We start from the raw sequence: 113755 nt of genomic DNA on the forward strand, positions 1-113755 counted from the left end.
GCAGGGTCTGCGTCGGATGCTGGTTAGCACCGTCACCGGCGTTCAGCACCGGAATGCCGCCGGAAAACTCGGTCGCCAGACGCGCCGCGCCCTCCTGCGGGTGGCGCATCACAATCGCGTCAACGTAGGTACTGATAACCGAAATGGTATCCGCCAGGGTTTCGCCTTTTTTGCCCAGCGACGTGTTGCTGCTGTCCGAGAAGCCCACCACGCTCGCGCCCAGACGGTGCATGGAGGTTTCGAAGGAGAGGCGGGTGCGGGTCGAGGCTTCGAAGAAGCAGCTCGCAATCACCTTGTGCTTCAACAGCTCCGGTTGCGGATTGGCCTTCAGTTTTGCCGCGGTTTCCAGAACCAGTTCCAGCTCTTCGCGGCTGAGGTCGTTTATGGAAATGATGTGTTTTTGATAAAGCGGATTCATGTTTATCTCCTGACGCCGGGCAAAAAAAAGCCCCTCAAATGAGGGGCTCTGGGAATAGGTTTAGCAACGGGAAGAAAAACGGCAGGCCAGCGTCTGATTTCAGACGCGGTAAGACGTTATGTCGTACACGCTTGACCATGCTTCCTCCCGGCAAACTGTCGGGCATTATACGCAGCTCGCTTTTGGGATCAAGCGATTTAATGCACGCTTTACTCAATGCAAACGGTTCTTTGTGAATATTAATGCGTTCTGAGTAAATAATTAATTTGCTTATGCACCAGCGCGGTGCGCTTCACTACGCGGGGCGCGACCCAGACAATACTGCTCCCGGCCACTACACCTAAAATTTCCGGTAACTGGTGATAATCCAGAATACGCGCCACCGCGCGGCCATATCCGGCGACGGTATGGATAAGGATAAATTCGCTGTTGTGCTCCACGCTCACCACCATTTCAGAGACCGTACGCGCCGCGTCGGGGGCCGGGCGCAGCTGGGGATTCAGCGAATAAATCTTTAGCCCTTTGGCATTGCGAATTTTTATGACACCAAGCAACTTGAGCAGACGTGAAACGGTGGACTGGCTGATGGTCTCAAAACCACGCTCCTGTAAGTCACGGCGGATCTCTTCCTGGGAGAGATAGCTCTTTTCCGCGATCAGACGCTGGCAGACCGTTAGCTGTAGTTGCTCTTTGGGAGAGTACTCTTCGTAATCCATCATAGTTCCCATATCAGTTCCCGAAATAACCGGTGGCACCGCACCGATCCGTAGGCCGGATAAGCGCAGCGCCATCCGGCAAATCACAACAAAGCGCCCAGGCTTAACGCCACCATAATCACCACCGTTAAAATCCCCAGCAGCGGCGCGACCCATTTCAGATAACGCACGTAGGGCACGCGGGCGATAGCCAGCCCGCCCATCACGACGGCAGAGGTGGGAGTGATCAGGTTGACGATGCCGGACGCCGACTGGTAAGCCGTAACCACCAGGTCGCGGTTGACGTTAGCGAAATCGGCAAGGGGCGCCATGATCGGCATCGTCAGAACGGCCAGGCCGGACGAAGAAGGCACAAGAAACGACAGCACCACTTCCAGCCAGTACATCACGTTGATGAACGCCACCGTCGACAATCCGGTGACCATTCCCTCGGCGCTGTGCAAAATGGTGTGGGTAATCATGCCCTTATCCATGATCACTACGATACCGCGCGCGATGCCGATTATCAGCGCGACGCCCAGCAAATCTCGCGCGCCGTTGATAAAGGTTGAGGTCAGCTCCTCTTCGCTCATGCGGGCGATCAGCCCGACGATAATGGCACTGGCGAGGAACACCGCCGAAATCTCCGCCATCCACCAGCCCAGCACCGCCACGCCGTAGATCATCACCGCGAAGGCGAGGGCGAAGATCACCAGGATGAGTTTGCGCACCGGGGTAAATTCCAGCGACTGCTCGCCCTTGTTACCGAGAAAGTGGGCGCGATTTTCTTCCTGCTTATCCGCCACGATCGACAGCGACGGATCCTTGCGCACCTTGCGGGCGTAGCGCATTACCCACGCCACGCAGATGATCCAGCCGATCACCAGCAGCGCGATGCGTAGCATGATGCCGTTGGTGAAGGGGATCCCGGCGGCGTTGGCGGCGATCACCGTGGCGAACGGGTTGATGGTGGATCCGAGCGTGCCGATCCCCGCGCCGAGCAGCACGGTAGAAGCCGCAACCACCGGATCGAACCGCGCTGCCAGCATCACCGGCACCAGTAAGGTATAGAAGGGTAGCGACTCTTCGGCCATGCCGTAAATCGTGCCGCCTGCGGCAAACAGCGCCATCAGGATCGGGATCATCCACTCTTCGCGGCCGCGCAGTCGGGTGGTGACGCGCTCGATCCCGGCGTCTATCGCCCCGGTTTTAGTGACGATCCCGAGGAACCCCCCGATGATCAGAATAAACAGCGCCACGTCGATCGCCCCGGCCTGGCCGGACTCCGGATCGTACAGCCCGGCAATCGGCGCCATCAGCACGGAGACGAGCCCCTGCGGGTGCGCTGCCACGTGCGCGTAAGTGCCAGCAACCGGCACTTCTTTGCCGAGCGCCTCGTTCATCGCCATATGGTACTGCCCGGCCGGAACAATCCACGTCAGCACGGCAACCACGGCAATCAGAAAAAAGAGAATGGTATAAGCGGAGGGAAATTTGAACTTGCCCATGATGTTCTCCTGAACCCGGCGCACCCCGCGGCGCGCCGGGCGGTGATTAGTCGCCGAGTGTCGCCACCATGACCGCTTTAATGGTGTGCATGCGGTTCTCTGCTTCGTCGAAGACGATGGAGTTCGGTGATTCAAAGACCTCTTCCGTCACCTCCAGCCCCTTCAGGCCGTACGCCATCTCGATTTCGCGGCCCACTTTGGTATGTTCGTTGTGGAACGCCGGCAGGCAGTGCATGAACTTGACGTTCGGATTACCGGTGGCCTTCATCACGTCCGCATTAATCTGATACGGCTTCATCAGGCTAACGCGCTCGGCCCACGCCTCCTTCGGCTCGCCCATGGAAACCCACACGTCGGTGTAGAGGAAATCGGTGCCCTGCACGCCTTCTTCCACATCGTCGGTGAGGGTGATGCGCGCGCCGGTCTCTTTGGCGATGGCGCGGCACTGCTCAACCAGCCCGGCCTCCGGCCAGAAGGATTTCGGCGCCACAAGGCGGATATCCATCCCCATTTTGGCCGCGCCGACCATCAGCGAATTACCCATGTTGTTGCGCGCGTCGCCGAGATAAGCAAAGCTCAGCTCCGGCAGGGTTTTGCCCGGAGAGTGCTCCAGCATAGTCATCAGGTCGGCAAGGATTTGCGTGGGGTGGAACTCGTCGGTCAGGCCGTTCCACACCGGCACTCCCGCGTATTCGCCCAGCTCCTCAACGATGGCCTGGCCGTAGCCGCGGTACTCGATGCCGTCATACATGCGGCCCAGCACGCGCGCGGTGTCCTTCATCGACTCTTTGTGGCCAATCTGCGAGCCGCTTGGGCCGAGGTAGGTGACCTGCGCGCCCTGGTCGAACGCGCCCACTTCAAAGGCGCAGCGGGTGCGGGTGGAGGTTTTTTCAAAGATCAGGGCGATGTTTTTCCCGACCAGGGTTTGTTTTTCGCGACCGGCTTTTTTAGCGGCCTTCAGCTCGATGGCGAGGTCGATCAGGTACTGGATCTCCGCCGGGGTGTAGTCCAGCAGTTTCAGGAAGTTGCGGTTTTTCAGGTTGATGGTCATGGGTAAATCCTTTTTAAAATTAATGACTAAGACCTTACCCCTCACCCCAGCCCTCTCCCCAAAGGGGAGAGGGTGTAATCGTCCCCTCTCCCCTTTGGGGAGAGGGTTAGGGTGAGGGGAAATGGGTGCTCAGTTACGAATCAACGTGCCTTTCTCGCCCGCCAGGATCTCCGCGCCGTCGGCCAGCGCGCCGATCCCGGCAATGCCGTTGCAGGCTTCAACAAACTCGCGGCAGGCGGCCACTTTTGGCCCCATCGATCCGGCGTCGAACTGCATGCCTCTGAGCAGTTCCGGCGTGACCTGCGCCAGCGGGCGCTGGGTCGGCTTGCCCCAGTCGAGGTACACCGCGTCGGCATCGGTGAGGATCAGCAGGGCATCGGCCTCGATCTGCCGCGCCAGCAGAGCGGCGGAGAGGTCTTTGTCGATCACCGCCTCAATGCCGCGATAACCGTTGGCGTTTTCCACCACCGGCACGCCGCCGCCGCCGTTGCAGATGACCAGGTGGTCGCGCTGAATAAGCGCCGTAATGGCGTCGCTCTCCACGATGCGCTTCGGCTGCGGAGAGGGCACAACGCGGCGGAAATAGGCCCCGTCGACCTTGAACACCCAGCCTTTTTCCGCGGCCAGCGCTTTCGCCTGGGCTTCGCTGTAGACCGGGCCGATGTACTTGGTCGGGTTGCTGAACGCCGGGTCGGCGGCGTCCACTTCCACCTGCGTGAGCAGGACGCTCACCTCGCGCTGGGGCAGATTGTTTTTCAGCGCCTGCTGGAGCATGTAGCCGATCATTCCCTGGCTTTCTGCACCAAGAACGTCCAGCGGGTAGGGGGTGACTTTGTCGTAGGCGCTGTTTTGCAGTGCCAGCAGCCCGACCTGCGGGCCGTTGCCGTGCACCAGCACCACGCGCCATTGCTCCGTTAAGCCTGCGATGGTGCGGGCGGCCTGCTCGATGTTCTGGCGCTGGATGTCCGCTTCCAGCGGCTCGCCGCGCTTGAGCAGCGCGTTGCCGCCAAGGGCCACAACCAGAGTGGGTTTTCGTTCCATGATGGCTCCTTTAAATTCCGTCGCGTTCCAGTGGGCAGCTCATGCAGCGCGCGCCGCCGCGACCGCGCCCCAGCTCGTCGCCCGGGATCGGCAGCACGGTGATGCCCGCTTTGTCGTACTTCTCGTTGGTCCAGACGTTGCGCTCGTAGCCGATCACCACGCCCGGACTGATGGTCAGGACGTTGTTAGCGTCGTTCCACTGCTCGCGTTCGGCTTCAAAGGCATCGCCGCCGGTGGTGATCAGGCGCACCTGGTTAATGCCGAGGGCTTTCTCGATGGCGTGCAGCAGGTCGGTTTCCTGGGTACGCAGCAGGCCGCCGCGTCCGTCCGGGGTGAGCGTCCAGCACTGGGCGTCCTTGCGCACCACTTCCGGGTAAACGGAGAAGGTGTCCACGTCGATGTGGGTCATCACGGTGTCGAGGTGCATGCAGGAGCGATGTTTCGGCAGCTCAACGGCGATCACGCGCTCGGCCTGACGATGTTTAAACAAGCTGTTGGCGAGGAACTCCACGCCCTGCGGCGTCGTGCGCTCTGACATGCCGATCAATACCGCCCCGCGGCCAATCACTAATACGTCGCCGCCTTCCAGGGTGGCGTGGTCGTAATTAATATTCTCGTCGCCGAAATACTTAATAAACTCGCCATCGGCAAATGCGGGGTGCCAGCGATATATTGCGCGCAGATTATTGGTTTCGCGCTGACGGGCCGGTTTCGCCATCGGATTAATGGACACGCCGTTATAAATCCAGCAGGAGGTATCGCGGGTAAATAAGTGGTTCGGCAGCGGTTTCATAATAAAATCATTCGCCGTGTGGGTATCGACCACCATATTTTTAATAGCCGCCGGAATTTCACCGTAGGTTAATCCGCCGCTTAATCGGCGCGCCAGTTCGCGGTGCGGCATATCCGCCAGCCAGCCGCGGACGTCGCCGGCAAAGGCTGGGCCGAGGCGGTAGTCGGAGATTTGTGTTTCAAGAAGCCAGGCTTTTGCTTCGGCAATATCAAGCGTTTGCGTAAGAAGGTCGGTCAATAGCAGGACTTCCACACCCTGCTCGCGCAGCGTGTTTGCGAAGATATCATGCTCCTCTCCCGCCCGCTCAACCGAGAGCACGTCATCAAATAACAGCTCCTGACAATTCGATGGCGTTAAACGTTTAAGACTTAAATTAGGACGATGCAGCATAACGCTACGCAATTGACCAATTTCAGAACCGACGTAATGCTTTTCCATAATTATTCCTTTAACTGTTTTTCAGAATAAAAAGGGCATGCGCCATGTGATGTGTTTAATTTCATGGCGGCTAAGCTCAATTGATTTCGTGATTCATAGTAGGCGCTTAAATAATGGTTATTGTGACGCTGCTCACGCGAAAACCGATATTGAGCAGTTTATTTTCAATTGCATGATTCGTATCAGATAATGATTAATTTCATATTATTACGGGATGAATAGCTAAGCAGGAACGGGTGGCAATATTTGAGGTTGTTATTGTTTTGTAGAATTACATGCTTTGGAATATTTAGTTATGCTGTTGATTTTAATGAATAAAATTTTGCCTCGAGAATAGCTATGCAATAATGACAGTTAACTATTTTTCACTTAAGAGAAATCGATAAATAATTATGGATTTTTAAAGGAAATAACCGAAGTGATAAAGTGTGATGCAACAACAGGTTTTGTGAGTTACGTTTTAAATTCAGCGAGTTAGATAAGTTGCGTAAAGCTTAGGAAATGAGGTTATGCATAATGACTGCATAAATGCCTTTATGTAATTAACAGTGAATTAACACATTTTCCGATAAACATGCGCTCGCGCAAACCTCGTCCAAAAAGGGCTGGTATGGCAGCCGGGATTCTCGTATAAAAGATAAAAATGAAACGATGTTTTATATTGAGGGTTGAAACATGATTATCGGCAACATCCACCATCTGCAGTCCTGGCTGCCTGACGATCTGCGTCAGGCCATTGAGCACGTCAAGGCCCACGTCACCGACGCGACGCCGACCGGCAAGCACGACATCAGCGGCAACAGCCTGTTTTATCTGGTATCGGAGGACATGACCCAGCCGTTCGCTGAGCGTCGCGCTGAATACCATGCACGCTACCTGGATATTCAGATTGTGCTGAAGGGGCTGGAAGGGATGACCTTCAGCACCCTGCCGCACGGCACGCCGGACACCGACTGGCTGGCGGACAAAGACATCGCGTTCCTGCCGGAAGGCGAGCAGGAGAAAACCGTGGTGCTGAGCGAAGGGGATTTTGTGGTGTTTTACCCGGGCGAAGTGCATAAGCCGCTGTGCGCGGTGGGGGCGCCTGCTAAGGTCAGGAAAGTGGTTGTTAAGATGCTGGTGGAGTAACCCTTACCCCTCACCCTAACCCTCTCCCCAAAGGGGAGAGGGGACTTTACCACCCTCGCCCCTTTGGGGAGAGGGCCGGGGTGAGGGGTTAGCGGACAATATGTGATCCAGCTTAAACTTCCCGCACTCCCTCCTCATCTCCCATTTACCTGTGCTTTTTCTCCGTCATAGTATGATCGTTAAATTAATGAACACTGTTCTATAATGTAGAACAAATGATTCAGCAAGGAGATCACATGCCGCAGTCCGCGTTGTTCACGGGTATCATTCCCCCTGTCTCCACCATCTTTACCGCCGATGCCCAGCTTGATAAGCCGGGCACCGCCGCGCTGATCGACGATCTGATCGCTGCGGGCGTCGACGGCCTGTTCTTCCTGGGCAGCGGCGGCGAGTTCTCCCAGCTCAGCGCCGAAGAGCGTAAAACCATTGCCCGGTTTGCGATCGATCATGTCGATCGTCGTGTGCCGGTCCTGATCGGCACCGGCGGCACCAACGCCCGGGAAACCATTGAGCTGAGCCAGCACGCGCAGCTGGCGGGCGCGGACGGCATCGTGGTGATCAACCCTTACTACTGGAAAGTGTCGGAAGCGAACCTGATCCGCTATTTCGAACAGGTGGCCGACAGCGTCACGCTGCCGGTGATGCTCTATAACTTCCCGGCGCTGACCGGGCAGGATCTGACCCCGGCGCTGGTGAAAACCCTCGCCGACTCGCGCAGTAACATCGTCGGCATCAAAGACACCATCGACTCCGTCGCCCACCTGCGCAGCATGATCCACACCGTTAAAGCGGCCCATCCACACTTCACCGTGCTCTGCGGCTACGACGATCATCTGTTCAATACCCTGCTGCTCGGCGGTGACGGGGCGATCTCGGCCAGCGGTAACTTTGCTCCGCAGGTGTCGGTAAATCTTCTGAAAGCCTGGCGGGATAAAGACGTGGCGAAAGCGGCTGAGTATCATCAGACCCTGCTGCAAATCCCGCAGATGTATCAGCTGGATACGCCGTTTGTGAACGTGATTAAAGAGGCGATCGTGCTCTGCGGTCGTCCAATTTCTACGCACGTCCTGCCACCAGCCTCGCCGCTGGACGAGCCGCGTAAGGCGCAGCTGAAAGCCCTGCTACAACAGCTCAAGCTCTGCTGAGCCGGACGATAACGATGACCATTGAGAAAATTTTCACCCCGCAGGACGACGCGTTTTATGCGGTGATCACCCACGCGGCGGGTCCGCAGGGCGCGCTGCCGCTGACTCCGCAGATGCTGATGGAATCCCCCAGCGGCAACCTGTTCGGCATGACGCAGAACGCCGGGATGGGCTGGGACGCCAACAAGCTGACCGGCAAAGAGGTGCTGATTATCGGTACTCAGGGCGGCATCCGCGCCGGAGACGGACGCCCGGTTGCGCTGGGCTACCACACCGGACACTGGGAAATCGGCATGCAGATGCAGGCGGCGGCGAAGGAGATCACACGCAACGGGGGGATCCCGTTCGCGGCCTTCGTCAGCGATCCGTGTGATGGGCGCTCGCAGGGCACGCACGGCATGTTCGACTCCCTGCCGTATCGTAACGACGCGGCGATCGTGTTTCGTCGTCTTATCCGCTCTCTTCCGACGCGGCGGGCGGTGATCGGCGTGGCAACCTGCGATAAAGGGCTGCCCGCCACCATGATTGCGCTGGCCGCGATGCACGACCTGCCGACCATTCTGGTGCCAGGCGGAGCGACGCTGCCGCCGACCGTGGGGGAAGATGCGGGCAAGGTGCAGACCATCGGCGCGCGCTTCGCCAACCATGAACTCTCCTTGCAGGAGGCCGCCGAGCTGGGCTGTCGCGCCTGCGCGTCGCCGGGCGGCGGGTGTCAGTTCCTCGGCACGGCGGGCACCTCGCAGGTGGTCGCGGAAGCGCTGGGTCTGGCGCTGCCGCACTCCGCGCTGGCGCCGTCCGGACAGGCGGTGTGGCTGGAAATTGCCCGCCAGTCAGCGCGGGCGGTGAGCGAGCTGGATAACCGCGGCATCACCACGCGCGATATCCTCACCGACAAAGCTATCGAAAACGCGATGGTGATCCACGCGGCGTTCGGCGGCTCCACCAATTTACTGCTGCACATTCCGGCCATCGCACACGCGGCGGGCTGCACGATCCCGGACGTTGAACACTGGACGCGCGTCAACCGCAGGGTGCCGCGCCTGGTGAGCGTGCTGCCCAACGGCCCGGACTATCACCCGACCGTGCGTGCCTTCCTCGCGGGTGGCGTGCCGGAAGTCATGCTCCACCTGCGCGATCTCGGCCTGCTGCACCTGGATGCCATGACCGTCACCGGCCAGACGGTGGGCGAGAATCTCGACTGGTGGCAGAGCTCGGAGCGCCGTAAGCGCTTCCGCCAGTGCCTGCGCGAGCAGGACGGCGTGGAGCCGGATGACGTGATCCTGCCGCCGGAAAAAGCAAAAGCGAAAGGGCTGACCTCGACGGTCTGCTTCCCGACGGGCAACATTGCGCCGGAAGGATCGGTAATCAAGGCCACGGCGATCGACCCGTCGGTCGTCGGTGAAGATGGCGTTTACCGCCACACCGGCCGGGTGCGGGTGTTTGTCTCGGAGGCGCAGGCGATCAGGGCCATCAAGCGGGAAGAGATTGAGCAGGGCGATATCATGGTGGTGATCGGCGGTGGACCGTCCGGCACCGGCATGGAGGAGACCTACCAGCTCACCTCCGCGCTGAAGCATATCTCGTGGGGCAAAACGGTGTCGTTAATCACCGATGCGCGCTTCTCGGGCGTGTCGACGGGCGCCTGCTTCGGCCACGTGTCGCCGGAGGCGCTGGCGGGCGGGCCGATAGGCAAGCTGCGCGATAACGACATCATTGAGATAGCGGTGGACCGCCTGACATTAACAGGCAGCGTAAACTTTATCGGTACCGCGGACAACCCGCTGACGCCGGAAGAGGGCGCGCGCGAGCTGGCACGGCGGCAGACGCATCCGGACCTGCACGCTCACGACTTTTTGCCGGACGATACCCGGCTGTGGGCGGCATTACAGTCCGTGAGCGGCGGCACCTGGAAAGGCTGTATTTATGACACCGATAAAATCATTGAGGTAATTAACGCCGGTAAAAAAGCGCTCGGTATTTAATTATTTTGTGAGAGACAATCGTCTGCGGAAAATAGTCCGCGGGCGGTTTTTACGTGTCTGCAATTTATTAATTTAAACAATAAGTTGCGATATATCGTTGACGTCACAAAAGCGAAATAACGTAATTAAGAAATAAGATATGACCATTGCTGGTTAATTGAACAGCTCATTACACTCCATTAACACGATGTTGTAATTCAGCACACTACATAAGGGTGTAATTCTGATGACGCAATTAACCATGAAAGACAAAATTGGCTACGGGCTGGGTGACACCGCCTGCGGCTTCGTCTGGCAGGCCACGATGTTCCTGCTGGCCTATTTCTACACCGACGTCTTCGGCCTCTCCGCGGGCATTATGGGGACGCTGTTTTTAGTCTCCCGCGTGCTCGACGCCGTGACCGACCCGCTGATGGGGCTGCTGGTAGACCGCACCCGCACGCGGCATGGCCAGTTTCGCCCGTTCCTGCTGTGGGGCGCCATCCCGTTCGGCATCGTCTGCATGCTGACCTTCTACACGCCGGACTTCTCCGCGCAGGGCAAAATCATCTACGCCTGCGTGACCTATATTCTGCTGACTCTGGTCTACACCTTCGTTAACGTCCCGTACTGCGCCATGCCGGGCGTCATTACTGCCGACCCGAAAGAGCGTCACGCCCTGCAGTCCTGGCGCTTCTTCCTGGCGGCGGCGGGGTCGCTCGCCATCAGCGGCATCGCGCTGCCGCTGGTCAGCATCATTGGCAAAGGCAACGAGCAGGTGGGTTATTTCGGCGCCATGTGCGTGCTGGGGCTGAGCGGCGTGGTGCTGCTCTACGTCTGCTTCTTTACCACCAAAGAGCGCTACACCTTTGAGGTGCAGCCGGGTTCGTCAGTGGCGAAAGACCTTAAGCTGCTGCTGGGCAACAGCCAGTGGCGCATCATGTGTGCCTTCAAGATGATGGCGACCTGCTCCAACGTGGTGCGCGGCGGGGCGACGCTCTACTTCGTGAAATACGTGATGGATCACCCGGAGATGGCGACCCAGTTTTTACTCTACGGCAGCCTCGCCACCATGTTCGGCTCGCTCTGCTCCTCCCGCCTGCTGGGCCGCTTCGACCGCGTTACCGCCTTCAAGTGGATCATCGTCGCTTACTCGCTGATTAGCCTGCTGATTTTCGTCACCCCGGCGGAGCACATCGCGCTGATTTTTGCCCTCAACATTCTGTTCCTGTTCGTCTTTAACACCACCACGCCGCTGCAGTGGCTGATGGCCTCTGACGTGGTGGATTACGAGGAGAGCCGTAGCGGTCGCCGCCTCGACGGGCTGGTGTTCTCCACCTACCTGTTCAGCCTGAAGATTGGCCTGGCAATTGGCGGGGCGGTGGTGGGCTGGATCCTGGCGTACGTCAACTACTCCGCCAGCAGCAGCGTGCAGCCGGTCGAGGTGCTGACCACCATCAAAATTCTGTTCTGCGTGGTGCCGGTGGTGCTCTACGCGGGCATGTTTATCATGCTGTCGTTCTACAAGCTCACCGACGCCCGCGTGGAGGCCATCAGCCAGCAGCTGATCAAGCACCGCGCGTCGCAGGGCGAGGCCGTTCCCGACGCCGCGACAGCCGCATCCCATTAACCGGAGGCATTATGGAAATCACTAACCCGATCCTGACCGGCTTCAACCCGGACCCGTCCCTGTGCCGTCAGGGCGAGGACTACTACATCGCCACCTCGACCTTCGAGTGGTTCCCGGGCGTGCGCATCTACCACTCCCGCGATCTGAAAAACTGGTCGCTGGTCAGCACCCCGCTGGACCGCGTGTCGATGCTGGACATGAAGGGCAACCCGGACTCCGGCGGCATCTGGGCACCGTGCCTGAGCTACGCCGACGGGAGGTTCTGGCTGCTCTACACCGACGTGAAGATTGTCGACTCGCCGTGGAAAAACGGCCGCAATTTTCTCGTCACCGCGCCGTCCATCGAGGGGCCGTGGAGCGAGCCGATCCCGATGGGCAACGGCGGGTTCGATCCCTCCCTGTTCCACGACGACGATGGCCGCAAATACTACCTCTACCGCCCGTGGGGGCCGCGCCACCACAGCAACCCGCACAACACCATCGTGATGCAGGAGTTTGATTCGCAGACCGGCACGCTTTCGCCGGAGCGCAAAACGCTGTTTACCGGCACGCCGCTCTGCTACACCGAAGGGGCGCATCTTTATCGCCTGGCGGGATGGTACTACCTGATGGTTGCCGAGGGCGGCACCAGCTACGAGCACGCCGTCGTGGTGCTGCGCGCAAAAACCATCGACGGGCCGTACGAGCTGCACCCGGACGTGACGATGATGACCAGCTGGCACCTGCCGGAGAACCCGCTGCAAAAGAGCGGCCACGGCTCGCTGCTGCAAACCCACACCGGGGAGTGGTATATGGCCTACCTCACCAGCCGCCCGCTGCGCCTGCCCGGCGTGCCGCTACTGGCTTCCGGCGGGCGCGGCTACTGCCCGCTGGGGCGCGAGACCGGCATCGCCCGCATTGAATGGCGCGACGGCTGGCCTTACGTAGAAGGCGGCAGGCACGCGCAGCTGACCGTGAAAGGCCCGCAGGTAGCGGAACAGCCTGCATCCGTTCAGTGCAGCTGGCGGGAGGACTTCGACGGCAGCACGCTTGACCCGGAACTGCAGACCCTGCGCATTCCGTTCGACAACACCCTCGGCTCGCTTACCGCCCGCCCGGGCTACTTACGGCTCTACGGCAACGACTCGCTCAACTCGACCTTTACCCAGTCGACCGTGGCGCGCCGCTGGCAGCATTTCACCTTCCGGGCCGAGACGCGGATGCAGTTCTCGCCGGTCCACTTCCAGCAGAGCGCGGGGCTGACCTGCTACTACAACAGCAAAAACTGGAGCTACTGCTTTGTGGACTACGAGGAGGGGCAGGGGAGAACCATCAAGGTGATCCAGCTCGACCACAACGTGCCGTCATGGCCGCTGCACGAGCAGCCGATTCCGGTGCCGGAACAGGCCGAGAGCGTCTGGCTAAGGGTGGACGTGGATAAACTGGTCTACCGCTACAGCTACTCGTTCGACGGCGAGACATGGCATACCGTTCCGGTGACGTATGAGGCGTGGAAGCTGTCGGACGACTACATCGGCGGGCGCGGCTTCTTTACCGGCGCGTTTGTGGGGCTGCACTGCGAGGACATCAGCGGCGACGGCTGTTACGCGGACTTCGACTACTTCACCTACGAGCCGGTATAGCCCAGCGCGCGTGACAGCTCGAGCCCGGCCTGCAGAAGCTCCTCGCGGAAGCGGGCCAGCTCGGCGTCGTCCACGCGGGAGGTGAGCGTCGACAGGCTCAGGGCGGCAATCACGCGGGATTCGTGGTTCCACACCGGCACCGCCACGCAGCGCACGCCCTGCTCGTTCTCTTCGCTGTCCAGGGCGTAGCCCTGCTCGCGGGTCTGCGCCAGAGCGGCCATTAATGCTTCGCGAGAGGCGAGGGTGGAAGGGGTATAGGTGGTGTACTGATAGCCCTCCAGCAGGGCGTTCAGCTCGGCCTCGCCCAGCCAGGCAATCAACACTTTGCCGATGGCGGTGGCGTGAACCGGCAGGCGGCGGCCGATGCGCGAATAGGCTATGGCGGCCAGCTTGCCTTCAATCTTCTCGATATAGACCCCTTCACGACCGTCCAGGATCCCCAGATGGGTGGTCTGCCCGGTCCGCTGGGACAGCTCCGTCAGCCAGCCTTTCGCCTTCTGGCGAATATCGATGGAGCCCACGACGAAATGACCGCGCTCAACCAGCTTCATGCCGAGGCGATATTTGCCGTTCTCCGGGTTCTGATCGATATAGCCGTGAAGCTGGAGGGTTTTCAGCAGCGAGTGGAGGGTACTCTTGCTCAGCCCCATCAGTTTGCTGATGTCGGTGATCTTAAGCTCGGTGGCCTGCTCGTTGAACAGGTCGAGGATCTGCAACGCACGTTCAACAGACTGAATAATCGGCATAATGCTGGTATGTCCACGCTGGAATTAAGGCGAAAACGTACCTTTTTCGGGGTGAAAAATCAATGAAATGGAGCTGGCCTGATCCGCCCGGCGGCGCTACGCTTGCACGGGCCTACGGGTTGTGTAGGCCGGGTAAGCGCAGCGCCACCCGGCTACATTATTGTTAGCGGAGGAATCAATTATTATCCCGTGCAGCGACAGACTGAATTTTCCAGATCCCATCTTCTTTAACCATGCAATCAATAACTGTGTGCTGGGTCTTTTTGCCGAACGTGATATTCACGTTTACACAGACCGGGTCTGAATCATACGAATCAATAGACACATTCTCAGCCCAGTCCTCGCCGATATACTGCGATTTCATAAAAAAATCAGCCTCGTAAAATTCAGCGTCGGCATAACGGGGATCATCTGCATGACGTAATTCTTTCATGGTGTTGGCCGTAACGAACTTATCGATTTCATTTCCCTGTTGGATTGGATAACGATCGTTGTTCACTTGTTTGACGTACCAGCGATTGAATTCAAGGGCGCGCTGCATCGGTATCTGAAAATCTTCGGCCCCCAATGCGGCTGTGCTGAATAACACAAGAAAGATGAGTTTATTCATTTTAATAATGCCTGTATAAGGTTGTTGCTGGCTGGAGTTGGCGATAGGTGGGCCCCGGGTACAGTGTTCTCTGTTTAAAATCTGAATACCAGGTTCCAGCGCCATCGTAAATACAGACATGCCCGTACTGATTCGGGCCGGGCAAGGCATCAATCACCGCAATATCCCCCTCTATGGGTGTGCCATAGACTTTTGTGAACCCTGCTTTTTCAAGAGAACGCCAGAAATCCTTTGCGTTTGCCCCTTCGATTTTAAGCCCTCCGGCTCGAATGGCGGCGGCGATTGCTCGAGCGCAATAGTGTCCAGTATGGGTTAGTGCGTGGCTACGGGCGTATGACAAAGCTTCATGCTTATTCCATGACATGAATAATCCTTATTAACGAAATGCAGTAATAAGGAAATATTACGCCGATAATATACGGTATTTTGTAATTGATAATGACCTGATATTAACCATTATCTACTCAATAAATAATGGTTAATAAAAACATAAATTCTTATTATGGTTAATGTCTAGCTGAGAAAGCGTCAGTAAAATGAATTTTTCTGCCTGACGATAACGCTGTTGTCGTTTTTAGTGTTTTCTCCCTCTCCCTGTAGGAGAGGGACGGGGTGAGGGCATCAGGCCGCATCGTCGCCTGATTCGCCCGGCGGCGCTGCGCTTGCACGGGCCTACGGGCTGGGTGTTCTCCCTCTCCCCGTGGGAGAGGGCCGGGGTGAGGGCACCAGACCGCAGAGGAGTCAATCACTTCCCAAGCGTCGCCACCATCACCGCCTTAATCGTATGCATCCGGTTTTCCGCCTGGTCGAAGACGATACTCGCCGCCGACTCAAACACCTCGTCCGTCACTTCCATCCCGCCGTGCAGGTCGAACTCCTTCGCCATCTGCTTGCCGAGCGTAGTCTGGTCGTCATGGAACGCCGGCAGACAGTGCAGGAACTTCACGTTCGGGTTGCCGGTGAGCGCCATCATCTGCGCGTTCACCTGATACCCGCGCAGCAGCGCTATCCGCTCCGCCCACTTCTCCTTGGCTTCGCCCATCGACACCCAGACGTCGGTATAGATAAAGTCCGCGCCCTTCACGCCCGCCGCCACGTCTTCCGTCAGGGTGATTTTCCCGCCGTGCTTTTCCGCTAGCGCACTGCACTCCGCCACCAGGCTCTCTTCCGGCCAGCAGGCTTTCGGGGCCACCAGGCGTAGATCCAGCCCGGTCAGCGCCGCCGCTTCCAGCATCGAGTTGCCCATGTTGTTGCGCGCGTCGCCCGCGTAGACCAGCGTCATCTCGTTAAACGCCTTGCCCGGCAGGTGCTCCTGCATGGTCAGCAGATCCGCCAGCAGCTGCGTCGGGTGGAACTCGTTGGTCAGCCCGTTCCACACCGGCACGCCCGCGTACTGCGCCAGCGTTTCGACCACTTCCTGGCCGTGGCCGCGATACTGAATGCCATCGTACATCCGCCCGAGCACCCGTGCGGTATCCTTAATTGACTCTTTATGCCCAATCTGGCTGCCGCTCGGCCCTAAATAGGTAACGCGCGCGCCCTGGTCAAATGCGGCAACTTCGAAAGAGCAACGTGTACGGGTTGAGTCTTTTTCGAAGATGAGCGCGATGTTTTTTCCAGTAAGCTTTTGTACTTCCTTGCCATTTTTTTTATCGGCTTTGAGCTGTGCGGCAAGAGTCAGCAGAGAAGTGAACTGTGCAGGGGTAAAGTCGAGCAATTTCAGAAAGTGTTTCTTGTACAGATCAGACATTTTATCCTCGCATGGCGAACGCCACTTATTGAATTAAAATTCACTTTATATGTGTAATTATTCATTTGCAACCCCGTTTCACAAATCTTTCCAACAAAGGTGGAGGCAAACCCGTCCGTGTGTGAAAATAGAAGTATCTGCCGCACTTTAAAGAGGATTGACCCATGGCAAACCCGGAATTACTGGAAGAGCAACGCGAAGAGACGCGTCTGATTATTGAAGAACTGCTGGAAGACGGTAGCGATCCGGACGCGCTGTACACCATCGAACACCATTTCTCTGCGGATGACTTCGAGGCGCTGGAAAAAATGGCCGTGGAAGCCTTCAAGCTGGGTTACGAAGTGACCGAGCCGGAAGAGCTGGAAGTGGAAGAGGGCGACACCGTCATCTGCTGCGATATCCTGAGCGAAGGCGCGCTGAAGGCGGAGCTGATTGACGCGCAGGTAGAACAGCTGATGAACCTGGCCGAGAAGTTTGAAGTGGAATACGACGGCTGGGGAACCTACTTCGAAGATCCGAACGGTGAAGACGGCGAAGAAGGCGACGACGAAGATTACATCGACGAAGACGACGACGGCGTGCGTCACTAAGCGTTTCAGGCGGTGGCACGCGCCACCGCTTTTTCAAGGCAGAACCATGGATTACCCGCAGATACTCGCCCCCGTACTCAACTTCCTCCAGTGCCCGACCCCGCAAGCATGGATTGATAAAGCCCGCGACCCGGCGAACCTGCCGTTGCTGCTCACCGACCACATGGTGTGCGAGCTCAAGGCCGCCCAGACTGCGCTATTACTCGTGCGTAAATACGTCGCCGACGAAAGCGGTGCCGATGCGCTGCTCGACTGGCTCAAGCCCTACGAACAGTTCACCTTCCGCGACGGCCCGGAGCCGGACTTCATCGCCCTGCACAAGCAGATTGGCAAAAGCGTGATGCCCAAAACCGACGACCCGTGGGGACAGGCGCTCATCGACAGCATGGTGCTGCTGATTAAAGAGGAGCTGCACCACTTCTGGCAGGTGCGCGAGGCGATGCTGGCCCGCGACATTCCGTACGTCAAAATCACCGCCAGCCGCTATGCTAAAGGGATGCTGAAGGAAGTGCGTACCCACGAGCCGCTGACGCTGATCGACAAGCTTATCTGCGGCGCCTACATCGAAGCCCGCTCCTGCGAACGCTTCGCCGCGCTGGCCCCGTTCCTCGACGACGACCTGCAGAAGTTCTATCTCTCGCTGCTGCGCTCGGAAGCGCGCCACTATCAGGACTACCTGACGCTGGCCCAGCAGGTGAGCGACGACGATATCTCACCGCGCATAAAGCTTTTTGGCGAAATTGAAGCCACACTTATCTCGACACCGGACCACGAGTTTCGCTTCCACAGCGGCGTGCCGGTGTAAACCGGCATAACTCAAGGATAAGGATGCGAGATGAATAAAACGTGGACCCGTATTGTGATTGTCGTCATTGCGGCTGCTGCCGTGGCGTTCTGGGTGTTTTTCGACAGGCAGCGCGCCCAGGAACGGCAGATGGATAACGCCCTCAACGCGATGCCCGCCTGGCAGGTGATTAAGGAGCAGGAGCCCGCGCTGCATCAGCGCATCCTCGACCAGATGGCCGCCCTGCAAAAAGCGGGCGAGCCGGAGCAGCAGATTATCGACACCATCCAGCCGCAGATCCTGCATCTGCAGATGTCTCGCCTGCAAAACGCCCCGGACGCCAACGTGGTGAACTACATGACCATCAACATGGAGCAGACCGCCGCCATCCAGAAGGTGAGCGACGACGCCTGCTTCCGCTTCCTCTACCCGATGGTGAAGGGCGGCATCAACCCGATGCGCATGCTGGATAAAGACCTGATGGCCCGGCGCATGCAGGCCGACGCCGACATGATGCGCGCGGCCTACGGCAAAAACCGCCACACCGTGACCCCGGCCGAACGCGAGGCGGCAGTCGAAGATGTGCGGCCGATTATGAAGCAACTTGCCGATCAGTACGGTGAGGACATCCAGCTGCTGCAGACGCCGGAGAAGGCGGAGGGCAAAGAGAAGCTCTCCTGCGACATGGTGCAGGAGATGTGGGCCAAGGTGCTGGCGCTGCCGGAGCAGAAGGCGGCGAGGGTGATTCGGCTGGCGGTGTCTGAGCTGGACTGACGGTAGCGCTGGTTTTTTGGACACTTAGCGCGGGTTTAGCGCGTCGTCGCTTGCATGGCGGCGCGCGACAGGTATAATCCACAACGTTTCCGCATCCCCTTCAGTGCCGAAGTGGCGAAATCGGTAGACGCAGTTGATTCAAAATCAACCGTAGAAATACGTGCCGGTTCGAGTCCGGCCTTCGGCACCATCGGAACATCAATAGACGTCAACGGACGTCTTTTTTTTGTGTCTGAAATCCAGTATTTACCCATCATTCCCGCTATATTAACTCTCTCAAGGTCAACCGACTTCAACGTGCATCTACTAACAGATGTTGGTATAGATGATGGTATTTTCGGTTCGATAATGCTTGTACCAACAGGGAAGGGATAAGAATGGCTCTAACAGATATCAAAGTCAGAACAGCCAAGCCAATGGATAAGCAATATAGGCTGACCGATGGCAACGGTATGCATCTTCTCGTCCACCCAAATGGTTCAAGATACTGGCGCCTGCAGTACCGCTTTGGCGGGAAGCAAAAGATGCTGGCTTTAGGCGTTTATCCTGATGTATCTCTTGCAGATGCTAGGGCTCGTCGCGATGAAGCTCGTAAGCTTTTGGCAAACAGCATCGATCCGGGAGATAAAAAGAAAAATGACAAGGTTGAGCTAGAAGAAGCGCGCACTTTTGAACGGCTCGCCGTTGAGTGGCACGTCACAAATAAAAAAGTGGTCGGAAGAACATAGCCGACGAGTGCTGAAAAGCCTGGAAGACAACCTCTTTCCTGCCATTGGCAAACGTAATATTGCCGAACTAAAAACGCGGGACTCGTTAGCCCCTATTAAAGCTGTAGAATTGTCGGGGAGACTAGAAGTGGCTTCCTGGCTACAACAGCGAACTACTGCAATTATGCGTTATGCCGTTCAGAGTGGTTTGCTTGACTAAAATCCCGCGCAGGAGATGGTCGGTGCCGTTGCTTCAAGTAACAGACAACATCGTGCAGCTCTTGAACTGAAACGTATCCCCGAACTTCTTCAACGCATTGATAGCTATACCGGTAGGCCATTGACTCGTCTTGCCGTTGAGCTAATTCTACTTGTCTTTATTCGTACCAGTGAATTGCGTTTTGCCCGTTGGTCAGAGATCGATTTTGAAACATCTATGTGGACGATTCCAGCCGAGCGTGAAGCTATTGAAGGAGTAAAGCACTCGCAGCGTGGCTCAAAAATGCACACGCCCCATTTGGTGCCGCTTTCCCGACAGGCTCTGGCAATTCTCGAGCAGATAAAGACGTTCAATGGTGATCATGAACTGATCTTTATTGGTGATCATAATCCGCGCAAGCCGATGAGTGAAAACACGGTTAACAAGTCATTGCGAGTAATGGGATATGACACTCAGGTTGAAGTGTGCGGGCACGGTTTCAGGGCCATGGCGTGTAGTTCGTTAATTGAATCGGGATTGTGGTCGAGGGATGCAGTGGAACGGCAGATGAGCCATATGGAGCGAAACTCTTTACGAGCGGCTTATATCCAAAAAGCTGAACACCTCGATGAGCGCAGACTGATGCTGCAGTGGTGGGCTAATTTTCTTGATGCATCGTGAAGGCAATTAGTCCGTTTGATTTTGCGAAAATTAATGCTGGAAAAAAGTAAAAATGAGGGCTCTGTAGCGTTGAGTTCATTTGAAACTGCAAGACATCTAGCCGTGAAGATGGATGTCTTGCGTGCCTAGAATTAGATATTCCTCACGAAAAAGTTGCTTTTATGATTTCTTCGCATACTTATACTATGTAATTTTCAAAGCAGATCAATAAAAGCATGTGAGCTCATTTGTATCCAAAGTATCATTCCAACACTCAAACGGACTGAGCCCAGACATTATTGCGTAGTCGGGAAGATCTCTAATTTCGAGAAAAACATCTCCAGCAACCGATACAAATAACTTTAAAGTAGCATTCTAAAATGTCGTTTATCAGCATCCGAAGATTTGAGTATTCGATACTCCATGCCGCTAGCGATGGCAATTTGCTGTGCAAATTCCTTTTTCGCCTGCACAACTGAATTCTCTATCTGGTTGTCAGCCTTTACCTCGACAATTACATACTTCAGACTGCCATCAGACTCTTCGCGCTGGAAGATGAAATCTGGGTAGTAGCTTCGTACCGTATGTGAATCTGGATCTATGTATTGTATGAAGAAGTCCGATTGACCATGGGTCAACATCCCGGTGAAATAGATTTTTTTGACCCGCTGCTCATGTAAGAGATCCCAGAATAACCAGTTTTCAGAACCCGAGTCGAAGCAGTAAGTGTCAAGGTGAAAACTTTTGGTTCGTTCTTCATCTTTGAGTCGGACATCGTCCATACGGACGATCTTATCTTTTGCAGCGGATACCTCGTAGTACCCTTTTTGCGGAATTTTGATCAAGTCGACTTCATGTTCTTCGGTTTGTTCCGACTCATCCAGTTCGTATAACAGATTAAACAAACGCGGGATGATTTCATCATATAGAAGCTCATTGAATTCGTTGGCCATAGCCACCAGCTCGTCGATGCCTTCCTTTGTAGAGTCAAGTATTTCCTCAATATCTAGCGGACTACGGTTTAGGTAACGGGATACCTCCGCCACTAAAGATAATGGTGAAAACACGCGCTTGTTCCGTTTACTGGTCAAATCGAAGGTTTGACTGTATACCACTTGAGCAATATTGGCAGTTGCTAGCCCATCTTGCTGGGTTTCAATAAGACGATATTTTTCTACCAACGGCTTCCACTTTTCACTGTCTTTACGGTTAAGTCCTAACGTCGTCCCAGGAACGATTGTTTTTTCCCTCGTGTGGTAAAGCTTGCGCACCCGTACCAGCTTAATTTTTACCGGCGGCTCAACAACACGAATTTCTACGCGTTCCTTGTCTTTGGCTACCTTCTGAAACTCTTCGGCAGTGATGCGGAAGTTTTGTTGTAGCTCATCGTTCAGAATATCTAGGTTGCCTTCCGATAGAAATACATGACCGGTATGTTGGGCTTGCCCTATGCCACGCAAGCAACGCATCGTAGCTTGAAGTACAAAGACTTTCGACTTTGGTTCACGGAACAACCCCACACCAAATAGAGAACGACAGTTCCACCCCTCACGACCTTTATTTACCAACAAGATGAACTGTTTTTCTGAACCTTCAGTATCTAATTTGTTGAATTCCCGGATATCGTCATTAGTGGTGATCTTCTGATCTCCTACGTTAACCAAGATACGAGACGTAGAGATGCCGCGCTTTTGCAGTGAACGCTCAACTGCAGGCTTCAGTTCACTTAGTAATTCATCGACGGTCGCCGCAAAGAACGCCAGTTTAGGTAGCAACCCTTCGGGGCGCAGATGACCTATCTCATTTATGAATTTACCGATGGCAATATCGACAAACTCGTCGGTACGAGAGTTCGAGTAGCCATGTAAAGTCACTTTTTTAAGGTAACCCTTTTCGATAGCAGCTTTTAATCCATATGCATAGACGACTTCTGGCAAGACCTCACGGCCAATGTACGGTGTACCGGTGTAGTTGTAACACGCTACCACACGGGTACCCGACGCACTGAGACTTGCTGCAAGAATGTCGATAGTGGTGCGCAGGCTAGTATCTGTCTCCTTTGTGCCAATCCCCATATCTTTGGCCAGAGCCTTGCCAAAGGAGTGGTGAGCCTCGTCCACATAGATACCAATCTGTTCCAAACGGCGCAATTTTTCAAAGCGCTGATTAGTAGTCAGATCGCCTTCATCTTCAGGCTGATCAAAGTTGTAAAGATCAGCAGCATCCGCATAAACACCAGAAGAAGTCAGCGTTTCTCCTACAGCACCAAACAATCGGTCTACCGAATTTTTTTCTTTGTGTTTTCGCTTGAGAATTATCTTTTGGGTGTTGGAAACGATTATATTGAAACGAGATCTATCTAGCGTATCCAGTGAAGTGCCCGCTTCTTCAAGATAGTGAAAGCGCAGATGGGTGGTTAGGAAGTTAACGTACTCCGGTGGAACGACACGAGTCAGATCGAAAGACTCAATCTCTTTGAGCGATTGCAGCACCGTCTTGTCCGGTGCAAAAACTAGAGCATTGTGGCAATAACGCTCGTCCCTACCGAATTTGTTACCCAAAAGGAATTCGTAGTAGATACAGGTCGCCATCAGGATAGTTTTACCAGTACCCATTGTCAGCGCGAAGATGTAGTTCGGGTAGGCGCGAGAGTTTTTGCGCATCTTCTCGAACAGTTGTTGATATGAAGCCAGCTCTAACTCATCGGAATCACCAAATGAAAACATTTCCTGCCCAGCAGTGCCTCGGAATGAGCCGAATTTGCGGCCTTCAAATTTGCCCGTCCGCTCAAACCACGCCTTGAAGATTGCTTCAACCTTGGTGTTGCCCAGAAATTCCTTAAGGAAGATATAGGTCTCCAGTGCTTCAAACTGAGGTTGGCGCAAGAAGGCCTTAGGATTTCGCTCAGGATTGTTGAAGTCAAGGAACTTTCGGGTGAGTTCTTTGTAATGAGTACGGATCGCCCCTCGGTTGGCTTGATGAAACTGCCACAGAAAGTGGAAAAAGGCGAAATCCAGAGAGGAACTTCCAGCATTTTTTAAAGATTTTTTAGCCATTAATTAGCTCCCCTTCCCAAGATTCTGATAGAAGATCTGTGATCTTTACGCGAATGGTTCCCGCATCGCTAGGAATCTTGTATGCTCCTTTGACAATCTCGTTCTTACCGGGAATATCCACGACTGCCGGTTGAAGCACTGCGCCGTCGAAGTTCCAGTCGATCAGCACCGACTCAACCAACTCTTTCCAATCCTTAACAGACTCAGTCTGTAGAGAAAGCTTTTGCAGAAGGTTCATTGGGTAGAACTTCTCAATGACCAGCTCTCCGTTCTTGATGAAAACCTTGGCCTGCGAATCGCGCTTGAACTCAAGTTCGGCCTTGTCGCGCAGGATGTCCACTACCTCGACGTCTATCTTGAAGGGTTTGGCGGCTAATTCCAGCTGTGCTGCCATATCCGGCTCGTGCCCCATGCAAATAAGGGTGATCTTTTCGACCGGGCGGTTCGGGGCTTCCTTCTGCTTACGTTCCCAGGCCTTATAGTCGAAGCCAGCAATCAGCTCATTCAAGTCGGCTCGTGTGGCAATACGATTGACCGGCATTATCTTGACCATGCGTCCATCCTTCTCACCGTCGAACACGGCGCTGAATTCGAGTTTCTGTACTTCCAGAGCCTCGATCAATAGTTCCTTGGCCTGAATGGGATTGCGGAAAATGTCATAGTGGTTGACTGTAAATACCTCGAAGCCTGGATACACCTTCGGCACCTTAAAAACATCTGTCCAGCTGCCTGACGCATCCTCATCTTCTTCTTCGATGCTGGCTTGCATGTCATAATCATCACGTAAACCGTTCTTGATAGTCGCCTGATATTTTACATCAGCCATCTCTTCATGGATGCCAAGAAGTCTTTTCGAAGTAGTTTGAACGGACGCCAAGTTGATATCGTTTCCAATATAACGTCTGCCATACTTACTGCTGACAGCCTGCGTTGTCCCGGATCCCATAAAGCAATCGAAAACAATATCACCAGGATTGGAGTAAGCGAGGATTATCCGCTCTAATAGCGTTTCTGGCTTTTGAGTCGGATATCCCACAACCTCTACACGATCAGCGGGTTGAAGCATGGGCAGTCGCCAAACGTCATCAATAGTTTTGTGAGTGGAATTGATATAGACGACATTACCATTCTCATCCTTGGCATTGACTAAGGACTGTGTGGCCTTGTCCCAAACACGCTTAATCTGCTGAACCGGCTTTTCACGCTTTTCGCGAAGCTTATTGAATTGGAATTTACCTGACTTTGAATAGACAATAATCACATCATGATTAGACGCGAAGCGGTTGATGTTTCCTTGCATTTTGTTGTAGTAGTGCCAAACGATTTCATTTTGGAAGGTTCCTACACCAAACACCTCGTCCAGCAATGCGCGCAAGTAGTGCGACTTATGCCAATCACAGTGCAGGCATAAAACACCGTCCTGGCTCAATAGCTCTCGCATTAGGATTACTCGCTCGTAGATGAATTGAAGGTATTCATCATTCGTCCAGACATCCGTGTACTGCTTTTCTTCAAAAGCCGTATATGCAGTCTCCGTGCTCTGCCTGTTCAACTTGATTGTTTTCTTGTATTCGATTTTCGAATCAAACGGTGGATCTATGTAGATCAGGTCGACCTTGCCGCGAAACTCCTTTAGCAGATGACTCATCACCTGCAGGTTGTCGCCCCAGTAAATCTTGTTGCGCCAACCATCCACCTCTTCGCCGTGGACTTCCTTCAACTGCGCCGGATAATACTGGGTCGAAGTGAAAGGGCGCTTGCCGCGCCAGTTCAGCATCGGGTAGCCCTTGATCGGCTCGAATTCATACTTTTCGACGTTAATCGTGTCACCAACAGATGTAGACAGTCGCATGCTTTCCTGTGTGGATTTGCTCATTAGTTATTTTTCCTGAATTTCCAATTCTTTTTGTCGCAGTAAGGTCGTATATCACATTCCAAACAGCGTTTTGCTGGTCGTGCTGTGATTTGGTAATCCTGCCGCTCAATGCGCGCGACAATATCGTCAAAGCGCGCAATAGTCTTGCCTATAGCGTGTTCGTCCTTTGTGAACGATACATAAGGGTTCCCGCCGTCCTCGCCGGTGTAGTACAGGTGCATCCGGCTTACCTTTTGACCGGTGCGTTCTTCCACCAAATGGGCGTATACTTCCAACTGGTGCTGGTACTGACGCAGCCGATCCCGATCTTTTTCCATATCGGGTTTTTTTTCCGATTTGAAGTCAATAATTTCGACTGTGTCATGTTCGCCTCGGATCAGATCGACGCTGCCTTTTAAGATATATTGTTCTTTAACGAGTGAGATCTCTACCTCGGATTCTTTTATACGAGCCCAGTTTCCATTCTCGCGCTCGTAGTACCTCAAAATGTGCTTTTCAACGGCTTTAATTGTTTGAGGTGCCAGGTATTGGCGCTCGCGCTTGGACAAATATTGGTAGTTAATATTCATCCACTCTCTGATTTGATCAGGATGGATGAGGGACTCATCTCCACGAAGAACTGTCTTGTGAATGTCCTCAATAGTTTGATGCACCAAGGTACCGAATAACTGAGCTCCTGCTCGAATAGGATTAAACTCCAGCTCTTTGAAGAACCGGTACTGCTCGGCACAGTTCTCGAACACAGTGATGTGCGAGGTGAATGAATACTCTCGTTTGAGATTGATCTGTTTGACTGCCTCGAAGGTCAGTGCTGAAAAGTCCAGTTCCCGCCAGTTGGGTAGTCCGTAGAATAGACGCTCAAAGTATTTGGATGGCGACTTGCCTCGCCCTTGTTTTTCCTGCGCGGTCAGCACCAGTAGGTTTTGAGCGCGTGAGAAGGCGGTGTAAAATAACCGCCAGAAGTCGAAGTTCTTGATGTGCTCGAGTGGTTCGAAGCGTTCCTTCGATAGGTAGCCGCCGTCCTCAAGCAACACGTCCAAATCGCCGTACTGTTTACGCGGTACAGCGTCAAGTGAACCACACACCACCAGCGGAAACTCTAATCCTTTGGATTGATGGATGGTCAGGAACGAGACACAGCCCTTAGGTGCGTACTCCGCCTCATCCTCGTATTCGCCGATACCACCGTCAACCAAGAAACGCATGAACTGGTTGAATAGATCTCGAAGGTTCTTTTCCAAAAATTCTGGGTTAAGCACGCTGACAAAGTGTAAATGCTCGAACTTTGTTAGTAGTCTGGAGAAAGTTCCAAGGTTACGTGCGGCACGCCCCTTGTCCACACTTTGCACAGCCTCATCGGCGAGGAAGCGCGAGAACAGGGGGAACTGGAGCAGTTCATAGAACAAACCAGAGAAGGAATAGTCAGTGTTCTGAGTTAGCACGGCGTGCCGCTTGGCCAGAGGACGAGCCCAGTCAAGCATTGATTTATGCTCCGGCTTGCGCAGTTCGTCGATGAATGCCTTGAAGCACAGGTGGTCGTAGTAGTCCCAGATGGGAAGACTGATGCCTTCGGCCCACACCCGCACCTTGGGAAACTGCGGGAATAGGAAGATCAGAGCACCGATCATTAGGCGGATCTCCTCGCGCTCAAAAAACATATTCGAGCGGGGCGAGAATACCGGCACTCCTTTTGCTTCAAGGAAACGCGCCAAGGCCACTACCTTCTCATTCTTGACAGAGCGGAACAGGAATGCCACCTGATTCCAGTCCGTAAGCTGACCGGATTTCTTCAATTCATTGAGGAAGGCCAACACCTCTGCGTGCCAGTTGGTAGCGTCTCCCTTATCATCTCTGGCGGCCAACCTCACCGCTGTGGGTTGGTCGGGAAAGTCATCCTCACGCGGGACGATCTTCTTGTCGAAGCGAAACACGCGCGAGCCGTTGTCCCATATCTGCTCCTTCATCCACTCGTTGTAAAAGCGGATAATGTCAGGGTGCGAACGATAGTTGACGGTGAGTTTAACTTGTTTGCATTGACCTTCGTCGAATAGTGCTGGGAATTCCAGAATGTTGCGGATGGTAGCCCCGCGAAAACGGTACAAACCTTGGTCATCGTCGCCCACTACGCACAGATTGCAGTGCTCTTTGGCGAGTAGTAGAAGGATGCGCTCCTGAATGGTATTGGTATCCTGGTACTCGTCCACCATCAGGTGGGTGAGCTTCTCGCGCAGTTCTGACAGCACTGCCGGGTGTTTTTCCAGTAGTTGCAAGGCCTCGTACTGGATGCTTGAGAAGTCCAGCGAGTTGTGCTCGTGAAGTAAATCATGGTACTTGACGAAGCAGGTAGCTAGTGCACGGATTTCTGGCTCGGAGGCCGCCGCCAACGTGGCTAAATCAAGAGCCTCTTCGCTAACTTTGTTGAGCCACTTGAGCAGGTTCTCTGACTGAACCCAACGGCCTGTCTGGTCATTGCCCATGACAAGCTCGGCGTTCGGTAACTCGCGAAAGGCTTTGATGTGCTGATAGAGGAAGTACTGCTGGTCGAACTGGTCGAACAGTGTAAAGCTACGCTTGAGCCGCGTGAACTCGCGGTAATCCTCTAGCAGTCGAAGGCAAATGGAATGGAAAGTACCAAGGTACATCTCGTTCAGGTTGAACTGGATTTTTAGTTCGGCTAACCGGTTGGATATACGAGTAGTGAGTTCGCGTGCGGCTTTGTCTGTGAAGGTGACAACCAGCAACGATTCAGGTGCGACACCCCTGTATGTGATGAGGTAAACGATGCGCTCGACCAGAGTGAAGGTCTTGCCCGACCCAGGGCCTGCAATTATGAGCAATGGGCCATCGGTGGCTAGGATGGCTTCAAGTTGTTGGGGATTGGCCTTGGACTGGAGCGCCATAATGCTAGGCGTCATTCTGCCCCCTTCTCGTCATCCACCACCGCATTGCCGATGTGGCTGGTGATCCATTGATCCAGATTCCCACAACGTTTAATGCGTGGAGTTTTCTGAAAGTGACCGAACAGCTTGCCCGCCTTCGGAGGAGCAGCAACTTCATCAATCGTGAGGATCTCACCTAGCTGGCCGCTCATCGGGTTACCTTTGGGTGTCTGCTATTAAGTTAATCTGATGCTATATCTTGTCACAAGATGGCGTTATTGGACAAATTTGGGCAAACATGGCATTAAGAACTTTATATGAAGTCGCATTCAGGGGGAGTTGTGGCATCGAACTACATTGCAATTTGTGAAGAAAATCGGGAGAGCTACGGCACAAAAGGCGCACAGAAATCCGGGAAACTGGCCGCAGAACTGTACGATGATCGGACGCACTTCATATTTGAATTGTTGCAGAATGCAGAGGATGCCCTTGGTAGGAGGGTTGGCTGGCTGGGAGCACGTAATGTTCAATTTGTCCTAAACCAAACTCAACTGAGGTTCTCGCATTTCGGCAAGCCGTTCGACGAAGCAGACGTTCGAAGCGTCTGCGAAATCGCTGAAAGTACCAAAAATGGATCTTCAATTGGCCGCTTCGGCCTTGGTTTCAAATCCGTTTACACCGTCACAGATTTTCCGGAAATTCACTCTGGCGATGAGGACTTCGCCATTGAAAACTATGTCTTTCCCAAACACTCGGATCGCTTGGCGCGAAAAGTGGACGAAACTCAGATAATTCTCCCACTTAGACCAGAAGACACGAGCATAGCGCAGGATATTACAAGAAGCTTTCGGCAGCTGGGGCCTAGTGCACTTCTATTTCTGCGCAACATAAATGAAATTAACTGGAGTGTCGAGGGTGGCGCGTCTGGATTCTATCAGCGTACCACCTCTGCACCGCTCGGACATAATGTTCAGCACATAACGGTGAGCGGCAATGAGGATGGTCTGCCAGAAGTCGAACAGAACTGGCTAGTTTTCCACCGCGACGTGTTTTCTGCCAAGCAGCGGAAAATAGTACAGGTGGAAATCGCTTTCTTGCTGGTTGCAGACAAGGGGGCTACTAGTCACTGGGCTATACAGCCTCTGGCTAAGTCACCGCTGGTTGTGTTTTTCCCGACAGTGGTTGAGAGTCATCTTGGCTTTCTCGTGCAGGGGCCATATCGCACAACCCCTAGCCGTGACAACATTCCGCTTGGCGAGCCATGGAACCAGCACCTGGTAAAGGAGACATCCTGTCTGTTAGTGGAAGCGATGCGCTGGCTACGCGACAACTCAATGTTGGATGTATCGGCGCTGCGCTGCATGCCGCTTGATCGTGACAAGTTCCCGAAAGATTCGCGGTTCGCGCCCATGTTTGATATCGTTCGGCAAGCATTTGAGGAGCATGAGTTGCTTCCGACATTCGACGGCAGGCATATCGCAGCACATCAGGCCAAGCTGGCGCGCACTCAAGAGTTGCGCCAGTTGTTCAGTCCGGAGCAACTGGCGTTGCTGTGCGGTTCGGAAAACGCTGCTTGGTTATCTGGCGATATCACTCAGGACAAGGCACCTGAAATTCGCCAGTACCTGATGCGCGAGCTCAATATCGACGAGATCACGCCGATAAAGCTGGTGCCGAGCCTTGACAAGTCATTCCTCGAAGTTCAGCCAGAAGACTGGATATTACGGCTTTACGAATTCCTGAGCAGACAGGAAAATGCCCTACGCCGTCACCTCGATACGATTCCACTCATCCGTCTTGACGACGGTACTCACGTAGTCGCTCGCGTGAACGGCAAAGCTCAGGCCTTCCTTCCCAGTGCCATTGCCACCAGCTTCCCTACAATGTGCCGCGCGGTTTGCGCAACAGACGAGGTGCGGCTGTTTCTGAATTCGCTAGGTATCAACGAACCCGAACCAGTGGATGACGTCATTTGGAATATTCTACCGAAGTATCAACAGCAAGAGTTAGTAGATATAGACGACGATACCTATGCGGTTGACATTGAACGCATCTGCAAGGCCTTCAGCACCGACTCAGCAGCACAGAAGGATAAGCTACGATCAGAGCTTCGCACTACCAAGTTTGTGTCGGTGGTCAACACCGGTAATGGCAAATCTTACCGCGCTAAGCCAGGAGAGGTCTACATAGCTACCGACCGTCTGAAACAGCTCTATTCAGGCGTAAACGGCATTTTCATTGTTGATGACAGATACTCTTGCCTTCGTGGCGAAAGCATACGTGATGTGCTGGAATCTTGCGGCGCATTGCGCTACCCGCGTCCAATTGAATCCCCACACGAGTTGACGCAGGATGAGAAATTAGAGTTGCGTAGACAGACAGGCTACGAAACAACGTCGGGAGCTAACGACCATATCACCGATTGGACACTTGAGGGGTTCGACCACCTAGTTGAACTATTATCCAAACTCACAATTGATCAGCGTGTTTATCGTGCACGCCTACTTTGGGAAAGTCTAATTGACCTCGAAGAGCGTCGTGGGCGTGGTGTATTTGACGGCTTATATACTTGGTCACACTACGGCGAGCGCAGAACTCCACCTTTCCCTACAGCCTTCATACGCCGTTTGAATAAAGCTGAGTGGGTACCAGATGCTGATGGTAATCTAGTTCAACCTCACCTTGTGGTGTTCGACTCCCTCGGATGGAAAAACAACCCTTTCCTGTTAACTAAAATCGCTTTCAAGCCGCCAATCTTAGATCAGCTTGCTAGAGAGGCTGGCATCGACCCCGCGATTCTTGACCTGCTGCGAAGAGACCCCACTATCGTTGCTGAATTGGCATCCCGATTGAGCGATAATCCAATCCAAGAGTGCGAGTCACCGATAGTTGAGGTGCTTTTTACTGGTGACGTATACGGCGATGCAATGGATCTATATGGCGATAACATGCCGCATATTCCCCCCGGAACCCCCGACCCAGACAGCTACGACATTGTTAATACTGGTACTGGACGTAGTGGCCGAGGCAGTGCTAGCTCTGGGTCTTCTCACGATGGCGCTCTAGGTTCTGGTGGTGTGTACGGCGGCTCCGGTGGTCATAATAGTTCTGGTTACAAAGGCAGTCAAAAAGGTGGCAGGCAGAGAATGCCCGGTAACGCTGGGGGGCGGCCATTTATTTCCTATGTTGGAACTCATCCCAACGATGACGACCTCGAGCCCGGCAACTTCGATCAGGCAGAACGTATGCAGATTGAGGCATGTGCAATCGACCTCATCATTGGTCTTGAACCAGCACTTCAACGTACGCCAGAAGGTAACCCAGGCTTTGACCTCTTCGAAGTCGATAGCAGCGGTGGGCAGATTCGATGGGTTGAAGTAAAGTCAATGACAGGTAGTCTAGAAGATCACCCTATGGGCCTTTCACATACACAATTTAACTATGCACGCGAGAAGGGGGATGCGTATTGGCTTTATGTAGTCGAGTATACGACCGATCCGACAAAGGCTCGGTTGCTCAAAATCCAGAACCCCGTATCTCGAGCTCGAACTTTTACTTTCGATCATGGTTGGCGCGAGATAGCAAGCATCGAAGTGTTGCATGATTGTTCACCGGATAGGTTTTTTTGACATCTAATTAGTTTTTATCTTGCGTAAAGAAGGAATGGTCCGGATTTGATTTTAAGCAGGCCATTTGGGTGAGTCCCGAAGATAGAATGAAATGAGTCGTTCTAACGTTGTACCATTATCCAGGCAGGAATGAGCTATTTTGAAGAACTCAGAAACATGACAAATGATTATTTGAACGTTTTTTCTTGAGATTTAAGAAGGGTGAAGTCGAACTATGATATGTAATCAAATGTATTACTTCGCGTCTTGATGCGCGGTTAAACAAACTGGGCATGGCTGCCGCTCCATAATGAGAACCATATCTCTTTGATATTGATGGAGTAAATCAGGTTGGATCGAGTATCAGCATTGCAAATGCGATATCTTTATAAGCCGAGCTCCTTGAAGATCGCCTGTGCTAGGTTGGTTTTTTTGGTGAGAACAGGATTGTCTATCATGATAAAATACTGTACAAATAACCATAGGAATAGATGACGTACATTGATAATGTATGGTAAAAAATCATGAAAGAAATTGAGATAAAGAAAATACTTATTGAATCACTCATTACAGATAAAGGAAATATTCTAAGCTCTGAATTTCGTTTCAACTTTGGAACACGAAGAGCAGATGTAATTTGCATGACGAAAGATGAACTTATCGCTTTTGAAATAAAGGGTGCAGGTGATAATACCAGTCGATTGGAAGAACAAATTGATAGTTATAGGAAGTATTTTGATTTGTGTTATATCGTGTGTGAAAAATGTAACTTACAAAATATTAGGAAAAAAATTCCTAATAATATTGGCATTTTGGTTATTAATGACGAAAGTATAATTCAAATTAGAAAAGCAAAGGATATCAAAAAACATGATAAAATTACGCTAGCAAGTACAATTGACATACGTACCTTACGAAAGATGGTATCTAATAAAAAGATAAAGTCAAAACATGAGCTATGTGAGTTATTTTCTGCGCAAAGGAAATTGAAAGAAGTGAGGGAAATCTCAAGAGGTGACTTGTTTATGAGAATAAATAACCCTTACAAGATATTTTTGAGTGAGTTAGGGAGTAAAGTTCATTCAGATGACATTCTCACTTTAACAAGAATGTCATCCTTGGAATTAATCTGATAATCTAAGCCTTGTTCTCGACGACATGTAATAATTCATTCTCACAGCGATCCAAAATGAAGGGCTTATTCCAGATGGTTCTCCTTTAGCAGCCAAATTAATCTCCCTATCGGCCCAAACGCCTAATGGTACGTATCTTTCGTCGGAGATCATTTTTTCAGCACAAAGAACATAGCTTCCAGCATTTCGGCGAAATCGTTTATAAATAAATTGTTTTTCCAGAGAAATATCAATTCGTGGAACAAAGGTTCCGCCTTTAATTTCTACTTGTTGAATGTTTATTGAGCCATAATCACCATATTTTATAGCATGTTCCTCAGAAACGCTCCAATATATTTCCTCTTCAACAATTGTGAATTCCCCTAGGTCATCTTTACCTAAGGAGGCAGGGCTTAAAGGAAAAGAAGTACACACAATAACTATATCTTCAATTTTATCATTGAATTCCTCAAGTTCTGAGCATGCGAAATTAAACCCATCAACAATATTCTCGGTTTCCCCTCTAATGATTTGTTCACCATCTAAAATAACGAAAAGTTTGCACTTCTCTGCAAGGTTACTAATAATTGGATCTATGTATTTTTTATAATCATCAAGATTATATGGCAATCTGACTGCTAAATAATCCTTAATGGCAGACATTTCTTTTACAAAACCAGAGACCTCAGTGAAATCATCTTCATCGTACAAGTGTATCATTGGGATGATATTCATATCGCTGTAAATATTTATAAAGTATTGCCATTCATAGAATGAATTGCTCTCATCGAGTAATTGTTCAAGCTGATAATTAAGGTATTTTTCATTAGAAGTAACATCTAATATGAACGGTCTTGCGCCATGGATTTCTTTCAGAGTCGTCATTTTTCTATGGATATCACCATCCGGAGCAATTTTAGTCCTCCTTGATTTTGTTAATTCATATATTGGTAAAATATGATCAAAATCCTCTTTGTTGAGCTTAGAAACAGCTTTCAGTTCCGCATCCCGAGTTTTAAGTAAAGGGAAATAACAATACTGGTTCATAAATTATGCCCTTCATAACCAAGCTGCTTGGCTCTAATACGAACCGCCATTGTTGAAACTTGGAAATGCTTAGCCAAATCATCCACCTGTTTGGAGGTATTCTCAATGTAATGTATAAAGGCTGTCTTTGGCATAAGTAATTCTGCAGCAAATTTATTAGCTTCATGCTCCATTGGGTTACTTTCTTCATTTCTAAAGAAAGTTGTATCCATGAAGTTTTCTTTTATCAAAGTGTGCTTTATATAATGTCCCAACTCATGTGCGATCGTAAATCGTTGACGATGAGGGTGTTGCAGTGAGTTAATTGTCATCACCCACTTACCGGCTTTGTCTTTTTTCAGACACCCGGATTCCTCACCAGCCATTGGTTCCATTCTCATTACAATACCCAACTTCTGAGTTAATCCACTGACATCTAGAGGTTCAATGGAAATACCATTATTGCTTGCGTAGGATAAAAGCTCATCTGGTGTATTTGCAATGATAGGTTCACCATTAATAACTTTACTATCAATGTTTTTCCTTTTCATAAAAGCCATTTAAATACCCCTAGCGCAGTGTTAAAGATGACCCATCATTTTCTGATGTATCTTGCTGAGAAATAATAGATGCTAAAAGTGAGATATGTCTTTTTATCTCACTATATTCTGTCTCTAACCGGTCAATTTTTTCATTTTTGTTTTTTATATCTTCAATCTCTCCAGTTAGAGCACTTATGAACTCTATTTGTGAAGTTAAATCAAGCTGTAACGCACCGATTTTTTGGGTAACTGTTAGTTCTACTTTACTGTTCGTTATCTCTTTTACTTCACGATCAAAAGATTTACTATCAATGTAGTTTTTAACTTCTAGTATTGCTTCTTCTCTTGCCTTTGCATTTGAGGACTGTTTTATCATAAAGAAAGCAAAACCGCCTAGGATAGCATTCAATGCAATCAGAACAGTAATGATAGTTTGATAAAAGGTTCCCTGAAATGACCATAAATCATCAAGGCTAAGTAATGTTCCATTTGAAACAAGTTCACCAATTTTTTGCAATGTAACGCTGTCCATTTGGGCATGGGGATGTTGCAAAAAATATTCATTCTGAATACCAAGATAAGAGGAAAATCCAGCACTAAGAGATGTTTGGAAAAGCAGTATCCAAATTGCTATTGTTGCCACTGATGAAAATAAAATTGAAAAAAAAGTTACCCAATTACTGTGGTAACAGATTTTCTTGCGGCCAGTTGAGCTATTTTCACTAGGATGTGTATGTGGCACAACATTATGCTCCTGTTTTTTGTGATAAAAATCACAATTTTCATCAATTTTTTATCGTCACCAAAAAAACACTATGCAGACGATGGCTTATGAATATTTTTAACATTTTTCCATAGTAATGGAAATGAAAATCATCAATATATCCTTCACAAACAGTGATTCTCCGCACTTAAAGTGTTATTAGAATTGCAGCGTTATTTCTATCGATGTTGACAGACTGTAAAGCCACTAACTGACTTCGTTGATGCGTCCCGGATGTAGTGTACCGCTTAGTGCCTGCATCTAGGTGTAAGCTGTTGGTGAAATGTCTGTTAATCATTATTTTTTAAGATCTTTTCTTGTCAATCCATTATGCCTGTTGTCGTAATGGTTTTTATGTAGTAAGAACTTAAGCCGCCATCTACTCAGAGCTTTAGTCTCTTAATTTAATGATGCCCGATGTTGACAGTATTCCTTTGGGAAGTGATATTCTAACGCGCTTGGCATGTGGTTTTCATTTTGATGCCTGAACGTTGCTACAAGGTCGACCGTGCGCGCAGCCTTGGTCTACGGACCTCCCTTTTGCAGCAGTCCAACGCGACGTGGCTCGCAGTTTTTTGACCGTTGTCGCAGCCGAACTCGAAGCCCTCCTAACACCAGCGCATATAGCTTTCTACTACCTCGATTTTACCCTTATGCTCACGCTTCAGCCGCTCATATTTATCATGCAGTAACATCAGATTATGTTCGTCCGTAAGCCGCCCGGCCTTTCCGGCGGTAGTCCCTTCCTTTGCGCGACGTTGATTGTGCATGATGCCCTACATACCTTGATATCTTGGGAATTTGAAATTACGGTTTACCGCGATCTGGCCTAAGGCCGAACTCCCTCCCCAACGGTTCATAACATTAGGAAGAACTAACTTCTCCCCCTCGGTTATAAATATTCAAAAGTAAGGGGATTTCAATCTCTTTATAACTTGGGAATGCCATGTTTATCACCATCAAAATGAATAAGTTACTTTCTGAAAATTTCGCGTATATGCCACTCTATGTAATTAGCCTGCGGATAATTTTCTTTCTGTAGTGGGAGGTGAATTTGCGCTCCTGCAAAGTCCCAAAAAAATCTGGATACAACGCTGTTGCCATTTACAGCGGAAGATATTTGAACGCGCATGTTTTCATCCACTCCAAGCGAGCCTTTATCAAATGCTTTATGATGGATTGAGCAGAGAGCTAGGCCATTCGCGATCTCACATGGTCCTCCATGTTGCTTCCACTTAATATGAGCGGCTTCAAGTGCGACAGAGGTATTATCATGTCGCATATTGAAACCGCAAACGGCGCACTGATAGTTATAGGCTCGCAATACCTGCTGTCGAAATAAGGGATCGCGCTGTTTGCGAATTTGCAGGAGATCGAATCCCAACTCGTCGGCGAGTTCTTCCTGGATGCTTTCGGTAAAGTGCGCTTCGAGGATTTGCTGAGCTATAGAGTTAACCAGGTTCTTACTGTTGCTCAAACGAGTGTAATGCTGTTCGTCAAAACCGCCTGCAACATGATGTTCAACCAGCTCTCCTGCATGAGGTTGTTTGCTGGTACCTGATGTGGAACAGCGCTCCGCATTACGTAGTTCCCAAAAGCCATCACCTTGTAAACGCCAGAACGGCATATCAGGACGGTGCTGTGCACGCTGTGGTCCAAAACGTTCCAGCAGGCTGTGCAGCTGATCGCGCACTTCCGTACCGTAATCAAACAATCGCGCATGCCCCTGCTGATAGTTCGCCAGCACGTACAGAAGCAATAAAGGCTTATGCGGCGCACGCTGTTCGCCTTTGCGCCAGATGGTGATGTCGGCAATTGCCTGTTCGAGAGTTTTGCTGGAAGCCATCGCGTTACGGTAGAAGGTAAATAATTGCGATGATGCTCGCAAAACCCAGACCAATCAACCCGCAATCAACAAAACATGACCTTACCGCATCCAACCTTATTTCCTGAATCCCCCTCGCAAATTCCAAATTTCCTTTATACCAAACCGCTGTATTTATATTCAGCCCTGTATAATGAGCACCAGAAATTACGCCGAACGGCAAAGGAAGTATCAAAGAGAATTTAACGAGGAATTCGCGATACGAAGGTGCTGCAACACCCCCATACCGCTAACCACAAACAACTAATCAGGAGTTGAAAATGGCTGTAACGAATTTTAAGCCAGAGTTTACAGTTTGCAAAACAGAATCAGACGCTTTCACCGGCATGATTGAAAACCGCGAGCTGGTACGCAAAAAAAGCGCCCGCCGACTTCACGGCAACCAGCCCAACGCGGCACCCATTCATCCCCGCGCAGAAACGCCGCAAGACTGTGCAGCCTGTTGCGAACTCTATGCGCGCATAGACATGAAATACCTTCTTCTGGGCGGCGACTGGTTAAACCGTGCAGGCTTTATCAACGGTATGCCCGTGAAAATCCGCGCTATGAAAGACTGCATTGTGATTACGCCACAGCATACAAGAGAATTATGGGGATGCCTGGAAGGTATGAGCGTGGTGAATATAAATAAGCAGAAAGTCGCCCAGTGGTTAAAAACGTTTCCTGGGGCGTTGAATGATACGGGAGATATACCTATGGTGAAGCGCGGAAATGGTCTGGCAGAGTAAGAATAATATCTAAAATATCCCTACATTAATCATGTAAAAGGATAAGTTAATACGGGCTTGAATACGCATGCCCGTATTTTTCCTTTTTTAAATTAATTATCTGTCTCCGCTGGTGCACTCAATAAATCGGTTGTAACATTCTCCGCAAAGCGACAGGGAGGATTGCTATGCAGATTTGTAGGATGGATTACAAGGATGTCTCAGTCGATGGAAGAAGGCTGAAACTACACGTTTATGGCGTTGGTACATTTCCCGTTTTTTCAGGGATTGAACCTGTAACCAATATTGCTGAGTGCGCCTTTATCAGGAATGCTGCATTACCAGTGGGTACGTACTGGATCGTTGATGCACCGGAAGGCAGTATTGCTAATCGGGTTGAGCGGTTTGTAAAAGACTTCAAGAACGGGACCGATCATTCTGAATGGTTCGGCTTGTTTAATGCTTCGACCATGGCTGATAACGTATTTGTGAATGGTGTCGACAGAGGATCATTTCGACTTCATCCGTTGAGGCCGAATGGTGAGGGAGAGTCGTGGGGATGCATTACGTTCTATAATATCCCTGATTTTCAACTGGTCAGACAATCTTTGCTTGCACGTAAGAAGATTCGTGTTCCTGGTGGTAAAGGGTTGATGGCATATGGACGTATTGATGTGACAGGAAGGGCTGATTATGCTTCATGCAAAGTTAAAAAATAATATTCTTATTGGCCTGGTGTGCCTCATTGCTTCCTTCTTTATCGTCCTGTTCCCTCTGGGAGGCTTGCTCGATTACTTATCTCGAGCTAGCAATGATTTTTTAAATCGCACCGGTTTGGGGTTTGCTGATGGTGAAGCAGACCCCTCATTCCTGTGGGTGTTGGGTGGGATGATGGTCGTCGTTACCGCGCTAATGATGATCATCATTCGAAGAATATGCAACCTGAAGCAGGGATGAAATATTTCATAGCCGCTTTCTAAAACAATTAAGCGGCGTCATGCCAATCCCACACTCCGCCGCCCAACCTCAATCAACTCACCTCATCAAAACACCGGCACCCCCAGCCCAACCTTCACCTCCCTCAACGTCTCCTGCGTCACCCCCTGCGCCCGTTCCGTGCCGCGCTTCAGCATCGCCATCAGCTCCCCCTTATCCTGCATATACATCGCCCTCCGCTCCCGCATCGGCGCAATCAGCTCCTGCAGGCACGCCTCCAGTTCGTTCTTGCAAACCCGGTCACCCAGCCCGCCCGCCTGGTAATGCGCCTTCATCGCTGCCACCTTGTCCTTGTCCGGATGAAACGCGTCGAGGTACGTAAACACCACGTTCCCCTCAATCTGCCCCGGGTCGCTCACCTTCAGGTGGTTCGGGTCGGTGTACATGGCGCTCACCGCGCGATGAATGGTCTCTTCGCTGGCTGAAAGGTGCAGCGTGTTGCCCAGTGATTTCGACATCTTGGCGCTGCCGTCGATGCCGGGCAGGCGGCTGGTGTCGCTCAGCATCGCCTTGCAGTGGCGCAGCACCGGAGCAGGCAGCAGGCTGTTCATCTTGTGCACAATCTCGTTGGTCTGCTCAATCATCGGCAACTGGTCGTCGCCGACGGGCACGCACTCGGCCTTAAACGCGGTGATGTCCGCCGCCTGGCTGATGGGGTAGGCCATAAACCCGACCGGCAGCGAGCGGGCGAACCCTTTCTGCGCAATCTCGTTTTTCACCGTCGGGTTACGCTCCACGCGGGCGACGGTGACGATGTTCATATACAGCATCGTCAGCTCGGCGAGGGCGGGCAGGGCGGACTGCAGGCAGATCGTGGTCAGGTTCGGGTCGATGCCGGCGGCGAGGTAGTCGGCCAGCACTTCGGGGATGTTGTCGCGGATCTTCTGCGGGTTGCTGCCGTTGTCGGTCAGCCCCTGCAGGTCGGCAATCAGCACAAACTGGTTGTGCGTCTGCTGCAGCGCCACGCGCTGGCGCAGCGATCCGACGAAGTGGCCAAGGTGCAGCGGGCCGGTTGGGCGGTCGCCGGTGAGGATGGTTTGAGCGTTCATAAAGACTCCTTAATGTGCAATTGCCGAAAGGGGTCTTAGAAATGTGAAAGCCGCCTTTCGGCGGCTATCTGAAAATGGGGAAAACAACTCCGAGCCGCCTTTAGGAAGGCAGCCACCAGCGGTTTACGGTGAGCACGGCGTGGTTTATGTTCATGCTTTTACCGTATCACGTCCGGCGCGAAAAACAAAAGGGCACGTCATACTGCAATCTCTCAATCATCTGACCCTCGCGGTCAGCGACCTGCAAAAAAGCGTCACCTTCTGGCACGAGCTGCTGGGGCTTGCGCTGCACGCCCGCTGGAATACCGGGGCCTATCTCACCTGCGGCGATCTGTGGGTCTGCCTGTCGTACGACGAGGCGCGCCAGTATGTGCCGCCGCAGGAGAGCGACTACACCCACTACGCGTTTACCGTGGCGGAAGCGGATTTTGAACCGCTCTCGCAAAGGCTTGAGCAGGCGGGCGTCACCGTCTGGAAGCAGAACAAAAGCGAGGGGGCGTCGTTCTATTTCCTCGACCCGGACGGGCACAAGCTGGAGCTGCACGTGGGCAGCCTCGCCGCTCGGCTGGCGGCGTGTCGCGAGAAGCCCTATGCGGGCATGGTATTTACTTCAGACGGGGCTTGAGGCGCGCACCTTCAGCCTGCCCGCCAGCGTCACGTGCGTGGCGGCATCTTCCTGATTGCACAGGTACTCCACCGCCAGCCGTCCCAGCTCGCTGTAGGGCAGCTGGATACTGGTCAGCGGTGGGGTGAGCTGCTCGGAAATCTTCTGGTCGTCGTAGCCCGCCAGCAGCATGTCCTGCGGGATACGCACGCCGTTCACCGCCAGCGCCTGGTAGCAGCCAATCGCCAGCCAGTCGCTGGCACAGAAAATGGCGTCCGGGCGTTCGGTCAGTTCCAGCAGGGACGTGGTGGCGGTAAAGGACTCGCTGAACTGCCAGTTGGTCTGGCGCACCAGGCTCTCGTCACACGTTAAACCGGCCTGCTTCAATGCCGCCTGGTAGCCCGCCAGACGCTGGCGCGAGGCCTCCATCCAGCTCTCGCCGGTGATGTGGGCGATGCGCGTGGCGCCGCAGGCGATGAGGTGTTTAGTCACCTGGAAGGCATTGGCGTAGTCGTCCGGGATAAACGACGGCAGCAGCGGCGAGCCAGGGTCGCGCTGGTTGAGCAGCACCAGCGGGATGCGGGTACAGTCCTGAAATGGCGTCATATCGACGACGTTCGTGACCGGAGAGGCAAGGATAATCCCGATGCAGTTGCGCTTGTCCAGCTGGCGGATGATGTTCAGGGCCAGCTCCACGTCGTCGCCGTAGTCGTAGACGGTGAGCAGCGTCTCGTTGCGCCACGCCGCTTCCCGCGCCTGGCTGATGGCGTCGATAAACGGGTCGAAGCTCTGCAACGAGCTGACCAGCAGGGCGATCTCCTCCTGGTTGCGCGGAGCGTGAATGGCAGGAAGACGGTCGTAGCCGAGCTCGGTGGCCACGTTAATCACCCGCTGGCGGGTGTCGTCGCTGAGCTTGATGTTGCGGGACTGGTTAAGCACCAGCGATACCGTCGCCTGCGACACGCCCGCCGCCCGCGCAATATCGTTCATCGTCACTTTCGTTTTTCGCTTCATCCGTCCTCTCCCTTTCGCGAATTCGCATCATACCCTAACCGCACGCTTTAGCGCCGCCGATCACGTTTCTCATTCATCGAAGCGTGAACTTTGTGAGAGGCGTCGCTTTTCTTTGCATCGCGATTTGCGCATTTATCCCGCAGCTAATATTTATTAGCTAAACATTATCAGCAAGAGGATGCGTAATGAAAGAGCAGTGGAGTAAAGAACAGGCACAGGCGTGGTATCAGCAAAAAGGCTGGCTGTGCGGGTTCAACTATCTGCCGTCGACAGCGGTGAACTGGACCGATATCTGGCAGGAAGAGACCTTCGATCCCGCCACTATCGACCGCGAGCTGGGCTGGGCGGCGGACGCGGGCTATAACACCCTGCGCATCAACCTGCCGTTTATCGTATGGGAGCACGACCGCGACGGGCTGATGGCGCGCATCGACCGCTTTTTGACGATTGCCGACGACCAAGGGTTCAGCACCATGCTGACCCTGATGGACGACTGCGGTTTCTCCGGCGACGAGCCGTACCTCGGCCCGCAAAAGCCGCCCGTACCGGGCAAACACAACAGCCAGGCGGCGGCGAGCCCGGGGCGCGACAAGGTGTGCGATCGAGACTGCTGGCCACAGATTGAGCGCTATATCCGCGACGTTGTGCGCCAGTTCCGCGAGGATAAGCGCGTGTTGCTCTGGGATCTGTATAACGAGCCGGGCAACCGCGGCATTTTCGCGACAGGCACGGAAGAGGTGCTGTACGACGAGAAGCTGGAGACCTGCGCGCACGAGTTGATGAAGCTGGCGTTCCGCTGGGTGCGTGAGGAAGATCCGACCCAGCCGCTTACCGTCTGCGCCTGGCGTCTGCCGGCGGAAGAGGAGGGCGAGACGTTTTATCAGCACCCGCTGGACCAGACCGCGCTGGAACTGTCGGACGTGGTGAGCTATCACGCCTACACCAATACCGGGCGCATGACGGCGATTATCCAGCAACTTCAGGCGCTGGGCCGCCCAATCTTCTGCACCGAATGGCTGGCGCGTCACGTGGGCGGCACCATCGAAGAGCAGCTCCCGCTGATGTACATGGCAAAGGTCGCGCCGTATCAGTGGGGGCTGGTGCGCGGTAAAACCCAGACCTGGCTGCCGTGGCCGGTGGTGATGAAGGAGTCCACGGACTACTGCCGCCTGTGGTTCCACGACGTGTTCGAGGAGAACGGTATCCCGTTTTCACGCGCTGAAATCGCGCTGATGAAGAAGCTGCGCAATATCGCCCCGGATCCGCAGGGCTAATAATAACGACCCGGCGCGCTGTCGCCGGGCAACCAGGTACGCACTATGGCAATGACAATGAAAATACCGTCTCGCGAGTTATGGTCCTACTTTGGCTATGGTTTAGGTCAGTGTTTTAGCTTTGGTTTAGTGGGTTCGTTTATAAACTATTTTTACACCGACGTGCTGGGGATCTCGGCGCTGGCGGCAAGTACCATCTTCCTGATTGCCCGCGCGTGGGACGCGGTTCACGATCCGCTGTTTGCCAGCATTATGGACACCATTAACAGCCGGTTTGGCAAGTTTCGCCACTTTTTACTGATTGCGCCGCTGCTGATTACCGGCGTCACTCTGCTGGCGTTCTATAAAATCGAAGCGGACATGACCACCAAAATCCTCTACGCCGGGGTGACGTATATCCTGTGGGGGACGCTGTACGCCATCTCCGATATCCCGTTCTGGTCGATGTCGTCGGTGATGACCAACGACTCCGGCCAGCGCACCCGCGCGGTAACGGCGGCGATGCTCGGGGTGAACGCCGGGATTGCCTGCGCCAATATCTTTTTCCCGAAGCTGGCGGCGTTCTTTGCCCAGTACAGCAACGATAAAGGCTACTTTATGGCGGCGCTGGTGATGATGCTGGTGGGGCTGCCGCTGATGCTCAACGGCTTTATGCAGATCAAAGAGCGCGTCCCGCCCAGCCCGGAAAAGGTGACGATGCGCGACACCTTCCACAACCTGCGCCAGAACAAGCCGCTGTTTATCGTCCTGCTGTCGTTCTTTTTCTGCGTGTTCCATAACGTGGCGGGCGGACTCTATATCTACTTCTTTATCAACAACATGGGCGACGGCAGCCTGCAAATGGCAATTGGCGTGATGGGGATAGTGGCGGCGGTGCTGTGCCTGGTCGCCCCGCTGCTGACGCGCCGGATGCAGAAGCGGAAGCTGTTTATGATCCTCTGCGGGCTGGACGTGGCGGTGCGCGTGGTGATGTGGTTCACGGGCTATCAGCACACGGCGCTGCTGTTTATCCTGCTCGGCCTGAGCACGCTGTTCGTGATGATGACCAACATCCTCACCTCGTCGATGATTGCCGACACCATCGAGTACGCGGAGTACCACACTAACAAGCGCTGCGCAGCGATCACCTTCTCCGGGCAGACCTTTACCGGCAAGATGTCGGTGGCGGTGGGCGGCGGGTTAATCGGCGTGTTTCTGACGATGATCAATTATGTGCCGCAGGCGCAGTCACAGAGCGACAGCGTACTGTCGGGGCTGTTCTTTGGCATTTGTTTGTTACCGGCGATAGGCTCGCTGATCCGCATGGGCTTTATGTCGCGCTTTACCTTTACCGAAGAGAAGCATGCGGAGATTTGTCGGCTGCTGGCGGAGCGGAATGCGTCTGCGAAAGCGCCGGGTGGTGGCTGCGCCTTACCCGGCCTACAGGACCAGCCCTTGTAGGCCTGATAAGCGAAGCGCCATCAGGCTTCGCGTAATGACTTACAGCGACTTCACAAACGCCAGCAGATCTTCGTTCAGCTGATCCTGGTGGGTCAGCGCGAAGCCGTGCGGCGCGTTGTCGTACACCTTCAGCGTGGCGTTTTTGATCATCTCCGCCGCCAGCTTGCCGGTACTTTCAAACGGCACGATCTGGTCGTTGCTGCCGTGGATCACCAGCGTCGGCACGTCGATTTTCGCCATATCCGGACGGAAGTCGGTTTCGGCGAAGGCGGTCACGCAGTCGATGGTGCCCTTGAGGGACGCCAGCAGAGCGATGTTCAGCGTCTGCGTCAGGGCACCCGCGGAAACGGTCTGCCCGGCGTTGGTGCCGTAGAACGGGGTGGCGAAGTCGCTGATGAACTGGGCGCGATCTTTACGCAGTCCGTCTCGGATGCTGTCGAACACGCTCTGATCCACACCCTGCGGGAAGGCGTCAGATTTGCCGAAGATTGGAGTGACCGCGCCCAGCAGCGCCAGACCAGCCACGCGTTCGCTGCCGTAGTTGTTGATGTAGCGGGTCACGTCGCCGCCGCCCATGGAGAAGCCCACCAGCGTTACGTCGCGCAGATCCAGGGTAGTAATCAGGTCGTTAATGTCGGACGCAAAGGTGTCGTAGTCATAGCCGCTCCACGGCTGATCCGAACGCCCAAAGCCGCGACGGTCAAAGGCGATGGCGCGGAAGCCGCGCTCGGCCAGGTAGTTCAGCTGGCTGTCCCACATGTCGCCGTCCAACGGCCAGCCGTGGCTGAAGAGGATCGGTTTGCCCGCGCCGCAGTCTTTGTAGTAAATCTGCGTGCCGTCTTTTGCCTTAAACAGTGCCATAGTGTGTTCCTGTGCAGGTGATCGTTATGGTTATACCGGCGCGACCAGATAGCGAATTGCCGGTGATGTTGTGCCCTGATGAAAAGCCAGAACGCGGCTCTGCAACAGGAGGTCATTCATGGTGTGGCGCTCCTGCTGGCGCAGATGCTCGATCCAGGAACCCATCAGGAAGGTCTCGATAAACAGCCCTGGACGTTCGATATCCTCGTACACCGCCCAGCTCATCGCTCCGGCGCGGCGGCGCACCCGGCGTAGCTCGTGCACGGCCTGCAAAAACGCTTTCGCGTCCTGTGGGTCGATGATGTACTCGTGCGACACCAGCACCGGGCCGCGCTCGTTCGGGAGTTCAATCTCCACGCCGTCCAGCGGCTGCCCGCTCAGGTCGAGATTTAAATTCGGATCTTTCTCAAGCTTCCAGCGGAACGCCGTCGCGCTTGCCAGCACCATCCCCAGCGTGGCAACCACCAGCGAGGTCGGGGTGCCGAACTGCGAGGCGATCTGCCCCCAGACGGCGCTGCCTGCGGTCATCGAGCCGAAGAACACCGTCAGATACACAGCCAGCGCCCGGGCTTTTACCCAGCGGGCGGCGCTGCGCTGTGCGCCAAGGTTGAGGGTCGACAGCACCGCAATCCACGCGAAGCCGGTGAAAAACTCAAACAGGTTGAGCAGCCAGAAGTGGCGCACGAACGCCAGCGCCAGCATGGTGAGGGCAAACGTCAGGCTGGCGGCCACCATCAGCCGATCGGCATTCAGCCGCTGGCGCAGGCGCGGCAGCAGGATCGCCCCGGCAATCGCCCCCAGGCCGATACACGCCAGCATCACGCCGTAGCCCGCCGGGCCTAAGCCCAGCTCGCGGCGCGCCACCAGCGGCAGTAACGCCCAGCCCGCGCTGCCGAAAACGAAGAACGCCACGGTACGCACCAGCACGTTGCGCAGCACCGGGGCGGCGTGCACGTAGCGAATGCCGGACCGCACCGCCGAGAAGAAGTGCTCCGGCGGCAGCCGCTGCACGGAAGGCGCCGGACGCCAGCGCCACAGCACCCACGCCACGCCGACCACGGATAGCGCGTTAAGCGCAAACACCATCCACGGCCCGGCCAGCGACAGCAGGAAACCGCCCAGCGCCGGGCCAATCGCCCGGCTGATGTTGACCCCGAGCGAGTTAAGCGCCACGGCGGAACCCAGCTCGGGCTTGCTCACCAGGTCAGGCACAATCGCCTGAAACGGCGGCGAGCTCATGGCCGCGCCCACGCTCAGCAGAAACGTTGCCGCCAGCAGAACGGTGGGGGTGACGTGTCCGGTAAAAGAGAGCAGCGTCAGCCCGGCAGCGGCGATGAATACCCATAGCTGGGAGAAGAGCAGGTATTTTCGTCGGTCAACGATGTCCGCCATCACCCCGGACGGCAGGGCGAAGAGGAACATCGGCAGGCTGCTGGCCGCCTGCACCAGCGCGATATCCAGCGGATCGGCGCTGAGCGTCAGCATGCTCCAGTTGATACCGACGTCGCTCATCCATGAGCCGACGTTAGAGACCACCGTGGCGATCCACAGCATGCGGAACACCGGCTGGCTCAGCGGCTGCCAGGGCGAAGCCGCCGATGCGGGCGTCGTCTCGACGTGTGCGTCGCGAACGTCGTTAACCTGGGTCATGCGAACCTCTCCGTCGTCTTACGCTGCAGCCGCCACTGGCCCGGTCCGGTGAGGGCGAGGGTGGTGAAGATAATCAGCAGCAGCCAGCCAAACTGCCCTTCGGCAATCGACCAGTCCGGGTGCACCGCCAGCATCGCCACCAGCAGCACGGCGATAATCGGCAGGCACGCCAGGCGGGTGTAAATCCCTGCAATGATAAACAGCGGGCAGATGACCTCGGCGACGATCGCCGGGATCAGGCTCGCGTAAGGTCCGAAACCAAACGGATCTTCGATGCGCGTCAGCTCTTCGCTGAAGTGGAGCACCTTAGGCAGGCCGTGCACGTACAGCAGCAGCAGGCTGCCGGTCAGGCGCAGGAAGAACAGCCCCGGATCGATCCGGGATGAAGCGTCATTATGTTTCATCAGAATGCAAAGCAGCTGCAGCCCAGCGCCCCCCAGAAAGCGTTATCGTCGGACACTGGCATCTCTGACGTGCGGGCGAAATCATGCTGGTGGCTATGAACCCCGCACGGGCCGCTGCAGTGGTGGACGGCGCTCATGCCGACGCGTGCGGCCTGCGGCGGCGCGCTGCGGTAGTGGCCCGGCACTTTCACCACCGGGGACCACTCGGGCAGGACCGGAATGGCGGGCGGCGCGAGCGGGCCAAAGCTGCCAGCGGCGTAGACGATATCGCCGTTGACCACGGTGAGGACGGACTCGATGCCCTTGATCTCCTCTTCCGGCACGCGGAAGTAATCTTTGCTGAGCACCGCCAGATCCGCGAGCTGGCCCGTTTTGATCTGCCCCTTCTGGTTCTGCTCGCTGGAGAACCACGCGCTGCCCTGGGTCCAGAGCATCAGGGCGGTATCGCGATCCAGACGGGCGCTGTGATCGTACATCTGCATCCCGCCAACGGTGCGGCCGGAGACCAGCCAGTAGAGCGCGGTCCACGGGTTATAGCTCGCCACGCGGGTGGCGTCGGTGCCTAAGCCCACCGGCACGCCGGTCTCCAGCATTTTCGCCACCGGCGGCGTGTGGCGGGTGGCTTCGATGCCGTAACGCTCGGCGAAATATTCCCCCTGGAAGGCCATGCGGTGCTGCACGGCAATGCCGCCGCCCAGTTCTTTGATGCGGTCGATGTTGGCCTGTGACACGGTTTCGGCGTGGTCGAAGAACCAGTGCAGCCCGTTGAACGGAATGTCGCGGTTCACCTTCTCGAACACATCCAGCATGCGGCTGATGGATTCGTTATAGGTAGCGTGCAGGCGGAATGGCCAGCGGTGTTCGACCAGATGGCGCACCACGCGCTCCAGCTCGTCCTCCATGCCCGGCGCGAGATCCGGGCGCGGCTCGAGGAAGTCTTCAAAATCGGCGGCGGAGAAGACCAGCATCTCGCCCGCGCCGTTGTGGCGGAAGAAGTCGCTGCCCTGGCCCGGCGTGAGCATGTCGGTCCATTTTTCAAAGTCTTCCAGCTCGTGGCCCGGACGCTGGGTAAACAGGTTGTAGGCGATGCGGATGGTCATCTGCTTTTTCTCGTGCAGCTCGGCAATTACCTCGTAATCTTCCGGGTAGTTCTGGAAGCCGCCGCCCGCGTCGATGGCACTGGTCAGCCCCAGGCGGTTCAGCTCGCGCATGAACTGGCGCGTGGAGTTGACCTGCTGCTCCAGCGGCAGCTTCGGCCCTTTGGCGAGGGTTGAGTACAGGATCATGGCGTTCGGGCGGGCGATCAGCATCCCGGTCGGGTTGCCGTTGGCGTCGCGCTGGATCTCCCCGCCCGGCGGATTCGGCGTGTCCCTGGTGTAGCCGACCACCTTCAGCGCGGCGCGGTTGAGCAGGGCGCGGTCGTACAGGTGCAGGATAAACACCGGCGTATCCGGCGCGGCGTCGTTGATTTCATCCAGCGTCGGCATACGGCGCTCGGCAAACTGGAACTCGCTCCAGCCGCCCACCACGCGCACCCACTGGGGCGACGGCGTGCGCAGGGCCTGCTCTTTCAGCATGCGCAGGGCATCTGCCAGGGACGGTACGCCTTCCCAGCGCAGCTCGAGGTTGTAGTTCAGCCCGCCGCGGATCAGGTGCAGGTGCGAGTCGTTCAGGCCGGGGATGGCGGTGTGGCCTTTTACGTCGACCACCTTAGTGCCGTCGCAGTGGTGTTGCATCACCTCGGCGACGGTGCCCACTTCCAGGAATTTGCCGTCGCGCACGGCAACGGCTTCCGCGAGAGGGTTCTCGCGATCGACGGTGTGAAACTGGCCGTTAACCAGAATGAGATCGGCTTTACCGAGGGTAACCATAACTGCTCCTGACTGAGAGGGGAATGGTCAGGATTATGGGAACCGGTTTCGGGAAAGATCCAGTTATACAATAGGATAGGTATACCAAAGTATAACTATACCTAAGGTTAACTATACGAAGAGATAATTACGCGCCAGCGGCGTGGGTCATAGGATGAATGCGATTTTATCGGCGTGCTGTTCGCGGCGATTTTAACCTTTAACCTCACTGGATAATCTTATGACCACTACAAAGCTCGAAGTCTTAACCCCAGCCAACTGTCAGATCATCTTCATCGACCACCAGCCGCAGATGGCGTTTGGCGTGCAGTCTATTGACCGCCAGGTGCTGAAAAACAACACCGTGGCGCTGGCGAAAGCGGCAAAAGTGTTCAACATCCCGACCATCATCACCACCGTAGAGACCGAAAGCTTCTCCGGTAACACCTATCCTGAGCTGCTGGACGTGTTCCCGGGCCAGGACATTCTGGAGCGTACCTCCATGAACTCCTGGGACGACCAGAAGGTGCGTGACGCGCTGAAGGCTAACGGCAAGAAGAAGGTGGTTGTCGCGGGCCTGTGGACCGAAGTGTGCAACAACAGCTTTGCCCTGTGCGCGATGCTGGAAGGGGACTACGAAATTTATATGGTGGCGGACGCGTCCGGCGGCACCTCCAAAGAAGCCCACGACTTCGCGATGCAGCGCATGATCCAGGCGGGCGTGATCCCGGTGACCTGGCAGCAGGTGATGCTGGAGTGGCAGCGTGACTGGGCACATAAAGAGACCTATACCGCGGTGATGGATATCGTGCGCGAGCACTCCGGCGCCTACGGCATGGGCGTGGATTATGCCTACACCATGGTGCACAAAGCGCCGTCTCGCCAGAAGAGCGAGCACCGTACCTTAGCGCCGGTTCCGGCACGCTAAATCCCGGCGGCGGGCTGGTCCCTCATCCGGCTCGTCACTGCCTTTTTCTCTGGAGTTCACAATGAGTACAGGGTTGATATCCCTCGCGGCAGGCGTGCTGATTGGCCTGATGTATGCCGTGCTGAAGGTGCGTTCCCCCGCACCGCCCGCGCTGGCGCTGATTGGCCTGCTGGGTATGCTGGCAGGGGAACAGGCGATGCGTCATCTTTTATCCCGCGATAATCCCGCTGGCGTGCAGGTGACGGTTCCCCACGTTCAGCACCTGACCGGAGCGTCATCATGAAGGCCTGGATTATTTCGCTGGTGTGCGGGGTCGCGGCTGGGGTAATTTACGCCCTGCTCGACGTGCATTCCCCGGCGCCGCCGGTCGTCGCGCTGCTTGGCCTGTTCGGCATGCTGGTGGGTGAACAACTGATCCCCATCGGACGGCGTCTGGTGAGCCGCGAACCGCTGACCCTGGCCTGGTTTCGTCATGAATGCGTACCGAAAATCAGCGGTACCGCGCCCCCAGCGCCCGCGAAGGAAAGCCGCGACGCGTAACGAATTGTTTGAGGAAAGACAGCATGACGCTGCCGTGGCGCATTGCCATCATTGATGACGAACGCTCTGTTCGCAGCGGGCTCAGTAACCTGCTGCAATCGGAAGGGTATGCTACCGATACCTTCGATTCGGCAGAGGTGTTTTTGAGCCACCCTCTCGCCCTGTCCGGCGCGTCGCTGGTGATCACCGACATCAAGCTGCGCGGCATGAACGGGATCGAGCTGTTTGAGAAGCTGCGGTTGCTGGCCACGCCGCCGCCGCCAATACTGTTTATCTCCGGCCATGCGGATGAAAATATGCAGCGGTATGCACTCAGCCTGGGCGCCGCTGCATTTTTGCGTAAGCCGATTAACATCGATATTCTGCTGGATCATATTCAGCGGGAGCTGACCCGCCGACAATAAGGATCGCGGATGAACGAACAAACGTCGCCTGCATTTTGGCCCGCCCGGGGAAGTCTCCATGAAGGGCGGGCTTTTGTTCTGAAAGAGGATGTTATTTTTACCGTGCTGGCGCAGGAGGGCGGCATCTCCTGGATGAACGGGCGGCATCCCCAGTCCGGCGGTTCGTTTATTATTGCCACCGCGGTCAGTGATGAAGAAGAGGAGCGGGCAACGCGGCTGCTTAAAAACGAGTTTGCCCTGCGCGATCGACTTCACGACGGCTGGGCTATCCGGCCCGTCGCTTCAACCCAGTACCGCGGACGTTTTGCGCTGGTCTACGCGCCGTTCTGCTTTGAACTGCTGGCGTGCCGGGCAGGTAAGGCGATTTCCGGGATCGCCCGCTTTATCGAGATGGCGATCCGCATCTGCGGTCCCCTGCGCCAGATGCATCTGCACAACCTGATCCACGGCGATATCAAACCCTGGTCGATCTTCGTTCATCACGACGCCACCAGCCGTCTGTGCAGCTTTGGTCTTTCCTGCGCCACCTCCGACGCATTCTCCCAGTCCCGGCTTGCCGCGTCTGGCGGCACGCCCGCCTACATGTCACCGGAACACACCACGCGTACCCGGCGCGCCGTCGACAGCCGGAGCGATCTCTACAGTCTGGGTATCGTGCTTTATGAACTTCTGACCGGGCGATTGCCGTTTGAACTGAGCGCTGATGACCAGACTAACTGGGCGCATTACCACATTGCCTCCGAGCCGCTTGCGCCGGGCCGGGTGCGTCCGGACGTACCCGGCATGCTCTCGACCATTATCCTTAAGCTGCTGGAGAAGAATCCGGAGAATCGCTATCAGACCGTCGACGGGCTGATTGCCGACCTCAGGCGCTGCCAGGCGACGCTGACCGCCGAAGGTGAGATCGTCGACTTTATTCCCGGCCAGCAGGATCGCTCTCCGGCGATCCATCTTGCCGATTCGCTTTTCTCTGCGCATCCGCAGGCCAGCGATGTCATCGCCGCGTTTGAGCGGGTCAGCCAGAGCGGTGCGCCGGAACTGGTGACGATTGGCGGTCCGTCGGGGATCGGCAAATCTTCCGTGATCGCCACCACCCTGAAATCGCTGCAACAGCGCAAGGTGCTGCTGGCGGTGGGCAAGGTCGATCAATACTCTCCCACGCTGCCCTACGGCGTGCTGAGTTCGGCGTTTCGGACGCTCACGCTGCACCTGCTCGGGCTGCCAGCCGGGGAGGTGGCGACGTGGAAAATCCGCCTGTCGCGCGCGCTGGAAGGCTTCGAGGAGCTGGCTGTAAGCCTGGTGCCGGAGCTGAATTTATTTCTTGAGAACAAACCGCGTTTCTCTGCGGATACATTTTCCATCGACGCGCGGGCGCGCTTCAGCCATATGGTGCTGGCGCTGGTGAAAACCTTCGCCACCCAGGGCGCGCCGCTGGTGCTGCTGCTGGATGATGTGCAGTGGATCGACGCCGCCAGCCTGCAAACGCTCGATCACCTGCTGCGCGCCTGCGGCGCCATCCCGCTGCTGGTGGTGGTGGCGCACCGCGATCTCAGTTCGCTTTCTGATCCCAGCTTGCAGACCACGCTGGCGAGCCTGCCGGAGGCGGCGCAGCATGCCATGACGATCGTGCCGCAGCCGCTGTCGGTGAAGGCCGTGGCACGCTGGCTCGGGGGGATTTTTCATGCCCGCAGTACCGGCACCTCCGATCTTGCCACGCTGATCCATGAAAAAACCGGCGGCAACCCGCTGTTCGTTCAGGAATTTTTCCGCCGCATCGTCGATGACGGACTGGTGGTGCACAACAAATATCAGGGGAAATGGCATTACGATCTCCAGGCCATCCGCGCCCGGCATTACACCGAGAACGTGGTGACGCTGGTGCTTGAACAGCTCAAAGAGATGCCCGACGAGACGCGCCGCCTGCTGGGCAGCATCGCCTGCCTCGGCTGCACGGGCGAGCTGGAGATGCTGTGCCGCGTGGTGGGGCAGTCGGCGGCGGAAATCCGCTACGCCCTTCATCCGGCGGTTACCGCTCAGCTGATAGTGCTGACGGAGAAAGAGTACGCTTTTACCCACGATCGGGTGCAGGAAGCCGCCTTTGCCCTGCTGGATGAGGGCGAGAAAAGCCATCTGCACCTGACCACCGCCAGCCTGCTGGCGGATGCCGCGCGGCAGACGGCGGGTAACGAACTGCTGTTCCGCGCGGTTCACCACGTCAGCGCCGCGCTGGACTGCATCCAGCCTGCGCCGCAGCGCCAGAGATTCCGTGAGCTGAGCCTCCAGGCCGCGCGGCGTGCGAAGCGTACCGGCGATTACCTTTCCGCCTTAAGTTACATCCAGACCGCCAGAGCGCTGGGGAACGCGGGTCCGGTCTCGGACTTTATGCTGGATATCGAAGAGGCGGGCTGTGAGTTCGCGCTCGGGCACCTGGAGCGCACGCGCGCGCTGTGCGATACGATCCTCGGCTCACCGGGCGGGCTGACGGAGAAAGCGCTGGCCGCTAACCTGCTGGCGGAAGTCTATATGCGGCAGTCGGAGATCCGCCTGGCGCTGGAGGCGTCGTTATGCTGGCTGGGCGTGTTCGGGATCCAGATCAGCCGCTACCCGGAAAATGCCGAATGTGACGAGGCCTGGCAGCAGTTCTGTCAACGCACCGCCGACGCGCCGCAGAACCCGTTTACTCAGCTTAAGCTGATGGAGAGCGCGGAGACCGAAGCGGTAATGAACCTGCTTTACAGCGCCAGTATTTTCGCCAGCTTTACCTGCCCGCGCCTGCACTTTTTACTCCTGTGCCGGATGATGCACCTCACGCTCGATCGCGGCATAACCGGCGCATCCACCACGGCGATGGCCTGGTTTGGCGTGCTGATTGGCCACCGCTACGCCGAATACCGTCTCGGGTTTGAGTACGGCACGCTGGCCCGTGAGCTGGTGAACCGCCACGGCTATGATGCCTATGAAGCTAAAACTCTGCTGCCGCTCGACCAGCTCAGTGTCTGGACCCAGCCGCTGTCGTACACTATCGAGTGCGCCAAGGCCTGCTTTACCTCGGCGGTGACCCACGGCGACATGACGATGGCCTGCTTCGCGGCCTGTCACCAGATCATTAACTTCCTCTCCCGGGGCGATCATCTGGACGGCGTGTTGACCAGCATCGATCGCGGTCTGGCCTTTGTGCGTAAAACGGATTATCAGGACATTGAAACCGTTCTGCACATTCAGCGCCGCTACGTGGAGTTTTTACGCACGCCGGTGACGGGCACATGGAGCGCCGCCCAGGCGCTGCCTGACGATCTGCTGCCCGCACCGCCGGAGCAGGCGCCCGAGCAGACCTCGACCATGCTGTTCTGGTACTGGCTCTATCGCGGGATGGCGCACTTTACCTGCGGCGAATACGCCGACGCGCAGGCGGATTTAGAGAGGGCGGGCTGGTATGCGTGGTCCGCGCCGGGCCATATCCATCTGCTGGATTACCATTTTTACAGCGCGCTGGCGCTCTCCCGCCAGCTCACGCCGGAGACCTTCTCGGCGGATTATCGCCGCAGTATTCATCACCATTACGACAAAATTGCCCTCTGGGCGCGGATCAATCCGGGCACGTTTGCCGATAAAGAGGCGCTGATTTATGCCGAAATCGTCCGTCTGGACGGCATGAACAGCATCGCGCTGGAGCAGTATGAAAAGGCGGTGCGGCTCTCGCGGGAGGGCGGGTTTAACCCGATCAATGCCCTGGCCCACGAGCTGGCAGGGCGTTTCTCGCTGGCCTGCGGCTACCCGACCGCCTCCGACGCCCATTTCCGCGGTTCGATTGCCGCCTGGAGCCGCGCCGGGGCGCAGGCCAAGGTGCGTCAGCTGGAGCAGGATTTTCCGCATCTGCTGGCCTCCGGGCAGAGCCGCGCGTACGACACCGTGGCATTTGCCCAGAACGAGGTGATCCGCGATTTACAGAGCGTCATCAAAGCCTCACGCGCCTTGTCCGAAGAAATCAACCTCGAGCGTTTAATTGAAAACCTGATGACGCTGCTGCTTGAACGGGCCGGGGCGCAGCGTGGCCTGCTGCTTCGCGTCAGCGATAATCACATCCCGGAGATCGAAGCCAGCGCCTGGACCAGCACCGACGGGGTGCGGGTTCGCATCCTGAAAGAGACACCGATGGCGACGGACATGCCGCTGTCGGTGCTGGCCGCGGTGATCCGCACCGGGCAGGAGATCCGCACCGGCAAACCGGAGGAATTTCACCCGTTCAGCCAGGATCCTTATCTGGTGACGTCCGGCGCCGCCGTGATGTGTGTCCCGATGTTCAAACAGGCGCGACTGGTGGGGGTGCTGTATCTGGAAAACCGCCTGATGCCGGAAGTGTTTACCGCCGAACATTCGCGCGTGGTCAGCCTGCTGGGCGCGCAGGCGGCGGTTTCGTTGGAGACGGCGAGGCTCTACGCCGAGCTGCTGGCGGAAAACATCCACCGCCGACGGGTGGAGAAAGAGCTGCGCGCCAGCCAGACCTCGCTGATGCTGGGTGAGCAGATCAGCCATACCGGCAGCTGGCGCTGGGAGCTGGTGCAGGATCTGATGTTTATGTCCGAAGAGTACGCCCGTATTCTTGGCCTGCCGGAGCAGCAAAAGATGATCTCAATGGCGGAGTTTTTGACCTTCGTGCATGAGGATGATTATGGCCGGATCGGTAACCTCGTTAATCAGAGCGTGCGTGACGGGCTGTCGATGCGCGCGGAGTTTCGCATTATCCGCACCGACGGCTCCGTTCGCTACATCCTCGGGATTGGCGATCCGGTGGGCGTGGGCAGCGAGGTGAATGAGTATTACGGCATCATTACCGACATCACCAGCCAGCGGGCGGCGGAAGATGCGATGCGGGTGGCGCAAGCGGATCTGGCGCGAGTCTCACGGGCCACCACCGTCGGGCAACTCACCTCCTCGATCGCGCACGAGATCAACCAGCCGCTGATGTCGATTGTCTCGAACGCCGGCGCGAGCCTGCGCTGGCTCAACCGCGATCCGGCGCGGCTGGACAAAGTGCGCGAGGGGCTGGAGGAGATCGCCGCCGAGGGCGAGCGGGCAGGGGAGATCATCCGCAGCATTCAATCTCTGACGCGCAAACAGGACCCCACGTTCACGCGAATCGATCTGCACTTCCTGATCCACCACATCATTATGCTCTCCCGCAGCGAACTTGAGCTGCGACACATAAGCGTTGATTATCTCCTGAACGCTGGCGACAGCTTTATCATCGGCGACAGCGTGCAGATCCAGCAGGTGCTGCTTAACCTGGTGATGAATGCGATGGAAGCGATGGCGGAAGTGACGGATCGCCCGTGCAGCATCACGATCGCCACCGCGAACTGCGCCGAAGGGAAGGTGATCTTTGAGATCGCCGATACCGGCAGCGGCATTGAGCCGGAGCTCACCGAGCGGATCTTTGACTCGTTCTATTCGACCAAAGCGCAGGGAATGGGGATGGGGCTGACCATCAGCGCCAGCATCATTGAACGGCACCGGGGAAAACTGAGCGCGCGCCGCAGAGAGCCGTACGGCACGGTGTTTACCTTCGCGTTGCCGCTTGCCGGACAGGAGGCGTAACGGTTATTCCGCTGGCTGATGTTTTGTCAGGCGCTCGACGGCCCTGACCAGCTCGGCCACGGAGCGGACCTGCATTTTCTCCATCACCCGGCGGCGGTGTACTTTCACCGTAATCTCACTGACGCCCAACTCGGCGGCGATCTGCTTGTTGAGCTTGCCGCTGATGGCAAGCTCAAGCACTTCATGTTCGCGCGGCGTGAGGGACATGTGGCGCTGTTTCAGGGCGTAGTGCTCTTTGACGCGGGCGGCGTTGTGCTGTGCCAGCCTGAGCGCGGATTCGATAGAGCCAATGAGGGCGCTGGATTCAACGGGTTTAGTGAGAAATTCGTAGGCCCCGCCTTTGATCGCCCGGACGGACATAGGGATGGTGCCGTGACCGGTGAGAAAAATGATCGGTATTTCTCGCCCGTTGGCTTTCAGCGCATCTGCGACATCAAACCCGGTGATCGTGGGCATTTGCATATCGAGGATCACGCAGGAGGGCAGATCCTCAAAGGGATGGCTGAGAAAGGCTTCTGCTGAGGAAAAGCCAAGGGCGTGTATATCCGCTGATTCCAGCAGCCCAACAACGGACTGCCTGACTGCGTCATCGTCATCAACCACATAAACAATGTGTTCCATTCACCGCCCCGGTGTGATCAGTAAACCATCGAGAATAAAATGCGCCTTTTTGAACGTAAGCGACTGTTTGCTATCCTCATTCATACTAACACATTAATAATTATTATCATTCGGCAATATGAAGATGATATGAAAGTGTAATAAAAATGTGGCGAATTGGTTAGGATCGGAACGCTGTTTTTAGAGACCTTTCCTGCTGCGAAGCCAGAGCGTGACACAGGCGATATTCATCCTGAGCCACGATGTTTTGTGTGAGGACGCCGACGGGTAAAACAGGCTACACTCTGATTTTGAGCGCGACAAGCTGAGGACATAACGATGCACTACACACTGAAAAGCAGTGACGATAAAGAAAAAGCGGAAGGAACAAGCGGCGCGGGCGCTCTACAGCAAAAACTGCTGGAATCCCGTTCGATTGTCATCTCCGGTGAGATCAACCAGGAACTGGCCCAGAAAGTCATCACTCAGATGATCCTGCTGCAAAGCGTCAGCAACGATCCGATCAAGCTGTACATCAACAGCCAGGGCGGCCACGTGGAAGCGGGCGACACCATCCACGACTTCATTAAGTTTATCCGACCGGAAGTGCACGTCATTGGCACCGGCTGGGTGGCAAGCGCCGGGATCACCATCTTCCTGGCGGCGAAAAAAGAGCACCGCTACTCGCTGCCGAATACCCGCTTTATGATCCACCAGCCGCTGGGCGGCGTGCGCGGTCAGGCAACGGATATCGAAATCGAAGCGCGCGAGATTATCCGCATGCTGGAACGCGTAAACAAACTGATTGCTGACGCCACCGGCCAGCCGCTGGAGAAAGTGAAGAAGGACACCGACCGTAACTTCTGGATGTCACCGGCGGAAGCGCTGGACTACGGCATCGTGGGCAAACTGATCACCCATTATGACGAGCTGAACCTGGATTAAGTTTTAGCCCGCGCGTGCGTCGGGTGACGGCTTCGCCTTACCCGACCTACGCGCGCTCGATTGACCCATGACAAGTTCCCCCCTGGCTGTCTCTTCTATAATCGCGCCTGTCTCCCCTCTCACTGGTGCTAACCATGGCGTATCAACTGAACCTCGACTGGCCGGAATTTCTTGAGAAATACTGGCAAAAACAACCCGTTGTGCTGAAAAATGCCTTCCCGAATTTTGTCGACCCCATTACCCCTGATGAACTGGCGGGTCTGGCGATGGAGCCGGAAGTCGATAGCCGCCTGGTAAGCCATGCTAACGGCAAGTGGCAGGCGAGCAATGGCCCGTTTGAGCATTTCGATAACCTCGGTGAAACCGGCTGGTCTCTGCTGGCGCAGGCGGTGAACCACTGGCATATGCCCGCCGCAGAGCTGGTGCGTCCGTTCCGCGTCCTGCCGGACTGGCGTCTCGATGACCTGATGATCTCCTTCTCCGTCCCGGGCGGCGGCGTTGGGCCGCATATCGATCAGTACGATGTGTTTATTATTCAGGGGATGGGCAGCCGTCGCTGGCGCGTGGGTGACAAGCTGCCGATGCGTCAGTTCTGTCCGCATCCGGCCCTGCTGCACGTCGATCCGTTTGAGCCGATCATTGACGAAGATCTGGCCCCGGGCGATATCCTCTATATTCCGCCTGGATTCCCGCATGACGGCTTCACCCATGAAACCGCGCTCAACTACTCTGTCGGTTTCCGCGGGCCGAACGGTCGCGATCTGATTAGCAGCTTTGCCGATTACGCGCTGGAAAACGATCTGGGTGGCGAGCACTACAGCGATCCGGATCTGACCTGCCGCGAACACCCGGGCCGCGTGGAGCAGTACGAGCTCGATCGCATTCGCCAGATGATGATCGACATGATTAGCAAGCCGGATGATTTTACAAAATGGTTCGGCAGCTTCGTCTCCACGCCGCGTCACGAGCTGGATATTGCCGCCGCCGAGCCGCCGTATTCCGCAGACGAGGTGCTCGACGCGCTGCAAGGGGGCGAAACGCTTTCACGCCTGAGCGGGCTGCGCGTGCTGAACGTCAACGGCAGCTTCTTTATCAACAGCGAACAGCTGGAGACGGCGGATGTGAACGGGGCGGACGCGCTGTCCCGCTACACCCAGCTCGGCCAGGCCGAGCTGGGCGATGCGCTGAATAATCCGGCGTTTGTGGAAGAGTTGACCGGATTGATTAACCAGGGATACTGGTACTTCGACGAGTAACAGACAGCGGCGTTTAGTCAGACTAAACGCCGCTACGTTCAAACCAGCATATTACAGGCCTTCCAGTAGTTCAGAAGCCGCTCATCGTCGCGCTCTTTTTCCGCTTTGATTTTCATCGCCTGGGCGAGATTTTCTCGCGATACCTCATGGCCTTTTTGCACGATGTCTAAGACCGCTTCACCAAGAGCCAGCGAAATTTCTGTCCGATTGTTGCGAATCGTCATAAATACCTCCTCGTTGGTTGCGATACTTTAATTATGAACGGAAAATAATCAGTCGCTAATAATTCATCTCATTCTTATTTTTTTTCAATTCGGCGCTAAATAGACATAATATTCGGTTCTGTCAATGATGTTTCAAAATGCTAATACGCATTTCAGGTCCGAATTTATGCGCTACAGTTAATTTCGTGCAACAGGCAAATAACCGAAACAGGAGAATTAATATGGTAGATAAAAGCGCAATTAAGGATCACACTCAGGTTGTCGCCAGCTGCGGAACGCATGTCGGGGTTGTGGACCATCTTGATGGTGAGCGTATCAAGCTTGCAAAGAGCGACCCGGAATCAGGCGGCAAGCACCACTTTATTCCTCTCGGCTGGGTCGATAAGGTCGAAGATAATAAAGTTGTCCTGACCAAAAACCATAAAGAGGTTTTTGCTGAGTGGCAGGAAGCATAAATATATTTCTCGTAAAGAAATATACGCCTTCGCTCCGGCTTTGTCCGGAGCGTAATAGTGTCTGCGCCCGGTGATTGCTGCCATGGCAAATGAATGGTACTGTTTTGCCTGTCCTTTCCCCGATGCAGGTTCCGAATTATGCTCCAGAGTGAAAATACATCAGCGAAGCGCATATTTTTTGTTGAGGATTTTCAAATATTCGGCGAGCGCTACGGCATCGACTACCGTTTCCCGCAGCTAAAAGATGAGCAGGTCAGCGGCAGCCCCGTGTTGCAGGGGAATGTTGAAGAGATGACGCTCTCGTCCGGCATTTCACTGACCCATTCCGACGTACGTGTATTACAGCCCTATGAAACCACCTCTCGCCACAGCAGCCCGCTTTATATGCTGGTGGTGCTGGAAGGGTGCGTGACGCTCACGCTCAATGGTATCGATTATCCCGTCCGCCCGGGCATGGCGTTCAGCTCGCGTCTGAGTGAAGATCAGGTGATGAGCGCGCGTCACGATGCTGACAGCACGCTGAAAACGCTCTCGTTTGGCGTGTACCCGCACGATGCCGGACGTGAAGCCCTGCTTGAGTCGCTGCTGCTGGAATGGCAAAGCCTGAATACCCCCGCGTTTGTCTGGCACGTTCCCGAGTTTGTGATGTCAGGCATTCAGCATGCACAGCGGCAGGGGGGAAGCGTGCTCTCGCGTAAGCTGTTGCTGGAGGGGCTCATGTACCAGCTGCTCGGCCACGGCCTGAACCAGTGCCAGCTGCCCTGTCCGAGCCGCCCTGAGCATGCGCGTCTGGAACGCGTCCGGTGCCTGCTGGAACAGTCTCCTGAACGTGACCATACACTCGCGCAGCTGGCAGCCCTTGCTGCCATGAGCCCAAGCAGCCTGCGCAGCAAGTTCCGTCAACGCTACGGCTGCACACTCTTCGATTATCTCCGCGACTGTCGCCTTGCGCTGGCGCGTCGCTATCTGCTGGAAGGCCACAGCGTACAGCAGGCGGCGTGGATGTGCGGGTATCAGCATGCCACCAACTTCGCCACCGCATTTCGTCGTCATTACGGGATTTCACCGGGTGACGTGCGCAAATTCCGCTAACGTAATTTTGTCCATCGCGCGAACGTATCCCGTGCGGTTTAGCATCGCGCATACATAACCTGGCGGCGCGCATAGCTGTTTGCACCCTCAAAAAGGTAATAATTCTTATTAACAATAAGAAATATCTCTGGAGAGGGTTATGTTTGCTAAATCGCGTCTGGCACTGCTGGTGGGATGGGTTACCGGTAGCGTCGCTTTTCCTTTACTGGCGCAGGATGCCCAAAAAACTGACACCGTGGTGGTGACCTCGCAGATGCAGTCTGCGGCCACCAAGCTTGAAACGCCGGATATTGAAACCCCGCAATCGGTCTCTATCGTCACCCGCGAGCAGTTCGAAGAGCAGGGCGCAACCAGCGTGCGTCAGGCCGTGAGCTACACGCCGGGGGTCTACAGCAACCAGATTGGGGCATCAAACCGCTTCGACTACATGGTGCTGCGCGGCTTCTCGGACGGCAGCCTGGACAACGTCTACCTCGACGGCCTGAAGATGATGGGCGACACCAATTCCCACAGCTCGCTGGTGGTTGATCCGTGGTTCCTGGACAGTATCGAAGTCGTGCGCGGCCCGGCCTCCGTGCTGTACGGTCGCTCATCGCCGGGCGGCATCGTGGCGCTCACCTCCCGTAAGCCATCGTTCGATCCGGGCGGGGAGATCAAGCTCTTCGCCGGTAACAATAACCAGCGCGGGGCGATGTTCGACGTCACCGGCCCGGTTGATGATAACGACCGCGTGGCGGTGCGCCTCAGCGGGATGACCCGCTATGCCGATTCCCAGTTCGATCCGCTCAAAGAAGAGCGTTACGCGCTGATGCCGAGCCTGACCTGGCGTATCACCGATAATACCCGTCTGGATCTGATGGCCTACCTGCACCGCGATCCGGAAGGCGGCAGCCACTCCGGCCTGCCGTATGAGGGCACCGTCGTGCCGCACAGCGGTAAGAAAATCTCCAACACCTTTTTTGAAGGTGAAGACGATTACGACAAGTACGATCGTCGGGAAAACATGGTCGGTTATAACATCGAGCACTTGTTTGACAGCGGCTGGGCCGTGCGTCAGAAGCTGCGCTACCTGCACACCAAAGTCGAGCTGAACCAGGTGTATGCCGCAGGCTGGCTGAACGACACCGAGCTGAACCGCGGCTATTCCGGCTCCGATGAGAAGATGAACGCCATCACCCTGGATAACCAGGTCGACGGCAGCTTCGATACCGGCGAGGTGAACCACCGCGTGCTGATCGGCATGGACTACCAGGACCGCACCAACAACGTCATCGGCTACTACGGCGGCTTCCCGCCGATTGACGCTTTCCATCCTGCTTATGGCGCGAAGCCGGACTACATCACCCAGTACAGCAGGGAAAAGCATAAGCTGCGCCAGACCGGCTACTACCTGCAGGATCAGATGTCCATTGACCGCTGGCGCCTCACGCTGGGTGGGCGTTACGACCAGGTGAGCGTGTCGAACGTCGACAACTTCAACCATACCCGCAGCGATCTGGATAAAAACAACTTCAGCAGCCGCGCGGCGCTGCTGTATCTGTTTGATAACGGCGTCGCGCCGTACGTCAGTTACTCCACCGCCTTTACGCCGACCAGCTTTGCCGACGAGCAGGGGAATATCCTGGATCCGATGAAGGGCAAGCAGTGGGAAGCGGGCGTGAAGTATGAGCCGGAGGGGATGAACAGCCAGTTCAGCGCCTCGGTGTTCCGCATCAACCAGAAGAACATTGCCACTAAAGAGGAGCCGACCGATCCGTACCGTTCCATCGGTGAAATCGAATCCGAAGGCGTTGAGCTGGAGGCGATTGGACAGCTGACCGACAGCCTGCGCATGCAGGCGGCCTACACCTATACGGATATTCGCTACAAGAAGAGCAGCCCGGAAGAGGAGGGCAAGCGCGCCGTCTATGCCCCGCGTAACATGGCCAGCGCCTGGCTGAGCTACGACGTCAAAAGCGGCCCGCTGGACGGCCTGACCGTCGGCTCCGGCGTGCGCTATGTCAACGGGATCGCCAGCGATCGTCAGAACACCCATACGCTACCGTCATACACCCTGGTGGATATGGTCGTGGGGTATGACCTGTCGAAAGTGGGGCTCACGGGCGTGAGCGCGCAGTTGAACGTCAATAACCTGACGGACAAAAGCTACGTTGCGGCGTGTAACTCGCTCTCTTACTGCTACTTCGGTGCAGAGCGCAGCATTGTCGGCAGCGTTTCGTGGACGTTCTGAGTCGTTAGCCAATGCCCGGTGGCGCTGCGCTTACCGGGCCTACGGGATCGGTTTTCACCCTCTCCCTGTGGGAGAGGGCCGGGGTGAGGGCAACAGGCCGCACTACCCCTCCATCGCAATCACAATCGCCTCACCCATCTTTTTCAACGCCTCGCGATGTTTATCCGTCGGCGGCAGCGCCACGTTGATCCGCAGACAGTTGCGGTACTTACCGGAGGCGGAAAACAGCGACCCGGCCGCAGCCTGGATTTTGAGACGGCACAGCTGCTTGCTGACGCACACCATGTCGACCGTCTCCGGCAGCTCGACCCACAGCAGGAAGCTGCCCTGCGGGCGGGTAACGCATATCTCTGCCGGAAAATACTGCCGCACCCAGCAGGTGTAGGTCTCCATATTCTGCTGATAAATCTGGCGCATGCGCCGCACGTGGCGATGGTAATGGCCGTCGCGAATAAACGCCGCCACCGCCATCTGCGTGCCCGGTACGTTAAACCCGCCCGCGGCGTATTTCATGTGCATCACCCGGTCGTAATAGCGCCCCGGCACAATCCAGCCGACGCGCAGCCCGGGCGCCACGGTTTTGGTAAAGGAGCTGCAGAGGATCACGCGGCCATCAATGTCCATCGAGTGAATGGTGCGCGGGCGCGGGTACTCTGCGGCCAGCTCGCCGTAGATATCATCCTCCACAATCACAATATCGTGCCGCTGGGCGAGCGCCAGCACCTGCTTTTTACGCGCTTCCGGCATGATAAACCCGAGCGGGTTATTGCAGTTGGGGACCAGGATCACCGCTTTGATCGGCCACTGCTCCAGCGCCAGCTCTAACGCCTCGATGCTGATCCCGGTCTCGGGATCGGTAGGTATTTCAATCGCCTTGATGTCGAATCCGCGCAGCATCTGCATGGTGCCGTGAAACGACGGCGACTCGACCGCCACGATGTCCCCCGGCTTGCACACCGAGAGCAGGGCGATCGACAGCGCGCCGTGGCAGCCGTTGGTGATCACAATCTCGTTTGCCGCCACGGTGGAGCCGCCGTCCAGCATCAGGCGGGCGATCTGCTCGCGCAGCTCCAGACGACCATCGAGCACGTCATAGCTCAGCATTTCGCCAGGGTTATGCTGCGCAATGCGGCTCATCTCGCGCCACAGCGGCTTCAGGCTCGGCTGGTTGATGTCCGGCGAGCCGCCGCCAAAGGAGATCATCTCTTTGTCGGCGCGGGCGTCCAGCAGCATCATCACCTCATCCCACTGGGTGACGTCCACGGGGCGCTGCACCGGGCGCGTCATCGCCGGTACGGGCGGCTGCGCTTTGCGTTTCGAGACAAAATAACCGGAGCGCGGCTGGGGCGTGATCAGCTGGAGATTTTCGAGGATCTGGTAGGCCTGCTGTATGGTGCTGATACTCACGCCGTGTTCCTGGCTCAGCGTGCGTACCGACGGCAGACGTTCGCCGCTGCGATACAGCCCTTGTTCGATACGTTCTGCCAGTAGGTTGGCCAGATGTTGATAGCGCGTCATGCTGTATCCTTTGTTTTCACCATACAGATTATTAAACCAGTACAGATTGGTGGGTAAAACGCCATGCAGATACCGTTTTAGCGGATCTGTATGGTAAACAAAAGCAGTTTTTGAATCTGTATTGTACTGGCCGTTTTCCATGATGATAACCCCACTGGCACAGCGAGGAGAGCATCATGGAATTCTACGAGAATCGTTCAAAACGTCCGTTTATCGCGTTTGTCTGGGTAGCGAAAACGCTGCGTAACTGGTATCGCATCAACCGTACCCGCCGCATTCTGAGCCAGATGAGCGACGAGCAGCTCAAGGACGTTGGGTTATCGCGATATGATGTGTAAGCATAGGGTTGCCCGGTGGCGCTACGCTTACCGGGCCTACAGGAGACCGTAGGCCGGGTAAGGCGCAGCCGCCACCCGGCGGTTTTCAACTCAACAGCGCAAGCGTCTGCCGTTTCGGCCTTTCCAGCAGCTCAACCGCCTCCTGATATGACCGCACGTTGTTATAGCCCATCACCAGCCCGTAGCGTTTGCCCGACCCGCGATACCACTCCGAAAGCGCATTAACCTGTAGTTGCTGTTCCTGCCAGCAGCGGGCGATCTCCCGGTCAGCGCTTCCCTTTGCGAGGAACGCGACAATATGCATTCCACCGTCGTTTTGCTCGGTGAAGAACAGATCACCATAGACCTCACCCAGGGCGGCAATCATCCAGTCGCGGCGGATCTGATACAGGGCGCGCATCTTTTTCAGATGACGAAAAAAATGCCCTTCGTTGAGAAATGCGGTGAGGATTTTTTGCGTCAGCACCGGCTGGCCGCTGGTGGTAATGTCCGCGCAGTCGGTAAAGGCCCCGACGGTGCTGGCGGGCATCACCACGTAGCCCATGCGCAGTGAAGGCATGATGGTTTTGCTGAAGGTGCCCATAAAGATCACCCTGTCATGCTGGTCGAGGCTTTTCATCGACGGCAGCACTTTGCGGGTGTAGTGAAATTCCCCGTCGTAATCGTCTTCGATAATCCACGCCTCGTTTTGTGACGCCCAGTCGAGCAGCTGCTGCTTGCGCGGCAGTGAGAGCGTCACCGCCAGCGGGCTCTGATGCGACGGGGTCACGATGGCAAAACGCGCGTCGCGATGATGACGGAGCAGGTAGTCCGTATCGATGCCGCAGCGATCAACCGGCACGGTGTGCAGGCGGGGCACGATCCGCTTGAGCAGCTGCTGGCCCATAAAATAGCCCGGATCCTCAAACACCACCTTGTCGCTGCGGCTGGCAAGCGTGTCGAGGATCAGGCGCAGGCTGCCGCTGTAGCCGCTGGTGATCAGTACCTGTTCGGCGGTGCAGGATAACCCGCGCGAGATATTAAGATAGCGGGCAATCGCCTCGCGCAGCGGATACCAGCCCATCACCGGCGGGTTGAGCATTTCATCCTGACGCATGGCGCGCGTCGCCTGGCCCGCCAGCAGCAGCCATTTTTTATAGGGGAAGCTGTCGAGCGCCGGAATGCCGGGGCGCAGAAAACCGGCCCGTTCGCGCTGGCTAATCAACGACGCCGGCAGCGTGCCGGTCGCTTGTTCTGCGGGGGCGTGTTGCGCGGGCAGCAGAAGATCCGGGTTCACCCGCGTCCCGCGCGCGCCCTGGCTTACCAGATACCCTTCGCCCGTCAGAATGGCATACGCCGTCTCGACGGTTTTTCGCGCGACCTTAAGCTCTTCCGCCAGCACGCGGATGGCAGGCACTTTATCGCCCGGCTTCAGCACGCCACTCGTGATGTTGTCGCGATAGCGGGAATAAATCTCATGATAGCCCGGCTTCATGTCCTACCTCATTTCACGATTTTTGTGTCTTTTTACTATGTCATTAACGGCGTAGATTTGCCTTATCGCATGAAAAAAACGGCACAAAAAGAGGAAAGACAATGAGCACCCGCGTAAACCACCACAAAGCCACACCTGCACTTGCCAACGCGCTTTCTGCCCTGAGCATGGAGGTGGCGAAAACCTCCATCGACCCGGCGCTTAAGCACCTTATCGACATTCGCGTATCGCAGCTGAACGGCTGCACCTTCTGTCTGGATATGCACTCGAAAGAGGCTAAAATCGCCGGTGAGCGCGAGCTGCGCCTGTACCATCTGGCGGCCTGGCGCGAGTCCCCGCTGTTTAGCGCCCGTGAAAAAGCGGCGCTGGCCTTCACCGAAGCGCTGACCCAGATTGGCGTACATGGCGTGAGCGATGCGCTGTACCGCAGCGTGGCGGAGCACTTCTCGGATGTCGAGATTTCAGAGCTGAACTTCGCCATCGTAGCGATCAACGCCTGGAATCGCCTGGGCATTACCTCCCGCATGGAGCCGGGCGCGCTGGATGCGGCTTACGGTCTGAACAAGGCTAACCTAGAATAATTCCGCGCTCGCGGATCATCGCCACCAGCGCCCGTAATCCAGGCGAGTGGGGGATTGGGGCGTTTATGGAGTCGAAGTCGATGGTGGGTTAAACCCTGCCCGGTGGCGCTACGCTTACCGGGCCTACATGAGCCCGTAGGCCGGATAAGCGCAGCGCCATCCGGCAAACACTTCGCTCCATACCGAAGCATTGTGGTTTTTCCTCCTGCATTCTCTCCACACCCTCACTACGGAGAGACACCCATGATCGCAGTCCTTTTTGAAGCCAAAGCGGAGCCTCATCATCAGGCGCGCTATCTGCAGCTTGCCGCTGAACTCAAGCCTTTGCTGGCGGACATCGACGGCTTTATTGATATAGAACGTTTTCAGAGCCTGAGCATCGACGGCAAAATCCTGTCCCTTTCCTGGTGGCGGGATGAAGAGGCCGTCCGCCGCTGGAAGCAGAATGTCTTCCATCAGGCCGCGCAGGCCGAAGGCCGGGAGTCGATTTTTTCTTTCTACCGTATTCGCGTGGCGCAGCTGGTGCGGGAGTACAGCTCCGAAACGGGAGGGCACGCGGATGTATGACGTTCACGTGATTTTTAGCGACAGGCCCGGCGAGCTGGCGCGCTTTGGACAGCTGTTAGGCCGCAACGGCGTGGGGCTGGAGGGGGGCGGCGTTTTCGGTACGGATGCCCATTTCCTGGTGGAGGACGGGGAAAAAGCCCGCCGTGTGCTGCTCGACGCTGGGTTTACCGTGCAGGCGCTGCGAAAGCCGGTGATCAGAAAGCTTAAGCAGGAGCGTCCTGGCGAGCTGGGCGAGATAGCGGCGGCGCTGGCCGCAAAGGGCGTGTCTATCCTGACTCAGTACAGCGACCACGCGAATCACCTTATTCTGCTGACGGATGATGATAAGCTGGCCGCTGAGATCACCACACCCTGGGCGACAAATGTTAAAGACGAGCTTACCCTCTGATAACAGCGCGATGCTGGAAAAGGCCATTGCCGCTGTAGCGGCTGCAATGGCCGATCCGTCGCGCGTGAAGATGCTCTGTGCGCTAATGGACGGGCGGGCGTGGACGGCCACCGAACTGAGTGCGGCGGCAGACGTTGCGCCGTCGACCGCCAGCGGGCATCTCGCCCGGCTGGTTGAAGGGCAGCTAATTACCTGCCTGTCGCAAGGGCGGCATCGTTATTATCGTCTTGCCGGGCACGACGTGGCGGCGCTGGTGGAACAGATGATGGGGCTTTCGTGGAGCCGCATTACCCCGCCGGAAACTACCGCGCCGAAAGCCATGCGTAAAGCCCGGACCTGCTACGACCATCTCGCAGGCGCGGTGGCGGTGCAGATCTACGATTTCATGCAGGCAGCAGGCTGGCTGGAGGTAGACGGTTCAGCGCTCACGCCGTATGGTCGGGAGCAGTTTCTGAAGCTCGGCGTTTCGTTAAGCGCTCATTCGCGCCGAAAAGCGTGCTGCGCCTGCCTGGACTGGAGCGAGCGGCGGTTTCATCTCGGAGGCGAAGCCGGCGCAGCGCTGCTTCTTTATCTGGAAAGCAAAGGGTGGATCCAGCGGGTGGCGGGGTACAGGGAGGTGGTTGTGACGGCTTCAGGACAGGGCGCCATCTCCAGACATTTTAGCCGCTAAACTCCGCTGCGGGCTGTGCCCTCACTCTGCCCCTCTCCCTGTGGGCTGAGGGATCCCCAGTAATTTTTTTATGCAGAAGCAATAAAGTTGCTTTCTAAATGACTGAGGGCTGTCAGCGATGCCCTGGTCCGGCTGTAAATCGCTGAGGCGTTTGCCTTCCGGCCGGGGCGAGGCGCAGGGATGCGCCGAGAGGGCGGCTTTACAGGGACGTTGCCTCCGCCCGTACCCGATAAGCCGGAAGGAATAAGCCGAGGGCACCGCGAAGCGGCGATTTACCGCCGGGAGCCCGGGTCGCCAGGGTGGTGGCGACTGAGCCACCCTGGCACGTTCACCGGTCATGTCGTTACAGAGTAGCAAGGAACATAAAGTGAACGGAATGACCACCACCGCCGTATGTTCCCCTCACCCTAACCCTCTCCCCGGAGGGGCGAGGGGATTGCTCAGTGCTCGCATTAATTTGTGGGGAACCCTCAGCCCACAGGGAGAGGGAGAATCTCATTTCGCAATTCCTGCGCTTTAACTTCTCGTTTCTTGATACTTACCCTGATAACTATTATCGTGACCGCGTGTGACGAGAGGTTTCCCCATGAGTGAAGAAGAACTGTTTAGCCGCAGGCCGATGGGCATGCGGATGGCGATGATCGTGCGCCAGTGGCGTGCCGTCATTGACGACGCCATTCTCGATACCGGGTTAACCCAGTCGAGCTGGACGGTGATGATGCAGCTGCATCAGCTCGGGGATAACGTCTCGGTGAGTGAGCTGGCGGAGGTGCAGGGCATTGAACTGCCGCCGCTAATGCGCACCCTGACACAGCTGGAAAAACAGGGTTACCTGCTGCGCACCGTCTCGCCGTATGACAAGCGCATCCGGCTTCTGACGCTGACGCCTGAGGGAAAAGCTGTACTTAACAGGCTCACCCAGGTAATTGAGACGCTTCAGACGCGCGTATCGCAAAACATCGCGCCTGAACATCTCGACATTTTCAGCGCCACCCTGAATCAAATCGCCTGCAATTTGCGGACAATCCGCGAAGAAGATAACAAGACCGAAAAATAATGACTCCTGAACAAAAGTTTGCCCGCTGGGTAAGGGTAAGTATTGCCTCTTTCCTGCTGATGTTTGTCTACTTTATCGTCGCGGATATCTGGATCCCGTTGACGCCGGATTCCACCGTGATGCGCGTGGTGACGCCGGTGTCTGCCCGTGTCTCCGGCTATGTGGCGGCGGTCCATGTCCACAACAATAGCCAGGTGAAGAAAGGCGATCTGCTGTTTGAGCTCGACGACACCCCGTTTCGCAATAAAGTGGAAGCGGCGCAGATCGCGCTTGAGCAGGCTCGCCTTTCCAACGAACAACTGGACGCGCAGATCGCCGCCGCGCAGGCCAGCCTGAAGACCGCCGTGCTGACCGCGCGTAACGACAAAGTGACTTTCGACCGCTACCAGAAACTGAGCACCCTGCAGAACGTGTCGCAGGCGGATCTGGATAAGGTCCGCACTACCTGGCAGAGCAGCGAGCAGTCCGTCAGCTCGATTCAGGCGAATATTCATAACCTGCGCATTCAGCGCGGCGAGCGGAATGAACACCGTAACGTGACGCTGCAAAAATACCGTAACGCGCTGGATGAAGCGGAGCTGAATCTTGGCTGGACGAAGGTCTACGCCGAGGCGGACGGCACGGTGAGTAATCTGCAATTAAGCCCCGGTTTTTACGCCTCGTCCGGTTCGGCAGCGCTGGCGCTGGTGAATACGCAGACGGATATTGTGGCGGATTTCCGCGAGAAGAGCCTGCGTCATACCCACCAGGGGACCGACGCCGCCGTGGTGTTTGACGCCTTTCCGGGACGGGTTTTCCGCGCCCACGTGACCAGCAGTGACGCGGGGATCCTCGCCGGTCAGGAAGCCGTTAACGGTCAACTTTCTGAACCGGAAACCTCTAACCGCTGGGTGCGCGATGCCCAGCGAATGCGCATTCACGTGGCGCTGGACGAAGCCTTACCGAAGTCGCTGCCGACCGGCGCGCGTGCCACCGTACAGCTCTACAACAGCGAAGGGCCCTTTGCGCGCTTCTTCTCCGGGATGCAAATCCATCTGGTGAGCCTGCTTCACTATGTCTATTAGCACCCTGGCGCGGGTATTTACCCCGCACGGCAACATCGTCTACACGGCAAACGACTTCCGCCAGACCCTGCGCATTGTCTTTGCCGGGATGATTGCGCTCAGTATTTCGAGCTTCTATAACACCAGCTACGGCGTGTTTTTTGTGGTCTACCCGATCATGCTGCTGTCGCTGGTGCCGGTGTTTAACCGCCACGTGGCGAAGCAGTTTATCTTCAGCGCATCGCTCAACTGCGTCGAAATGGTGATCATCATCGGCTTTCTGTCGCAATGGCCGGTCATTATGACGCTGGTGGTCTTTGCCCTGTACGTGATGCGCTTTCGCTTTATGAGCAAGGGGCCGCTGTTTCTGTTCGGTTCGATGGGCGTGGTGTGCCAGAGCGTAATGCTCAACTTTATGAGCTACCCCACCACCAACTGGCACACGCTTTTGTTCTCCAACATTGAAGCGAGCGTGATGGCGGTGTGTCTGAGCGCGCTGATGAATTACCTGCTGCCGGACGTGGAGCCACGTAAGCCGCCGCCGCTGATAGAGAAAGACGATGCCCGCGTGCGCCACGAGTCGCTGCTCTCCGGCACCGTGGCGACGCTGATTTTCGTGGTATTTCAGATGAGCGACTTAAGCGATTCGCTCTCGGCACTGATGGCGGGCATTCTGATCCTGTTCCCGATGCACTACCGCGGCGCGGTGATGAGCTCAATCTGGCGCGTGGTCGGCGTGGTGCTGGGCTGTCTCTATATCCTCGTCGTTCAGCTTATCCTGTACGATCACAGCAGCCATATGCTGCTGATGATGCCGCTGATCGGCCTCGGGCTGGCATTTGGCGCGCGCCTGCACGTGATGGAGAAGGTCGGGGCCGGGGTGGGATTTTCCAGCATTACCACCATCGGCATTATGTTCGGGCAAAACATGCATCCGGACAGCGATCTGGTGTTCAGCGATCTGTACCGCATCACCTCCGTTACCTTCGCGCTGGTGGTCACGCTGACGATGGTCTTTCTGGTGCACCTGATCCTGAACCGCTTCGAGGCGACGCGCTACGTTATCGCGCCGCCAAAAGCGGATTAATGCCCCAGCACAGCGGGCAACTGAGAAAGTAAAAACAGGATCAGGCCAATCGTTCCGCCTACCAGGGTACCGTTTACGCGAATGAACTGAAGATCTTTACCGATATTGAGTTCTATCTGGCGTGACATATCTTTGGCGTCCCAGCTTTTCACCGTGTCGCTGATATGACGCGTCAGGAATGCCGCAAAATCCGGCGCGACGCGGTGCGCGGCCTGCTCCAGATGCTCGTTCAGCGACGCACGCAGGCTGGCATCATTCGACAGCGTCTCACCAAACCACAGCCCGGCGTTGGCGATACGTTGCTTCACGCGGGAATCGTCGCTCTGCATGTCATTTTTCAGCCACTGGCGCAGGTCAGCCCACATTTCACCCAGGTAGCGGTTAAATGCTTCATCATTCTTCAGATAGTGCTTGATATTGTCGGCTTTGGCCGTCATCTCCGGGTCGTTTTTCAGGTTGTCGATAAACTTCAGCGTGGCGCGGTCAAATGCCCGACGGATCTGGTGCGTGCGGTCGTGGCTGATATCATCCAGCAGCGTGTTCACCGCGTTCGACACCATCTCTGCGCTCTGATCGCCCAGCCACTCGGTGGGCAGCACCATCGCCTTGCGCGGATGCTCGGTCTTCAGCCAGTGGACGATCTGGTCAGAGATAAATTCCCGCGTGCTCTCGCGCTGAATCAGGGTTATCAGACGGTTGATGATGGCGTCCAGCAGCACCTGGTGACGGTTGTTTTTGGTCATGCTTTCCAGCATGACGGCGCTGGTCTCGGTTAAATCGACCTTGTCGATAGCCTTATGCACCGCGCGTTTGAGCAGGCGCTGAATGCGCCCGTCGTCAGTTAGCTCAAGAAAACCGCTCATCACCTGCATCAGATGCAGCCCGACGCGCTGGGCGTTGTCGGGCTTGCTGAACCAGGCACCAATCATCTGGGCCGGCTCGTAGCGGCGAATTAATGCGACCAGCGACTGGGTATCCAGAAACTTTTCCTGCACGAACTGGCCAAGATTGTCGCCGATGCGGTCCTTATTGCGCGGGATAATCGCCGTATGGCGCGAGATAAAGGGAATTGGCACCCGGCGGAACAGCGCGACAACGGCAAACCAGTCCGCCAGCGCGCCGACCATCGCCGCCTCGGCAATAGCTTTTGCGCCGCGTACCCAGAAGGTTTGCGGCAGGAACAGGGTAGTGATAAAGGCCGCAGCGGCAATCAGCAGCAGCGACAGCGCGAGAAGCTTGGCGCGTTTGAGTTCGGTATGTTTTTCCATGGGTTAAGGATAGAGGGATACGGGGGAAAAGTGCAAAAACCGCCACAGCACCCACCCACCAAACCCCATCAATACCACCCCCGCCGTGCGCTCTATCAGCCAGAGCGAACGGCTGAGCTTTCGCTGAACCGCCGGTAACCCCATCAGCGACACCAGCGCAAAATCCCATACCAGTACTACCATCACCATCCAGACGCCGCAGGTCGCCTGCTGAAGCAGCGTGACGTCCGGCCCGAGTAACGCCGTCATCAGCGCCAGGTAGAACAACGCGTTTTTGGGATTCAACAGCGCCGAACCCAGCCCCAGCAGGATCTGCTTACGCAGCGAGGGGCAGCGCTCATGTGTTTCATTTAGCGTCAGCGTCTGCGGTCGGCTGCGTACAAGATGCGAGCCGATCCAGAGCAAATACAGTGCGCCGGATAATTCAATCAACGTGAACAGCCACGCGAACTGACGCAGCGCGCTCCATCCCATAATGACCAGCAAAATGTAAAGCCCGTTTCCTGCCGCTATCCCGATGCACAATCCGGCGCTGCCGCGCAGTCGGTAGCGGGCGGCGTAGCCCATCAGCAGGAAAAAATCCGGGCCCGGGCTTAACAGGGCAACAAAATGCGCCAGCGCCAGGGCGAGAAAAGCGGAAGGGAAGAACAGTTCCATAGCGACCTCAGAATGCAAAACTGGGGCCAGATTACGGAAACACAGAACTTATTTATTGTCTGATATTGATCGGCCCGTAGCGTACTGGCGCGGTGTGGCGGCGGTGTAGCGCACAAAGGTCTTATGAAAATGGCTCTGGTCAGCAAACCCGCTCTGGTAGCCGACATCGGCGATATCATCCCCGGCACGCAGCCGCGCTTTGGCGTACTCTACGCGGAAGATATTGAGGAAGCTGCCAGGCGTCAGGCCCGTGTCCTTCTTGAAGGTACGGATCAGCGTCTCCTTTCGCAGCGAGAATCGTTGCGCAAGTGCGTCGAGGGAAGGCGGGCTGGAAAGACTGGAAAGAAATGCCTGCTGAACCTGCTGGCTGGTTGATCCAGGCTTTTCTGCCTCATCCATGCAATGGGGAAGGGCAGCAAGCAGCCTGTCCACGGACGCAGGGGACATCCTCTCAACAACTTCCCGGTAATACATAAACAGCGTAGCGTTGCGAATCACCTGAACCGCAAGGTGAAGGTCCGTATCGATATAAAGCATATGATAACTACGCGGCTGCCCGGCAACAGGGTTGCAGCTGTGTGGGACATAAGCCGGGATCACAATCAGGTCCCCGGGCTGGAGGATGTATTCTCTGCCATTACACACGCAGCATGTCTGGCCTTCCACAATTGCGCCGATGGAGAGCTGCGGGTGACAATGACGCTTATAGGCCTGCGTGCTCTGCCACGTGCTGCGCAGCTCAAGGCCTGAGGCGCGGTGAAAAGTCTGCCGGATGTGTCGGGTATCGGTCATATGAACTCCTTCTGGACGTTTTTTATACCACGTCAGCAAACCGTCTGGCAGCGCTTCATTAAGAACCTTCCGTATATACCCAACTTTACCTTCATAGCCAGTCATGTTGACTACCCTTAATACCCTAAGCGGTAAAACATGGAGATTCGATATGGCTTATCAGACAGTAAATCCTGCCACTAACCAGCTCATCAAAGAATATCCCTCCCACACTGACGCAGATGTTGAAGCGGCGCTGAAGGCAGCCGATGCGCTCTATCACTCCGACTGGGCGAAAGGCGACATAAGCCAGCGCCTGCCGGTACTGCATAAGCTGGCGGACCTGATCGACGAACGCGTGGAGGAGCTGGCGAAAATCGCCAGCCAGGAGATGGGTAAGCTCATCGAACAGAGCCGCGGCGAGGTGAAGCTGTGCGCGCAAATCGCCCGCTACTATGCGGACAACGCGAAGCAGTTCCTGGCCCCGGTGAAGTATGACTCTGAACTCGGGGAAGCATGGGTTGAACATCACCCCATTGGCGTGCTGATGGCCGTCGAACCATGGAACTTCCCATACTATCAGTTGATGCGCGTTCTGGCGCCAAACCTGGCGGCGGGTAACCCTGTCATCGCTAAACACGCCAGCATTGTGCCGCACTGTGCGGAAACCTTCGCCCATCTGGTGCGTGAGGCGGGCGCGCCGGAAGGGGCGTGGACCAACCTGTTTATCTCGTCCGATCAGGTGGCGAACATCATCGCTGACGATCGCGTACAGGGCGCGGCGCTAACCGGTTCAGAAAAAGCGGGCAGCGTGGTAGCGGCCCAGGCGGCGAAGCACATTAAGAAATCCACGCTGGAGCTTGGCGGTAACGACGTATTCGTGGTGCTCGACGATGCGGACCTGGATAAAGCGGTGAAGATCGGCGTTAACGCGCGGCTCAACAACGCCGGGCAGGTCTGTACCGCGGCGAAGCGCTTTATCCTGCATGAAAAGATTGCCGATGCCTTCCTGAGCAAATTCACCGAGGTATTTAAGCAGGTGAAGATTGGCGATCCGCTGGACGAAAGCACCACGCTGGGGCCGCTGTCCTCTAAAGACGCGCTCGACACGTTGACCAAACAGGTTAACGAGGCGGTGAAAAACGGCGCTACGCTGCACTATGGCGGCAAACCTGTGCAGCGAGACGGGAGCTTCTTTGAGCCGACCATCCTGACCAACATCTCACGCGACAACCCGGCGTACTTCGAAGAGTTCTTTGGCCCGGTAGCGCAGATTTACGTGGTGAAAAACGACGACGAGGCGGTCGCGCTGGCGAACGACTCCCACTACGGCCTGGGCGGAGCGGTGTTCAGCCAGGATATTGAGCGCGCGAAGAAAATGGCATCGCGTATTGAGACCGGGATGGTGTACATCAACTGGCTCACCGATACGGCGGCAGAACTGCCGTTCGGCGGCGTAAAACGTTCGGGTTACGGACGCGAGCTGTCGGACCTGGGGATCAAAGAGTTTGTGAACCAGAAGCTGGTGGTCGTTCGCAAGTAATGTCGGACATAAAAAAACCTGCCATCCGGCAGGTTTTTTTATTAACAGTCTCATCGCCTTTTTTGCCTGGTGGCGCTACGCTTACCCGGCCTACAAGGTGCAATAATATTCATAAATTGCACCCTTCATTGTAGGCCCGTGCAAGCGTAGCGCCGCCGGGCGAAACGGGCAAACAGGCTTAGAAGGACACGCCACCGCCAACATATGCGCCGTCAATCAGCGTGTGGTTAGGACGACCGTCTTTACCATCAACGCTCACGTGACGATAACCCACCTTCAGCGTCACCGGCTTCACTGGCGTCCAGCTTACGCCACCGTTCGCTTCAACGTAGTTTTTCACGCTGTTGTTCAGGCCGTCTGGCGCAACGTAGCCTTCACCGAATACCCTGATGCTGTCGGTCAGGGCAACGTTCACACCGCCGCCGACCGGGAACGCCACGCCGTTATCGCCTTTTTTCGGGCCAACGTAGAGGGCCTTAGCGCCTGCGTTCAGCATCACCGGGCCGACTTCAAAGTTGTAGCCTGCACCTACGCCACCGGTTGTGGTGCCGTCATCGGTGTTTTTCAGCCAGCTACCTTCGGTGTACAGACCGGAGGTTGATTTCCCCATTTCCACATTCAGGTTGGTAAAGTTTTTACCCTGCTCAATGCTGCCGCCCATGGCCAGTGCGGAGCCCGATACGGCAGTCAGAGCGGAAAGAAGGAGAACGTTGAGCTTTTTCATGAGTTTTTCCTCGTCATCAAATTAATCTGAGGGCACCTTAACAAGAGCTGTTTATCTCTGCAAATGCGATGCTTGTCACGTTTTTATGCTGTTTTTGTTTGGTTTTTGAATTTTAAATGTTGTTCGAATGTTGACCCGGCAAGGAGTCAATACGTAATGCATTCGCGTTTAGGAAGGGTTCAGGATTCTCATTAAACGTACGCTGAACGGGCCGGAAAAATTAGTTCAGGATGAATTAATTGAGTTTCTAATAATTTCCAAAAGTGTTTCAGTTGTCACAGATAAAGACACAGGTTTACATTTCTGGAGGTGGCTATACGCCCCGTCGTGCCGAACCGCTTTCACCATGTCATTTTTCTGACACATTTCTTCATTACGTTGTTGGCTTCACTTACTGGGCGCTAACACTATGAAAAGAAAAATCATTCCTGTGCTAATTGGTTGTGCGCTCTCTTTCTCTGGCCTGGCGGCACAGCCAACCGCGGAGCGTTACGTCGTCAGTTTTCCCGAAGGTGCGCATGTCAAATACAGCGGTGCGTTTGCCAGCGCGTTTCCGAACGGGCTGCCTGTGGGGATTGGCTCTGGCCTGCTGTTTATGGGCAAGCAGGGCGACGCCCTGACGTTTATGACCGTGACCGATCGCGGTCCTAACGCGGATTCGCCAAAAATGGGGAAAAATGACGCTAAAATCTTTGTTACCCCGGATTTCGCCCCGCAGCTAATGACGATCCGCGTGCAAAACGGTAAAGCGGAGGCCGTGAACGCGCGTCCTTTGCATGACGATAAAGGCGAAATCAACGGTCTGCCGCTGCAAAGTGGCGTGATTGGTTCCACCAATGAAATCGCGCTAAGCGACACCTTAAAAGTGCTGAAAGGCGATAACCGCGGGCTGGATACGGAAGGCATCACGCCGGACGGGAAGGGCGGCTACTGGCTGTGCGATGAGTATGGCCCGTTCCTGATTAATATTGACAGTAAAGGGAAAATCCTCGCGATCCACGGCCCACAGGCGGCGGAAGGGGAGAAATCCATCGCCGGCGGTCTGCCAAATGTTATCAAATGGCGCCAGGCAAACCGGGGATTTGAAGGCCTGACCCGCATGCCGGACGGACGTATTATCGCCGCTGTCCAGAGTACGTTGGATATCGACGGGAAGAGCAAAAAGCAGGCGCTGTTTACGCGACTGGTTAGCTTCGATCCGGCGACCGGAAAAACCGCGATGTACGGCTACCCTGTCGACAGCGCGGCCTACAGCAAAAACAGCGACGCCAAAATCGGCGATATCGTGGCGCTGGATAACCACACTATCCTGCTGATTGAACAGGGCGAAGATAAAAACGACGTAATGCGTAACCTCATCTACAGGGTGGATCTGAGCAAGGCGAGCGATCTGGCCGCCTTCGACAAGCCGGGCGAATACCCGGAATTTGACGATGAGAAAACGCTGGCGCAGCGCGGCATTACACTTGCGGAAAAAACGCAGGTGGTCGATCTGCGTGCGCTGGGCTGGCAGCAGGAAAAGGCCGAAGGGCTGGCGCTGATTGACGACAAAACGCTGGCGGTGGCGAACGATAATGACTTTGGCGTGAAGGTGGCGATGCACAACCCGGCCGAGGGCAAGAAGCTCAAGGATTATCGGGTGAACGCGGAAGGCAAGCTGACGCTGGATGACAAAGCGGTTGAAACTACTCTCAGCGTCAAGCCACTGAAGAAGCCGGAGTCCGACAGCGAGCTGTGGATTGTGACGCTGCCGGAGGCGTTGAAATAATATTGGGCTTTACCCCTCACCCTGGCCCTCTCCCCACAGGGGAGAGGGGATTGTTCGGTGCAGATACTTTTCAACGCGGAATAGTTAGATCGACTTAACGCTCTTTTCCCAGGTCTCGACCAGATGATCTCGCAGGCTTCCGGTTCCGTGCATTGTCACCAGAAGATTCTGTCGTGCGCGGGTAATGCCGACGTAAAGGCGCTTGATATCGTCACTCAGATCTTCACTGTCCCTTTCCTTTGCCGCATCCATAATGGCGACCGAATTAAACTCAAGCCCCTTGCTGCTGGGCAGCGGCATGACGCAGAGGTAATCATTCTGCGGGGACCAGTGCTTTTTATCATCGCTGGAGACAATCATCTGGTATGGGATCTTGCGGGCTTCAAGCCTTGGCGCGAGCATGCCTGAAATGCTGTAGGTTGAGGGGCACAGTATGGCGATTTCTGACCACGCAACACCTTCCTGTCGCTGCTCTGTGACCCAATCGAGGACGCGCGTAATCTCCTCGTCCTGATTATCAAAGCTGGCCAGCGCGGGATACTTCCCGGACAGGCCACCTGCGGCAGGCTGCTGGTATTTGAGAGAAGCTTCTATGTGATTATTGAGATAATTAAATGCTACGCTGCTGGCAAAATGGAGTATTTGCCGGGTGTTGCGATAATTGGTATCCAAAATAGTTGTACGGCCCTGAGCCTTTATATCGACGCTGGACAGGGTAAAATCGAGAGCTTTCTTTTTCTGATAAATTGACTGAGCGTCATCGTACAGAAACAGCAGGGAGCTATCTTTATTGTCCGGCATTTTGGCGAGGATTCTTAGCCATTCCGGTTTAAAATCGTGTCCTTCATCTATCAAAACGGCGCTGTACTGCTCCGGTTTGATTGCTCCCTCTTCAAATGCCACCGTCAGCGCATTCTCCATCAGCTCAATAAAGTTTTTGCTCCTGGGGGGAAGACGCCGATGCGCGTTTAATTGCTGATAACACCAGGCGTGGAAATGGATAACTTCGACGGGAAGTCTGAGGCTATGCTGTTCGAGCTGCGCTTTGAGTTTTTTAGCCAGCGTAATGTTGTAGCAAATCACAAGTATCGGTTTGGTGTTTTCAATGTTGTTGGCAAGCTCAATACATCGGTGGTGCAAAATGAGCGTTTTGCCCGAACCTGCCACGCCATGAATTACCCTGTGTCCCGCCCCCATACTTCTGGCGAGTTGTTCCTGGTTCCTGTCCATCATGCATACCACATCAGGGGTGTGGAAAGTAAAATTATCCAGGTCAACCCGCGTAACGGATGGGTTAATGCGGACATCGGGATAAAGATGCCACCGGATGCGGTCGAGCTGCTGTGGTGTTGTGTTATGAACAAAGTGATGTTTGAGAAGGGATTCGAGCCGGCCAGAGATTTGTTCTCGAGTCATAAACTCGTTGAGTTCGTCTTTGCATATCACCTGGCTGGCGGGCAATATTTCATTCAACTCCTCAGGTGTAAAACTCTTTTCCAGCTGTGCCCGAGTGATGTTGCTCAAATAAACACCGTATCCATACGGCATAATAAAACCGCCCTCATGCTCTCCCTGTTTCTGGCGAAGCAGGGGATCTTTTTTCAGGCTATTGATGATATGAAAGGTATATTGTCGAACTTGTTCGAGTGGGTTCTTCAACGGCTCTATGCCGTTTTTGGTTTCATAATTAATATGGGTTTTATTAGCCGATTTTATTTTTGTGATATACCAGTCTTTCACTTCTATAAACAGCAGCCCTTTATCGGGGGCCAGAATCACAAAATCAGGATGATCGTCTTTGTCTCCCATTCGGATATCATACCAGCAGGTACATTGTTCGCTGAGCCCACCCTCCAGAAGCCTTGCCAGTCTTTTTTCTCCTGCCGTAATTTTCTCGCTACAGCTGCTAACCGTGGGAATAATGATTGCCATATTACGCCTACCAATTCATGAAAATTATATGAATCCAATTAATTAATATTGTAACCAATATTAATCAAAGCATGATTTCATTCATGATAAGAACATTAACAGACAATATTGCAAACAGAAAGGGCGAAACCCGCATTTTGCCCTAATGAAATACGCCCCCTTTACTGTTTAAAGGGGAGCGACGATTTACTTTTTCAGTCCCGTAAACGCTGCCCGAATTTCCTCTTCCGGCAGCTGTATTCCAATAAACACCATCACGCTGTGCGGCGGTTCATCGCCCCACGGACGATCCCAGTCGGCGCTGTACAGGCGCTGCACGCCCTGGAACAGCAGGCGGTTCGGCTCGCCGTCGATCCACAGCATTCCTTTATAGCGCAGCAGATTGTCGGCAAACGACAGCAGCAGGTTCTCCATCACGCGCGAGACCTCGCTGATGTCCACCGGGTAGTCCAGCTCCACCACAATCGACGCTACGTCATTTTGCTTGTCTGCCATAAAGTGGAAGCGCGGTTTCGCGGTGACGTTCTCCTCCAGCATAAAGCCGTTGGTGTTGAACAGCTGAGACAGGTCGATATCGCCGTGCGTCACGGTATAAATGGGTGCGCGCGAGTTGATGCGCGTCAGGCGCTCACGCAGTTTTTCGCTTTCACCCGCCACGTCGGTTTTGGTCAGCAGAATGCGGTCGGCGTAGCCAATCTGAGACTGGGCGATGGTGAACTGGTTCATCTGTTCGTCGGCGTGTACCGCGTCGACCAGGGCGATGACGCCGTCCAGCAGGTAGCGCTGGCACAGAATGTCGTGGGAGAAAAAGGTCTGAATAATCGGGCCGGGGTCGGCCATGCCGGTGCACTCGATCACCAGACGGTCGAAGACGATGTCACCGCGATCGCGGCTGTCGAGCAGGTCCAGCAGGGCGTCTTCTAATTCACTGGAGCGGGTGCAGCAGATGCAGCCGTTGGTCAGGGTTTTGATCTGCGTGGCGCGGTCGCCAATCAGCTGATCGTCAACGGAGACTTCGCCAAATTCGTTTTCAATGACGGCGATTTTGAAGCCGTGCTGTTCATTCAGGATGTGGCGCAGCAGGGTGGTTTTACCGGCACCGAGAAAACCGGTCAGCAGGGTAACGGCAATCGGGGTCATGGTTTCTCCTTTAGCAGCAGCGGACGCCGCCTTCTCCACTTCCGCCGTAGCGCGCTTCCTGACGCTCGCGGAAGAATTCAGTGTAGGTCATGTACGGCTTATCCGGATGGTTGGTCTTCATATGCTCAACGTAGTTGTCATAGTCCGGAATGCCAATCAGCATTTTCGCCGCCTGACCGAGGTATTTTTTTGCTTCGCCTAAGTTACCAAACATAACGTGTCCTGATAAGAAAAAGCCCGGTGGCGCTACGCTTACCGGGCCTACAGTAACGTTGTAGGGCGGGTCAGCGCAGCGCCACCCGCCATTTTATTAATGGTGTGAAGACGTCTTCACGCCGCCTTCCGGCACCGGCACGTACGGGGTTTCTTTGTCTGTACGGCCATCGGCGTTACGCACTTTCATCCAGGTTTTAATGCCGTAGAAGATAATGCTGTACACCACCACCAGGAACAGAATGCTCAGACCCGCGTTGGTGTAGTTGTTCACCACGATATGGTTCATGTTGGCAATCTGCTGCGCAGTCAGATCCGCGCCGCCTGCGGCAATCTTCTCTTTGTACTGGTTAGCCATGAAGAAGAAGCCTTCCAGCTGCGGGTTGGTGCTGAACAGTTTCAGACCCAGCGCCCAGGTGGTGCAGAGCAGCAGCCACAGCGCAGGCACCACGGTGACCCAGATGTACTTGGTGCGTTTCATCTTCACGAGGACAACGGTACCCAGCACCAGGGCCACGGCCGCCAGCATCTGGTTAGAGATGCCGAACAGCGGCCACAGGCTCTTCACGCCGCCCAGCGGGTCTACAACGCCCTGATACAGCAGATAACCCCACAGACCTACGCAGCCCGCAGTACCCAGAACACCTGCTACCAGAGAGTCGGTTTTCTTCAGGAACGGCACGAAGTTACCCAGCAGATCCTGCAACATGAAGCGGCCTGCACGCGTACCGGCATCCAGCGCGGTGAGGATGAACAGCGCTTCAAACAGAATACCGAAGTGGTACCAGAAGCCCATGTCCGCCCACGGCAGCACTTTGTGGAACACGTGTGCGATACCCACCGCCAGCGTCGGTGCGCCACCTGCGCGGTTCAGCACGGATGGTTCGCCGATGTCTTTCGCGGTCTGCATAATCTGCTCAGGCGAAATCACGAAGCCCCAGGAGCTGACGGTCGCCGCCGCGTGTGCGCTGGCGTCTTTCAGCTGCGCCATAATCAGCGCGGTATTTTCGCCGCCCATCTCATGCAGGTTTGGCATGGTGATGCCGAGACCCGCTGGTGGGGTGTTCATCGCGAAGTACAGCCCAGGCTCGATAATCGACGCCGCAACCAGCGCCATGATCGCCACGAAGGATTCCATCAGCATCGCCCCATAACCGATGAAGCGCGCGTCGGTTTCGTTGGCCATCAGCTTCGGCGTGGTGCCAGAGGAGATCAGCGCGTGGAAGCCAGATACGGCGCCGCAGGCGATGGTGATAAACAGGAACGGGAAAAGGGCGCCTTTCCACAGCGGACCGGTACCGTCAATGTACTGGGTCACCGCCGGCATTTTCAGCTCCGGGTTGATGATCACAATACCAATGGCCAGCCCGACGATAACGCCGATTTTCAGGAAGGTCGCCAGGTAGTCGCGCGGAGCCAGAATCAGCCACACCGGCAGCAGCGCTGAGATGAACGCGTAACCGATCAGCGCGAAGGTGATGGTGGTGTCTTTAAAGGTCAGCGCCGGGCCCCAGTACGGGTCGTGGGCAATCACGCCGCCGAAGTAGATGGAGGCGACCAGCAGCACGATACCGATGACCGACACCTCGCCAACGCGGCCTGGGCGCAGGAAGCGCATGTAGATGCCCATGAACAGCGCAATCGGCACGGTAGAGCAGACGGTGAAGACGCCCCACGGACTTTCGGCCAGCGCTTTCACCACGATCAGGGCCAGCACTGCCAGGATGATGATCATGATCAGGAAGCAGCCGAAGAGGGCGATCGTGCCCGGCACGCGGCCCATCTCCTCTTTGATCATCTCGCCCAGCGACGAACCATTACGGCGCGAGGAGATAAACAGCACCATAAAGTCCTGCACCGCTCCCGCCAGCACTACGCCCGCCAGCAGCCAGAGCGTACCCGGCAGGTAGCCCATCTGCGCAGCCAGCACCGGACCGACCAGCGGACCCGCGCCTGCAATGGCGGCGAAGTGGTGACCAAACAGCACGTAACGGTTGGTTGGCACATAGTTCAGGCCGTCATTGTTAATGACCGCCGGGGTGGCGCGCGTCGGGTCGAGCTTCATGACCTTCTGCGCGATGTACAAGCTGTAGTAGCGATAAGCCACAAGATAGACGGAAACCGACGCGACCACGATCCACAGGGCGCTGACGTGCTCGCCCCGGCGTAATGCGACAACCGCCAGACAGAAAGCGCCGATGATCCCGAGGATGGCCCAGGGCACGTGCTTAAGTAGTTTTTTAGTATCCATAGTAAGACCTGGTTTTTTATGTAAAGAAAAAAGGGTCAGGGTTCGTTGTGAGGAGGTATTGATTAATGCTGGAGCGATCGTGCCAGATCCTCGCGCGTGTAAAGCACGGTAAATGGGTGAGTGGTTGAAAGCGATGCGTGAGCGGTCAAAAGCGAGGGTGAGTGGTTAAGGCTCACCCCCGGCGGGAGAAAATATGTGATTGAGATCACTGAGAATAATCTAGCCCTGCGGGGTTTCGTCGTTCGCATCAGGGCATTGCGTGCAGCGGCAGGGCTGATATGCGGGCAGCAGCTGATAGCGTCCTTTGCCGTCGTGTTCGATAATTGGGGAAAGGGCCTGTAGATCGCGGTACACCGTACGTTCGGTAATGCCAAATTTTTGCATCAGATCGCGGCGATTAACGCTTCCGTTGCGGTGCAGAGCAATAATGATGTCAACCAGACGCTCAGCCGAGCGGCTTCGGGGTGAAGGGGCCATAAGACTTTCCAGCGTTAAGGGGGCGGCTGACGACGTCGTCAGCCGCCCCGAAAAATTTATCTTATGGATAGTTAACGGCGCACCTTTGCGGAAACCTTAGCGTTTTTTTGTGCAACGGGATCAAACCGCGGCTTCCATCTCCATCATCACCGGGTGGAAACGGCGTTTGAAGTAGATCAGGCCGTGCCCCTCGCTGCTGAGGATGATGTTCTTAATCTCCACCAGGTAGACCAGATGGGTGCCGATGGTTTGCACCTGGGTTATCTCACCTTCCAGGCTTGCCAGGGCGCCTTTCAGCACCGGCTGCGCCAGCGGTCCTTTCTGCCAGCAGGAGAGAGCAAAGCGCTCCTCCATGGCCATGCCGGTCATCCCGGCAAAGTGGCGGGCCATGATCTCCTGCTCGTGGTTCAGCACGTTGACGCACAGTTTGCCGTTGCCCTGGAAGACCGGGTTCATGGCGCTGTTGGCGTTGATGCAGACCATGACCGAGGGCGGGGTATCCGTGACCGAACAGACGGCGGTGGCGGTAATGCCGCAGCGGCCCGCATCGCCCTCGGTGGTGACCACATTCACCGCCGCCGACAGGCTGGCCATCGCGTCGCGAAAACGCAGGCGTTCTTCAGATTGCATTGAAACCTCCCGCTGCGTTATTTCAGCAGCTTATCCAGCATGTTGATATCAGTGTTGTTGTGCAGGTGCGGTACGGTCCAGCCGTGCTGGTCGTACTCGGACATGCAGCGGTCAACCATCGCCATCATCTTGTCCATGTTGCCGGAGCTTTGCGCCTGACGCAGGCATTGCAGGCGGATCTCATCCTGGCTACCGGAGTAGTTGATTTCGTACAGCTCGTGACGTCCGCCAAACTCGCTACCGATGGCATCCCACATCAGTTTCAGAATCTTGATGCGTTCGACGTGATCCATCCCGTTGGAGCCGCGCACATACTTCGCCAGATACTGGTCGATCTGCGGGTTGTTCAGGTCCCGCGCGCTGGACGGCAGGTAGATCAGCCCGGAGGTCACGTTGCGTTCGATGATGTTCTTGATTTTCGCGTAGGCCATTGGCGCCATCACGCGGTAGGTCTGTAACGCCGCGTGGTCAGGCAGGTACGCGCCGTTTACCCACGGCGTGGCTTCGGAGCACATGGAGTCGCTCAGCGCCCAGAACATGTTGCGCCACGCCACCACTTCGCCGAGATCCGCCTGCACGCCGCGGAACTCGAGGGTGCCGGTACACTCCAGCGATTTCTTCAGCAGAGCGGTGATGAAGTCGAGCTTCACCGCCAGACGCACGCAGGCCTGAAGCGGGTACATGCGGGCGAAGCCACCTTCCATCGTCCAGCGACGGCAGCGGTCGAAATCGCGGTAGATCAGCACGTTTTCCCACGGGATCAGCACATGATCCATCACCAGAATGGCGTCGTTCTCGTCAAAGCGGCTGGAGAGCGGGTAGTCGTACGGGGAACCGGTCGCCCCTGCCACCATCTCGTAAGAGGCGCGGGAGATCAGCTTCACCCCTTCGGCATCCATCGGCGCGACGAACATTAGCGCGAAGTCCGGGTTTTCGCCCATTACCTGCGCAGAGCCAAAACCAATCATGTTGTAGTGGGTCAGCGCCGAGTTGGTGGCCACCACTTTCGCGCCGCTGACGATGATCCCGGCATCGGTCTCTTTCTCCAGCTTGATGTAAACGTCTTTCACCTCGTCCGCCGGTTTATGGCGGTCGATAGGCGGGTTGACGATGGCGTGGTTAAAGTACAGGCCGGTTTCCTGAATACGGGTGTACCAGTTGCGGGCGTTCTGCTCGAACTGACCGTAGAAGGCAGGGTTCGCCCCCAGCGCGCAGCCGAACGCGGCTTTGTAGTCTGGCGTGCGGCCCATCCAGCCGTAGCTCAGGCGCGACCACTCGGCGATGGCGTCGCGCTGCTGGCGCAGATCGTCGGCGCTTTTCGCCACGCGGAAGAATTTATGGGTGTAGCCGCCGCTGCCGGTGTCGGTGCCCCAGCAGAGGGTATCCTGCATGTCTGGCTTGTGCAGGGCATCGTACATCTGGGCGATGGACGCCGCCGCATTGCGAAATGCCGGGTGGGTAGTGACGTCCTTAACGCGCTCGCCGTAGATATAAATCTCACGGCCATCTTGCAGGCTTTTTAAATACTCTTCACCGGTTAACGGACGTTTGGCATCAGCGCGGAAATCTTCAGGCTTCATAGGGACCTCGTATCGGAAGATGGTTGTTAAATTTATGTTTTGTTTTTGTTGTTTAATTGAAGCGTGAGAGGGGCTGAACGTGAAGGGACGATTGGGACAACGGCAGGTACTTTTCGGGTGGGATGTTGTTTTGTGATCTGTGCGGCTTTTCGGCGGGTGGCGCTGCGCTTACCCGCCCTACGAACCGTGATGCGTTCAGGAAACCGGTACTTTCTGCGCCCGGTATGCGCTGGGTGAGCACCCCGTCAGTCGGTTGAAAAAACGGGCGAAATAGGCCGGATCTTTAAACCCCAGTTGCCAGGCAATTTCGCTCACTGTGCTGTCGGAAAACAGCAGCAAGCGCCTGGCTTCCCGCAGCTGGCGGTCGAAGATCAGCCGTTTCGGCGAGCGGTTGGCAAAGCGGCGGCAGATATCGGTCAGGCGGGATTCGGTAAGATGCAGTTCGCTGGCGTATTCCGGCACCGTCCAGTGCTCGTGGTAATGCGCATCTGTCAGCTGGTTAAAGCGCTGAAACAGCTTCAGCTCGCCGCGCATGCCGCCTGAAGCGTGGTCGTCGAGCTTCGCGTTGCGCAGCAGCAGGGTAAATACGGCCTGCGCCAGCAGAACCAGCGTATGCTCACGGCCCGGCAGCTGTTCCGTGGATTCCCGGGCAATGAGCTGCCAGTAATGCTTCAGCGCCGCCAGCTCGTCAGGCCTGTCGGCAAGCGACAGGCAGATCCCCGGCAGGCCGAACGCCTCCCGCGTGCCGGGGTAGAGCACTTCTAACAACGGCCAGATAAGATCCTCGCGCACCGTCAGCACGTGGCCGTCGCTGTCGGATTCAGTGATAAACGCGTGCGGCACCGACGGCGGCGTCAGAACGAACAGCGGCGCCTGCACCGAGTAGCGGTGGTCGTCGAGCTGCAGCTCAATCTGCCCGGTGTCGAGAAAATGCATCTGAAAATACTGGTCGTGGCGGTGCGCCTGCATGTCGCGGCCAAAAAAGGCCGCCATGCGGGCGAACGACTGGTAGTGCACATCGTCGGTGCCCAGACTTTCGTCGTACTCCTTGCTGATATCAATGTTGGCGATAGGGCTCTGGCACATGATCGTTCCTCTTTTGAACCCGCTGCGTCATCGGAATGCGCGTCAGCACCAGCGCGCCCACTACCAGCAGACCCGCCACGAACCACAGCCCCGAGCTGAAGCTGCCGGTCGCGTCGCGCAGAATACCAATCAGCAATGGGCTGACGGCAGACCCGACGTTGCCGATGGCGTTGATCACCGCCAGCGCCACCGCGCGGGATTGCAGGCTAATCACCTGGTCCGGCGTGGTCCAGAATATCGCCATGGCGGTAAACGATCCGGTTGAGGCCATGATGATGCCAAGCAGCTGGATCAGGCTGTGATCGGTCGCCGAGGCCAGCATCCATCCCGCCGCCGCAAACAGATACGGCAGGATAGTGTGCTTTTTTCGCTCTTTCAGCCTGTCGGAGCGGCGGCTCCACCAGATCATCCCGAGGATGGTGCAAAACTGCGGGATCGCCGCCAGCAGGCCAATCACGATATTGCTGCTGCCGGTGTTGAAGCTTTGCAGGATCTGCGGCGTCCAGATGTTGATCGCGCTCAGCGTATTCGTCAGACAGAAGTAGGCCAGCGTGTAGAGCAGTACGGCGGGCGTCAGCACCTCGCGCAGCGTCGATCGCGGCGTGGCGACGTGCGCAATGGCCAGTTCCTGCTCGCGGGCGATCATCGTTTTGAGTGCCTGCTTTTCATCATCATCCAGCCAGGTGGCCTGATCCGGGGTGTCGTTAAGGTAGAACCAGGTCACCACGCCGAGCACCACCGACGGCAGCCCCTCCAGCAGGAACAGCCACTGCCAGCCCTTCAGGTTCCACAGCCCGTCCATCGCCAGAATGTACCCGGAGAGGATCGAGCCGAGCATCATGGTCACCGGCATGGCGATCATAAACAACGCGTTGGCGCGGGCGCGGTGATACGCCGGGAACCACCAGGTGAGATAGACCAGGATCCCCGGCAGGAAACCGGCTTCGGCAATGCCCACCAGCATGCGCAGGACGTAGAGCGTTTCCGGGCTGGTGGCGAACATGGTGCAGGTAGAGGCGATGCCCCACACCACCATGATCCCGGCGATCCAGCGCCGCGCGCCGATTTTCGCCAGCATGATGTTGCTGGGGATCCCGCACAGCACGTAGGTGACGTAAAACAAGGTCGCGGCCAGGCCAAACATGGTCGACGTGAGGCCCAGATCTTTGCCCATCGTTAGCCCGGCAAAGCCGATGTTGATGCGATCGAGAAACGAGAAAACAAACAGGATAAAAAGAAACACGATCAAACGACGGAACAGCTTATTAATAACGCGATGTTCAACAGCTTTATTATGCAGGGTTGAGGTCGTCATGTTGCGCTCCACATCGTACGTTTAGTAGACGGATTTATTGTTATTAACTGACGTAACCGGTTGTTCGATAAAGCGTGCCGCCAGCGCTTCCGCGCCGCGGGCGAGCAGGGTGGTGTCGACGCCGACGGCGACAAACAGCGCGCCGAGTGCAAGGTAACGTTTCGCCAGTTGCTCGTTCGCCATCAGGATGCCGGGCGCTTTACCGGCGGCGCGTATCTGCGCGATCGCCTGCTCAATGGCGGCCTGCACCTCCGGGTGCTGCGGATTACCGGCAAAGCCCATGTCGGCACTCAGATCCGCCGGGCCGATAAACACGCCGTCGACGCCGTCCACGTCCAGGATCTGCGGCAGGTTTTTTAACGCTCTTAGGGTTTCGATTTGCACCAGCACGCACATGGCGTCGTTAGCCTGATGCAGGTAGTCCGGGATACGGTTCCAGCGCGACGCCCGCGCCAGCGCGCTGCCGACGCCGCGAATGCCGACAGGCGGATAGCGGGTGGCGCTGACCGCCAGCCGCGCTTCGTCGGCGTTTTGCACCATCGGCACCAGCAGGGTTTGCACCCCCACGTCCAGCAGCTGCTTGATCTGCACCGGATCGTTCCACGACGGGCGCACCACCGGCTGGCTGGGATAAGGGGCGATGGCCTGTAGCTGAGTCAGAATGGTCTGCACGCTGTTCGGCGCGTGCTCCCCGTCGATCAGCAGCCAGTCAAAACCGGCCCCGGCCAATAGCTCAGCGCTGTAGCTGCTGGTTAGCCCCAGCCATAACCCGATTTGCGGTCGGCCCGCTTTCAGCGCCGCTTTGAATGCGTTTTGCATGATCATCTCCTTACACAAAGCGGCAGCTGATGGAGCCCATGTTGCCGTAGTCGACGTGGAAGGTGTCGCCTCTGCTGGCGGCAACCGGGCGGGTAAACGAGCCGCCGAGGATGATCTGGCCTGGCTCAAGCTGCACGTCGTATGGCGCGAGTTTGTTCGCCAGCCACGCCACGCCGTTCGCCGGATGATTAAGGACGCCTGCGGCCACGCCGGTCTCTTCGATCACGCCGTTGCGGTAGAGCAGGGCGGAGATCCAGCGCAGATCCAGTTCGTCGGGTTTAATCGGGCGGCCGCCGAGGATCACGCCCGCGTTGGCGGCGTTATCGGAGATAGTGTCGAATACCTTGCGCGGGCGCTGGGTTTCCGGGTCAACGTTGTGGCAGCGGGCGTCGATCAGCTCCAGGGCAGGGATGACGTAATCCGTGGCGTTGTAAACGTCGAAGATCGTGCAGTTCGGGCCGCGCAGCGGTTTTGCCAGCACAAAGGCCAGCTCCACTTCGATGCGCGGGACGATAAAGCGATCCACGGGAATGTCGCTGCCGTCGTGGAAGAACATATCGTCCAGCAGCGCGCCGTAGTCTGGCTCGCTGATCTGCGAGCTGGCCTGCATCGCTTTGGAGGTGAGGCCGATCTTGTGGCCTTTCAGCACGCGGCCTTCGGCAATTTTCAGGCTCACCCATTCGCGCTGGACGGCGTAGGCGTCTTCAATGGTGATCTCCGGATACTCAAGCGAGATCGCGCGGATCTGCTCCCGGGATTGTTCCGCCTGATGCAGGCGGTGGGCGATCAGGGTATGGGTGTGTTTGTCGAGCATGGCGATATCCTGTTGTTGCCGGGTGGCGCGTAGCGATCCCGGCCTACGTTCGAGCCGTTGTAGGCCCGGTAAGCGAAGCGCCACCGGGCGAGCAGACGGCTACTTAAACAACGCGTGCACGTTGTTCTGCTTGTAATTGAGCGTCGGGTGCAGCTCGTCGAGCTCGAAAGACAGCGCCAGATAGCGGGCGGTCATCAGCGCTGCAAAATGCGTTTTGATCAGCGCAAACAGCATTTCACCGACCTCTTCCCGGCTCTCCAGACTGCGCCCGGCGCCGATTTTGAGCGTCATATGCACAAAGGCGTAATCGTGCTTGCCGTCGGCCATCTGCCAGGTGTCCAGCCAGTGGGCGCGGCTGCGGATACCGCCGAGCGGGAAGATCCCCGTGGCGGCGAGCGCCTCGTTCACTTTGGCGAACAGCCCCGGCAGGTCGGCCTGCTCGCGGATGTTGTCGGTACATTCAGCAATAAAATGCGGCATGGTGGCTCCTTACGCGGGCAGCGGGAAAACGGCGTTGACCTGGCCGGTGCCGGAGCTGGCGAACAGCTCGGTGAGAAACTCCACCTTACCGTCGTAGTTGTCCCAGCCGAGCATCCCCAGCAGCATCACCGTGTCGTGCATGTTGCCCTCGCCGTAGCAGTAGTCGGCGTACTCCGGCAGCATGCTGCAAAACTCTTTGAACTGCCCCTCGCGCCACAGCTTCACTACCCGCTCATCCATCTGGCGGTCAAACTCGCGGGTATAGCTGTTCATCCCTTCCTCCGCGCGCTGGTCGTCGATAAAGCGGTGCGACAGCGAGCCGCTGGCGAGCACCGCCACGGTGCCGTCGTATTTTTCGATGGCGCTGACGATGGCCTCGCCCAGCCTGCGGCTGTCGGCGAAGTCGTGAACCGTGCAGAACGCCGAGATGGAGATCACTTTGAAGTGCTTATCCGCGTTCATGTAGCGCATCGGCACCAGCGTGCCGTACTCCAGCTTGAGGCTCGGGATGTTGTGCGCCTTGGCGCGCACGCCAAGCTTCACCGCTTCGTCGGCGATCAGCTGGCCGAGTTCCGGGTTGCCGTCGTAGTCGTAGGTCATGTCGCGAATAAAATGCGGCAGCTCGTTGCTGGTGTAGACGCCTGAAAAATGGTCCGCACAGTTGATGTGATACGCGCTGTTCACCAGCCAGTGGGTGTCGAAGACGATAATGGTATCGACGCCCAGCTCGCGGCAGCGCTTGCTGATCTCTTTATGCCCGTCGATGGCTGACTGGCGGCAACCGTGGTTTTTGCCCGGCAGTTCAGAGAGATACATTGACGGCACGTGGGTGATTTTTGCCGCTAACGCTAATTTTCCCATGATCAGATCCCCCATTTTGGAATCGGATGGTCGCCCATGGAGATACAGACGTTTTTCATCTCCGCGAAGACCTCAAAGCTGTACTCGCCGCCCTCACGCCCGGTGCCGGAGGCCTTCACGCCGCCAAACGGCTGGCGCAGGTCGCGCACGTTCTGGGTGTTAACGAACACCATGCCGGCTTCAATGTTGCGCGCCAGTCGCAGCACTTTGCTGACGTCCTGCGTCCAGATGTACGACGCCAGGCCATACTCCACGTCGTTTGCCAGGCGCAGGCCTTCCGCTTCGTCCTTAAACGGCAGCAGGCAGGCCACCGGCCCGAAGATCTCTTCCTGCGCCACGCGCATGCGGTTATCGACATCCGCCAGCACGGTCGGGCGCAGGAAATTGCCGCTTTTCAGGTGCGCAGGAAGATCGGTCGGTTTGTCCGGGCCGCCCGCCAGCAGGGTTGCCCCCTCTTCAATGCCGAGGCGGATGTAGCCGGAGACCTTCTCCCAGTGCTGCTTGCTGATCAGCGCGCCAATCTGGGTGTTCTGATCGGTCGGGTCGCCCACGCGCAGGCGGCTGGCGCGCTCGGCAAAGCGTTTGACGAACTCCGGGTAGATGCTCTGCTGGATGAAGATGCGCGAGCCGGCGGTGCAGCGTTCGCCATTGATGGAGAAGATGGTGAACAGGGCGGCGTCCAGCGCGCGCTCAATGTCCGCGTCTTCAAAAATCAGCACCGGAGATTTGCCGCCCAGCTCCATGGAATACTTCTTCAGCCCGGCGTTTTTCATGATGTTACGCCCGGTGGCGGTGCCGCCGGTGAAGGAGACGGCGCGCACGTCATGATGACGCACCAGCGCGTCGCCCGCCGTGGCGCCATAGCCCTGCACTACGTTCAGCACGCCCGCCGGAATGCCCGCCTCCAGCGCCAGCTCGCCCAGACGGTCGGCGGTCAGCGGGGAGAGCTCGGACATCTTCAGCACCGCGGTGTTACCCAGCGCCAGGCACGGCGCGACCTTCCAGGTGGCGGTCATAAACGGCACGTTCCACGGCGACACCAGCGCACAAACGCCTACCGGCTGCACGAGGGTGTAGTTGAGCATCTTGTCATCGACCGGGTAGGTTTTGCCGTTCATCTGCTGGCACACCTCGGCGAAGAACTCAAAGTTGTGCGAGGCGCGTGGAATGAGCACGTTTTTGGTCTGGTGGATCGGCAGGCCGGTGTCGGCGGTTTCCATGGCGGCAATGTCCGGCACGTTCTGGTCAATCAGATCCCCCAGGCGACGCATCAGGCGCGCACGCTCCTTCATCGGCAGGTTGGCCCATTTCGGGAACGCCTCTTTGGCGGCGGCAACGGCCTGATGGATTTCGGCTTCGCCGCCGGAGGCCACTTCTGCCAGCACCTCGCCGGAGGCCGGGTTAGTGGTTTGGAAGTACTCACTTCCGGCGACGTTTTTCCCGTTGATCCAGTGGTTAATCTTTTTCATTTTGCAGTCTCCTCACTGACAATTCGGTTTACCAGGCGGCCTACGCCTTCCACTTCCACTACCACCTCATCGCCCGGCACCACGTCGGACAGCCCCTTCGGCGTGCCGGTGGCAATCATGTCGCCCGGTTGCAGGGTCATGAAATCGCTCAGATACGCAATCAGGAATGGGATGCTGAAAATGAGATCGGCGGTGGTGCCTTCCTGACGCAGTTCACCGTTGACGTAGGTGCGAAGACGAAGGTTGTGCGGGTCAGGGATGGCTTCTTTTGGCACTACGTTCGGGCTGATGGGGGTCAGCCCGTCGCGGCTTTTCACCCGCAGGTTCGGGCGATAGTAGTTTTCGAGATAATCGCGGATGGCGTAGTCGTTGCACACCGTGTAGCCCGCAACATAGTCCATCGCCTCGGCTTCGCTGACCTTACGCGCGGTTTTACCGATGACCACCACCAGCTCGGCTTCGTAATGCATGTATTCAATGTTGTTTGGGCGCACCGAGGTCTGGTTGTCGCCATTAAAGGTGTTTGGCGCTTTGATAAACACCAGCGGCTCGGTGGGGGGCTTGAAGTCCAGCTCGCTGGCGTGATCGGCGTAGTTCAGGCCGAGGGCGAACAGCGTGGCGTGCGGCGGCGTGCGCGAAGCGATGGCAACGTCGCGTTCCTCCACCACCGGGTTTTCCAGCGGCGGAAATCCCTCTGCCAGAATGCGTACCCGATCGCCCGGGCGAATTTCGACGCGGCTTTGCGGGGTACCGAGCAATATCGCATCGCCGGGGTTCAGGGTGGCAAATTCGCTCAGGGCGCTCAGCAGTTCGGCGGCGTTGCGGTGCAGATCGGTCGTGTTCCAGTGGTCCGCTTCGCGACCGTTGATCTCGGTGATGATGGTCAGGTTGTCCACGTTATCAACGGCGACAGGTTCGCCGAGCGGGCAAAATCCATCCCGGCATTTGGCTTTAATAGCCGGGCGGTAGAAGCTCTCTTCCGGCAGGCTGATTTCGTTGGCCAGCGCGTAGCCGGCGATGTACGCCGCCGCCTCTTCAACGCGTACTTTGCTGGCGGTTTTGCCCACCACCAGCGCCACCGTTGCGCCGCTTAACACGGTTTCTCCCTGCGGGAAGGGAATCGGCTCGCCTGCGCGAATAACGGTGTTATGTGGCTTGATAAACCACACCGCCGTTTTTGGCGGCGCGTTATAGGGGGCTTTTTCAAACGCCTCAGCCCAGGCCGCACGCTGGCTTTGGTGGTTTAGCGCTACGGCAAAAACAGTACCTTTCATTCCCATACTCCTCAAACCGGCTGTCCGGTTTTGATTTCATTAATATGTTAATGATCTGGTTTTATGCTTTTGCTGTTCGTTTCGCAATCAGAAGTGAATAATTTGTGATATGAATAACAATAAATTTACACAAATGGGTTAATTATCATTAAAATCAATGCATTAAAAAAATGACGTTGTTTCTGTTAGACTTTTTGGGTTACAACGTATTGTCTATAAAAGCATCTGTTTTAAATTGTTTACTTGTTAATGATGTAAGGGGAAGGTGATGCATGATTCATTAACCATCGCGCTGTTGCAGGCGCGTGAAGCGGCGATGGGCTACTTCCGCCCGATAGTGAAACGGCATAATCTGACCGAGCAGCAGTGGCGTATCGTCCGCGTGCTGGCCGAGCATCCCTCCATGGATTTTCATGATCTGGCGTTCCGCACCTGCATTTTGCGCCCAAGCCTGACCGGCATTCTGACGCGGATGGAGCGCGACGGTCTGGTGCTGCGCTTAAAGCCGGTGAATGACCAGCGCAAGCTGTACGTATCGCTGACGAAAGAAGGCAACGCGCTGTACCAGCGTGCTCAGGCTCAGGTGGAAGAGGCGTACCAGCAGATTGAGGCGGAATATACCCCGGAGAAGATGAAGCAGCTCACGGCGCTGCTGGAAGAGTTTATTGAACTCGGAAACCGACATATTGCCGCGCGGGACGAAGCGTAAAAACCCTAAATTCCAGGATGATTTTCGTAAAGTTTTCTCATGCCAGGCCGAATATTCTGTATCTGCCTGAGGAAAGAGAAAACATGTTAAATCGTATCAAGATTGTCACCAGCTTACTGCTGGTTTTAGCGATATTTGGCCTTTTACAACTCACATCCGGTGGTCTTTTCTTCAATGCCCTGAAGCATGACAAAGAGAATTTCACCATTCTGCAAACCATTCGCCAGCAACAATCCACCCTGAACGGTAGCTGGGTGGCGCTGCTGCAAACCCGTAACACCCTGAACCGCGCGGGTATCCGCTACATGATGGATCAGAACAATATCGGCAGCGGCTCAACCGTCGCCGAGCTGATGCAGATTGCCTCTGCGTCTCTGAAACAGGCGGAAAAAAACTGGGCGGATTACGAAGCACTTCCGCGTGACCCGCGTCAGAGCGACGCTGCGGCACTGGAAATCAAACGTAATTACGATATCTACCACGGCGCGCTGGCCGAGCTGATCCAGCTGCTGGGGGCGGGCAAGATCAACGAGTTCTTCGACCAGCCGACCCAGAGCTATCAGGATGGCTTTGAGAAGCAGTACGTCAGCTATCTGCAACAAAACGACGCGCTCTATCAGACCGCGGTTGAAGACAGCAACAGCTCTTACCGCCAGGCTATCTGGGTGCTGATTAGCGTGCTGGCTGCGGTGCTGGTGGTGATTGTTGCCGTCTGGCTGGGTATTCGTCAGGCACTGATTTCGCCGCTGAACCGTCTGATTGACAGCATTCGTCATATCGCCAGCGGCGACCTGGTGAAGCGCATCGACGTGGAAGGCTCCAACGAGATGGGTGAACTGGCTGACTCCCTGCGCCATATGCAGGGCGAGCTGGTGCGTACCGTGGGTGACGTGCGTAACGGCGCAAACGCCATTTACAGCGGTGCGAGCGAAATCTCGATGGGCAATAACGATCTCTCATCCCGTACCGAGCAGCAGGCTGCCTCTCTGGAAGAGACCGCCGCCAGTATGGAACAGCTGACCGCCACCGTGAAGCAAAACGCCGAGAATGCCCGTCAGGCGAGCAACCTGGCCCTGAGCGCATCCGAAACCGCGCAGAAAGGCGGGAAAGTGGTGGATAACGTGGTGCAGACCATGCGCGACATCGCCGGCAGTTCGCAGAAAATCGCCGATATTATCAGCGTGATCGACGGGATTGCTTTCCAGACCAATATTCTGGCGCTGAACGCGGCGGTAGAAGCGGCACGTGCGGGCGAGCAGGGCCGCGGCTTTGCGGTGGTTGCAGGTGAAGTACGAAACCTGGCGCAGCGCAGCGCCCAGGCGGCTCGCGAGATCAAGAGCCTGATTGAAGACTCCGTGGGGCGCGTGGAGTTGGGTTCAACGCTGGTAGAAAGCGCCGGTGAAACCATGGGTGAGATCGTGAATGCGGTAACGCGCGTGACGGACATCATGGGCGAAATCGCGTCTGCGTCTGATGAGCAGAGCCGCGGTATCGACCAGGTGGGGCTGGCGGTGGCGGAGATGGATCGCGTGACCCAGCAGAACGCCTCGCTGGTGGAAGAGTCTGCGGCGGCCGCGGCGGCACTGGAAGAGCAGGCGAGCCGTCTGACGCAGGCCGTTGCGGTGTTCCGTATTCAGCAGGAACAGATGAAGGCGCGCGAGTTCGCCTCCGCGAAAAGCGTTGCCGCACCGGTAGTGGCGCGTAAACCGGCGACCGCAGATGCGGGCGATAACTGGGAAACGTTCTGACGTTGTGCGTTTCGCCGGGTGGCGGCTGCGCCTTACCCGGCCTACGGATTGTGGGTTTTGCCGGGTGGCGGCTGCGCCTTACCCGGCCTACGGATTGTGGGTTTTGCCGGGTGGCGGCTGCGCCTTACCCGGCCTACGGATTGTGCAATTTGCCGGGTGGCTTCGTCTGACCTGGCCTGCGGAATTGGGTTTTGTAGGCCCGGTAAGCGCAGCGCCACCGGGCGATTTTACACAGGCAGGCGCATGGCGCAGCGGGAACCATACGCTAAACCGTGCGCCGTCTCTTCTTCACGTTTCTGGCGCATTTCCGGCGTCAGCGTCGTCATCATTTCAAACCCTAATCGCCTGTAGTAGGGCGCGTTCCACGAGATATCACGAAACGTCGTTAACGTCAGCGAGGTTAGCCCCAGCGTGCGGGCATGCTCTGCGACACGGTTAATCAACCGGCGTCCGAGACCTCGTCCCTGCCAGTCCAGATGAACCGAAAGTTCCACAATAAACAGCGAAGATGGCTGGGCTTCGGCGAGAATAAAGCCCACGGGCCTGTCGTCAGCCAGCGCCAGCCAGCTTAATCCGCGTCCGGCGTAACCGAGGTGATCTTCAACGGAAATAACCTCGCTGTCTGCCAGCCAGGCCAGCTCAGGAACATCGCGAAATCGCTGCCCCGCCGCGCGTTCAATGGCGGGCAGGGCAGCGACGTCGTCGATGCGCGTCGGGCGGAGGGTGAACGCCGTCATCAGCCAGCGCTGCTCACAATTTTAATCTCCACCATGCCGATCCCCAGCTTGCGCGGAGCGTGACCGAGAATATTCCCTTCGTTAGTGGACTGCGGCTCGGGCGGCACAATGACCAGCGTATTGCTGCGCGTGGGGTTATCGAAATGCAGCGTGCTGGTGGTGACATCATTGCTCAGCGTCAGCATCTGTTCTTTATCGCCGACGCGCACCGGCACAGGACGGTTTGCGTTGGGACCAAATGCCCTGGCGGTGATCACCAGATCGAATTTCTCCGGCAGCGGATGGGTATACTCAATTTTCACCTCATCACCTAACTGCGCGTTAGACCAGCGCCCCCAGGATTCGGGTCGTGAAATACCGCTGAACTGCTTCACCTCTTCAGGCGCGCCGGCAACGTTAAAAATAAAGCTGTCAGCTTTATAACGAATGTCGTTGTCGACGATTTTCAGCAGGTCTACGTTGCGCTGATAGCGTGCGGTATCAATAACCGTATCTTTAAACGCGGTTTTCCCCTGCCACTGTGGTTTATCAACGTGTTGCACGGTCTGCTCGCCGCCGAGTTGCCCCTGTGAGACGCACCAGTCGGTGGACAGTGACAGCTCTTGTGACCAGAGCTGGCCCATTTTGTAGCATTTATCGACCCAGACGAAATTATCGCGCGGGGCGAATTCCGCCAGCTGGAAGCGCAGTGGCGCGGAGTATTCGCTTTCCGGCAGCGGCTCGACGCGGTTATCCGACACGCGCAGCAGCAGAGGCAGGCGGAAATGGCTGCCGGAGAACGCGATCATTTTTTTATCCTGATCGATGGTGAAGTCGTTTATCTCTTTCGGGAAGTTCCACAGGCGAATGATATCCGGCTTCCAGGCGAGGATTTTTTCCTTCATGTTGAGGAAGATTTCCGACAGGGACTGGCCCGACAACGTACTGCGGCCCAGGCCAATGAAGTTATCGCCACCCAGAATATCCAGCACGGTAGCGCCGTTATCCATCGAGTTACGTTTAGCGGCAATGATCTCCTGCTGCGGTTTATCGCCGCGCAGCACAAAGAACAGGTTGCTGCGATCCAGCTTATTCAGCTCATCCCAGGCGCTGTTTTTCATCGCCAGATGGTCAGATGAAACGACAATGACCGTATTTTTGAAATACGGCGACGCTTTGATTTTCTCGATTAACGCCGCGATATGTTCCTGGCTACAGGTCACAGCGCTGAACGACTTGTTGTTTTTACCGTCAATGTCGTAGCCCTGACGTTTACAGGTGCGTGAGACGAAACCATCCGGATGATGCGTGTCGACGGTCAACGCAAACAGCGAGAAGCGTTTACCGGCGCGGGAAAGCTCCTCGAATTTCTTCCAGGTTTCATCCAGAACGGTATCGTCGTAAAAGCCCCAGTCGTTGCGGTAGGCCGGATCGGCGACCGTGGTTTTCAGCTCTTCGGAACCATATAAGTGATCGAAACCGTGGGATCTCAGGAACACATCTTTCCCGGCAAAACGCAGGTTAGCGCCCTGCATAAAGTAGTTTTCATAGCCCGAGTTTTTCAGGATATCGCCGAGGCAAATGTTCTGCGGGAAGAAGCTCGACATCGAGGCAGAGGCGTTGCCTTCAAACGGGGCGAACAGGGGAATGCCGCACTGGGAGGCCACCATCCCGGCGATGGTGTAATCCGTACCGGGCAGCTGCATGGTGTGGCTGAAGTCGAGGCCCTGGTCTTTCAGCGCGCCAAGCTCTGGCGTCAGGTTCGGGAAAGCATCGTTGTCAAACCAGGTGCGTTCCAGACTTTCGCCGTAGATATAGACCAGGTTGAGTTTAGGGTTGTCGATTTTCTTCGAGGGTTCTTTGTAATAGGCCGCAAAGTCCGGATCGCCATCGCGCGACTGGGATTTTACCAGCTCGGTAATTTGATGGAATGCCGGGCTGGCATCCACGGAGGCCAGCGCCAGGCACAGCGCCAGCAGGCTGTAGCCATGATGATGCGGACGGTGACGGCGACGGCGCAGAACCCAGGCCAGCGCGGCGAAGATGGCCACCAGAGCGACCACCAGCCCCAGACCCGGAAGGATGTACTTACCCACACCTGCGCCGGTCAGACTGTTGGTCAATGTGTAGAGCACCGCGTCGTTAATACCGTCGCCGGTAAAGTAATCGCTGGCATATAACGTAATGTTTAAAACAATAAAAATACCGAGCACCACCAGGGTGGCCACAAACCACCAGGTGTGACGACCGGCTTTCCAGGCATAAACGCCGATGGAAGCCAGGAAAAGGACAAGGGACATTAACTCTGACAACAGCAGATCCTCATCATGCCGGACGCTTAGCCGGCTAATTGCTTATTTTTTGGGTAATACAATGTAATTGCGATGTCGCTTAGCTGCAATTTTAGTGTCACGAAAGTGTGCTGTTGTTAGGATTTGGTTTATAAAATCGGATTTTTGAATACAGTCGCATCGTGGCATACGGAGGCTGAGGTGGTGGCAGGGGGTAAAAAAACGCACTTCACGCCGCGGTATAAGACTAATGTAATAAACGCGGCGTGTTGTGGCAGAAAAAGGGGGACAATCAGGAGAGGAAATTAACGCCTTGTTTCAGCACCAGATCGCAGGCTTTCGTTTTCACCTGTTTCGCCAGAGATGAATTTCCAAGGGTGCTGAGGTTCAGCTGCTGACCATTTTGCGCGTTAAGCAGGCCCTGAATACCGTCCATATAGTTGGTGTCCGCTTTCTGCTCCTGGGTGTCCAGTCCCAGTTTACCCAACACCTGGTTTTTGATGTTTTCGGTATCGGTGACGGAAGCCAGTTTCTGCTTCGCGCAGTATTCCAGAATACCCGCGGCGTTGTTCATCGTTCCGGCACTCAGGCTTTGGGAGCTGTTGCCCAGCAGGCCGGTGAGGGACGAGGCTGACAGTCCGCCCTGGGACGTGCCGCTCTCTTTGGTTAACTCACTTGCTGCGCTGGAGAGCGACTCCTGCCATGATGCGGCCGGCGCTGCGCCAGTCACCAGCAGGGCGCCAGTAAGGATGCTGATAAGAAATTGTTTTTTCATAATGATTTACTCAACAAGGTCCGTTTTGGGCCAGAAGTGGGTTCAGTATATACCTCTGCTCTTCCGGCGCTCCCTGGAAATATCTTAATACTCTTTGCCGGTGACGCGGCTGCGGTAGCTGTCCCAGTCGAAGATGACGTACAGGCTGTTACCCAGCTTCATGCGATCCATCACCCGCTCGCCAAGAAGTCGGGTCATCTCGTCGATATTGTGGTTCGTCAACATACCGGTTGGGCGTTTTGACGACGAACGGCGATCGACAATCTGGTTGATGATCACTTTTTCGTAGCGGGACTCCGTCTGGACACCGATCTCGTCGATGACCAGCAAATCCACGTTACTTAAATCATTCAGCAACTGTTCTTCGCTGGTTTCGCGATTACTGAAGGTGTCCTTCATGGCGGACATAATATCGGCCACGGTGATAATCAGCACTGACTTCCCGCGCAGCAGCAGCTCGTTGCAGATAGCGGCGGCGAGGTGATTTTTCCCGGTGCCGGGTTTTCCGCTAAAGATGAAGCTGGCGATGTTGCCGTCAAATTCATCCACGTACTGGCGCGCCTGGTTAAGGGCGTTCATCTGCCCCTGAGACTCGACCTTATAATTCTCGAAGGAGCAGTTCTGGTGCAGAGGGCGAATGCCCGAGCGGTTAAAGGTGCGCTGCATTTTCATCGCGCGGTTTTCGCGGGCGAGGGCTGCCGCGCGAATTTTACCCTGCTCTTTTTGCCATGCCAGCAGCTCTTCACCGGTGGTGAAGGCGGGCTTCACGTTGGCAGGCATTATCTTCTGCAAACGTTTCATCAGGTCGCCGACGTTTTTCATTTCGCACCTCGGAATCCATCAGGGATTTTTTTGTCCGGTTCTGAAAAAGCATTGATATCACGTTTTGGCTGGCCGTTGTTGCTGGCGCGGTTGATTTGCAGACTGCGCGCGAATTTTTGCTGCCACTGAACATGGTGGAAGACTTTTCCTTCAGCTTGCCAGTATGCGGTAAAGGCTGCCAGCTCTTCCGGTGTCGCGGGCTGCGAGAGGGCTATTCCCCATAAGGCCGCCTGCCGCTGAAAATCGGCGTCCGGCTGCCAACCGGCGTACATGGGAAATTTCCCCATTGGAACGGCCACCGGGGCGCTGGCGGGTTCGTCAAAAAACTGATTATCCAGCATGACATCGCTCGCCGGGCGCGACAGCTTCTCTTCAATTTCCAGAAGCTGCGCCAGACGCTCCGGCGTGACCGCATAAAACGCCGGGGCGTTGTCGGCAAATACCGCGAGCGTGCCGCCTTCGGCGTGCGTCAACACACCGCGAGGATCGCGCATAAAGGCATCAATGCCAGCAATGCTGGTGGTCAGAATTCTGGAGGACATAACACTTTCTCAACTGATTACTACGGGCGTGATTGAGGGTTATGGTAGCACAGAGAGAGGGGAGGAAAGGAGAGGATTTCCCCGGTGGCGTTACGCTTACCGGGGCTAAAATCACAGGGGCAGGTTACGCGATGATGTTCAGCGTCACGTCGATATTGCCGCGCGTCGCGTTAGAGTACGGACAGACGATGTGGGCCGCATCCACCAGTTTTTTGGCTTCCGCTGCGTCCATCCCTTCAACGTGGATGTTCAGCTTCGCTTCGATACCAAAACCGGTTGGCAGCGGGCCGATCCCTACTTCGCCTTCAATAAAGGCGTCTTTTGGCAGAGCGAATTTATCGCGTGCCGCAACGAACTTCATTGCGCCCAGGAAGCAGGCGGAGTAGCCCGCAGCGAACAGCTGTTCAGGGTTGGTTACTTCACCCCCCATGCCGCCCATCTCTTTTGGCACACCCAGTTTGACATCCAGAACGCCATCGGAAGACGTGGCGCGGCCATCACGGCCTCCGGTTGCTTTGGCTTTGGCAGTGTAGACAACTTTTTCTAAAGACATGGCAGGTTCCTCATCTTACGTTTATATGCGCTATTAAATAGCGCGCGATGTTTTAAGTTAAAATTAGACGCGTAAAGTACAGCCTTACGCGCGATGCAGCTGTTGGCGCAAACTTTCGAGCTGTTGCTTGAGCGCCAGCATGGTGTCGGTATCACACTGCGCTGCACAGCCCACGGCGTGGGGGATCGTCACGGCCTGCTGTTGCAGCGCCCGACCCGCGTCGCTCAGGGTGACGGCGACCTGACGCTCATCCTGACGGGAACGCTGGCGGAGGATCAATCCTGCGCTTTCCAGGCGTTTCAGCAGGGGAGTCAGCGTGGCGGAATCCAGGAACAGCCGCTCGCCAATGTCTGACACCGTAATATCATCCTGTTCCCAGAGCACCAGCATCACCAGGTATTGCGGGTAGGTCAGATTAAGCGGCGCCAGCAGTTGCCGGTACAGCTTGTTAAGCGCCAGATTTGCCGAATAGAGGGCAAAACAGAGCTGGTTATCCAGCAGAAGCGCGTTGGTGGTGTCGTTCGTTTTTGCGTCCATGAAATGAATATAGATAGTGCGCGATACAATTGCAAGCGATTTTATTATACGCGTGGACGTTTGCGGTAAAGCCATAAGCCGGGGATCGACAGGCCGATGGAGAGCGCACCCACGATCGACGAGGCTTTAAGGAAGTTGCTCAGGAGCAGGATCATCTGGGGTTCGCTGTAGCCAAAATGGCTGATTTTGACGGCGGAGATCATCGCCGTATAGGCTGAAATGCCCGGGAACATAGGAATCACTGCCGCCACGGTGAATACCTTCGGGTGCGCCAGATACCAGCGGGACCACTGAATACCGATGCTGCCAACCAGCATGGAGGCGATAAACGTCGACCATTCAATATTAAAGCCCGCTGTCATCATGATCATACGAGAGCCGTGGCCAATGGCACCCAGCAGCGCACACCAGGGTAATGCACGCTGTGGGACGTTAAACACCATCGCAAAACCAACGGCGGGAAGGGCAGACAAGAGCATGTCCTGTGCCAGTGCGAGCATAAAATCCATCACGCCCATCCGCGTAACCCCCAGAGTGTCATGGCCATTACCACCCCGATACAGGTCGCCAGCGTCAGCAGGCTGGCTATCGCCCAGCGCGCCAGACCGGTGTTGATATGGCCTTTGAACATATCAGCGACGGCATTAATTAAGGGAAAACCTGGCACCAGCAGCAATACGCTGGCGGCCATCGCAACAGTAGGCGTGCTGGCGAAGTAGGGCTGGCGCAAAAGCAGGCCGGATACGGTTGTCGCCACAAATGCCGTGATGCAGAAGTTAATTTGCGGATGTAGCTGTCTGTGCGTCAACAGCTGGCGGACATACATTGCGATGCTGCTGGCAAAGAAGGTCACGACAGCGCCGTCCCAGCCGCCCGCGTTGAGCTTGCAGAAGCAGGCGCAGGACAGTCCCACCATCAGCACAACCAGCCAGCGCGGATACCGGAGGGGTTTGATTTGATTGAAACGTTTTTCTATCTCCCGGAGATCGAGCAGCTTGTGTTCAGCAAGGATCACGATGTGCTGCACTTCCGTCACGACGTGCATGTTAATGCCGCGGTCATGATTTTTACGGGTGGAGGTCAGGCACTGTCCGTCTTTAATGGTGGTCAGCACAATGGCATTTGACGAGATGGAACTCTCAACGCTGTCCATCCCCAGCGCCAGCCCAAGGCGTGTGGAGAGTTCTTCGACGAGGGCGCTTTCTGCGCCGTGCTGTAAGAGAAAAAGCCCGCACTGAATACATAGCCGCGTGGTGGCACGTTGCGTAGACCGATCTGCCTGCATGAAACGCCCTGAAGAGAAGAGAGATTGCTTACTTTTAACACAAAGTGCAGGGCCCTTTGCGCTGGGCCAGATCAACATTTGTGCGATCAGTGGCGCGATGGGGGCGGAGGAAAGACAGCATTGTTATTTATTTAATGAATGTGAAATTAGGATTTATAAAAACAATATATTAAGTATTTCTAATTTCATATTTTCGATCTTTTCACGCAATTTGAATTAAATTTAAATGGTCTTTATGCGATATTAGGCCTGTATTGGGCGTTTCTTAACCCATGTGATATTTGTTCTATTTTGCGAGTATTAACCCGTTTGTACTTCGGAATGCAAACGTGTTTAACCTTGCAGGGTTAGTTCGTTCTTAAATAAAGAATTCATGACAGGGAGGGTCTATGTTGCCATTGAATGGTAAACACGGAGTGGTGATCAGCAGAGTACCGGTTATGCAAAATGGGTTAGGTGGCGTCATGTCGCGTCATTTTCCCGATTTTGAGATAACGTACTGCCGTACGATGCAGGAGTTGACGTTATTACAATTGCGTCGCGCTGGGGTCGTTATTGCCGATATTTCGGGTGAGTATCGTAATCCACGCGGCACGCTTGAGCAATATTATGGGTTAATGAATCAGTACCGGGATATTCACTGGATATTCCTCGTTTCGCGCCCCCTTTATCCACTTGCAGTAGAGCTTCTTATGCGTCCGGAAAGCACGCTGCTTTCGGATATGGAACCCATTGAAGGCGTAATTAACGCTATTCGCGCGGGGAGTGAACGTGCCGAGCGAATAAGCCAGACGTTATTGATACCGGAAAATCCTGATATTGAAGAGGAGAGTGAGCAAATGATTGCGCTTACCCACTCTGAACGCAAGGTGTTGCGTTTGTTAGGTAAAGGTTGGGGAATCAACCAAATAGCCACGCTACTTAATAAAAGTAATAAAACGATCAGTGCACAGAAAAACAGTGCAATGCGTCGCTTATCACTTCGCAGTAATGCCGATATGTACGCGTGGATAAGCAGTACCCAGGGAATGCGAGAACTCAGTTTAATGTCGGCTTATGGAGAGTTTGAGGAATGGAAAAGACCACTGCAACAAAACATATCGCCGTCATCGAAAGCTGCTCAATGAGCGCTATGGGGCTGAAGCATCTTTTTGCGATGCCCGCCCTGAGCCATTACCAGGTGCACCTGTTTGCCAGATTTGACAACTTCAAAGCGGCGCTCTCGGAAATCTCATTCTTTGCCGTAATTTATTCATTGTCCGATGAGCGTGAGGAGCGGCGAAACTGTCTGGCCTGTTTGCGGGATCTCACCTTCACCCACAGCGACGTCAAGCGTATTGTGCTGGCCTCTGATGAAATGGAGGCGAGACTGGTCAGCCATCTTTCGCCTTCTCGCTTACATGGAATTATCAGTAAATCGGTTCCGCTGAAGCAGTTAATGGAGGGGCTGGAGACATTACTCAGCGAAACGCATCACGTGAATGACAACGTGTACAATCACTGGTGTGTGAGCCAGCATCGTATGCTAAGCCCAACTGAAAGGGCGATTCTGCGATATATGTCATCGGGTTTTTCGATCCCTGAAATTGCGGCACAGCTTGAACGCAATATCAAAACCATCCGTGCGCATAAGTTTAACGCAATGGTAAAGCTGGGCGTCAATTCTGATGTGGGATTACTGGATGCGGCAGATATCCTGGCGCATCTCCCGGTCAGGGAAATTCGCCGTTCCGCTCTCACCGTTCCTTCTTTCTCGTAGTGTTAAGTGATGCGCCAGAATTTTTCTGGCGCAACGTTCAAATACAGACATCAACCCATTTTGCTGCGGTCAGTTCCGCCATTCTGTCGGGCGATATACGCACCGCACTGTGGATGGCGCCCGCTGCGGGTAACACTTCGGCGTACTGTTTTAAAGTGATGTCACAGTAAACAGAGAGCGGATTTTCCAGTCCAAAAGGGCAGACGCCGCCAATAGGATGACCCGTCAGGGTTACTACCTCATCGCAGCTGAGCATGCGGGCTTTTGCGCCGAATGTCTCTTTGAGCTTTTTGTTATCCAGACGCGCATCGCCTTTTGCAACCACCAGAATCACATCATTTTTAATTTTCAGTGACAGCGTTTTGGCAATTTGGCCGGGTTCAACGTTGTGCGCGGCAGCAGCAAGGGCAACAGTCGCTGTGCTTTGGTTAAGCTCGATGATTTCTATATCCGGAGCGTGTTCGGCGAAAAACTGCTGTACAGACTGCAAACTCATTGATTCCTCCTGACAAATATCTTCCGTAATCTGTCATAAGAATTTAGTCGCTGTAAATATCCCTTAAGTAACAAATATCCGTCAGGAGCGATTTCTGGATCGCCTTCACATTCACAGAAACCGGTTACAGTAACCGGTTGCAGAGCGTGATGCAGAGATTAATACTGAGTGTGTAACTTCCCCTGTATCTAATAATAAGAGCTAATTATGAAACCATTCCGTTTGAGCAGTACCGCAGGTACACGATCCGGCAAGGTTGTGACGCTGATGTATGGAACAACGTGTGACGTGAGAACGTCCGAAACGAACGTCTGACAGGAGATCTGCTATGTCTGCCAACCATGCTGCATTTAATCTGATTTTCCGCTTCGTTGAAAATTATGTCAGCCCTATTGCCGGGCGCATCTCTTCCCAGCGTCACGTTATGGCGATTCGTGACGGGTTCATCTCGGCAATGCCGTTTATGATTGTCGGGTCGTTTTTATTAGTGTTCGCTTACCCACCTTTTTCGCCAGATACCACCTGGGGCTTTGCTCGCGCCTGGCTGGATATGGCGAAGCAGTTTGAAGGTCAAATTCTGACGCCGTTTGATATGACGATGGGGGTGATGTCCCTCTATATCTGTGCGGCTATCGCCTACAACCTGGGCAAACATTACGTTAAAACCCATCAGCTGGATCCGTTCATGTGCGCGATGCTGTCGCTGATGGCGTTCCTGCTGGTCGCCGCGCCTAAAACCAAAGGCGCCTTACCGGTTGATAGCCTTGGAGGGACCGGGATTTTCACCGCGATCCTGGTGGCGATTTACTGCGTTGAGATGATGCGTTTCCTGAAAGCACACAATATCGGGATCCGCCTGCCAGACCAGGTTCCGCCGATGATCAAAAACTCGTTTGACCTGCTGATCCCGGTGCTGGTGGTGGTGCTGACGCTCTATCCGCTGAGTCTGTTGATCCAGTCGCAGTTCGGTATGCTGATCCCACAGGCCATCATGTCGATATTCAAACCGCTGGTCTCTGCGGCGGACTCGCTACCAGCGATCCTGCTGGCGGTGCTGATTGGCCACCTGCTGTGGTTTGCCGGGATCCACGGTGCAGCGATTGTCTCGGGTATGCTGCAAATGTTCTGGCTGACGAACCTGGGGGCGAACCAGACCGCGCTGGCGGCGAGCCTGCCTTTACCACACATCTTTATGGAAGCCTTCTGGACGTTCTTTATTGTGATCGGTGGGTCAGGAGCGACGATGGGGCTGGTGTTCTGTTACCTGCGTAGCCGCTCCGCGCACCTGCGCTCCATTGGACGCCTGAGCGTGGTGCCAAGCATTTTCAATATCAATGAACCGGTGATTTTTGGTACGCCGATTGTGATGAACCCGGTGTTCTTTATTCCTTTCCTGCTGGCGCCGATGGTCAATGCCGTGCTGGCATGGGCAGCGATGAAGTTTGATCTGATTGGCCGCGTGATTTCCGTTGTGCCGTGGACGGCACCGGCTCCGGTTGGTGCCGCCTGGGCGCTGGGCTGGGATTTCCGTGCAGCCATTCTGGTGCTGGTTTTGGCCTGCGTTTCCGCCATTATCTATTTCCCGTTCTTCAAGGTGTACGAGAAACAGTTGCTTCAGCAGGAAGCGGAAGAAGCACAGCGTAATGGGGAAGAGGAAAATCAGCAGGTAGCCTAGATAAAAGCAAAACGGCAACGCAGGTTGCCGTTTTTAGTGTTTGTTCCCTCTCTCTGCGGGTTTCAGGCAGGGCCAGACTACTTAAGCGTGCAATCGCCGCACTGCTGGACATCCGGCAGACGGTAGCGCTGACAGCAGGTACGACGCACCAGAAGTCCCTCACGCGGAACCACGGTGCGGTAAAGAGGGTTATCCCGCCCATCCGACAGCTGTCTGGCAAAGAAACAGCTCTGACGCAGCGCATCCACTTTCTCGTCGCCGAGCAGCGGCTTCATCTCCGTTAAATACCAGTGGATAAGATACCCGGTATTACTCCAGATCAGTTTGCCGTTGATCTCCCCCGTCGCTTCCAGCGCATCAATGACCGGAACCAGCGCTCTTGTAATCAACCGTTCCATACGCGCCTGCGCTGACAGGTGACTCGCGCTCGGATCTTCGTGTACATCAATCCAGAAACAGGCGGCGCGTCCGGTCTCATGGAATTCGACGTGGAAATGTTCCGACGAGAGATCGAGCATCGTTTCCTGGGTCAACAGGGCCAGCATGACAGGCGGCACCATCAGCCCGATATACCATTGTGCCCAGAGGGAAAGCAGCGGTTTATTTTCCCGCGCCAGCGTCGGTTGGTTACGATAAATATGGTCGGAATAGGTTGCCAGCAGTGACCGCAGCTCGGCAGGTCGTTGCCACTGAGTCAGCGTCAGAGCATGATGCGGCGGTGCTTCATCCAGTTTGATGAAATCCAGCAGATGGGCGCGTGTTACGGCGATTTTTTCCCGAATGGCATCCGCAAGCGTCGTTTCTCCGGCGGAGAGTGGAGCTCGCCAGAGCAGTGGCTCAACGATGTGTGCGGTACGAGTCGCCATAGTGTGGATTACAAATCTAAATGATAATGATTGCCAATCCTAACTATAGATAAAACCGAGCGCAAGCGTTTTATCCTGGCGCTGTGAAGGCGGTTTCAGGCGATATGAAGCTCGTCGCTCAGCAGAATGCTGTTGCGTCCCATATGCTTGGCTTCATAGAGGGCTTTATCGGCTTTCGCCAGTGCGCCATCAACGTCTTCACCTTCGAACATGGCTATGCCAATGCTGATGGTCACGTTAGTGGCGACGCTTTCGTTAAACATGTGGGGGATTTTGAGATCGTAAACCTTCTGACGTATGCGTTCAGCTGTCTGGCGCGCTTGCTCCAGTGGGATGTTACTTAACAGCACCATAAATTCTTCCCCGCCAAACCGGGCGACAACATCGCGTGAGCGCACGGCGTCGCGGATCGCAGCCGAGACCCTGATCAAGGCCTGATCGCCCATCATATGGCCGTAATGATCGTTGTAGGCTTTGAAATGGTCGATATCCATCAGCAGCACAAAGTGCTCGCCAGCGTCAGGCCTGGGGAGGTTCTCAAGCCGGCTTTGCAGCCCGCGACGGTTATATAGGCCGGTGAGCGGGTCCATCATGCTGAGATCGGTCAGGGTTTCACGCTCTTCGAGCAGTTCGGAAAGCAGCTCCTGGGCGAAACGGTCATTACGCCGCTGAAGAACATGATGGATACCAATGGCGACCACCGGCAGCGCGAAAAAATAGGCCATTCTCAGCCAGTTTTCGGACGGGCTAAGCCACAGGCAGGATATAAAAGCGGGAAATGAATGTAACGTAAAGGCTTTAATATTACTGGCGAAAGCCAGAGACCCTATAAAAAGCACTGTTAATAGCGCCATCATTAAATAGGTTGCGTGATCGTGCGTTATTAACAGAAATTTTGAGACGATCTGCCATGCCCATAAAAACCCAAAAATAGCTGAAACAGCAGGGATATTTATTTTTAGCGTGCTATTTTTCCAGTGCCAGATAAGTAAGCCAGTGCTGGCAGTCAATACGGCAAACAGGGGGACTGATAACACACGAACGGAATAGAGAGGGTTTGTTACCGAGAACAATGCTGATGCAGCGTTCAGAAATAAAAATAAACGTAAAGAAAGCTGATATTTCTTGTTGACTAAGGACAGCCAGGATTGTGATGTCATATGCGTGCGTTTTTATTAAAACTCAATTAAAACAATGAGCAAGGTGTTGTTATGTATTATTGGTCGCTACAAAATTGAATTTTTATTATCAGAAAAACGTTATCGGAAGTTAACAGGTGGGCAATTTATCACCTTACACATTCTCTGTCATTATGGGAAAGCAATTGCTGGCGCAATTTCTTACGTCGCATGCTGACAAGTGATAATTACTATCATATGATACTGGTTATCATTATCAGTGCGAGAGGTGAAACCATGTTGAGCAAAGCGCTGGGAAGTGGGTGGGGAATATTGCTGCCTGGTTCCATTATCGGTGGGCTGATGTTTGCCGATCTTCCCATTGATGTCTGGAAAGCAATGATTGTTTCGGGCTTGCTGGTGACATCCGCGATGATCTGGCACAAACAGTTACGGCATTACGTGCTGTTGCCATCATGCGTTGCGCTAATCAGTGGACTGCTGGTGATTCTGATGAGTTTGAAATAAAAGGGAAAAACAAGAGGTACTGCTGAAGGGATGTAAGATAATTGGTGCGAGGGGGGGGACTTGAACCCCCACGTCCGTAAGGACACTAACACCTGAAGCTAGCGCGTCTACCAATTCCGCCACCTTCGCACAGTCATCTTACTGGTTTGATATCGCCTCGTTGGTGCGAGGGGGGGGACTCGAACCCCCACATCCTAAGGACACTAACACCTGAAGCTAGCGCGTCTACCAATTCCGCCACCTTCGCCCAGTGCGAGCAATATCAACGTGATTTATGGTGCGAGGGGGGGGACTTGAACCCCCACGTCCGTAAGGACACTAACACCTGAAGCTAGCGCGTCTACCAATTCCGCCACCTTCGCATACCATCGACACTGTAAAAGTATCGTAACCACGGAGGCGCATTCTAGATGTTTTCAGCTTTACGTCAACAGAAAATTGCGCACGTTGTTTTGATTGCTGCAAAAATGGGCGATGGCAGCGTCAGCCATCGCCGGGCAGAGGAATTACTTTTTCGCCTGGCGCGTCATCACGGTGCGATACACCTTAAAGCGGCCTGTCTGGGCGATTACTTCGTGGAAGCCGAAGGTTTCATCCAGCACTTTCGGATACGCCAGGAAGGCATTCGCCACAATACGTAGCTCACCGCCGCTGTTAAGGTGACGGGTTGCGCCACGGATCAGCGTTTGCGCCGCTTCAAGGCTGGTCTCCATCCCGTCGTGGAACGGCGGGTTAGAGATGATCATGTCAAAGCGACCGGTCACGTCGGAGAAGACGTTGCTGGCAATCACTTCGCCTTCAATGCCATTCGCAGCAAGCGTGGCGCGGCTGGCTTCTACCGCCGGGGCGCTCACGTCACACAGGGTTAAACGCACTTTTGGTGAGTGGCTGGCGAGAACCGTTGACAGCACGCCCGCGCCACAGCCGACATCCAGCACCTTGCCCTTGGTGTGCGGCGTCAGGGTGGACAGCAGCAGCTTGCTGCCCGTATCAAGCGCGTCACGGCTAAACACACCCGGCAGGGTTTTAATGGTCAGTCCGTCAAGCTGGTACTCGTCCCAGAAGGTGTTGGCATCAAAAGTGGTCTGTTTTTCCAGACGGCCATGATACAGGCCGCAGCGTCGGGCGCTGTCGATTTTCGTCAACGGCGCGTAGCCTTCGAGCATCTGCTCTGCGCTTCGCACCCCGCTGCGGTTCTCACCGACGACAAAAATATCGCAGCCGATCGGCAGCAGAGAAAGCAGGTTCATCAGCTGGAACTGGGCTTCCGGTTTGTTCTTCGGCCAGTAGTAAATGAGCGTATCGCAGTCAGCAATATCGCTCTGCTCCGCCACCAGGCTAAAGCGTGCGCGCTCGCCCATCTGGCGGCTCAGCACCTGCCAGTGGTGGTAGTATTGGGTGTGGGCACGGCTTTCAGCACAGTCGAAACGTGCGGGCAGGTCATCCTGCATATCTCCGGCAAACAGAATACGGCTTTCTTCGAAATCATCACTGTGACGCAGCAAGACTTCACTTGCCGGGGTAAATGCAGACATGAATTGTTCCTCAATAAACTCAGGCGGGGATTATAGTAGGTAGATGGCGCAGTTTCGACACATTTGCTATATTTGCGCGCCTGAGAGACAGGAGTTTTCGCTATGACATCCCGACGAGACTGGCAGTTGCAGCAGCTGGGCATCACCCAGTGGGCTTTGCGTCGCCCGACGGCGTTGCGGGGCGAAATAGCCATCTCCATCCCTGCGCATGTCCGCCTGGTGATGGTGGCAGAAGCGCCGCCTGCCCTGAACGAACCCCTGATTGAGGATGTCCTTCGCACCCTGAAGGTGACAAACGATCAGGTATTACAGCTGGCGCCCGAAAGCGTCGCGATGCTTCCCCCTGACAGCCGCTGTAACAGCTGGCGAATCGGGGCGGTGGATGAGCTACCTCTTGAAGGAAGCCAGATCAGCTCGCCAGCGCTGGACGAACTGAAAGCCAACCCAAAAGCGCGTAGCGCGCTATGGCAACAAATTTGCGAATATGAACACGATTTCTTCCCTCACGACGGCTGACCTGGCCACCGCGTTCGCGATTGAAACACGCGCCCATGCCTTTCCGTGGAGCGAAAAGACGTTTGCCAGCAATCAGGGCGAACGCTATTTAAATGTCCGCCTGGACGTTGACGGTGCGATGGCCGCGTTCGCCATCACGCAGGTCGTTCTGGACGAGGCGACGCTGTTTAATATCGCGGTCGATCCCGCTTACCAGCGCCGCGGGCTGGGCAGGGAGCTGCTTGAGCACCTCATTCGTGAGCTGGAAACCCGTGACGTTTTCACCCTGTGGCTGGAGGTGCGCGCGTCCAATGTCGCCGCCATCGCGCTCTATGAAAGCTTAGGCTTCAACGAGGCGACTATCCGCCGTAACTACTACCCCACCGCAGAGGGAC

At 55.6% G+C, this 113755-nt stretch carries 106 protein-coding genes, 4 tRNA genes and 3 pseudogenes (2 of these 113 only partly in view); 47 read left to right on the forward strand and 66 right to left on the reverse strand.

Annotated features, from left to right (window positions below; genetic code table 11):
* Both pyrB and BFV65_RS22250 read right to left on the reverse strand, forming a co-directional pair.
* A protein-coding gene (gene pyrB, locus BFV65_RS02440) for an aspartate carbamoyltransferase (RefSeq protein ID WP_003863368.1) crosses the window boundary here: on the reverse strand, positions 1 to 418 show its 5' end (the start). The gene continues 515 nt to the left of window position 1, outside the view; only the first 418 of its 933 coding nucleotides appear in the window; it begins with the start codon at positions 416 to 418; the stop codon falls past the left edge of the window.
* Between the two features lie 34 nt (positions 419 to 452).
* Positions 453 to 557 (reverse strand): pyrBI operon leader peptide, encoded by a 105-nt coding sequence (locus tag BFV65_RS22250; RefSeq protein WP_022646880.1) that lies wholly within the window; start codon positions 555 to 557, stop codon positions 453 to 455.
* Here BFV65_RS22250 and BFV65_RS23035 point away from each other — a divergent pair.
* Positions 537 to 654 (forward strand): annotated as a pseudogene (locus tag BFV65_RS23035) (hypothetical protein). The gene BFV65_RS22250 and the pseudogene BFV65_RS23035 sit on opposite strands and share 21 nt — an antisense overlap.
* A 3-nt stretch (positions 655 to 657) precedes the next feature.
* On the opposite strand, the gene BFV65_RS02445 reads toward BFV65_RS23035, so the two are convergent.
* From BFV65_RS02445 to arcA, 5 genes are all read right to left on the reverse strand, one after another.
* The gene (locus BFV65_RS02445) at positions 658 to 1137 is read right to left on the reverse strand and encodes an arginine repressor (RefSeq protein ID WP_003863366.1); all 480 of its coding nucleotides are present in this window, start codon (positions 1135 to 1137) and stop codon (positions 658 to 660) included.
* Positions 1138 to 1217: 80 nt separating this feature from the next.
* Positions 1218 to 2621 (reverse strand): YfcC family protein, encoded by a 1404-nt coding sequence (locus BFV65_RS02450; RefSeq protein WP_003863365.1) that lies wholly within the window; start codon positions 2619 to 2621, stop codon positions 1218 to 1220.
* 46 nt (positions 2622 to 2667) lie between these two features.
* On the reverse strand, positions 2668 to 3672 hold the full coding sequence (gene argF / locus BFV65_RS02455; protein WP_003863360.1) for an ornithine carbamoyltransferase: 1005 nt from the start codon (positions 3670 to 3672) through the stop codon (positions 2668 to 2670).
* Between the two features lie 129 nt (positions 3673 to 3801).
* Positions 3802 to 4713: a carbamate kinase gene (gene arcC, locus BFV65_RS02460; RefSeq protein WP_022646884.1), complete on the reverse strand. Its 912-nt coding sequence runs from the start codon at positions 4711 to 4713 to the stop codon at positions 3802 to 3804.
* Positions 4714 to 4723: 10 nt separating this feature from the next.
* A complete protein-coding gene (gene arcA / locus BFV65_RS02465; RefSeq protein ID WP_069596180.1) occupies positions 4724 to 5944 on the reverse strand; it encodes an arginine deiminase in 1221 nt (406 codons plus the stop codon).
* Positions 5945 to 6619: 675 nt separating this feature from the next.
* Between arcA and BFV65_RS02470 the strand changes: the two genes are divergently transcribed.
* From BFV65_RS02470 to BFV65_RS02490, 5 genes are all read left to right on the forward strand, one after another.
* Positions 6620 to 7072: a YhcH/YjgK/YiaL family protein gene (locus BFV65_RS02470; protein ID WP_069596181.1), complete on the forward strand. Its 453-nt coding sequence runs from the start codon at positions 6620 to 6622 to the stop codon at positions 7070 to 7072.
* Positions 7073 to 7308: 236 nt separating this feature from the next.
* Positions 7309 to 8217, forward strand: coding sequence for a 2-keto-3-deoxygluconate aldolase (yagE, locus tag BFV65_RS02475; RefSeq protein WP_069596182.1), 909 nt, complete (start codon positions 7309 to 7311; stop codon positions 8215 to 8217).
* 14 nt (positions 8218 to 8231) lie between these two features.
* On the forward strand, positions 8232 to 10199 hold the full coding sequence (yagF, locus tag BFV65_RS02480; protein ID WP_038415180.1) for a xylonate dehydratase YagF: 1968 nt from the start codon (positions 8232 to 8234) through the stop codon (positions 10197 to 10199).
* 226 nt (positions 10200 to 10425) lie between these two features.
* Entirely contained in the window at positions 10426 to 11808 is a 1383-nt protein-coding gene (locus BFV65_RS02485; protein WP_023299198.1) for an MFS transporter, read from the forward strand.
* Between the two features lie 11 nt (positions 11809 to 11819).
* Positions 11820 to 13430, forward strand: a complete 1611-nt coding sequence (locus BFV65_RS02490; protein ID WP_069596183.1) for a glycoside hydrolase family 43 protein — start codon at positions 11820 to 11822, stop codon at positions 13428 to 13430.
* Here BFV65_RS02490 and xynR read toward each other — a convergent pair.
* The 5 genes from xynR to argL all read right to left on the reverse strand — a co-directional run bounded on the left by xynR (position 13415) and on the right by argL (position 16601).
* Positions 13415 to 14176 carry a DNA-binding transcriptional repressor XynR gene (xynR, locus tag BFV65_RS02495; RefSeq protein WP_069596184.1) on the reverse strand — a complete coding sequence of 254 codons (762 nt, stop codon included), beginning with the start codon at positions 14174 to 14176 and terminating at the stop codon, positions 13415 to 13417. The two genes, BFV65_RS02490 and xynR, sit on opposite strands and share 16 nt — an antisense overlap.
* Before the next feature lie 175 nt (positions 14177 to 14351).
* Positions 14352 to 14786: a DUF3828 domain-containing protein gene (locus tag BFV65_RS02500; protein WP_069596185.1), complete on the reverse strand. Its 435-nt coding sequence runs from the start codon at positions 14784 to 14786 to the stop codon at positions 14352 to 14354.
* Between the two features lies 1 nt (position 14787).
* Positions 14788 to 15150, reverse strand: a complete 363-nt coding sequence (locus tag BFV65_RS02505; protein ID WP_069596186.1) for a CHAP domain-containing protein — start codon at positions 15148 to 15150, stop codon at positions 14788 to 14790.
* 381 nt (positions 15151 to 15531) lie between these two features.
* Entirely contained in the window at positions 15532 to 16536 is a 1005-nt protein-coding gene (argF, locus tag BFV65_RS02510) for an ornithine carbamoyltransferase (protein ID WP_069596187.1), read from the reverse strand.
* Positions 16506 to 16601, reverse strand: coding sequence for a putative translational regulatory protein ArgL (argL, locus tag BFV65_RS23345; RefSeq protein WP_213083700.1), 96 nt, complete (start codon positions 16599 to 16601; stop codon positions 16506 to 16508). The genes argF (BFV65_RS02510) and argL overlap by 31 nt, the downstream gene beginning before the upstream one ends.
* A 99-nt stretch (positions 16602 to 16700) precedes the next feature.
* Between argL and rraB the strand changes: the two genes are divergently transcribed.
* From rraB to BFV65_RS02535, 5 genes and pseudogenes are all read left to right on the forward strand, one after another.
* Positions 16701 to 17126: a ribonuclease E inhibitor RraB gene (gene rraB, locus BFV65_RS02515; RefSeq protein ID WP_023299202.1), complete on the forward strand. Its 426-nt coding sequence runs from the start codon at positions 16701 to 16703 to the stop codon at positions 17124 to 17126.
* A gap of 46 nt (positions 17127 to 17172) precedes the next feature.
* Positions 17173 to 17931, forward strand: a complete 759-nt coding sequence (gene miaE / locus BFV65_RS02520; protein WP_069596188.1) for a tRNA isopentenyl-2-thiomethyl-A-37 hydroxylase MiaE — start codon at positions 17173 to 17175, stop codon at positions 17929 to 17931.
* 30 nt (positions 17932 to 17961) lie between these two features.
* A complete protein-coding gene (locus BFV65_RS02525) occupies positions 17962 to 18684 on the forward strand; it encodes a topoisomerase II (protein ID WP_069596189.1) in 723 nt (240 codons plus the stop codon).
* Positions 18685 to 18789: 105 nt separating this feature from the next.
* Positions 18790 to 18874: transfer RNA gene (locus tag BFV65_RS02530), tRNA-Leu, on the forward strand.
* Positions 18875 to 19061: 187 nt separating this feature from the next.
* Positions 19062 to 20321: pseudogene (locus BFV65_RS02535) on the forward strand (tyrosine-type recombinase/integrase).
* A gap of 291 nt (positions 20322 to 20612) precedes the next feature.
* Here the strand turns inward: BFV65_RS02535 and BFV65_RS02540 are convergent.
* Genes BFV65_RS02540 through BFV65_RS02555 form a run of 4 tightly spaced genes read right to left on the reverse strand, consistent with a single transcriptional unit; the run spans position 20613 to position 28273 of the window.
* Entirely contained in the window at positions 20613 to 23306 is a 2694-nt protein-coding gene (locus BFV65_RS02540) for a TnsA endonuclease N-terminal domain-containing protein (RefSeq protein WP_069596190.1), read from the reverse strand.
* Positions 23299 to 25182, reverse strand: a complete 1884-nt coding sequence (locus BFV65_RS02545) for a DNA methyltransferase (protein WP_069596191.1) — start codon at positions 25180 to 25182, stop codon at positions 23299 to 23301. The genes BFV65_RS02540 and BFV65_RS02545 overlap by 8 nt, the downstream gene beginning before the upstream one ends.
* On the reverse strand, positions 25182 to 28097 hold the full coding sequence (locus BFV65_RS02550) for an ATP-dependent helicase (RefSeq protein ID WP_069596192.1): 2916 nt from the start codon (positions 28095 to 28097) through the stop codon (positions 25182 to 25184). The genes BFV65_RS02545 and BFV65_RS02550 overlap by 1 nt, the downstream gene beginning before the upstream one ends.
* The gene (locus BFV65_RS02555; protein ID WP_069596193.1) at positions 28094 to 28273 is read right to left on the reverse strand and encodes a hypothetical protein; all 180 of its coding nucleotides are present in this window, start codon (positions 28271 to 28273) and stop codon (positions 28094 to 28096) included. The genes BFV65_RS02550 and BFV65_RS02555 overlap by 4 nt, the downstream gene beginning before the upstream one ends.
* A gap of 129 nt (positions 28274 to 28402) precedes the next feature.
* Here BFV65_RS02555 and BFV65_RS02560 point away from each other — a divergent pair, with 129 nt between their 5' ends.
* Positions 28403 to 31690 carry a sacsin N-terminal ATP-binding-like domain-containing protein gene (locus tag BFV65_RS02560; RefSeq protein WP_201788119.1) on the forward strand — a complete coding sequence of 1096 codons (3288 nt, stop codon included), beginning with the start codon at positions 28403 to 28405 and terminating at the stop codon, positions 31688 to 31690.
* 503 nt (positions 31691 to 32193) lie between these two features.
* Positions 32194 to 32802, forward strand: coding sequence for a sce7726 family protein (locus tag BFV65_RS02565; protein WP_069596195.1), 609 nt, complete (start codon positions 32194 to 32196; stop codon positions 32800 to 32802).
* Here BFV65_RS02565 and BFV65_RS02570 read toward each other — a convergent pair.
* The 5 genes and pseudogenes from BFV65_RS02570 to BFV65_RS02585 form a co-directional block, all read right to left on the reverse strand.
* Positions 32794 to 33828: a beta family protein gene (locus tag BFV65_RS02570; protein WP_069596196.1), complete on the reverse strand. Its 1035-nt coding sequence runs from the start codon at positions 33826 to 33828 to the stop codon at positions 32794 to 32796. The genes BFV65_RS02565 and BFV65_RS02570 overlap by 9 nt on opposite strands.
* Entirely contained in the window at positions 33825 to 34367 is a 543-nt protein-coding gene (locus BFV65_RS02575; RefSeq protein WP_069596197.1) for an ImmA/IrrE family metallo-endopeptidase, read from the reverse strand. The genes BFV65_RS02570 and BFV65_RS02575 overlap by 4 nt, the downstream gene beginning before the upstream one ends.
* Positions 34368 to 34377: 10 nt before the next feature.
* The gene (locus tag BFV65_RS02580; protein ID WP_069596198.1) at positions 34378 to 35091 is read right to left on the reverse strand and encodes a hydrolase; all 714 of its coding nucleotides are present in this window, start codon (positions 35089 to 35091) and stop codon (positions 34378 to 34380) included.
* A 554-nt stretch (positions 35092 to 35645) separates the two neighbouring features.
* A pseudogene (locus BFV65_RS23525) lies at positions 35646 to 35888 on the reverse strand (IS3 family transposase); the annotation flags it as partial.
* Positions 35889 to 36085: 197 nt separating this feature from the next.
* On the reverse strand, positions 36086 to 36958 hold the full coding sequence (locus tag BFV65_RS02585) for a phosphorothioated DNA-binding restriction endonuclease (protein ID WP_069596199.1): 873 nt from the start codon (positions 36956 to 36958) through the stop codon (positions 36086 to 36088).
* Positions 36959 to 37257: 299 nt separating this feature from the next.
* Here BFV65_RS02585 and BFV65_RS22800 point away from each other — a divergent pair, with 299 nt between their 5' ends.
* The 3 genes from BFV65_RS22800 to BFV65_RS02600 all read left to right on the forward strand — a co-directional run bounded on the left by BFV65_RS22800 (position 37258) and on the right by BFV65_RS02600 (position 38661).
* Entirely contained in the window at positions 37258 to 37725 is a 468-nt protein-coding gene (locus BFV65_RS22800) for a SymE family type I addiction module toxin (protein WP_081330538.1), read from the forward strand.
* Between the two features lie 167 nt (positions 37726 to 37892).
* Positions 37893 to 38423, forward strand: a complete 531-nt coding sequence (locus BFV65_RS02595) for a DUF2778 domain-containing protein (protein ID WP_069596200.1) — start codon at positions 37893 to 37895, stop codon at positions 38421 to 38423.
* Positions 38398 to 38661, forward strand: a complete 264-nt coding sequence (locus tag BFV65_RS02600) for a hypothetical protein (protein WP_069596201.1) — start codon at positions 38398 to 38400, stop codon at positions 38659 to 38661. The genes BFV65_RS02595 and BFV65_RS02600 overlap by 26 nt, the downstream gene beginning before the upstream one ends.
* An 86-nt stretch (positions 38662 to 38747) precedes the next feature.
* Here the strand turns inward: BFV65_RS02600 and trpS are convergent, their stop codons facing one another.
* On the reverse strand, positions 38748 to 39749 hold the full coding sequence (trpS, locus tag BFV65_RS02605; RefSeq protein ID WP_069596202.1) for a tryptophan--tRNA ligase: 1002 nt from the start codon (positions 39747 to 39749) through the stop codon (positions 38748 to 38750).
* Positions 39750 to 39948: 199 nt separating this feature from the next.
* Between trpS and fosA the strand changes: the two genes are divergently transcribed.
* Positions 39949 to 40374 carry a FosA/FosA2 family fosfomycin resistance glutathione transferase gene (gene fosA / locus BFV65_RS02610; RefSeq protein ID WP_032625316.1) on the forward strand — a complete coding sequence of 142 codons (426 nt, stop codon included), beginning with the start codon at positions 39949 to 39951 and terminating at the stop codon, positions 40372 to 40374.
* Here the strand turns inward: fosA and BFV65_RS02615 are convergent.
* On the reverse strand, positions 40360 to 41367 hold the full coding sequence (locus BFV65_RS02615) for a LacI family DNA-binding transcriptional regulator (RefSeq protein ID WP_069596203.1): 1008 nt from the start codon (positions 41365 to 41367) through the stop codon (positions 40360 to 40362). The two genes, fosA and BFV65_RS02615, sit on opposite strands and share 15 nt — an antisense overlap.
* Before the next feature lie 185 nt (positions 41368 to 41552).
* Here BFV65_RS02615 and BFV65_RS02620 point away from each other — a divergent pair, with 185 nt between their 5' ends.
* Positions 41553 to 42641 (forward strand): cellulase family glycosylhydrolase, encoded by a 1089-nt coding sequence (locus BFV65_RS02620; protein WP_069596204.1) that lies wholly within the window; start codon positions 41553 to 41555, stop codon positions 42639 to 42641.
* Between the two features lie 45 nt (positions 42642 to 42686).
* Entirely contained in the window at positions 42687 to 44081 is a 1395-nt protein-coding gene (locus BFV65_RS02625; RefSeq protein WP_063152448.1) for an MFS transporter, read from the forward strand.
* Positions 44082 to 44120: 39 nt separating this feature from the next.
* Here the strand turns inward: BFV65_RS02625 and BFV65_RS02630 are convergent, their stop codons facing one another.
* The 4 genes from BFV65_RS02630 to BFV65_RS02645 are packed head-to-tail and all read right to left on the reverse strand — an operon-like array spanning position 44121 to position 48867.
* Entirely contained in the window at positions 44121 to 44942 is an 822-nt protein-coding gene (locus BFV65_RS02630; protein ID WP_069596205.1) for an alpha/beta fold hydrolase, read from the reverse strand.
* Positions 44943 to 44972: 30 nt separating this feature from the next.
* The gene (locus BFV65_RS02635; protein ID WP_058647026.1) at positions 44973 to 46592 is read right to left on the reverse strand and encodes an MFS transporter; all 1620 of its coding nucleotides are present in this window, start codon (positions 46590 to 46592) and stop codon (positions 44973 to 44975) included.
* A complete protein-coding gene (locus BFV65_RS02640; RefSeq protein ID WP_069596206.1) occupies positions 46589 to 46996 on the reverse strand; it encodes a DoxX family protein in 408 nt (135 codons plus the stop codon). Before BFV65_RS02640 ends, BFV65_RS02635 begins: the two co-directional genes overlap by 4 nt.
* Positions 46996 to 48867: an amidohydrolase gene (locus BFV65_RS02645; protein ID WP_069596207.1), complete on the reverse strand. Its 1872-nt coding sequence runs from the start codon at positions 48865 to 48867 to the stop codon at positions 46996 to 46998. Before BFV65_RS02645 ends, BFV65_RS02640 begins: the two co-directional genes overlap by 1 nt.
* A gap of 220 nt (positions 48868 to 49087) precedes the next feature.
* Here BFV65_RS02645 and BFV65_RS02650 point away from each other — a divergent pair, with 220 nt between their 5' ends.
* From BFV65_RS02650 to BFV65_RS02670, 5 genes are all read left to right on the forward strand, one after another.
* On the forward strand, positions 49088 to 49774 hold the full coding sequence (locus BFV65_RS02650) for a hydrolase (protein WP_022646922.1): 687 nt from the start codon (positions 49088 to 49090) through the stop codon (positions 49772 to 49774).
* 61 nt (positions 49775 to 49835) lie between these two features.
* Positions 49836 to 50057 carry a DUF1427 family protein gene (locus tag BFV65_RS02655; RefSeq protein ID WP_022646923.1) on the forward strand — a complete coding sequence of 74 codons (222 nt, stop codon included), beginning with the start codon at positions 49836 to 49838 and terminating at the stop codon, positions 50055 to 50057.
* Positions 50054 to 50314: a XapX domain-containing protein gene (locus BFV65_RS02660; RefSeq protein WP_006810276.1), complete on the forward strand. Its 261-nt coding sequence runs from the start codon at positions 50054 to 50056 to the stop codon at positions 50312 to 50314. Before BFV65_RS02655 ends, BFV65_RS02660 begins: the two co-directional genes overlap by 4 nt.
* Before the next feature lie 23 nt (positions 50315 to 50337).
* On the forward strand, positions 50338 to 50718 hold the full coding sequence (locus BFV65_RS02665; RefSeq protein WP_006810275.1) for a response regulator transcription factor: 381 nt from the start codon (positions 50338 to 50340) through the stop codon (positions 50716 to 50718).
* Between the two features lie 9 nt (positions 50719 to 50727).
* Positions 50728 to 56313: a trifunctional serine/threonine-protein kinase/ATP-binding protein/sensor histidine kinase gene (locus BFV65_RS02670; protein WP_069596208.1), complete on the forward strand. Its 5586-nt coding sequence runs from the start codon at positions 50728 to 50730 to the stop codon at positions 56311 to 56313.
* Between the two features lie 3 nt (positions 56314 to 56316).
* On the opposite strand, the gene BFV65_RS02675 is transcribed toward BFV65_RS02670, so the two are convergent.
* Positions 56317 to 56934 (reverse strand): response regulator transcription factor, encoded by a 618-nt coding sequence (locus BFV65_RS02675; RefSeq protein ID WP_022646926.1) that lies wholly within the window; start codon positions 56932 to 56934, stop codon positions 56317 to 56319.
* Positions 56935 to 57252: 318 nt separating this feature from the next.
* On the opposite strand from BFV65_RS02675, the gene BFV65_RS02680 reads away from it, so the two are divergent.
* Both BFV65_RS02680 and BFV65_RS02685 read left to right on the forward strand, forming a co-directional pair.
* Positions 57253 to 57858 carry an ATP-dependent Clp protease proteolytic subunit gene (locus BFV65_RS02680; protein WP_022646928.1) on the forward strand — a complete coding sequence of 202 codons (606 nt, stop codon included), beginning with the start codon at positions 57253 to 57255 and terminating at the stop codon, positions 57856 to 57858.
* A 134-nt stretch (positions 57859 to 57992) separates the two neighbouring features.
* Positions 57993 to 59114 (forward strand): ribosomal protein uL16 3-hydroxylase, encoded by a 1122-nt coding sequence (locus tag BFV65_RS02685; RefSeq protein ID WP_045307858.1) that lies wholly within the window; start codon positions 57993 to 57995, stop codon positions 59112 to 59114.
* Between the two features lie 38 nt (positions 59115 to 59152).
* Here BFV65_RS02685 and BFV65_RS02690 read toward each other — a convergent pair whose 3' ends face one another.
* Positions 59153 to 59338, reverse strand: coding sequence for a hypothetical protein (locus BFV65_RS02690; protein WP_010427252.1), 186 nt, complete (start codon positions 59336 to 59338; stop codon positions 59153 to 59155).
* A gap of 221 nt (positions 59339 to 59559) precedes the next feature.
* Here BFV65_RS02690 and BFV65_RS02695 point away from each other — a divergent pair, with 221 nt between their 5' ends.
* The 3 genes from BFV65_RS02695 (at position 59560) to foxA (ending at position 63115) form a co-directional block, all read left to right on the forward strand.
* The gene (locus tag BFV65_RS02695) at positions 59560 to 59793 is read left to right on the forward strand and encodes a DUF2171 domain-containing protein (protein ID WP_003863067.1); all 234 of its coding nucleotides are present in this window, start codon (positions 59560 to 59562) and stop codon (positions 59791 to 59793) included.
* Positions 59794 to 59931: 138 nt separating this feature from the next.
* Entirely contained in the window at positions 59932 to 60885 is a 954-nt protein-coding gene (locus BFV65_RS02700) for a helix-turn-helix domain-containing protein (RefSeq protein ID WP_063148089.1), read from the forward strand.
* 121 nt (positions 60886 to 61006) lie between these two features.
* The gene (gene foxA, locus BFV65_RS02705) at positions 61007 to 63115 is read left to right on the forward strand and encodes a ferrioxamine B receptor FoxA (RefSeq protein ID WP_157886699.1); all 2109 of its coding nucleotides are present in this window, start codon (positions 61007 to 61009) and stop codon (positions 63113 to 63115) included.
* A gap of 102 nt (positions 63116 to 63217) precedes the next feature.
* Here the strand turns inward: foxA and BFV65_RS02710 are convergent, their stop codons facing one another.
* Complete coding sequence (locus BFV65_RS02710) at positions 63218 to 64633, reverse strand: aminotransferase-like domain-containing protein (RefSeq protein ID WP_022646932.1); 1416 nt, start codon at positions 64631 to 64633, stop codon at positions 63218 to 63220.
* Between the two features lie 176 nt (positions 64634 to 64809).
* On the opposite strand from BFV65_RS02710, the gene BFV65_RS02715 reads away from it, so the two are divergent.
* Positions 64810 to 64971, forward strand: coding sequence for a DUF1127 domain-containing protein (locus BFV65_RS02715; RefSeq protein ID WP_003863073.1), 162 nt, complete (start codon positions 64810 to 64812; stop codon positions 64969 to 64971).
* Between the two features lie 85 nt (positions 64972 to 65056).
* Here the strand turns inward: BFV65_RS02715 and pdxR are convergent, their stop codons facing one another.
* Complete coding sequence (pdxR, locus tag BFV65_RS02720) at positions 65057 to 66445, reverse strand: MocR-like pyridoxine biosynthesis transcription factor PdxR (protein ID WP_069596210.1); 1389 nt, start codon at positions 66443 to 66445, stop codon at positions 65057 to 65059.
* 101 nt (positions 66446 to 66546) lie between these two features.
* Here pdxR and BFV65_RS02725 point away from each other — a divergent pair, with 101 nt between their 5' ends.
* From BFV65_RS02725 to BFV65_RS02755, 7 genes are all read left to right on the forward strand, one after another.
* Positions 66547 to 67026, forward strand: a complete 480-nt coding sequence (locus tag BFV65_RS02725; protein WP_022646934.1) for a carboxymuconolactone decarboxylase family protein — start codon at positions 66547 to 66549, stop codon at positions 67024 to 67026.
* Positions 67027 to 67269: 243 nt separating this feature from the next.
* Positions 67270 to 67593, forward strand: coding sequence for an antibiotic biosynthesis monooxygenase family protein (locus BFV65_RS02730; RefSeq protein WP_038415232.1), 324 nt, complete (start codon positions 67270 to 67272; stop codon positions 67591 to 67593).
* On the forward strand, positions 67586 to 67981 hold the full coding sequence (locus BFV65_RS02735) for an amino acid-binding ACT protein (RefSeq protein WP_022646936.1): 396 nt from the start codon (positions 67586 to 67588) through the stop codon (positions 67979 to 67981). Before BFV65_RS02730 ends, BFV65_RS02735 begins: the two co-directional genes overlap by 8 nt.
* Positions 67956 to 68651: an ArsR/SmtB family transcription factor gene (locus BFV65_RS02740; protein ID WP_069596211.1), complete on the forward strand. Its 696-nt coding sequence runs from the start codon at positions 67956 to 67958 to the stop codon at positions 68649 to 68651. Before BFV65_RS02735 ends, BFV65_RS02740 begins: the two co-directional genes overlap by 26 nt.
* A 586-nt stretch (positions 68652 to 69237) precedes the next feature.
* Positions 69238 to 69708, forward strand: coding sequence for a MarR family winged helix-turn-helix transcriptional regulator (locus BFV65_RS02745; protein ID WP_022646938.1), 471 nt, complete (start codon positions 69238 to 69240; stop codon positions 69706 to 69708).
* Positions 69705 to 70772, forward strand: a complete 1068-nt coding sequence (locus BFV65_RS02750) for an HlyD family secretion protein (protein WP_088581776.1) — start codon at positions 69705 to 69707, stop codon at positions 70770 to 70772. Before BFV65_RS02745 ends, BFV65_RS02750 begins: the two co-directional genes overlap by 4 nt.
* Entirely contained in the window at positions 70762 to 71838 is a 1077-nt protein-coding gene (locus BFV65_RS02755; RefSeq protein WP_022646940.1) for a DUF2955 domain-containing protein, read from the forward strand. Before BFV65_RS02750 ends, BFV65_RS02755 begins: the two co-directional genes overlap by 11 nt.
* Here the strand turns inward: BFV65_RS02755 and BFV65_RS02760 are convergent.
* Genes BFV65_RS02760 through BFV65_RS02770 form a run of 3 tightly spaced genes read right to left on the reverse strand, consistent with a single transcriptional unit; the run spans position 71835 to position 74555 of the window.
* The gene (locus tag BFV65_RS02760) at positions 71835 to 73106 is read right to left on the reverse strand and encodes a DUF445 domain-containing protein (protein ID WP_022646941.1); all 1272 of its coding nucleotides are present in this window, start codon (positions 73104 to 73106) and stop codon (positions 71835 to 71837) included. The genes BFV65_RS02755 and BFV65_RS02760 overlap by 4 nt on opposite strands.
* Before the next feature lie 3 nt (positions 73107 to 73109).
* Positions 73110 to 73763, reverse strand: coding sequence for a LysE family translocator (locus BFV65_RS02765; RefSeq protein WP_058645753.1), 654 nt, complete (start codon positions 73761 to 73763; stop codon positions 73110 to 73112).
* A gap of 48 nt (positions 73764 to 73811) precedes the next feature.
* A complete protein-coding gene (locus BFV65_RS02770; RefSeq protein ID WP_069597083.1) occupies positions 73812 to 74555 on the reverse strand; it encodes a helix-turn-helix domain-containing protein in 744 nt (247 codons plus the stop codon).
* Positions 74556 to 74706: 151 nt separating this feature from the next.
* Between BFV65_RS02770 and BFV65_RS02775 the strand changes: the two genes are divergently transcribed.
* Positions 74707 to 76077, forward strand: coding sequence for an NAD-dependent succinate-semialdehyde dehydrogenase (locus tag BFV65_RS02775; protein ID WP_069596212.1), 1371 nt, complete (start codon positions 74707 to 74709; stop codon positions 76075 to 76077).
* Between the two features lie 178 nt (positions 76078 to 76255).
* Here BFV65_RS02775 and BFV65_RS02780 read toward each other — a convergent pair whose 3' ends face one another.
* Positions 76256 to 76801, reverse strand: a complete 546-nt coding sequence (locus BFV65_RS02780) for a YfaZ family outer membrane protein (RefSeq protein WP_023299248.1) — start codon at positions 76799 to 76801, stop codon at positions 76256 to 76258.
* A 409-nt stretch (positions 76802 to 77210) separates the two neighbouring features.
* Here BFV65_RS02780 and BFV65_RS02785 point away from each other — a divergent pair, with 409 nt between their 5' ends.
* Positions 77211 to 78569: an esterase-like activity of phytase family protein gene (locus BFV65_RS02785; protein WP_069596213.1), complete on the forward strand. Its 1359-nt coding sequence runs from the start codon at positions 77211 to 77213 to the stop codon at positions 78567 to 78569.
* 84 nt (positions 78570 to 78653) lie between these two features.
* Here the strand turns inward: BFV65_RS02785 and BFV65_RS02790 are convergent, their stop codons facing one another.
* From BFV65_RS02790 to hpaG, 15 genes are all read right to left on the reverse strand, one after another.
* Positions 78654 to 80501: a 3'-5' exonuclease gene (locus tag BFV65_RS02790; protein WP_038415242.1), complete on the reverse strand. Its 1848-nt coding sequence runs from the start codon at positions 80499 to 80501 to the stop codon at positions 78654 to 78656.
* Positions 80502 to 80687: 186 nt separating this feature from the next.
* Positions 80688 to 81641, reverse strand: coding sequence for a GTPase (gene yjiA / locus BFV65_RS02795; protein WP_069596214.1), 954 nt, complete (start codon positions 81639 to 81641; stop codon positions 80688 to 80690).
* A 10-nt stretch (positions 81642 to 81651) separates the two neighbouring features.
* Complete coding sequence (locus BFV65_RS02800; RefSeq protein ID WP_003856610.1) at positions 81652 to 81855, reverse strand: YbdD/YjiX family protein; 204 nt, start codon at positions 81853 to 81855, stop codon at positions 81652 to 81654.
* Between the two features lie 96 nt (positions 81856 to 81951).
* Entirely contained in the window at positions 81952 to 84105 is a 2154-nt protein-coding gene (gene btsT / locus BFV65_RS02805) for a pyruvate/proton symporter BtsT (RefSeq protein ID WP_069596215.1), read from the reverse strand.
* A 219-nt stretch (positions 84106 to 84324) separates the two neighbouring features.
* Positions 84325 to 84582, reverse strand: coding sequence for an HTH domain-containing protein (locus BFV65_RS02810; RefSeq protein ID WP_022646951.1), 258 nt, complete (start codon positions 84580 to 84582; stop codon positions 84325 to 84327).
* 120 nt (positions 84583 to 84702) lie between these two features.
* A complete protein-coding gene (locus BFV65_RS02815) occupies positions 84703 to 85212 on the reverse strand; it encodes a 4-hydroxyphenylacetate 3-monooxygenase reductase subunit (RefSeq protein WP_003856606.1) in 510 nt (169 codons plus the stop codon).
* Positions 85213 to 85229: 17 nt separating this feature from the next.
* Positions 85230 to 86792, reverse strand: a complete 1563-nt coding sequence (gene hpaB, locus BFV65_RS02820; protein WP_010427196.1) for a 4-hydroxyphenylacetate 3-monooxygenase, oxygenase component — start codon at positions 86790 to 86792, stop codon at positions 85230 to 85232.
* A 195-nt stretch (positions 86793 to 86987) separates the two neighbouring features.
* On the reverse strand, positions 86988 to 87878 hold the full coding sequence (gene hpaA / locus BFV65_RS02825; RefSeq protein WP_022646953.1) for a 4-hydroxyphenylacetate catabolism regulatory protein HpaA: 891 nt from the start codon (positions 87876 to 87878) through the stop codon (positions 86988 to 86990).
* Entirely contained in the window at positions 87850 to 89193 is a 1344-nt protein-coding gene (gene hpaX, locus BFV65_RS02830; RefSeq protein WP_069596216.1) for a 4-hydroxyphenylacetate permease, read from the reverse strand. The genes hpaA and hpaX overlap by 29 nt, the downstream gene beginning before the upstream one ends.
* A 21-nt stretch (positions 89194 to 89214) precedes the next feature.
* Positions 89215 to 90012 (reverse strand): 4-hydroxy-2-oxoheptanedioate aldolase, encoded by a 798-nt coding sequence (hpaI, locus tag BFV65_RS02835; RefSeq protein WP_069596217.1) that lies wholly within the window; start codon positions 90010 to 90012, stop codon positions 89215 to 89217.
* Between the two features lie 10 nt (positions 90013 to 90022).
* A complete protein-coding gene (gene hpaH, locus BFV65_RS02840) occupies positions 90023 to 90826 on the reverse strand; it encodes a 2-oxo-hept-4-ene-1,7-dioate hydratase (protein WP_015572593.1) in 804 nt (267 codons plus the stop codon).
* A gap of 99 nt (positions 90827 to 90925) precedes the next feature.
* Positions 90926 to 91306 carry a 5-carboxymethyl-2-hydroxymuconate Delta-isomerase gene (locus BFV65_RS02845; RefSeq protein WP_046619808.1) on the reverse strand — a complete coding sequence of 127 codons (381 nt, stop codon included), beginning with the start codon at positions 91304 to 91306 and terminating at the stop codon, positions 90926 to 90928.
* Positions 91307 to 91315: 9 nt separating this feature from the next.
* Positions 91316 to 92167 carry a 3,4-dihydroxyphenylacetate 2,3-dioxygenase gene (hpaD, locus tag BFV65_RS02850; RefSeq protein WP_023299259.1) on the reverse strand — a complete coding sequence of 284 codons (852 nt, stop codon included), beginning with the start codon at positions 92165 to 92167 and terminating at the stop codon, positions 91316 to 91318.
* A 2-nt stretch (positions 92168 to 92169) separates the two neighbouring features.
* Positions 92170 to 93636, reverse strand: a complete 1467-nt coding sequence (hpaE, locus tag BFV65_RS02855; RefSeq protein WP_069596218.1) for a 5-carboxymethyl-2-hydroxymuconate semialdehyde dehydrogenase — start codon at positions 93634 to 93636, stop codon at positions 92170 to 92172.
* Positions 93633 to 94910 carry a 4-hydroxyphenylacetate degradation bifunctional isomerase/decarboxylase gene (gene hpaG / locus BFV65_RS02860; protein WP_069596219.1) on the reverse strand — a complete coding sequence of 426 codons (1278 nt, stop codon included), beginning with the start codon at positions 94908 to 94910 and terminating at the stop codon, positions 93633 to 93635. The genes hpaE and hpaG overlap by 4 nt, the downstream gene beginning before the upstream one ends.
* A gap of 268 nt (positions 94911 to 95178) precedes the next feature.
* Between hpaG and hpaR the strand changes: the two genes are divergently transcribed.
* Together hpaR and tsr are read left to right on the forward strand one after the other, a co-directional pair.
* Complete coding sequence (hpaR, locus tag BFV65_RS02865; RefSeq protein WP_045621229.1) at positions 95179 to 95619, forward strand: homoprotocatechuate degradation operon regulator HpaR; 441 nt, start codon at positions 95179 to 95181, stop codon at positions 95617 to 95619.
* A gap of 83 nt (positions 95620 to 95702) precedes the next feature.
* A complete protein-coding gene (gene tsr, locus BFV65_RS02870) occupies positions 95703 to 97367 on the forward strand; it encodes a methyl-accepting chemotaxis protein (protein WP_023305399.1) in 1665 nt (554 codons plus the stop codon).
* Positions 97368 to 97594: 227 nt separating this feature from the next.
* On the opposite strand, the gene BFV65_RS02875 is transcribed toward tsr, so the two are convergent.
* The 9 genes from BFV65_RS02875 to BFV65_RS02915 form a co-directional block, all read right to left on the reverse strand.
* Complete coding sequence (locus BFV65_RS02875) at positions 97595 to 98104, reverse strand: GNAT family N-acetyltransferase (RefSeq protein WP_069596220.1); 510 nt, start codon at positions 98102 to 98104, stop codon at positions 97595 to 97597.
* The gene (opgB, locus tag BFV65_RS02880) at positions 98104 to 100395 is read right to left on the reverse strand and encodes a phosphatidylglycerol--membrane-oligosaccharide glycerophosphotransferase (protein WP_069596221.1); all 2292 of its coding nucleotides are present in this window, start codon (positions 100393 to 100395) and stop codon (positions 98104 to 98106) included. The genes BFV65_RS02875 and opgB overlap by 1 nt, the downstream gene beginning before the upstream one ends.
* 271 nt (positions 100396 to 100666) lie before the next feature.
* Positions 100667 to 101149, reverse strand: a complete 483-nt coding sequence (locus BFV65_RS02885) for a YjjA family protein (protein ID WP_032625373.1) — start codon at positions 101147 to 101149, stop codon at positions 100667 to 100669.
* An 84-nt stretch (positions 101150 to 101233) separates the two neighbouring features.
* The gene (gene dnaC / locus BFV65_RS02890) at positions 101234 to 101971 is read right to left on the reverse strand and encodes a replicative helicase loader DnaC (protein ID WP_069596222.1); all 738 of its coding nucleotides are present in this window, start codon (positions 101969 to 101971) and stop codon (positions 101234 to 101236) included.
* The gene (gene dnaT / locus BFV65_RS02895) at positions 101968 to 102513 is read right to left on the reverse strand and encodes a primosomal protein DnaT (RefSeq protein ID WP_023299265.1); all 546 of its coding nucleotides are present in this window, start codon (positions 102511 to 102513) and stop codon (positions 101968 to 101970) included. Before dnaT ends, dnaC begins: the two co-directional genes overlap by 4 nt.
* A gap of 124 nt (positions 102514 to 102637) precedes the next feature.
* Positions 102638 to 103066, reverse strand: coding sequence for an organic hydroperoxide resistance protein (locus BFV65_RS02900; protein WP_003856578.1), 429 nt, complete (start codon positions 103064 to 103066; stop codon positions 102638 to 102640).
* Positions 103067 to 103150: 84 nt separating this feature from the next.
* On the reverse strand, positions 103151 to 103603 hold the full coding sequence (locus BFV65_RS02905) for a MarR family winged helix-turn-helix transcriptional regulator (RefSeq protein ID WP_022646966.1): 453 nt from the start codon (positions 103601 to 103603) through the stop codon (positions 103151 to 103153).
* 44 nt (positions 103604 to 103647) lie between these two features.
* The gene (locus BFV65_RS02910; protein WP_032621429.1) at positions 103648 to 104121 is read right to left on the reverse strand and encodes a threonine/serine exporter; all 474 of its coding nucleotides are present in this window, start codon (positions 104119 to 104121) and stop codon (positions 103648 to 103650) included.
* Positions 104112 to 104888 (reverse strand): threonine/serine exporter family protein, encoded by a 777-nt coding sequence (locus BFV65_RS02915; RefSeq protein WP_017383842.1) that lies wholly within the window; start codon positions 104886 to 104888, stop codon positions 104112 to 104114. The genes BFV65_RS02910 and BFV65_RS02915 overlap by 10 nt, the downstream gene beginning before the upstream one ends.
* 389 nt (positions 104889 to 105277) lie before the next feature.
* On the opposite strand from BFV65_RS02915, the gene BFV65_RS02920 reads away from it, so the two are divergent.
* Together BFV65_RS02920 and bglJ are read left to right on the forward strand one after the other, a co-directional pair.
* The gene (locus BFV65_RS02920) at positions 105278 to 106015 is read left to right on the forward strand and encodes a helix-turn-helix transcriptional regulator (protein ID WP_069596223.1); all 738 of its coding nucleotides are present in this window, start codon (positions 105278 to 105280) and stop codon (positions 106013 to 106015) included.
* Entirely contained in the window at positions 106012 to 106647 is a 636-nt protein-coding gene (gene bglJ / locus BFV65_RS02925) for a DNA-binding transcriptional activator BglJ (RefSeq protein WP_032625381.1), read from the forward strand. Before BFV65_RS02920 ends, bglJ begins: the two co-directional genes overlap by 4 nt.
* A 37-nt stretch (positions 106648 to 106684) precedes the next feature.
* On the opposite strand, the gene BFV65_RS02930 is transcribed toward bglJ, so the two are convergent.
* Complete coding sequence (locus tag BFV65_RS02930; RefSeq protein WP_046619823.1) at positions 106685 to 107143, reverse strand: YbaK/EbsC family protein; 459 nt, start codon at positions 107141 to 107143, stop codon at positions 106685 to 106687.
* A 328-nt stretch (positions 107144 to 107471) separates the two neighbouring features.
* Between BFV65_RS02930 and BFV65_RS02935 the strand changes: the two genes are divergently transcribed.
* Entirely contained in the window at positions 107472 to 108818 is a 1347-nt protein-coding gene (locus tag BFV65_RS02935; protein WP_006810218.1) for a PTS cellobiose transporter subunit IIC, read from the forward strand.
* A gap of 77 nt (positions 108819 to 108895) precedes the next feature.
* Here BFV65_RS02935 and fhuF read toward each other — a convergent pair whose 3' ends face one another.
* Both fhuF and BFV65_RS02945 read right to left on the reverse strand, forming a co-directional pair.
* Positions 108896 to 109684 (reverse strand): siderophore-iron reductase FhuF, encoded by a 789-nt coding sequence (gene fhuF, locus BFV65_RS02940; protein ID WP_022646974.1) that lies wholly within the window; start codon positions 109682 to 109684, stop codon positions 108896 to 108898.
* 95 nt (positions 109685 to 109779) lie between these two features.
* Entirely contained in the window at positions 109780 to 110844 is a 1065-nt protein-coding gene (locus tag BFV65_RS02945; protein WP_063146392.1) for a GGDEF domain-containing protein, read from the reverse strand.
* 216 nt (positions 110845 to 111060) lie between these two features.
* Between BFV65_RS02945 and BFV65_RS02950 the strand changes: the two genes are divergently transcribed.
* A complete protein-coding gene (locus BFV65_RS02950) occupies positions 111061 to 111330 on the forward strand; it encodes a DUF1435 domain-containing protein (RefSeq protein ID WP_026080652.1) in 270 nt (89 codons plus the stop codon).
* Between the two features lie 42 nt (positions 111331 to 111372).
* Here the strand turns inward: BFV65_RS02950 and BFV65_RS02955 are convergent.
* The 4 genes from BFV65_RS02955 to rsmC form a co-directional block, all read right to left on the reverse strand.
* Positions 111373 to 111459 (reverse strand) — tRNA-Leu (locus BFV65_RS02955).
* A gap of 32 nt (positions 111460 to 111491) precedes the next feature.
* Positions 111492 to 111577: transfer RNA gene (locus BFV65_RS02960), tRNA-Leu, on the reverse strand.
* Between the two features lie 28 nt (positions 111578 to 111605).
* A tRNA-Leu gene (locus BFV65_RS02965) sits at positions 111606 to 111692 on the reverse strand.
* Positions 111693 to 111836: 144 nt separating this feature from the next.
* Positions 111837 to 112865 carry a 16S rRNA (guanine(1207)-N(2))-methyltransferase RsmC gene (gene rsmC, locus BFV65_RS02970; protein WP_023299269.1) on the reverse strand — a complete coding sequence of 343 codons (1029 nt, stop codon included), beginning with the start codon at positions 112863 to 112865 and terminating at the stop codon, positions 111837 to 111839.
* A 102-nt stretch (positions 112866 to 112967) separates the two neighbouring features.
* Between rsmC and BFV65_RS02975 the strand changes: the two genes are divergently transcribed.
* Complete coding sequence (locus BFV65_RS02975; RefSeq protein ID WP_022646978.1) at positions 112968 to 113381, forward strand: DNA polymerase III subunit psi; 414 nt, start codon at positions 112968 to 112970, stop codon at positions 113379 to 113381.
* Positions 113350 to 113755, forward strand: the 5' portion of a protein-coding gene (rimI, locus tag BFV65_RS02980; RefSeq protein WP_069596224.1) for a ribosomal protein S18-alanine N-acetyltransferase. 38 nt of this gene lie beyond the right edge of the window; only the first 406 of its 444 coding nucleotides appear in the window; its start codon is at positions 113350 to 113352; its stop codon lies beyond the right edge, outside the window. The genes BFV65_RS02975 and rimI overlap by 32 nt, the downstream gene beginning before the upstream one ends.

This window comes from Enterobacter hormaechei subsp. hoffmannii (assembly GCF_001729745.1).
In the GTDB taxonomy this organism is placed as follows: Bacteria; Pseudomonadota; Gammaproteobacteria; order Enterobacterales; family Enterobacteriaceae; genus Enterobacter; species Enterobacter intestinihominis.

Excerpts from the sequence above, each read along its gene's own strand:
- BFV65_RS22250 (WP_022646880.1), bottom strand. The coding sequence starts at position 557 with ATGGTCAAGCGTGTACGACATAACGTCTTACCGCGTCTGAAATCAGAC.
- BFV65_RS02445 (WP_003863366.1), bottom strand. The coding sequence starts at position 1,137 with ATGATGGATTACGAAGAGTACTCTCCCAAAGAGCAACTACAGCTAACG.
- BFV65_RS02450 (WP_003863365.1), bottom strand. The coding sequence starts at position 2,621 with ATGGGCAAGTTCAAATTTCCCTCCGCTTATACCATTCTCTTTTTTCTG.
- argF (WP_003863360.1), bottom strand. The coding sequence starts at position 3,672 with ATGACCATCAACCTGAAAAACCGCAACTTCCTGAAACTGCTGGACTAC.
- arcC (WP_022646884.1), bottom strand. The coding sequence starts at position 4,713 with ATGGAACGAAAACCCACTCTGGTTGTGGCCCTTGGCGGCAACGCGCTG.
- arcA (WP_069596180.1), bottom strand. The coding sequence starts at position 5,944 with ATGGAAAAGCATTACGTCGGTTCTGAAATTGGTCAATTGCGTAGCGTT.
- BFV65_RS02470 (WP_069596181.1), top strand. The coding sequence starts at position 6,620 with ATGATTATCGGCAACATCCACCATCTGCAGTCCTGGCTGCCTGACGAT.
- yagE (WP_069596182.1), top strand. The coding sequence starts at position 7,309 with ATGCCGCAGTCCGCGTTGTTCACGGGTATCATTCCCCCTGTCTCCACC.
- yagF (WP_038415180.1), top strand. The coding sequence starts at position 8,232 with ATGACCATTGAGAAAATTTTCACCCCGCAGGACGACGCGTTTTATGCG.
- BFV65_RS02485 (WP_023299198.1), top strand. The coding sequence starts at position 10,426 with ATGACGCAATTAACCATGAAAGACAAAATTGGCTACGGGCTGGGTGAC.
- BFV65_RS02490 (WP_069596183.1), top strand. The coding sequence starts at position 11,820 with ATGGAAATCACTAACCCGATCCTGACCGGCTTCAACCCGGACCCGTCC.
- xynR (WP_069596184.1), bottom strand. The coding sequence starts at position 14,176 with ATGCCGATTATTCAGTCTGTTGAACGTGCGTTGCAGATCCTCGACCTG.
- BFV65_RS02500 (WP_069596185.1), bottom strand. The coding sequence starts at position 14,786 with ATGAATAAACTCATCTTTCTTGTGTTATTCAGCACAGCCGCATTGGGG.
- BFV65_RS02505 (WP_069596186.1), bottom strand. The coding sequence starts at position 15,150 with ATGTCATGGAATAAGCATGAAGCTTTGTCATACGCCCGTAGCCACGCA.
- argF (WP_069596187.1), bottom strand. The coding sequence starts at position 16,536 with ATGTCTGATCTGTACAAGAAACACTTTCTGAAATTGCTCGACTTTACC.
- argL (WP_213083700.1), bottom strand. The coding sequence starts at position 16,601 with ATGAATAATTACACATATAAAGTGAATTTTAATTCAATAAGTGGCGTT.
- rraB (WP_023299202.1), top strand. The coding sequence starts at position 16,701 with ATGGCAAACCCGGAATTACTGGAAGAGCAACGCGAAGAGACGCGTCTG.
- miaE (WP_069596188.1), top strand. The coding sequence starts at position 17,173 with ATGGATTACCCGCAGATACTCGCCCCCGTACTCAACTTCCTCCAGTGC.
- BFV65_RS02525 (WP_069596189.1), top strand. The coding sequence starts at position 17,962 with ATGAATAAAACGTGGACCCGTATTGTGATTGTCGTCATTGCGGCTGCT.
- BFV65_RS02540 (WP_069596190.1), bottom strand. The coding sequence starts at position 23,306 with ATGGCTAAAAAATCTTTAAAAAATGCTGGAAGTTCCTCTCTGGATTTC.
- BFV65_RS02545 (WP_069596191.1), bottom strand. The coding sequence starts at position 25,182 with ATGAGCAAATCCACACAGGAAAGCATGCGACTGTCTACATCTGTTGGT.
- BFV65_RS02550 (WP_069596192.1), bottom strand. The coding sequence starts at position 28,097 with ATGACGCCTAGCATTATGGCGCTCCAGTCCAAGGCCAATCCCCAACAA.
- BFV65_RS02555 (WP_069596193.1), bottom strand. The coding sequence starts at position 28,273 with ATGAGCGGCCAGCTAGGTGAGATCCTCACGATTGATGAAGTTGCTGCT.
- BFV65_RS02565 (WP_069596195.1), top strand. The coding sequence starts at position 32,194 with ATGAAAGAAATTGAGATAAAGAAAATACTTATTGAATCACTCATTACA.
- BFV65_RS02570 (WP_069596196.1), bottom strand. The coding sequence starts at position 33,828 with ATGAACCAGTATTGTTATTTCCCTTTACTTAAAACTCGGGATGCGGAA.
- BFV65_RS02575 (WP_069596197.1), bottom strand. The coding sequence starts at position 34,367 with ATGGCTTTTATGAAAAGGAAAAACATTGATAGTAAAGTTATTAATGGT.
- BFV65_RS02585 (WP_069596199.1), bottom strand. The coding sequence starts at position 36,958 with ATGGCTTCCAGCAAAACTCTCGAACAGGCAATTGCCGACATCACCATC.
- BFV65_RS22800 (WP_081330538.1), top strand. The coding sequence starts at position 37,258 with ATGGCTGTAACGAATTTTAAGCCAGAGTTTACAGTTTGCAAAACAGAA.
- BFV65_RS02595 (WP_069596200.1), top strand. The coding sequence starts at position 37,893 with ATGCAGATTTGTAGGATGGATTACAAGGATGTCTCAGTCGATGGAAGA.
- BFV65_RS02600 (WP_069596201.1), top strand. The coding sequence starts at position 38,398 with ATGCTTCATGCAAAGTTAAAAAATAATATTCTTATTGGCCTGGTGTGC.
- trpS (WP_069596202.1), bottom strand. The coding sequence starts at position 39,749 with ATGAACGCTCAAACCATCCTCACCGGCGACCGCCCAACCGGCCCGCTG.
- BFV65_RS02615 (WP_069596203.1), bottom strand. The coding sequence starts at position 41,367 with ATGAAGCGAAAAACGAAAGTGACGATGAACGATATTGCGCGGGCGGCG.
- BFV65_RS02620 (WP_069596204.1), top strand. The coding sequence starts at position 41,553 with ATGAAAGAGCAGTGGAGTAAAGAACAGGCACAGGCGTGGTATCAGCAA.
- BFV65_RS02625 (WP_063152448.1), top strand. The coding sequence starts at position 42,687 with ATGGCAATGACAATGAAAATACCGTCTCGCGAGTTATGGTCCTACTTT.
- BFV65_RS02630 (WP_069596205.1), bottom strand. The coding sequence starts at position 44,942 with ATGGCACTGTTTAAGGCAAAAGACGGCACGCAGATTTACTACAAAGAC.
- BFV65_RS02635 (WP_058647026.1), bottom strand. The coding sequence starts at position 46,592 with ATGACCCAGGTTAACGACGTTCGCGACGCACACGTCGAGACGACGCCC.
- BFV65_RS02640 (WP_069596206.1), bottom strand. The coding sequence starts at position 46,996 with ATGAAACATAATGACGCTTCATCCCGGATCGATCCGGGGCTGTTCTTC.
- BFV65_RS02645 (WP_069596207.1), bottom strand. The coding sequence starts at position 48,867 with ATGGTTACCCTCGGTAAAGCCGATCTCATTCTGGTTAACGGCCAGTTT.
- BFV65_RS02650 (WP_022646922.1), top strand. The coding sequence starts at position 49,088 with ATGACCACTACAAAGCTCGAAGTCTTAACCCCAGCCAACTGTCAGATC.
- BFV65_RS02655 (WP_022646923.1), top strand. The coding sequence starts at position 49,836 with ATGAGTACAGGGTTGATATCCCTCGCGGCAGGCGTGCTGATTGGCCTG.
- BFV65_RS02660 (WP_006810276.1), top strand. The coding sequence starts at position 50,054 with ATGAAGGCCTGGATTATTTCGCTGGTGTGCGGGGTCGCGGCTGGGGTA.
- BFV65_RS02665 (WP_006810275.1), top strand. The coding sequence starts at position 50,338 with ATGACGCTGCCGTGGCGCATTGCCATCATTGATGACGAACGCTCTGTT.
- BFV65_RS02670 (WP_069596208.1), top strand. The coding sequence starts at position 50,728 with ATGAACGAACAAACGTCGCCTGCATTTTGGCCCGCCCGGGGAAGTCTC.
- BFV65_RS02675 (WP_022646926.1), bottom strand. The coding sequence starts at position 56,934 with ATGGAACACATTGTTTATGTGGTTGATGACGATGACGCAGTCAGGCAG.
- BFV65_RS02680 (WP_022646928.1), top strand. The coding sequence starts at position 57,253 with ATGCACTACACACTGAAAAGCAGTGACGATAAAGAAAAAGCGGAAGGA.
- BFV65_RS02685 (WP_045307858.1), top strand. The coding sequence starts at position 57,993 with ATGGCGTATCAACTGAACCTCGACTGGCCGGAATTTCTTGAGAAATAC.
- BFV65_RS02690 (WP_010427252.1), bottom strand. The coding sequence starts at position 59,338 with ATGACGATTCGCAACAATCGGACAGAAATTTCGCTGGCTCTTGGTGAA.
- BFV65_RS02695 (WP_003863067.1), top strand. The coding sequence starts at position 59,560 with ATGGTAGATAAAAGCGCAATTAAGGATCACACTCAGGTTGTCGCCAGC.
- BFV65_RS02700 (WP_063148089.1), top strand. The coding sequence starts at position 59,932 with ATGCTCCAGAGTGAAAATACATCAGCGAAGCGCATATTTTTTGTTGAG.
- BFV65_RS02710 (WP_022646932.1), bottom strand. The coding sequence starts at position 64,633 with ATGACGCGCTATCAACATCTGGCCAACCTACTGGCAGAACGTATCGAA.
- BFV65_RS02715 (WP_003863073.1), top strand. The coding sequence starts at position 64,810 with ATGGAATTCTACGAGAATCGTTCAAAACGTCCGTTTATCGCGTTTGTC.
- pdxR (WP_069596210.1), bottom strand. The coding sequence starts at position 66,445 with ATGAAGCCGGGCTATCATGAGATTTATTCCCGCTATCGCGACAACATC.
- BFV65_RS02725 (WP_022646934.1), top strand. The coding sequence starts at position 66,547 with ATGAGCACCCGCGTAAACCACCACAAAGCCACACCTGCACTTGCCAAC.
- BFV65_RS02730 (WP_038415232.1), top strand. The coding sequence starts at position 67,270 with ATGATCGCAGTCCTTTTTGAAGCCAAAGCGGAGCCTCATCATCAGGCG.
- BFV65_RS02735 (WP_022646936.1), top strand. The coding sequence starts at position 67,586 with ATGTATGACGTTCACGTGATTTTTAGCGACAGGCCCGGCGAGCTGGCG.
- BFV65_RS02740 (WP_069596211.1), top strand. The coding sequence starts at position 67,956 with ATGTTAAAGACGAGCTTACCCTCTGATAACAGCGCGATGCTGGAAAAG.
- BFV65_RS02745 (WP_022646938.1), top strand. The coding sequence starts at position 69,238 with ATGAGTGAAGAAGAACTGTTTAGCCGCAGGCCGATGGGCATGCGGATG.
- BFV65_RS02755 (WP_022646940.1), top strand. The coding sequence starts at position 70,762 with ATGTCTATTAGCACCCTGGCGCGGGTATTTACCCCGCACGGCAACATC.
- BFV65_RS02760 (WP_022646941.1), bottom strand. The coding sequence starts at position 73,106 with ATGGAAAAACATACCGAACTCAAACGCGCCAAGCTTCTCGCGCTGTCG.
- BFV65_RS02765 (WP_058645753.1), bottom strand. The coding sequence starts at position 73,763 with ATGGAACTGTTCTTCCCTTCCGCTTTTCTCGCCCTGGCGCTGGCGCAT.
- BFV65_RS02770 (WP_069597083.1), bottom strand. The coding sequence starts at position 74,555 with ATGACCGATACCCGACACATCCGGCAGACTTTTCACCGCGCCTCAGGC.
- BFV65_RS02775 (WP_069596212.1), top strand. The coding sequence starts at position 74,707 with ATGGCTTATCAGACAGTAAATCCTGCCACTAACCAGCTCATCAAAGAA.
- BFV65_RS02780 (WP_023299248.1), bottom strand. The coding sequence starts at position 76,801 with ATGAAAAAGCTCAACGTTCTCCTTCTTTCCGCTCTGACTGCCGTATCG.
- BFV65_RS02785 (WP_069596213.1), top strand. The coding sequence starts at position 77,211 with ATGAAAAGAAAAATCATTCCTGTGCTAATTGGTTGTGCGCTCTCTTTC.
- BFV65_RS02790 (WP_038415242.1), bottom strand. The coding sequence starts at position 80,501 with ATGGCAATCATTATTCCCACGGTTAGCAGCTGTAGCGAGAAAATTACG.
- yjiA (WP_069596214.1), bottom strand. The coding sequence starts at position 81,641 with ATGACCCCGATTGCCGTTACCCTGCTGACCGGTTTTCTCGGTGCCGGT.
- BFV65_RS02800 (WP_003856610.1), bottom strand. The coding sequence starts at position 81,855 with ATGTTTGGTAACTTAGGCGAAGCAAAAAAATACCTCGGTCAGGCGGCG.
- btsT (WP_069596215.1), bottom strand. The coding sequence starts at position 84,105 with ATGGATACTAAAAAACTACTTAAGCACGTGCCCTGGGCCATCCTCGGG.
- BFV65_RS02810 (WP_022646951.1), bottom strand. The coding sequence starts at position 84,582 with ATGGCCCCTTCACCCCGAAGCCGCTCGGCTGAGCGTCTGGTTGACATC.
- BFV65_RS02815 (WP_003856606.1), bottom strand. The coding sequence starts at position 85,212 with ATGCAATCTGAAGAACGCCTGCGTTTTCGCGACGCGATGGCCAGCCTG.
- hpaB (WP_010427196.1), bottom strand. The coding sequence starts at position 86,792 with ATGAAGCCTGAAGATTTCCGCGCTGATGCCAAACGTCCGTTAACCGGT.
- hpaA (WP_022646953.1), bottom strand. The coding sequence starts at position 87,878 with ATGTGCCAGAGCCCTATCGCCAACATTGATATCAGCAAGGAGTACGAC.
- hpaX (WP_069596216.1), bottom strand. The coding sequence starts at position 89,193 with ATGACGACCTCAACCCTGCATAATAAAGCTGTTGAACATCGCGTTATT.
- hpaI (WP_069596217.1), bottom strand. The coding sequence starts at position 90,012 with ATGCAAAACGCATTCAAAGCGGCGCTGAAAGCGGGCCGACCGCAAATC.
- hpaH (WP_015572593.1), bottom strand. The coding sequence starts at position 90,826 with ATGCTCGACAAACACACCCATACCCTGATCGCCCACCGCCTGCATCAG.
- BFV65_RS02845 (WP_046619808.1), bottom strand. The coding sequence starts at position 91,306 with ATGCCGCATTTTATTGCTGAATGTACCGACAACATCCGCGAGCAGGCC.
- hpaD (WP_023299259.1), bottom strand. The coding sequence starts at position 92,167 with ATGGGAAAATTAGCGTTAGCGGCAAAAATCACCCACGTGCCGTCAATG.
- hpaE (WP_069596218.1), bottom strand. The coding sequence starts at position 93,636 with ATGAAAAAGATTAACCACTGGATCAACGGGAAAAACGTCGCCGGAAGT.
- hpaG (WP_069596219.1), bottom strand. The coding sequence starts at position 94,910 with ATGAAAGGTACTGTTTTTGCCGTAGCGCTAAACCACCAAAGCCAGCGT.
- hpaR (WP_045621229.1), top strand. The coding sequence starts at position 95,179 with ATGCATGATTCATTAACCATCGCGCTGTTGCAGGCGCGTGAAGCGGCG.
- tsr (WP_023305399.1), top strand. The coding sequence starts at position 95,703 with ATGTTAAATCGTATCAAGATTGTCACCAGCTTACTGCTGGTTTTAGCG.
- BFV65_RS02875 (WP_069596220.1), bottom strand. The coding sequence starts at position 98,104 with ATGACGGCGTTCACCCTCCGCCCGACGCGCATCGACGACGTCGCTGCC.
- BFV65_RS02885 (WP_032625373.1), bottom strand. The coding sequence starts at position 101,149 with ATGAAAAAACAATTTCTTATCAGCATCCTTACTGGCGCCCTGCTGGTG.
- dnaC (WP_069596222.1), bottom strand. The coding sequence starts at position 101,971 with ATGAAAAACGTCGGCGACCTGATGAAACGTTTGCAGAAGATAATGCCT.
- dnaT (WP_023299265.1), bottom strand. The coding sequence starts at position 102,513 with ATGTCCTCCAGAATTCTGACCACCAGCATTGCTGGCATTGATGCCTTT.
- BFV65_RS02900 (WP_003856578.1), bottom strand. The coding sequence starts at position 103,066 with ATGTCTTTAGAAAAAGTTGTCTACACTGCCAAAGCCAAAGCAACCGGA.
- BFV65_RS02905 (WP_022646966.1), bottom strand. The coding sequence starts at position 103,603 with ATGGACGCAAAAACGAACGACACCACCAACGCGCTTCTGCTGGATAAC.
- BFV65_RS02910 (WP_032621429.1), bottom strand. The coding sequence starts at position 104,121 with ATGGGCGTGATGGATTTTATGCTCGCACTGGCACAGGACATGCTCTTG.
- BFV65_RS02915 (WP_017383842.1), bottom strand. The coding sequence starts at position 104,888 with ATGCAGGCAGATCGGTCTACGCAACGTGCCACCACGCGGCTATGTATT.
- BFV65_RS02920 (WP_069596223.1), top strand. The coding sequence starts at position 105,278 with ATGTTGCCATTGAATGGTAAACACGGAGTGGTGATCAGCAGAGTACCG.
- bglJ (WP_032625381.1), top strand. The coding sequence starts at position 106,012 with ATGAGCGCTATGGGGCTGAAGCATCTTTTTGCGATGCCCGCCCTGAGC.
- BFV65_RS02930 (WP_046619823.1), bottom strand. The coding sequence starts at position 107,143 with ATGAGTTTGCAGTCTGTACAGCAGTTTTTCGCCGAACACGCTCCGGAT.
- BFV65_RS02935 (WP_006810218.1), top strand. The coding sequence starts at position 107,472 with ATGTCTGCCAACCATGCTGCATTTAATCTGATTTTCCGCTTCGTTGAA.
- fhuF (WP_022646974.1), bottom strand. The coding sequence starts at position 109,684 with ATGGCGACTCGTACCGCACACATCGTTGAGCCACTGCTCTGGCGAGCT.
- BFV65_RS02945 (WP_063146392.1), bottom strand. The coding sequence starts at position 110,844 with ATGACATCACAATCCTGGCTGTCCTTAGTCAACAAGAAATATCAGCTT.
- BFV65_RS02950 (WP_026080652.1), top strand. The coding sequence starts at position 111,061 with ATGATACTGGTTATCATTATCAGTGCGAGAGGTGAAACCATGTTGAGC.
- rsmC (WP_023299269.1), bottom strand. The coding sequence starts at position 112,865 with ATGTCTGCATTTACCCCGGCAAGTGAAGTCTTGCTGCGTCACAGTGAT.
- BFV65_RS02975 (WP_022646978.1), top strand. The coding sequence starts at position 112,968 with ATGACATCCCGACGAGACTGGCAGTTGCAGCAGCTGGGCATCACCCAG.